Consider the following 115,343-nt stretch of genomic DNA (forward strand, 5'->3'; position numbering starts at 1 on the left):
CCATGGCTCTGCCCGGGCAACGGCTCGCAGCGATCTATCGCGATGAGTCAAGAAGGCGAGCTACACGGCGGACACTCAGGGGATTTGCCTTTGAAAGGGTGAGCGGCAAGGGTGCTCCTATTGTCAATGTTGCTGACAGTGATTCCTCGGAATTGCTCTCCCGCGAACGATTGGATGAAGTCCGGCGACCAGCAAAGGCCATGATGATTGTGCCTTTGCTGTGAGTCGCGCAGTGGCTGGATACGATTATACCAGACCGGAAAGTTGAACTTTCTTCCCGTGCCTTGGACTCATATTAGCGTCCCGACTTCGCGCCTCAGGACAGAGAGAGTTCAGCCGCTGTCAGGGCGTTCCGAGGGCTCTCTTCCGTGCCACCGCGAAGAGCCGGGCACGATGAGTAGCTCACACTTCTCGACTTGATTTCAACAAGCGCAGGAGGAAGCTATGCGGAAGTCTCTCACCTTTTTCCTTTCTGGCGTGGCATTGGCCGTCGCGGCGTCAACGGCCGTGGCCGGTGAGCGGGTGCTCGAGTTCAAGCTGATCACGAAGCCGATCGACCTCAAGGTCATAGAGGCCGCAAACGTCGAAGGACAGACGGTTGTGTCTGGGAAATTCTTTGGGGTCGCTGTCTTCACCGATGGCCGTATCGGAGTGAAAGAGTTCGTCAATACTTCGGACTTGCTCAAAGGATCGGGGCCCTTCTTCGGCTACAGCACGTACACGTTCGAGGAAGGCTCGATTACCGCGCGCTACACCGGTTCGGCCAAGGACGGCAAATCAACGGGCGAATACACAATCTTGTCGGGCACAGGTGCCTATGCGAACGCCACGGGTACGGGAACGATCGAAAGCGCGCCGAACCCGTTCAAAGGCGTCAACCTGCTGAACATAAAGCTCGTCGTTAAAACGTCCGGTTCGTGACAGCGCAATGGTCACAGGCCGCAAAGGAAGTTGGGCGCGTTAGCCCGGCCGGCGGCAGATTGCCGGCCGGGCGACCTACCGAAGAACCGACCGCGCCAAGCACGCCGGCTGGCCCATTCTGCACAGCCCCCGAAGAATGTTATTGCTTGAGCGACGCTGAAAAGGCGACCAGCGCGATCATGTCGTTGACGCTGAGATTCTCGACAACCGGTTTCATGAGTTCGCTATTGGCGCCCTTCCGCGCGCCCGATTTGAAGTCATAGAGCTGCCGGAACATGTAGGTGGGCGAACGGGACGCAAGCCCCGGCGCGGTGGCAGTCCCGTTGAGGTCAGCACCGTGACAGGTCCCGCACTGGACGCGCGGATCGCTGTTCGTTGCCAGCGTCCGTCCTTTCTGAATGCTGCCTACCGGGACGTAGGCGATGAAACGAGTGCGCGAGTCTCGGCTGACAAAGTGTTCAACGTTTTCCGGTATCTCGATGATGCGCTGGCCGATGGGCTCTTTCTCGGCGCCGTCCAGCGGAGCCAGAAACAGGTCTCTCACCTGTGTTTTTGGCACCGCCTCGGCCTCAACGACGACAATATTCGATCTCGGCTTGATGGAGGCGAAGTAGGCTGCCGCCTCAGCGAGTTCTTGATCTGTCACCGCTTTGGACAACTTGATCATCAGGTCGGTGGCGACGCGAGGCGCGGAGTTCGTGCGCAGGCCCGTCTTGAACTCCGCCGTTTGCTGAATGATGTATTCCGCGGAGAGGCCAAATAGGCTGGCATTCTCAGGACCGCCCGGTCCGTCTGCCCGGTGGCAGACGCCGCACGCGAACACCTCTGGCTTTCTCCCCCTCACCACGATGTCTGGCATTGGTGGATGATCGTCCGGATGCCAGTCGGGCGCGGCGAACAGATCGCGCACTTGCGTGAGCGTAAAACCGGCGGCGCTGTCAGGAACGTGCCTGATCGTGCCATCGTCTGGCGTGCGTTGAAAATTGGGCGGGTTGACCGGGTAGGCCCATGCTGGCGGGCCCTCCTGGATTTGCGCACGCGCCCCCGCCGCGGTGAGCAATGCCAACGAGAACACCCATAGAGCAGTCGGAGATCTCATGGCTCTCGACCTCCCAGCGCGTCGGTGAAGCCAAACTGTACTTTCCGAAGGCGAAGATCAGGAGCGGCTAACCGACCGCTTGTCGGGCGACGGGACGCCGCAGCTCCTCCGCCACATCGAAAACACCATTCAACGCCGCGGACTCGCAGACGTCAATGTGCGATTTCAGCCGACTTGGCCTGCTCAGGGTCAAACGAAGAGCTCGACCTGAGCAATTCTAGCTGACCGACCGCTGCTCGGCGGGCCCGAGCAGATCGTCGAGCGCGCTCATCGAGGCTGCTCGCAGCGCAGCGAGCTCACGCGCGGCACTCTGGCACTCGGGTGGAGACATCGTGGCTGCCGCCAGCTCGATCTCGCGGCAGCGCTCGAACATGCTAACGAGGCCGAGCGCGCTCGCGGCGCTGCCGAGCTGATGGGCGGACCGCGCGAGCTTCTCGTGATCGCCAATGTCCGCGGCCTTGACGATATCGCCGATCAGTTGCTCGCTCGTCTGCTGGAGAAGCTGGTTGAGTTTCGCGATTTGGGTCGCGCCCAGGAGTTCTTTCTGGTCGTCGAGGAAATGCCGGTCGATCAACGCACCTGCAGCGAGTTGCGCCGCGGCCGGCTCCGCCTCCGGGTCGTCCTCGATCGCCTCGCGCAGCGCGTTGATCAGGATCGGCTTGCTGACGAGTTGGACAATGCCTGCCTCGGCGAGCCGTTCGCGGGCGCTGGAGGACACGTCGGCGGTGACGGCGATGATGCGCGGCATTCTCGGCAGGCCGAGCTTGCCGATCCGCGATGCTGCCTCGATGCCGTCCATGTCGGGCATGTGCAGGTCCATCAGGATGACGTCGAACGCCTGATCGCGGGCGAGCTCGATGGCCGAGGCGCCGTTTCTGGCGACCGTGGCATGATGGCCGAGCCGGTTCAGCATGGCTTCGCCGACCTCGCAATTGACGGGGTCGTCGTCGACCAGCAGCACGCGAAGCCGCCGCGCTGGCGGCGGAAGCGCACCTTGGGCGATGCCGCTGGCGGCCGGATCGAGCGGCACTTCGAGTGTGAACGTGCTGCCTGCGCCCGGCGTGCTCTCCACCGTCAGCTCGCCGCGCATCAAACGGCTGAGGCGCCGCGCGATTGCAAGTCCGAGGCCGGTGCCGCCGAACCGCCGCGCGATGCTGTCGTCCGCCTGGACGAAATCCTCAAAAATCCGCTCGTGCATGTCGGGGGCGATGCCGATGCCGGTGTCGCGAACGGTAACGCGCAGCAGGACATGACCGTCACGGCGCTCGGCCGCTGCGTTGACGGCGACCGCGCCTGACGGCGTGAACTTGATGGCGTTGCCGATCAAATTGAGCAGGATGCGATTGAGCCTGACAGGATCGCCGTGCACCGAGGTCCTGACCGAGGCATCGCAGGCAAGGTCGAAGGTCAGTCCCTTGCCGAAGGCCTGGGGCCGCATCAGGTCGGCGGCCGTTTCGATCAGCTGGTCGAGGTGGAAATTACGCGGCTCCAGGGTTTCGGCGCTGGCCTCCAGGCGCGCATATTCCAGGATGGCATCGACCAGCGCGATCAGCGTCTCACCCGATGCGGCCGCGGTCGTGAGGTGGCGCCGCTGCGCCTCGCCGAGTTTGCCGTCGTCGAGCAGCTGCAGCACGCCCATGACGCCGTTCAGCGGCGTGCGCAGTTCGTGGCTGACGACGGCGAGGAAGCGCGATTCGGTCTCATTGGCCGCCACGGCCGCGCTGCGCGCGCGTTCGGCGGCATCGTGCTCGGCAAGGGCCTGATCGCGCGCTTTCTCCAGCTCGGAGGTGCGCTCGATCACCTTGCGCTCCAGCGTCGCGTAGGAATAGCGCAGCTGCGCGGCCATCCGGTTGAACTGGTCGCCGAGCGCTTCCAGCTCGTCACCGGTCTTGATCGCGAGCCGTAGGCCGAGATCGCCGCTCCCGATCCGCCGTGCGCCCTGCGTCAGGAGCTGGATCGGCCCCGTCATGCGGCGGCTGAGAAAGAGAGAGACCAGCACCGCACCGGCCAGCAGGACGACGAGGAGAAAGGTGGAACGGCCAATCGACGCGTAGATCGGCGCATAGGCTTCGCTGAGCGGCAGCTCGACGAACACCAGTAGGCCGAGCGAGGGGACCGTTGCATAGGTCGACAGCACGCGCTGACCGGACAGGTCCTCCTTGACCAGGCCGCCGGAGGGCGGCCCCACGCCGTCGAGTGCGGCGCGGACGTCGGCATAGCCGGAGAGATCGCTGCGCTGCAGGGCCCGCCACAAATCGGGATGCGCGATCAGCACTCCCGTGCGGTCCACCACGTAGGCCTTGCCGGTGTTGCCGACCCTGATCCCGGCGACGAGGTCCCAGATGAAACGCAGATTGACCTCGGCGACGATCACATTGGGATTGCCGCCAGTTCCGCGGGTGGCGAGCGTCATGAAGGGTTCGGTGTCGCCGAAGAAGTAGACCGGCCCGTAATAGGCCCGGCTTTCATTGGCACCGCGAAAGGCGGGCGAGGCGGAGAGGTCGGCTTTACTGCCGATCCTGTCCGCCACACGGCGGGACACGCGCATCTGCTCAAGCCCGTGCGAGTCGAGCTCGGCGATTTCCGCGATCGCCGGAGAGAGGCGCAGGAGACGGATGGCGTTCAGGCGCTCGTCTTCATTGGTCGACAGCTCCGGCGGCAGGCGCGAGAGCCATCTGATCTGGTTTTCGATCTGGCCGATGAATTGGCCGATCTGAATCGCCGCGGACGCCGCCTGCTCGCGCTGGGTCGCAGCCAGAAGCTGCTTCTGCTCGCGATAGGAGAACCAGACGTCGAAGCCGGTGTTGATGGCGAGCGCGGCAAAGGCGAGGGCGACGATCGAGTAGAGATATTTGCGGAACAGCCGGCCGGGAGGCGTTCGCAAATGTCCCTGGTCGACCGTTTCGTTCACTCGCGGATCTCGTCGGCGCGCGCGAGCAGCGTGAATGGTATGGTCAATCCCAGCGTGCGGGCGACCGTGCGGTTGATCAGCAGCTCGTATTTCCGCGGCGATTGCACCGGCAGGTCGCCGGCCTTGGTGCCGCGCAGGATGAGATCGACATAGTCGGCCGAGCGCACTTCCAGCGTCGGCCCGTAGCTCATCAATCCGCCGGCCTCCATGAAGTAGTGGAACGGATAGACCGTGGGCACGCGATACTTGGCCGCCGCCGCAACGACCGCCTTCCGGTTGACGACCAGGAAGCTGTCGACCAGCGCAATCATTGCCGCCTTGGGCGGCTCGGAGAAGCGCTTGACGGCTTCGTCGATGTCCGTCGGCGTGTTGACGGGGGCGGGGATTGCGGACACTCCGGACCCGGCCGCCTCTTGCTCGATCGAGTCGAGGAAGAAACGCCCGCCGCGAGGGGTGGTCGCCGGGTTGAACAAGATACCGACGCGCGCGAGGTCGGGCACGGCCTCACGGATCAGCTGCAGCCATTTGCCGCCCATCTCGGCGGTGCTGTTGGTGAAGCCGGTAACGTTGCCGCCGGGATGTGCAAGGCTTTCGACGAAGCCATTGCCGACGGGATCGTTGGCGGTCGCGAAGACGATCGGGATGGTCCTGGTGGCGGCAAGGACCGCAGCGGTTTCGACCGTCGACCCCGTCAGGATCACGTCCGGCTTCAGCTCCAGCAACTCCTGAATCGCGGCCTTGAGCCGGTCCGGTCCGCCGAAGGTCGAACGGAGCTCGAGGCGGAAGTTGACGCCTTCGACCCAGCCGCGCTGCCTCAAGCCGGCGACGAGGCCACCGAGGCGGGAGGTCGTGCTGTCGATCAGGCTCCGCCGGGTCAGTTCGTCGTCGAGCGGCAACGCGGTCAACGATGCGACGATCCGCATGCGATCCGACGTTGCGCCGAGCGCGACCCATGCCGCGGCAGTTGCGCCCGCAAGGCGAATGAACCCGCGGCGATCGACCGCGAGAGCGGAAGGCCGTTCGGTCATGAAACTCTTTGCATGATGGCTTGCCCTTGCCCCGGAGCGGATGCTTAGCGCGAACGGCCGGCATCCACAATTGATGAAAAAAAGCGCTTATGAATGCTCATTCGCAGCGTTTGGCAGCCCGATACCGTATTCCTACGCTGCCAAAGAGTCGCTGTTTCGAGCGTTGTCTCCTTCGTGACGCCTTGTAACGCCTTCGCGTTGCAACATTTTCCGTCTCGGTTGCGACGACGGTTCGCGGAAGGTGATTTCGCAGCTGCCGATTTTTGAAGCGTTGTTTCAAGTTGTTTCGAAGGTTCTCGATGCGCAAAATCTATCTCATTCCGGCCGTCGTCGGCCTGCTCACCTCCCTTGCAGCCGGACCGCTCGCGGCCCAGGGCGCCGTACCGAAGCAGAAGGCTGCGCCGGCACCCAGGGCCGCCGCGGCCGGCGCTCCCGCTGCAGCCGGCACGTCCGTCGCCGCCGGGGCGAATTCAGCCGAGACACCGGCCGCGGACGACAAGATCAAGGCGATCGACGGTTTCCGCTCCGCCAAGTTCGGCATGAACGAGTCCGATGTGCGCGCGGCGATGACGAAGGATTTCAACGCCAAGCCCGACGCCATCAAGGCGCAGGACAACGCGTCCGAGCTGACGCACAGCATTCTGCTGTCCGTTCCGGAGTTGCTGCCGAACGGCGGCACCGCCGAGCTCTCCTACGTGTTCGGCTACAAGTCGAAGTCGCTGATCCAGGTCGGCGCGGTCTGGTCGAAGGGGACTGATGCCGCGATCACGCCGGAGAAGCTGTTCTCCAACGCCAACATCTTGCGCGCCCATTTCATGGGCGAGGGCTTCAAGCCCGACTCCATCGCCGTCAACATGCCCGTCGCCGGCGGCATCGTGATGTTCCGCGGCAGCGACGCCAAGGATCGCTCGGTGATCCTGCTGCTCCAGGGCACGTTCGAGAACAAGGAGAACAACCAGCGTGTGCTGACGCCGACCAGCCTGCTGCTGTTCTACGTGGCCGACGCCAAGAGCCCCGACATCTTCAAGCTGCCGCCCGGCCAGTTCTGATGCCGGGATCGCACGACATTCTCCCACCCGGTTGTGGATCGGCGCCAATGCCGATGACGAGGATCTGAAATGCGCGGACCATCTGCGGCGCGAGACAATGACGAACTGACGACGCTGCGCCGGCTGGCGCGGTTTCGTTCGATGTCGCTGCTCTGCGCGATGCAGATGGTCTTCCTGCCGGTGTTCAGCGTCCGCGTTCAGGCGCAGACGGCGAACGTCATCGTCCCCGATGGACGGACCGGGACCAGCCTTCAGACCTCCGGCAGCGTCACCAACGTCACGACGTCGACGGTCTCGGGCAACAACGCCTTCAACTCGTTCTCGCAGTTCAGCGTCGGGCAGGGCAATACGGTCAACCTGCAACTGCCGACCGGGACGCGAAACCTCGTCAACATCGTTCGCGACGCGCCGGTCTACGTCAACGGCACGCTGAACTCCTACATGAACGGCTCGATCGGCGGTAACGTCTATTTCGCCGACCCCAAGGGCTTCGTGGTCGGCCGCAGCGGCGTGGTCAATGTCGGCAGCCTCAACGTCTCGACCCCGACGCGCGAGTTCACAGACAGCCTGATCGGTCCCGGCGGCGCGATCAACGGCACGGCGGTCGGCAATCTCATGGCGGGCTCGTTCCCGGTCTCGCCCGACGGCAACATCCGCATCTACGGCCGCGTCAATGCCCAGGACGGCGTGCGCCTGACCGGGCAGAACGTCTTCGTCGGCGGCGCGACCCAGCGCGACATTGCCAATCTCGACCACGCCGCAAAGTTCGCGGCATCGGTCAATTCCAAGGGCCTGCGCAGCGCCAGCTCGATCACCGTCAGCAACGGTTCGATCCATATCGGCGCCGTCAACAACGCTCGCGTCAACGGCCGCCTGACCGCGCACAGCAAGACCTCGACGCCGAGCAACATCACGGTGCAGGCGGGCAACAACATCGATATCGGCAAGAACGCCAGGCTGAACATCGCCAGCAAGACCGGCGATGCCGGCGAGATCCGCCTTAAGGCGGCGCAGAACCTGACCGTGGCAGGCGGAGCCAGGTTCAACGCCAGCGCCAAGGCCGGCAATGCGGGCCTGGTCGATTTCAGCGCGAACGGCGTCATCGACGTCGGCAGCGACGTTTCCGTCAACGTTGCTGCGCCGAACGGCAAGGCGGGCACGTTGCTGTTCGATCCGATCGATCTGGTGGTCGGCGATGCCACCCAGGGCGACACAGGCGTGACCCTGTCGAACAGCTCTATCGCGAATGCGCTCGCGGGGCTCAGCGCCGGTGCCGACTACCTCATTCAAGCCGACAACTCCATCACGCTCGCTGCGCATGCGCTGATCGATGCCCGCCGCCTCGATGGCTCCGGCCATTCCACCGGCAACGCCAACAACGTCATCATCGACGCGCCGAACATCGATATCAAGAATGGTGCGCAGATCCTGGCGCAGTCGGTCAATTTCGGTGGGACCAGCTACACCGACGGCAACGTCACGCTGACGGCAACGGCGAGCGACATCAAGCTGTCCGGCCAAGCCACCGCCGCGACGTCGATCACGGTCGACGGCAAGATCACCGGCGGCATCATCTCGATCTCCGCGACCTCGACGGCGGTATCGAGTTTCCTGAACGGTTCGGTGGCCGGTGATTTCGCCCTTGTCGGCTCGACACTTGCCGCCTCGCTGCTCGGGCTCAACGGCGGCTATGTCGCGGCAAGCGCCACGGCGACCATCAACATCAACAGCCATGCCGACATCAACGGTCGCGGCGATGTCACCATTTCCGCGCATGCCACCGAGACCGCGTCGGATCCGGCGGTCGCCAGCACCTTGCTCGGCAGCCTCACGCCGGTCGCGGCCGGTGTGGTCGTCGGCAAGATCGACGGCAACGTCACGACCAATGTGGCCTCGGGCGCGACGATCAACGCCGGCGGCAACCTCGAGATCAAGGCGCTCAACGATGCGACCATTGCCGTCTCCGCCCTCGCGGCATCGACGAGCGCGCAGATCGTCCCGACGGTGGCCTATTCGAAGGGCTCGGTGACGACGACCGCCAACGTCGAGACGGGCGCGCATCTTGCGGCGGGTCTGGTGAATACGAGCGGCAGCACCCTGAAGGTGCGCGCGATCAACAACAACTCGTTCTCGACCAGCGCAACGTCGGTAGCGGCGCCCGGGACGGGCGCGAGCGGCGCCGTCGGCGGGGCGTTCGCCATTAGCGACCTCACGACGTCTGCGACCGCGACGCTCGGCGCATCGCTCGGAACCGACGTCAACAACCGGATGAACGGTTCCGTTCTGGTCGAAGCGACGTCCGACACCACAAGCAATTCCACGATGGCTTCGTCCATCGCCGGTCTGCCCGCGCTGATTGCGGCGATCGAACGAGGACTGCGCTCCGTCACCTCGCCGACGTCGATCATCAGGGACCACATGGGATCGCTGGTGCCGCTAAGCTTCGATTTCAAGGTCGCAGGCGCGCTGTCGCTGGCCAACAGTGCCCAGAGCGCGACCGCTGCGATCGCGCAGAATCCGAGTGGCGGCGCGCCGAGCATCTATGCCAGCGGCAACGTCGCTGTCGCCAGCAACGTCATCGATCGCGGCGTTCGCAGCAATGCAACGTCCAGCGCGATCACGAAGGACCCGGTGTCGGGTGAGAGCACGGCGATCAGCGCGGCCGTCGCCTGGGGCAATTTCACGCATAATTCGAACGCCTATATCGGCGGCGGAACGCTGATCAACGCGGCGAATATCGCTGTCGATGCCACCACCGAGATGCCGATCACCAACTCCTGGCTGAAATGGGACGGCCTGGGCGCCGTGCTGAGCCACCTGAACGGCAATCTCGGTGTCGGCGGCAACATTCTAACCAGTTACGCCAACGCCACTGCGGATGCCGGCGATACCATCGGCATCGCCGGCTCGTTGAACCATTTCGTCGTGAACAACAACACGACGGCCTGGGTCGCGGGCGCTGCGAACCTGACCACGACCTGCGCGGCCGCGGCTTGCGGCAGCGGCACCGGCTGGTCGGTGGGCATGGATAATGGCGACGTCCACACCTACAACGCCAGCCTGCAGGTCGCAGCGACGACGACCATGGCGTCGATCGACGCGGCAGGCAATGTCGGTACGCTCGGCTTCCTGTCCGGCAACACGTCGGGCGGCTCCGCGGTCGGCGGCGCGCTCAATCTCGTTCAGTTCAACACCAAGACCATCGCCGGCATTTCGGACGGCGCAACGGTGCGAGCGGCGGACGATATCGCCGTCAACGCCATCACCGCTGATCAGTTCATTGCCGTCGCCCCGACGTCCGGCAAGGCTGCGGGCGCACTGGCGCTCAACGGCATCACCGCGCTCGGTTTCCTCAACAACACGACCCATGCGTCGATATCGAGCCAGGCAACCGTGTACGCTCCGACGGTCGGAATCCTGGCGCAGCAGGACCTATCGGTCATCACGCTGGCCGGCGCAATGAGCCGGAACACCAGCGGCGGTTCGGCAGTCGGGTTGGCGGTCGCCTATCTCGGTGCGAACACCGACACGTCGGCCTATATCGGCGACAATCATTCCGATATCCGGCCCGGTCCCTTCAGCGCCGATGATCCATTCGCCGGCAATGGCGGCGGCAGCGGGGCCGTCAACGTCGACAATCTCACGCTCAGCGCGACCACCTCCGGACGCATCACGACCGCCGCGGTCGCGGCTTCGATCTCCGAGCCGCAGGCCTCCAGTTTCTCGGACAAGGCGGGAGCCGCCGGTGCAGGTGCGACCGGCGGGGCCGCCGGCGTGGCGACGGCCGCGAGCAAGATCGGCTCGACCTCGGGATCGAGCACTGACGGCTTCAGTATCGATCTCGCCGGCAGTTCGGCGATCGGCGACGTCGCGCTCGGCACCAGCGCCTATATCAGGAACACGACGGTCAACAAGTACACGACGGCGGGCACCGTCACGACCAACACGATCGTTCAGGCACTGAACGACACCATGCTCAATAGTGGTTCCGGTTCGGCGGCGCTCAATCTGGCCGGGGCATCCGCCCAGGGCGCCGCAATCGGCGGCGCGATCGCGGCGGCGATGTCGAACAACGCGACGCTCGCCTACATCTACGGCACCACCCTGAACAACCAGAGTTCGGTGACGGTGCAGGCGCTCAACGGCGGCTCGGAGACCGTCGTCGCCATCGGCGTGGCGGGATCGAAATCCAATGCGGCGTCGCTGTCGGCGTCCGTCGGCATCATCACGGACAGCGCCAACGCCTATATCGAGAGCTCGACGATCACGGGGCAGGCGAGCGGCGTCAACCGCGCGCTCGAGGTGGACGCCTATCAGACCACGAACATCGCGATCGGCGGCGGCTCGCTCTATATCTCGGGCGGCCAGGCCGGCGTCGGCATCGGGCTGACCTATGCGTCGATCGCCGATCCCACGGGCGGCAACGCGACCGACGCGCATATCCGCAGCACCTCGATCTCGAACTACGACTCGCTGCTGGTGCTGGCCGACAGCGCCAGCGTGATTGCGGCCGGCGCGGCTTCGGGCGGGGCGGGGTCCAACGGTCTTGCCGGCGCGGTCGTCGTCAGCGAGATCACGCCCACCACGACGGCCTATATCAACAGCGGCTCGACGGTGAGCATCAATGTCGGCCGCGTGACGGTGCTGGCGGACAGCGGCGCGGTGTCGGCGCTGGACACTGCGCTCGGCAATCTCGTCAAGAAGTCGAACAACAATCATCTCGCCACGGACACCTGCACGGTCGCCGGCGGCACGGGCGGGCAGAATTGCATCGACTTCAGCGCGGCTGCGCTCAACGACGGCACGGGCAACGGTCCGGGCGCGAGCATCGTTTCCGTTGCGGGCCTGATCCAGGCCGGCAAGAACAATGTCGGCGCCTCGATCGTCTACAACACGATTGGGACGACGCATTCGGCCTCTATCGCCAACGTGCTGATGACGGCCGGCAGTAACGGTACTGTCAGCGTGAGCGCCGTCGATTCCTCCAAGATCCAGGCGGTCACGATTGGCTTCGGTCTTGCGACCGGACAGTTTGCGGGCGTCGGCGGCACGACGATCAGCTCGATCGCCAACACCGTCTCGGCGGCGATCGGAAACAATTTGTCCAGCACGACGCAGTCGAGCGTCACGGCCAAGAACATTTCCGTCAACGCGACCGACAATTCCAGCATCACCGGAACCGCCGCGATCGCCGGCGCCTCGACGCAAGGCAGCGCCGCGGGCCTCGCGCTGGTCTACAGCAGCATCGCCAATAATGTCAGTGCCGGCGTCACCGGCTCGAAGCTGACCGCCTCGGGCAATGTCGGGGTCAATGCGAACTCGAATGCCAGCATCTCGACCGTCGCCGTCGGTATTGCGATGTCCTCGCAGGTCGGGCTGGCCGGCTCGGTCGCCACCAATCTGATGGGGACCAACGTCACGGCCAGCATTACCGCTGCCGGTATCAACGGCATCAACGGTGCCGACGTCACCGCCGCCAACAATGTCGGCGTGATCGCCGGCAACAACGACAAGGCGGCGGTGTTCGCCGGCGCCTTGTCGATCAGCAAGGGCGCGGCCGGCGGCGCAGGTTCGCTGGTGACCAACCAGATCACGGGAACCACCGCGGCCTATATCAGCGGGGCGAACACCAAGGTCGATGCGCTCGGAACCAGTTCGTCCGATACGCTGTCGGTCAACAACGGCACGCTCGTCCACGCGTTCGATCTCGGCACCGCCCACGCGCCGACCGACACCACGCCCGACCTCTCCGAGAACCAGGACACCGTGCGCGGCCTTGCCGTGGTCGCGAGCTCGCACCAGGCGGTCGTGACTAACGTCGCCTCGCTTGCTGCGAGCTCCAGCATCGCCATCATGATCAATCCCATCACCAACGTGATGAGCGGAGCAACGAGGGCCTATATCGATAGCGCGGCCATTGACACGCGCCTGGCCTCGTCGACGCTGGCGCCGCAGATCGAGGTCGCCGCGTCCAGTTTCTCCTATTCCGGCGCGTTCGGTGCCGGCATCGCCTACGGCAGCAGCGGCGGCGGTGGCGCGACGATCATCTCGACGACGATGTCACGCGAGACCTTGGCCTATATCACCAATGCCACGGTCGGCGGCGTGCAGTCGTCGAGCGCGACCGTCGGCGCCGTGACCGTGAAGGCCAATGCCGAGCAGGATGCCTCGTCGATCGCCGTCGGCTTCAACACCGGCTCGGTCGGGCTGAACGTCTTCCAGGCGACCACGGAGGCCTATGTCGACGGCGGCGCGCTGACGGCCGCGTCACTGACGGTGAACGCCACCAACAACACCGGTATTTTCTCCGCGAACGGCTCGGGCGCCTATGGCAGCCAGGCCGCGATCGGCGCGGCGTTCCTGGTCCAGGTCTCCTCGAACCGGACTCTGGCCTATGTCGGCGACGAGTTCCACTATCAAGGCAACAGCGCCGCACACACCACCGCGCTCAATTTGAGCGGCGCGCTCGACGTCGAGGCCAAGACCAAGAACCGCTTCGAGGCCTATGCGATCGGCGGCGCGCTCTCGACCGGCACGGCTGCGATCGCGGGCATGGCGAATATCGAGGTCGCCAACAACACCACCATCGCTGGCGTCTATGACACCACGCTGCAAGGGGTGACGGGCGGCACAGCCGGCGCGGTGACGATCAACGCGAACGAGGACGTGGCGATCAAGGAGATCGCGGGTGCGCTCGCGGTCGGCGCCAGCGGGGGAGGCGTCGGCGTCGGCGCAGCCGCAAACGTCATCGTGTTCAAGAGCCGGACCGTCGCCGAGAGCTGGAACAGCAATCTGAACTCGTCAGGCGCGATCAACGTCAATGCGCTCAGCGCCAAGGAGGTGCTGTCCTACGCGGTCACCGCCGGCATCGGCGGCAGCGTCGGCATCGGCGCGACCGTCGGCGTCATCATCATCGGCACCAACACCGCCGACGCCGACACCCAGGGCCAACAGACCGGCCAACTTAATCAGGGCGGCAGCGGCACCATCGCGTCCGTGAACAGCGGCACCAGCACCACGCATGGCAGTGGCGCCGTCGCGAGCGGCACGGCCGGCAATCCAAACAGCGCCAATGTCAGCTCGACCTATGACGTCAGCAACGTGCTGAGCGGCGGCAGCGACGTCGTGGTCGCGCAGATTGCGGGCGGCAACATCAGGGGCTCGCAGGTCAATGTCGGGGCGACCAGCGCCAATGCGGCCAAGATGTATCTGCTGGGCGCGGGCTTTGCCAAGAACGTCGGCATTGGTGCCGGCATCGGCTACACCAGCGTCAACAGCACCGTGCTCGCCAATCTCAGTGACTATGGACGCAACGGCTCCGGCGTGCTGGTCGCCGCGGATACGCCTTTGGCTGTCGTGGCGCCGTCAATCTCCGTCGCCGCGGTCGTCCAGGACGCCAACACCGGTCCCTATAGCGGCAAGACCATCGACACCGAGGCGATCGCCGGCGGGGCAGCTCTCTACTTCGGCGCCCAGGCCGCCGTGGCGGTCGGCAATGTCACCAACACCGTCACGGCGCTGCTCGGCGGCAATGTTAACGGCACCGGCGGGACCGGTGCTGCCGTCATGGCGCAGGATTCCACGACCCAGGTGGTCTTCACGGGCGGCGTCTCCGCCGGTGCCGCGGCCGTCGGCGCTTCGGTGGCGACGGCAAGCCGGCACAGCTCGGTCGCAGCGCGGGTTCTTGACGGCGCCACCATCAACACCTCGCAATTGCTGATTGGCGCAGCCGGCGCAGGCACCTTGAGCACAACGGCAACCGCCCTCGGTGGCGGCATTATCGCCGGTACAGGTGCGGATGCGGAGGCCACCGAGAACTCCTCGGTGCTGGCCGAGATCGGCGCCAGCGTCTCGATCACGACGTCCGCGACCGGGATCGGCACGCTGGTGGCAGCGGCGATCGCGCCCAACCTGTCGAGCGAGGCGATCGGCGTTTCGGTCGGCGGCGGTGCCGTCGGCGTCGCCATCGCCCAGTCGACGGTAGGGGCCACGGTGACCGCCGATGTCGGCGACAATGTCAGCTTCTCGGGCGGCGCGCTCGACGTGAGCGCCAAGGCGCTGGTTCCGACCAGCGGGACGACGACCTGGGCCAAGGCGCTCGCCGGCGGCGGCGGCTCGCTGATCGGCGCGCAGGGCAGCTACGCCAAGGCCTCGCAGAACGCGACCGTCAACGCCTATGGCGGAACGGGGATCAGGCTGCCCAACGCCAACGTGACCATCGAAGCTGAAAACGACAGTGCCCAATACGCCGAGGCAACCGGCCTTTCGAGCGGCTTCCTCGCGCTCGGCGCTACCGTCGCGCAGACCTCGTCCAGCGCGCACACTTATGCCTATCTGGGTGCGCCCGCGGACATGGACGTCCTCAGCCACGGCAATTACACGGGCGTCCTCTGGATCAAGGCCACCGGCACGGACACCAACGTCTCCAACGCGAAGGTCGGCGCGGGCGGCACCTATGCCGGCGCGGCGGCGGTCGCCACCACCGGCTCGACCGCGGTAACCAATGCGCGGTTCGATGGCGGCTCGACCGACGACACGCTCTATTTCGGCGGCTTCCGCATCGATGCCAAGCACACCACGAATTACCTCGCGAGCGGCGACGCCTATCAGGCCTCCACGGCCGGCGTGTCCGCCGGCAAGACAAGGAATGACGTCGATTCCACCACCACGGCGGAAGTCGGGACGCATCTGATCATCAACTCGGCGGCCGGCGACATGGTCGTTATCGCCAACGACATCGTCAATCAGGCCGGCGGCGGTGCGCGTTCAGGCTCGGGCGGCTCGTTCTCGGGAGCGGCCGCGCTCAGCGAGTCCTATGTGACGCAGAACGTCACCACTAATATCGGCGCCGGCACGGTGCTGAGCCTCAACGACGATCCCAGGACCTCGACGGCCGTGATCAACATCGAGGCCTACAACACACTGAACACCAACGACACCGCGAGTCTCGCCACAGCCAGCTTCTTCGCCGGCGGTGGTGCTGAATCCAACATGACGGCGAATGCCACACTCGCGGTCAACATCAACGCCCGTGAGCTGTTCAGCGCCGGCAAGATCTATGTCGGCACGGCGGCCAAGATGGCGGCGGCGAACAACGCCAATGCCAGCCTCTATGGCGCGATCGCGGGCGTCGGCGCCAGCACCAACAGCTGGGTTCACGCCAACCAGTCCGTCAACGTCGGCGCCAACGCGAAGATCGTGGCCTGGCGCGACATCAACATCTATGCCGGCCTTGCCGGCGACGGCAGCGTCTTCAGCAGCGTGCAGGCGACGGCGACGACGGTCGTCTACAACAACACTGCCATTCCGATCTCGACCCTGTACCGCGGCACGGCCAATGCCGACGACACCACGAGCCTGACGCTCGCGTCCACCTCGAGCATCCTCGGGGCGCGCGACATCTATCTCGGCGCCACGCAGGGGCAGGTCACGGCCGTCGGCAACGGCAGCAACTACAACCCGTACCTGGACATCTTCAGCGCCAAGAACAGCGACAACCACAGCCATACCAGTGGAACCGGCGATGTCGCGCTCAACGGCCTGGTGGTGGCGGGCATCAACAACGACGTGACGATCACGATCCAGCTCGGCGCGAGCACGCCGACGCTGAGCACGACGAGCCCTTACTCCGCGCTGACCCTCGAGTCGGTCGCCGACGTCAACCACTTCAGCCCGGTGATGAGCTGGAACCACCAGACGGTCCAGTATGCCATCGTCGGCAACTTCAATCCCTACCGGCTGGTGGTCAACCAGCTGGCGTCGCTGACCGGCCTGACCGAGGCGCAGGTCCGCTCCCAGCTTGCAGCGGCGACGCCGACGTCGCCCGCCAGCATGTCGCCGTCCGGCACCGATCCGACCGGCGACATCCAGCGGCAGATCGACACGCTGATCAAGCAGGCGCCGTTCACCTCCGACGCGCCCGGCAACGCCTTCGCGTTCGGCGACATCCTGGTGTCCGCCGGCAACGTCTCGATCCTGGCGCAGAAGCTGACCGGAAACAGCGGCTCGAACCCGGCCGCGCCCGCGGTCATCGCGCGCAGCTCGCCGTTGATCAAGATCGAGAACAAGGGGCTCGACTTCATGAGCCTCGGCAACCTCACGGTCACCGACGTGACCGGAGGCAACATCACCTATCGCCAGACCGACCATGTCGACCCGGATTCGCACTCCAACGTGACCTTCACCGCGATGCCGAGCGCCTCGCCGACCATCGACATCTCGGCTACCTACAACCGCCTCGATCCTGACAGCGGCCAGGGCATCGACCAGAACGGCAACGTGCTGACCCGCACGCCGGACATCTATTTCAACGGCGCGGTCAGCAACGCGAACGGTCTGCTCAAGATCATCAACAATCTCGGCAGCGTCGTCGCATCGCAGTCGCTCAGCGCCGCGACCGTGCAGATCGTCGTGCCCAAGGGCACCTTCACCTTCCTCGGCGGCATCGGCAGCTTCTACGACAGCGGCAGCGCGGTCACCTCGCAATGGGCCAGCACCGAGAACAGGCCGGAAGACGCGCTGACGGCGGTGATGACGGCGGCGACCTATCTCGGCGCCTACGGTGACTACTATACCGCTCCACATATCGGCTCCGGAGCCGATCATCCATACTTCTATTACTGCTGCGCCGACGGCAGCCACGGCATTTATCAACCCGTCGGCAACGCCGATGCCAGCACGATCTTCACCGCGCGCATGCTGATGACGTATTACGACGGCACCTCGCTCTATTCGTCGATCTTCCTGCCGGTGGGCAGGGGTACGCCTGGGAACACCAGCACTCCCGATGCCGGCAGCGTGCCTGACGTCGCGACCCTCAAGATCATCGAGGGGCAGTCGCAGGACTCGACCAATGTCGTGCTCGCGCAGTGGAAGAAAACGACTTATGACGGCCGAAACGTTTACACCGATAGCGGTCCGTACAAGACGCCATTCAACTGTGCGTCAGCCTGCGACAGCTCGGGCTTCTTCCAGGTGATCAACATCCAGCCGGATGCGATCACGCCGAAGACCGCGAATTCGCCGGCCACCGCGACAGCCTCCCGGACCATCACCGGCCAGGCGGTCATCATCTCGGCGTCGGTGATCAACATCAACGGCACCATCCAGGCCGGCTCGAGCAGCAATTACTCGGTTAACATCGGCGCCGCGGCGTACGATGCCATCTATGGCAGCAACGGCCTCAAGAACCGCAACGGCGGCGCGGACTTTGCCGCGGCCCAGGCCAATGCGCGGAACGGCGTCTACTACGACGTCTCCGGCTCCGTGACGGCGTCGGCCAGCGGCGACGCCAAGATCGGGGTCAGGTACAACGCTCTCACCGACCAGCTCATCCTGAACGGCGTGGCGCAGGGCGCCGGCGGCTACGTCTATCTGAATGGCAAGATCATCTCGACCTCGACCGACAGCACCCAGACCCAGGGAAACATCGAGATCAAGGGCGGCGCCGGCACGGTCACGGTCAACAACACCAGCGGGCTGCAGCTGGTCACCAATACCATCAATACCAGCGCCACCGCCCAAAGCGTGGTCGAGATCGTCGATCAGCTGAAAGGGAAAACGACGTGGTGGGTCTACGATCCCAAGGCGGCGAGCAACCAGCAGGTCTCAAAGTACGAGGTCAATAGCGTCAACGCGGCCGCGATCGACCCGTCGATGCTTACAGCCAGGACCGGTACGGCAGGCATCCAGTACGCGACGCAGGAGAACATGCTCTATCAATGGGTCGACACTGCGACCCTCGATCGTCCGACCACGAGCACGCAGTTCGACTACGACTGGCAGTTCACGCCCAATCAGGCCACCGGGGCAAACTGGACCACCACGACCAGCCTGGTTTCGGGCGTGCAGAGCACCAACTACCAGAAGGTCACGACCGCCACCGGCAGCTATCACTGGGCGGGCGGCGTGAACCCGGACGGGAGCCCCGTTGGACTCAACACCCACTCCAACGCGTGCTGCGGCGCGGATGCCCAGTACAACTGGTACCAGGCGATCTATGATCACCTGACGCTCTCGCTGACCAACACGGTCAAGGCGTCGAACCCGATCAACATCAAGTTCACCGGTGGCAGCAGCAGCGACGTCGTGGTCAATTCGACCTCCGGCATCGTCATCAACGGGTCGATCAACAACCAGCAGGGAACGACGACGCTGGCCGCCACCGGCGTCAACTCGTCGATCACGGTCGGCGCCAATGCCAATAACCCGGTGATCTCGGGCACGAGCGTCTCGCTCCGGGGTGACGGCGGCATCGGCACGCTCGGCACCACCAAGGCTCCCGTCCAGGTGCAGCTCTATGGCGGGAGCCTGACCGCCAGCTCAATCGACCGCGACATCGCGATCTCGGCCATCGGCGCGCTGTCGATCAACCAGGTGAAGGTGAATTCGGCGGGCGCCACGCCGCAGGGCAGCGTCTTCCTCTCGGCGACCGGCGACATCAACTCGGCCGCCGCCTACAACGTCGCGACACCCGTCGTGATCGGCAAGAACATCGAGATCAACTCCACCTCCGGTGCGATCGGCGCGACGAGCGCCGTCGTCAACAACGCCTCCACCCTGACCAACATCAATCCGCTGGTGATCCAGGCGACGGGGACGGTGCAGGCGGGCGGCGCCGTCGATGGCGGCGTGCTCGACAGTGCCTCGGCCACCGGTACCTACATCATCCAGTCCAAGGGTGATCTGCGGCTCGGCACGATCCAGTCGACCGGCGGCCCGGTCTTCCTGGAGGCCGCCGGCTCCGACGGCAACCAGGCCAGCATCCTGAACGGCCGGGCGGCGGTCGGTCTCACCCAGGCGCAGAGCCAGCATCTGCAGGACGTCTGGGCCAGCCTCGACCTGCTCAGCGGCAACGCCGCCACCAACGCCGTCAACAGCTATCAGTCGATGGTGACGTCAGCCTACAACGACTATTTCCAGCTCAAGAACATCGCCTTCCCGAACGGCAGCACCTACGCCCCGACCTCGGTGGGGCAGACGGTGCTGCGGGCGCAGGTGGCGGCCAAGCTCGGTATCGACCCCGCGAATGTTACGACGACGCAGATGAAGACCGAGGCCACGACGCGGTTCCTGCGGGATCAGTTCCTGCTCGGCAAGATCACCACCGACGAGCTCAAGTCCTCGCTGACGAGCCTGCTCGGCACCGCACCTTCGGATCCGCTGGGCACGCTGTTCGGCAGCTCGCTGTCGACGACGTTGTTCACGAAGCTGTTCGACGGCGTCTCGACCGCCAACCAGCGCATGCCGACCAACACCGCGCTGCAGACCGCACTGAACACGTACAATGCGAGCTACAGCTACACGCTGGCATCGACCGAGCGGGTCTATGGCATCATCACCGCGGGTGCGCAGTGGACCCAGAGCCAGCTGGCCTACACCGTCTCGTCGTCCTCGATCGGCGCGGCGCCGCCGCCGATCGACGAGAACGTCGTCGCCAATGTCAGCGCCAACCAGATCATGCTCTACGCGCCGCGCGGCTCGGTCGGCAATTCGGCGGCGCCTCAGACCTTCACTTTCACCAGTGTCGATGCCTCCTCGCTGACGACGGAGCAGCGGGCATTGCTGTCCTCGGCCGGTCCCGGCCAGCTCACCGTCGGCGCGGTGACGGACCCGACGACCCATGTCACGACCTATACGGTCAGCCTGTCGCAGCAGAACCTCGTCGTCGTCGACAACCCGATCGCGATCTCGGCCAAGGCGCTGACCAATGTCTATCTCGGCAGCGAGAACAGCCTCGCGCTCGGCGGCGTCACCGCCACTTACGGCCCGATCACGGCCGCCCAGGCCAACGGCATCCAGGTGACCGGCCGCGGCGACGTCAAGCTGGACGCCGTCAGCAACATCTCCGCCAATGTGGCCGGCGCCGTGATTTCAGGCGATATTGCCAACCTGACCCTGATTGCCGAGCGCGGCAATGTCGGCGCGCCCGGCGCGGCCGGAAGCAATCCCGCGACCAACGCGAACGCGCTTCAGATCGCGTTTGCCGACCCGGGCAACGACCAGCTCGACCAGGTCTCGTCGGCGCAGGGCATCTATGTGAAGCAGACCACCGGCGATCTCATCCTCGGCAACATCGCCGCCGGCAATGCGATCCAGCTCGCCGCGACCGGCAGCATCTACGCCGAAGCCGGCTTCACGGACCGCTCCGCGATCCACATCCTCGGCACCGACCTCGACCTGCGCGCCGGCGGCAGCATCGGCTTCAACGGCTCGACCTTCCAGCCGCTGCAGGTGAACATCTCCGGCGCGGTAACCGGCTCGGCGGTCGGCGATCTCAGCATCCTCGCGGTGACCGGCGATCTCGCGGTCGGCACCAGTGGTCCCTATGGGGCGCTGACGGCCGGCGGCGCGTTGACGCTGAACGCGGCGCGCGGCGCGCTCACCATCAATACTGGCATCACCAGCGACGGCCTGATGCAGCTGCTCGCCAACCGCGGCATGACCTTCGCGGCCGGCACCAGCGCGGCGCCGGTGGTTGCGACCAGCAGCGCGGACGGCGTGACGCTGGTGGCTTCCACCCTGTCGATGGGCGCTTACTCCGCCATCAACGCGGCCGGGCTGATCTCGGTGACGACCACGGGCGATGCGACGATCGGCCAGCTGAATTCGTCGCTGTCCTATGCCGCCGCCTCGAACACCCCGTCGATCATCGTCACCGCCGGCGGCGTCGCCTCGCTCGGCGCGATCATCGACAATGGCGACGGCCAGACCAAGTTCATCGCCTCCGGTGCGGGCGCCGAACTCTCGCTGGGCGCATCGAACGGCATCGGCAGCGCGACCGGCCGGTTCACCCTCAGTGCCGCGCGGCTGTCGGCGAGCGCGAGTGCCGGCGACGTCTACGTCAAGGTTCTCACCGACACCGAGGTGAGCCTGCTGTCCGCGGTGAAGGGCAGTGTGGACATCATCGGCACCGGCGGATTGACGCTCGACCAGGTGCTGGCGGGCACGGCGACGGGCGCGAGCGGATCTTTCCGCGCGGTCGCGAACAATGGCAGCATTCTCATCGGCACCGCCGACAGCAGCGGTTCGCAGACGATCCACGCGACCCAGAACGTGACATTCAAGTCGCTCACGGCCACCGGCAATAGCGGCGATGCCGGCAATATCATCGTCACCGCCGACACCGGGTTCATCCTGGCGCAGACCGTGACCTCGGGCGGCATGACCACGCTCGGCTCGGTCTCGGCCCACGGTTCGGCGAGCTTGCTCGCCGCCACGACCATCACCGGCAACACGCTCGCCGCAACGACCGGCTCCGGCCTGCTGACCGCGACCGGGCCGATCAATTGGAACACGCTCAACACCGGCACGACGCTGGGCGCGACGGTGAGCCAGGGCAGCATCACCTTCCAGACCGCGCAGAGCGGGGGCACGCAGACCCTCCGCGCACGCGACAACGTGACGTTCAACGCGCTGACGGCGACGGGGATCAATGGCGATGCCGGCAACATCAACGTCACCGCCGACACCGGCTTCATCCTGGCGCAGACCGTGACCTCTGGCGGCGTGACCACGCTCGGCTCGGTCTCGGCCCACGGCTCGGCGAGCCTCGTTGCCGCCACGACCATCACCGGCAACACGCTCGCCGCCACGACCGGCTCGGGCCTGCTGACGGCTAATAGCGGACCGATCAACTGGAATGCCCTCAATGTCGGGACGACGCTGGGCGCGACCGCGAGCCAGGGCAGCATCACGTTCCAGACCGCGCAGAGTGGCGGCACGCAGACCATCCGCGCCCACGACAACGTCAGCTTCAACGCGTTGACGGCGACGGGCATCAACGGTGATGCCGGCAGCATCAACGTCACCGCGGACAACGGTTTCATCCTCGCGCAGACGGTGATGTCAGGCGGCGTGCCGACACTCGGCTCGGTCTCGGCCCACGGCTCGGCGAGGCTAATCGCGGCGGGTACCAACACCGGTCATAACCTCACGGCCACGACCGGGAACGCAGTCCTCAGCGGCACGGTCGTTCATTGGGATAATCTCAACGTTGGCGGCACGCTCGACGTCACCGCGACGACCGGAGGGATCATCGTCGGCACCGCCATCAGCGGCGGCACGCAGACCCTGCATGCCGTGAACGACGTCGTCTTCAGCCAGCTCACCACGACGGGGATCCGCGGTGATGCCGGCGATCTCAACATCAAGTCCGACACCGGCTCGCTCCGCAGCGGATCGATCTCCGCGCACGGCGACACGCATTTCGATGTGGTCGGACCGGTCTCGCTCGACCGGATCAGCGGCGACATCGTCAAGATGACCTCGTCGGGTGATTTGACGATCAACTGGGTCAGCGTCGTGCGGGAGCTCGACCTCGCGGCTGATACCATCAACGTCAAGGGCGAGCAGATTCGTTCGAACCCGGCGGTCCCGCTGATCCTGAACGTCACCGGCTATAACGGCGGCGTCGCGAAGTCCGCCAACATCTCGATCGACCCCGACCACATCATCGTCAACCAGTTCAGGGTGGTGGACGCGACCTTCTGGACCGATGCGCCGGCTGTCTCGATCCTGAACGGCTACGTGCCGGGCCAGCTCATGCTCACCACGGCGACCCAGCAGATACTTCTGAACAACCGTACGCCGGCGCCGTCCAATTGGCCGACGCTCCAGCTCTACCAGCCGGGCGGCGTGTTCACGATGAGCCAGACCGGCAACGCCAATGTCAGCAACGCCTATGTGGTGTTCTACACCGGGGACGTCTCGGCGACCGTCACCAATTACGGCCCGACCCACACCTGCTGCAATGTCTTCACCGGCGCCAGCATGGCGCGCAACATCTCGGTCGACGGCGAGGGCAAAGAGAGCATCGAGACCTGGCTCGCGAAGAAGGATGGGGGGACGTTCTACCTGCTCGGTCTCTCCGGTCAGGCGCGGCTCGATGCGCTGCTGACGCCACGGCCGGTCGAGGCCGTCGGGTCCGGCCCCGCCGTCAACATCGAAGGGCTCAGCGACATGCGCAAGCTGCGCCAGAAGGGGCAGCGTGCGGGACGTCCGGGCTGGAAGGATGCGGCGGTTGAATCGGCGAAGCCGGCCGTTGGCCGTCTCGCACAGGCATGGTAATTGGATTCGAGATGCGGATTCTGGGGGCATCGTTGGGGATCGGGCTTGCAGCTTGCTGCATCGCGTCTGCGCGCGCCCAGTCGATCAATCCCGGCGTGATCCAGAACGACGTCGACCGGCAGCGGCGGCAGCTCGAGCAGCAGAGCGCGCCGCCCAAGCTCACCGGGCCGGCGGTGATCGGCGGCGAGCGGGAAAAGTCCCAGCTCCTGAAGCCGGGCGGGCCGAAATTTCGCCTGCGCAAGGTCACGTTCGACGAGTCCAAGTTCATCACGCCGGCGGAGCTGGATGAGATCGCGAAGAAATATGTCGGCAAGGACGTCGACATCGCCTCGCTGTTGCAGCTCGTTGCCGACATCAATGCGGTCTATGCCGCGCGCGGCATCGTCACGGGCATCGCGACCCTGCCCGAGCAGGACGCCAAGGGCGGCGTCGTCCGCGTCAAGCTAACCGAAGGCCGGCTGCAGAAGACGACGGTCGAGGGCAACAAGCAGACCCGCACCGATTACATCCTCGATCGCGTGAAGGAGCCCGAAGGCGAGGTCCTCGACGTTCCAAAGCTCAACCGCGACGTGATCTGGTTCAACCGGACCAACGACGTCCAGATCAAGGCGCTGCTGCAGCCCGGCACGAGCTTCGGCCTCACCGACCTCCAATTCGCGGTGATCGAGCCGCGGGTCGACACCTTGCAGCTCTTCACCGACAACCAGGGTTCCGAGAACACGGGGCGTTGGGAAGGCGGTGCCTTCTACAAGCGCCACGGCCTGTTCGGCGTCGACGACCGCCTGACCTTCTACGGCGTCCGTTCCGACGGCAATCTCAACGGCAACGTCGCCTACAGCATCCCGGTCAATCCCTGGGGCGGCCGCGCCGGCGTCAGCTATACCGAAGGCAAGATCAAGATCGTCCAGGGGCCGTTCGTCGCGCTCGACGTCACCGGCCGCTCGAGCCAGGCCGCGGTCAATTTCAGCCAGCCGGTCTGGGTGACCCAGGACTGGCTGGTGCTGCTCAACGCCGCCTTGACCGAGGGCAAGACCGTCAGCCGCTTTGCCACGGTCGCCGTCACCGACGACCACTACGACAAGACCACGGCCGGAATTTCGGTGACCAAGTCCGGCAACACCTATTCGATCACGGTCTCACCGGCAGTGAACTACATCGCGTGGCATGACTATGTGCTCGGCAACAACCGCGCGTTCAACACCTATACCGGCTCGCTGATCGCGACGAGCGCCGCAGGGCCCCAGAACTTCAGCGCCAATGTGCTGGCGAGCTGGCAGTACACGCAGGAGAAGCTGCTGCCGGGCGATCAGATCTTCTCGATCGGCGGCCCCACCACCGTACGCGGTTATCCCTCCAATGCGGCTTCCGGCGACAGCGGCTATTATCTCAACGCCGAACTGCATTACAACTGGTCGCAATGGCTGAGGGGTTTCGACACCTACGTCTTCACCGACTGGGGTGCGGTGTATTCGACCTTCCCCGGCGTCACCGAAATGGCCTCTGTCGGCGTCGGCTTCTCCTGGACTTATGCGTCGTTCATGACGTTCGAGGCGAATTACGCGACGCCGCTGAAGATGGCGGTCTCGACCCAGAACCATTACGAGGCCTATGGCCGCGTCATCTTCCGGCCGCTGCTGATGTTCCAGAAGCCGGAGCCACCCGCGCCTGTGGCGGCGGTGGCCGGCAGGAGCAGGTCGTAGCGTCTCCGTCATGGCCCGGCGTGTCCGGCCATCCACGTTCTTTTGACGTGGAAACGAAGACGTGGATGCCGGGACACGCCCGGGCATGACGAGCTTGGGGTCAACGCCGCAACGTAAACTCGTCTGCGCCGCGCCGGTGCTCCCATTTCGCCTGCTCCAGCTCGGGCTGGTTGCATTCGACTTCCGGATAGCCGATGCAGAGATAGGCGATGAACTTCCAGGTATTGGGCACGTCGAGAACGGCGTGGATACGATTCGGATTGAGGATCGAGATCCAGCCGATGCCGATGCTCTCTGCGCGTGCGGCGAGCCACATCGCGGTGATGGCAGCGACCACGGAATACTCGGTGGTTTCCGGCATGGTCGCGCGGCCGAGGCCGTGGCCGATGTCGCTGGCCTTGTCGGCGAACACGGCGAGGTGTCCGGGGGCCTGTTCGAGGCCCGACAATTTCAGCGTGGCGTAGCGGGCCGCACGTTCGCCGGAATAGCAGTTCAGCGCGTCGGCGTTGCACGCCGTGAAATCGTCGATGATGGCGCGACGTCGTGCGGCATCATCGACGGTGACGAAGCGCCAGGGCTGGCTCAGGCCGACCGAGGGCGAGAGACAAGCGGTCTCGATCAGGCGATCGATGGCGCCGGCCGGCAGCGGGTCAGCTCGAAAGCGGCGGACGTCGCGGCGCCACACGAACAGCTCGCGCAAGTGCTGACGGAAGGTGTCGTCGAACTCGACCATGAGATCAGCCTCCCATCCGGAAGGATGCCGCGACCAGCAGAATGAGGATCTCGCCGATCTGCTCGAAGGCACCGAGGATGTCGCCGGTCTGCCCGCCGATCTGGCGCACGGCAAGCCGCGCCAGCAACAGGCCGGCGAGCGACAGCAGGATCAGGCCGACCAGCGCCTTGCCCGGCCCCAACGCGAGAGCGAGCGCGAGCGTTCCAAGAGCGAAGGCGACGGCGATGCTGCGGCCCGGCGGCGGTCCCGCGCTCGCCGACAGCCCGTCAGGCCGCGCTGGCGGTACCAATGACATGAAGGCCGGCACGCCGGCGCGGGCGGCGGCATGCGCTGACAACAGTGCAAATGCAACCAGCAAGGGATCGGCGATCGCTGCGAGTGCGCTCCAGCGCAGGCCGAACGACACAATCAGCGCGCAGACGCCGTAGGTCCCGATCCGACTGTCACGCATGATCTCGAGCTTGCGCTCGCGCGTGCGACCGCCGCCGAGCCCGTCGGCGGTGTCGGCGAGACCGTCTTCGTGCAGCGCGCCGGTGATGAGGGCGGTCGTCGCGAGTGCAAGCAGGGCAGCAATGTTCGGCGTCAGTCCGAAGCGGATGGCCACCTTGTAGACGAAAGCGCCGGCAAGGCCGACCAGCAGTCCCGCGACGGGTAGCGCCCAGGTCGCGCGCGCGACGGCGCCGTCGCCTGCAGGCTTCGACGATGCGACGGGAAGGATCGTGACGAACGACGCTGCCATCCTGAGATCGGCGACGACGTCCTTGAAGAGCTCGGCGCGCGGCATCATTTCAATTTCATGGGCAAACCGGCGACGACGAACTCGACCTCGTCGGCGGCTTCGGCGATGATCTGGTTCATGATGCCGGCGGCGTCGCGATAGCTGCGCGCCAGCGCGTTGTCGGGGACGATACCGAGACCGACCTCGTTGGTGACGAGGACGACCGGGCTTTTCAGGCGGGGCAGGGCGGCCGCGAGTTCGGTCACTTCACGCTCCCAGTCGCGTTCCGCATGCATCAGGTTGGAAAGCCACAGTGTCAGGCAGTCCACCAGCCGTGCGCCGCCGCCATCGCTTGCGATCAGCGCGGGCACGAGATCGAGCGGCACTTCGCGCTCGATCCAGTCGGTTCCGCGGCGCGCGCGATGCTTTGCGATGCGCGCCTCCATTTCGGTATCGAGTGCCTCCGCCGTCGCGACATAGACGGGCTGCCCGGGAAAAGCGCGCGTGCACGTTTCTGCACGCTTGCTCTTGCCCGATCGCGCTCCGCCCGTGATCAAGATGACGGCCATAAAGGTCTCCTGTGGGCCTGACTAATCACCAAACGCGGCCAAAGACAAAGCCGAAATCAGCCGGGCGGGGGCTTGCGCTCTGCCTTCGCTTTGCGCAACAGGGGCGGGACAGGAGGCGTGTGTGGGCTTTGCGGGTGCGATGGTGGTGGCGATGGCGGTGGATGCCCTCCTCGGCTGGCCGTCGTGGCTGTTCGCGCGGATCGGTCATCCCGTGACCTGGCTGGGTCGGCTGATCGGTGCCATCGACATCACGTGGAATCGCGCGTCCGATCCGCCGGCGTTCCGCCGCGCTGCTGGTGTCGCCGGAGCGCTCCTGGTGATCGGATTTTCCGTTGCGATCGGCTGCGCGCTTCAGGCCTTGCTTTCCTCGGGTTGGATCCAGATCGTGCTGATCGGCATCCTGGCCTGGCCCTTGGTCGCTTCGCGCTCGCTGCATGACCACGTCGCCGCCGTCGCGAATCCTCTGATGGCCGGTGACATCACCGCCGCGCGCGAGGCAGTCTCGCGCATCGTCGGCCGTGATCCCGCAGCGCTCGATGAAGCCGGGATCGCGCGCGCGGCGATCGAGAGCCTTGCGGAGAATGCCTCCGACGGCATCGTGGCGCCGGTGTTTTGGGGCGCGCTGCTCGGGCTGCCGGGCATCATCGGCTACAAGGCGATCAACACGCTGGACTCCATGATCGGCCATCGCAGCGAACGGCACGAGGCCTTCGGCTGGGCGGCGGCGCGCATCGACGATGTCGCCAATTTCATTCCGGCACGGCTGACCGGATGTCTGTTCGTGCTGCTGGCTCCTCGGCGATCGGAGGCGCTGTCATGCATGACGCGCGATGCACGCCGTCACCGCTCGCCCAATGCCGGCTGGCCGGAAGCGGCCATGGCCGGCGCGCTCGGCGTCCGGCTCAGCGGCCCTCGCATCTATCACGGCAGCGCGACCGACGAGCCCTGGCTGAACGAAGGCGCGCGCGACCCGCGCGCCGCTGATATCGCCGAGGCACTGACGGTCTACCGCCGCGCCATGATGCTGCTCGCCGGCCTGCTTGCGATCCTGGCCTTCGCGTGAAAGAACGGGGCATGCGCGAGCACGGTGGAAATCTGGATCTGGCACAGCAGCGTTTTGGCGGACGCGCGGAAGACTGGATCGATCTGTCGACAGGGATCAACCGGCTGCCTTATCCCGTGGCCGAGATCGATCCGCACCATTGGAATGCGCTGCCGTCGCGATCCGACATCAACGCCCTGCATCAGGCGGCGCAGCGTGCCTATCGCACCAGCGCACCGCTCGTTGCGATGGGCGGCGCGCAGGCTGCCATTCAATTGCTGCCGCAACTGGTACCAACCGGCCGCGCCCGCATCCTCGGACCGACCTACAATGAATACGCAGGGGTTCTGTCGGCTGCAAGCTGGGATGTCCAGGAGGCCAGCGAGCTCGACGCGCTGGCAGGCGCGGATCTCGCCATCGTCGTCAATCCCAACAATCCCGGCGGTCAGCATCATGCACCGAAGGATCTGCTCGCACTGCTGCCGCGCGTCGGCCGCCTCGTCATCGACGAGAGCTTTGTCGACGCCGTTCCGCTGCTGTCGCTTGCATCGGAGGCCGGTCGGCCGGGACTGCTGATCCTGCGCTCCTTCGGAAAGTTCTATGGTCTTGCCGGCCTGCGGCTCGGCTTCGCGATCGGCAATGCCGCCGACATAGGCAAGCTTGCGTCGATGTCGGGTCCATGGCCGGTTTCGGGAGCGGCGATCGCGATCGGCTGTCGCGCGTTGCGTGACGACGCCTGGGCCGAGGCCACGTCAGCGCGACTTGCCCGGGGCTGTGTTCGCCTCGATGCCATAGCGCACGCGCAAGGCTGGATGCTGCTTGGGGGGACGCCGCTGTTCCGTCTCTACGAGACGCCCGGCGCGCTCGCCGCACAAGAGAGATTGGCACGAAGCCAGATCTGGTCGCGCGTCTTCGCACAAAGGCCGACATGGTTGCGCCTCGGGCTTCCGGGTAGCGAAGCCGAATGGACGCGGCTTGCCGAGGTGCTAGCGCGCTAGCGCGAGCAGTCCTTCCACGTCGAGATGCTTTTCGATGTGATCGGCCAGCGCATCGAGCGCGCTTTCGACCCTGGCTTGATAGGGCTCGCCACCTGCGGGAATGTCGAGCATGGCCAGATACGCCTTGCGGAAATCATCCGACGTGAACAGGCCGTGCAGATAGCTGCCCTGCACGCGGCCATCGCGCGAGATCGCGCCTTCGGGCTCGCCGTTCAGCTTCGCAAACGGGCGCGCGCGATCCGGCCCGTCAGTGCGGCCGATGTGGATTTCGTACGCCTCGATTGGCTGGTCCGTGTCGGTATGCACGGCCGCGACACGCGTCAGCGTCTTCTGCGGACTCATCACCGTGTCCACGTCCAGAAGTCCGAGGCCCGGCGTGTCGCCTGCGGTGCCTTCGATGCCGTCAGGATCGGCGACGCTGCGCCCAAGCATCTGATAGCCGCCGCAGAGGCCGAGCACATGGCCGCCGCGGCGGTGGTGCGCGAGCAGATCGATGTCCCAGCCTTGCGCGCGCAGGAAGGCGAGATCGCCGCGCGTCGATTTTGAGCCGGGAATGATGACGAGGCGGACATCGCCCGGGATCGGCTCGCCCGGGCGCACCATCACGAGGTCGACGCCCGGCTCGAGCTTGAGCGGATCGAGATCGTCGAAATTGGCGATCCGCGACAGCGCCAGGCAGGCGATCTTGTACTGGCCCGGCTTGCGCGCGTCGCTGAGGCCGAGCGCATCCTCGGCCGGCAGCTCGCCGGCGCGGGCGAACCAGGGCAGCACGCCGAAGCCGAGCCAGGCCGTTCTTTGTTCGATCAGCCTGTAGCCATCGTCGAACAGCGAGGGATCGCCGCGGAACTTGTTGATGACAAAACCCTGGATCATCGCGGCATCGTCGGGGTCGATCACGGTCTTGATGCCGACGAGCTGGGCGATGACGCCGCCGCGGTCGATGTCGCCGACCAGCACGACCGGCACGTCCGCCTTGCGCGCAAAGCCCATATTGGCGATGTCGGCCTTGCGCAGGTTCACTTCGGCCGGGCTACCGGCACCTTCCACCAGCACCAGATCGGCGCGCCCCTTCAGCCGCTCAAAGCTCTCCAGCACCGCGCCCATCAGCGATGGCTTCATCGCGGCATAGTCGCGCGCACGCGCGGTCGCGATGCGCTTTCCGTGGACGATCACCTGCGCGCCGATGTCGGTCTCGGGCTTGAGCAACACGGGGTTCATGTCGGTGTGCGGGTCTACGCGAGCGGCGAGGGCCTGCAACGCTTGTGCGCGGCCGATCTCGCCGCCGTCGACGGTGACGGCGGCATTGTTCGACATGTTCTGCGGCTTGAACGGGAGCACGCGCAGGCCGCGCCGGGTGAAGGCACGCGCGAGACCGGCGACGATGAGCGATTTGCCCACGTCCGAGCCGGCCCCCTGGATCATCAGCGCGCGTGCCATCGAACTCAGAACTCGACGCCGGCCTGTGCCTTGATGCCGGAGCGGAAGGGATGTTTCACCAGCGTCATCTCGGTGACGAGATCGGCGATCTCGATCAACTCGTCCTTGGCGTTGCGGCCGGTGAGGACGACATGCGTCATCGGCGGCTTCGAGGTGGTCAGAAACTCGACGATCTCGGCGATGTCGAGATAGTCGTAGCGCAGCGCGATGTTGATCTCGTCGAGCACGACCATGCGCAGGCTCTCATCGAGGATCAGCTCCTTGGCCTTCTCCCAGCCGGCGCGCGCGGCGGCGATGTCGCGGGCGCGGTCCTGCGTCTCCCACGTAAAACCTTCGCCCATGGCGTGGAACTGGCAGAGGTCGCCGAAATGGCCAGTGAGCAGGCGCCGCTCGCCGGTATCCCAGGCGCCCTTGATGAATTGCACGACTGCGCAGGGAAAGCCATGCGCGACGCAGCGGACGATCATGCCGAAGGCCGACGAGGACTTGCCCTTGCCGGCCCCGGTGTGGACGATGATGAGGCCCTTTTCGCCGCTCTTGGTCGCCATGATCTTGTCGCGGGCGGCCTTCTTCTTCGCCATTTTCGTGGCGTGGCGGGTGTCGGTTTCTTCGGCCGTTTTTGTATCCGGTTCAGGCGTCATCGGGTCCCGGTCCTTCGGCTTGACAAGTGGCGGCCACCGGCAAATGGTGGCCCGGCGTTGGTTCCTGTCCTATGACAGGCGAAGAGGGAATGCGATAGGGTCCGAATCGGCAAGATTTGGGTCCAAAATGCAGCCGCCCCCGCGACCGTGACCGGAGAGATGTCCGAAGCCACTGATTCCCTCAGGGAATCGGGAAGGCGGGGATCGAAGGGGAAAACCCTGCTCCGCAAGCCGGGAGACCTGCCAGCGCGGACGAGTTTTGGACCGGCGGACGGGGTGTTCCGCGACGGGGAAAACGGGCCTTCTGAAGAATGGTCCGTGTGCCTCATCGCCTCCCGCTGTTATCTGGAAGAGGCGATGACCGTCACACTTCACGTCTGCATCACCTGCCGTGCCGGCGAGACGCCAGGCGAGGGCGAGGCGACGCCCGGCAAGCGCCTGCATGGGGCGATCCTCGACGCGGGCGTGCCCGAGGGTGTCAATGTGGTTCCCGTCGAATGCCTGTCGGCCTGCAACCAGGGCTGCTCGGTGGCGCTGAGCGCGCCCGGCCGCTGGTCCTACGTCTATGGCCGCCTGTCCGATGCGAATGCGCAGGACGTGGTCGCGGGCGCCGCGGCCTATGCGGCCGCGCCTGACGGCCTTGTGCCCTGGCGCAGCCGGCCGGAAATATTCCGCAAGCAGTCGCTTGCCCGCATTCCCCCCATTGCCGTCGTGCCGGAGGCCGCCGAATGAACTCGCTCGCAAAAGTCCCGGTTACGGTGGTCACGGGTTTTCTCGGCTCGGGCAAGACGACGCTGATCCAGCATCTGCTCAGCAATGCCGGCGGCAAGAAGCTCGCGGTGCTCGTCAACGAGTTCGGTAGTGAGGGCGTCGACGGCGAGATCTTGAAATCCTGCGCCGACGCCAATTGCCCGGAGGAGAACATCGTCGAGCTCGCCAATGGCTGCATTTGCTGCACGGTTGCCGACGATTTCATTCCGACCATGGAAAAACTGCTCGCGCGGCCGGTGCGGCCCGATCACATCCTGATCGAGACCTCGGGCCTGGCGCTGCCCAGGCCGCTGCTGAAGGCATTCGACTGGCCGGAGATCCGTTCGCGGATCACCGTCGACGGCGTGATCGCGCTCGCCGATGCCGAGGCTGTCGCCGCTGGCCGCTTTGCGCCGGATCCTGACGCCGTCGAAGCGCAGCGTGCGGCGGACGAGAGCCTGGATCACGAGACGCCGCTGTCGGAAGTGTTCGAGGATCAGATCGCCTGCGCCGACATCGTGCTGCTGACCAAGGCCGACCTCGCTGGCGCGGCGGGACTTGAAGCGGCCAAGGCTGCCATCACCGCCGAGATGCCGCGCCGCGTGCCGATGCTCCCCGTGACCGACGGTGCGATCGATGCGCGCGTCATCCTCGGTCTTGGCGCTGCCGCCGAGAACGATCTCGCCGCGCGTCCCTCGCATCATGACGGCGAGGAAGAGCACGAGCACGATGATTTCGCCTCGGTCGTGGTCGACCTCCCTGAAGTCGCCGACGTCGATGCGCTGGTCGCATCCGTCCAGAAGCTGGCGCGCGAGCAGAACGTGCTGCGCGCTAAGGGCTATATCGCGGTCGCGGGCAAGCCGATGCGGCTGCTGCTGCAGGCGGTCGGCGAGCGTGTGCGCCACCAGTTCGACAAGCCCTGGGGCGCAGGTCACAGGCGGTCGAAGCTCGTCGTGATCGGCGAGCACGGCGATATCGACGAGGCCGCAATCAGGTCAGGACTTGGTATCTGATGCACGTCGTCTTCCGCGAGAGCCGTGGTCTGGAGGAGACCGCGACGCCAAGGGATATCGGCCAGGACCCGGCCGATCTCGTGGTGCTCTCGTATTCGGATTCGGATCTCGCGGCGTTCGCAGCCGGCTGGCGGCGTGGTCGCGAGAGCCTGCCGTCATTGCGGCTCGCCAATCTCGCGGAGCTGCGCCATCCGCTGTCAGTGGACACCTATATCGAGCGCACGCTGTCTCAGGCGCGTGGCATTCTGGTTCGCCTGATTGGTGGTGAGTCCTACTGGCCGTATGGTCTGGCTGTGCTCCGGCAGCTCGCCAAGGACCGTGGCATTGTGCTGGCCGTGCTGCCGGCCGACGGTCGTGACGACCCGCGGCTCGATGCATACTCGACCCTGCCGGTCTCGACGCTGCGCCGGCTCAAGGTGCTCTGCGACACCGGCGGACCGGTCGCCGCGCAAGCCGCGATCGCACAGCTCGCACTGGCTTCGGGACTCTATGCCGGGCCTGTTATCGGCGACACCGCCGTACCCGAGATGGGGTTCTACGATCCCGCCCGCGGCGTCATTGCGGCACCGGCGCACGGCGAGGGCAGGCCGCGCGCGCTGGTGACGTTCTATCGCTCATATCTCACCGCCGCGGATACGGGCCCGGTCGATGCCCTGATCGCAGCGCTGCGCGGGCGCGGCTTTGAAGCCTGCGGCGTGTTCGTGACCTCGCTGAAGGCCGCGGGCGTCGCGGATTGGTTGCGGGCGCATCTTGCGCAAAATCCTCCCGCCGCGATCGTCAACGCGACGGCGTTCTCCGCGGCTGGCGACGACGGCACGACGCCGCTCGATGCCGCAGCGTGCCCGGTGTTCCAGGTCGCGCTCTCCACCGCCCGGCGCGAGGACTGGGCGGACTCGCTGCGCGGCCTGTCGCCTGGCGATCTCGCGATGCATGTGGTGCTGCCCGAGGTCGACGGCCGGCTGTTCGCGGGCGTGGTTAGCTTCAAATCAGCCGGCATTCGTGACCCCGATCTGCAGTTCTCACACCTGGCGCATCGCGCCGATGAGGAGCGCGTGACGGCCGTCGCTGCGCGCGTCGCGGCGTGGCGGCGACTTGCGGAGACGCCGGCCGGTGAGAAGCATCTGGCGCTCGTGCTCTCGAACTATCCGGGCCGTCCGCACCAGATCGCGCATGCGGTCGGGCTCGATGCGCTGGCCTCGGTCGAGGCGTTGGTGTCCGATCTCGCTGAGGCCGGCTTCGATGTTGCGCCGGTCCATGCGCTCGGCGAGGCGCTGCTAAGGCAGCGGCTCACCTGGGGCATCGCCGATTATCGCGCGGCGCTTTCGCGCCTGCCGCAAGTTTTGCAGGATGATCTTGCGCAAGCCTGGGGCGCGCCGGAGAGTGATCCGAGCTGCCGCGACGGCGCGTTTCATTTCGCCGCGATCCAATGCGGCAAGTCGGTCATCGCGGTCCAGCCGGAACGCGGCGATGCGACCACGCGCGATACCGATTATCACGATCTCGCCCGCACGCCGCGCCACGCCTATGTCGCGTTCTATCTCTGGCTTCGGCAGCAGGCCTGTGACGCCGTCGTGCACATGGGCGCACATGGCACGCTGGAATGGCTGCCCGGGAAATCCGTGGCGCTGTCGTCCGCGTGCTGGCCGGAAGCCCTGATCGGCGATCTTCCCGTGATCTATCCCTTCATCGTCAACGATCCCGGCGAGGCCGCGCAGGCCAAGCGGCGCTTGGGGGCCGTGACCATCGGCCATCTGCCGCCGCCGCTCGCCGCATCCGCCGTGCCCGAAGGCTTGCGCCGGCTCGAACAGCTCCTCGACGAATATTCGACCGCCGATGGTCTCGATCCCGCACGCCGTCGGCGATTGATCGCAGCGATCCGTGATGAGGCGCGCGTGGCGGGCCTCGAGGACGATCTCGGTTTGGATGCCTTGGCCGCGCCCGCCGAAGCCATTCCGCGGATCGATCGCTTCGTCTGCGATCTCAAGGAAAGCCAATTCGGCGACGGCCTGCATGTGTTCGGCTGCGGCGCCTGCGGCGATGCGGAGCGCGATGCGTTGCGTTCGGCACTTGCCGGCAAGCGCGTTGCGCCGGGACCGTCGGGCTCGCCCTATCGCGGCCGTCAGGACGTGTTGCCGACCGGACGCAATCTCTTTGCCGTCGATCCGCGCGCGGTGCCGACGCCGTCGGCGCATGCGCAGGGCATCAAGCTTGCCGAAGAGCTGCTGCGCCGCCATCTGCAGGATCACGGCGACTGGCCGAAGGGCCTCGTGGTCGATCTCTGGGGCTCGGCAACGATGCGCACCGCGGGCGAGGAATTTGCGATGGCGCTGCATCTGGCCGGCCTTGCGCCGCGCTGGGATCACGCCTCCGGCCGCGTCATCGGATACGACATCGTCGCGCCGGCCGAGCTCGGCCGTCCCCGCATCGACGTCACGCTGCGGGTGTCGGGCCTGTTCCGCGACGTCTTCTCGGGCCTTGCGCAATTGTTCGAGGCCGCCTCCGAAGCGCTTGCGACACGCGAGGACGAGGGCGACGAGAATCCGTACCGCCACCGCGCCTCCCGCGTGTTCGCGCCGCGTCCCGGACAATACGGCGTCGGTCTATCGGCGATCCCCGATGCCTTCACGCCCGAGACACGCGAAGCCGCGGGCGAAGCCTGGTTGTCGGCATCGTCCTGGGCGTTCTCGGCCGACGGCGAGATGCAGCTGAATCGCGCCGGCATCGAGCAGCGCCTTGCTTCGGCTGATGGCTTCGTCCATGTCCAGGATTTGCCGGAAACTGATCTGCTGCTCGCGGCCGATTATGCCGCGCATGAAGCCGGCGTTGCGGCGGCTGCAGCGCATCTCGGCGCGGCAGGACTCTCGCTCTATCACCTCGACACGACTCGTCCCGAGCAGCCCCACGCGCGCACGCTGACCGAGGAGATCTCGCGCGTCGTCCGAGCGCGCGCCGCCAACCCGGCGTGGATCGCCGGCATGATGCGTCATGGTTTTCGCGGCGCCGCCGAGATCACCGCGACGCTAGAGCACATGGCCGCTTTCGCGCATCTGGCCGGTGCCGTGCCGCCGCATCTGTTCGATCTCTACTACGATGCGACGCTCGGCAATGACGACGTCCGCGCCTTCATGGCGCGTGAAAATCCGTCCGCTCTCGCCGCGATGGAAACCTGTTTCGCGCGCCTGCACGATGCGGCGCTTTGGCAAACGCGCCGCAATTCGATCGCGGCTGCGCTGCGGGAGGCCTCATGAGCGCGGCCATGGTCAAGGGCTGGTGTCCCGGCGCGCTGCGCCCGATGCTCTCGGGCGACGGGCTCGTGGTGCGCGTGCGTCCGTTCGGTGGGCGGCTCGAAGCACCACAAATCACAGGACTTGCCGAGCTCGCCGGGCAACACGGCAATGGTCTGATCGACGTGACGAGCCGTGCCAATCTGCAGATCAGGGGCGTTAGCGAAGAAGGCCATCGGCCGTTGATTGACGGCCTTGCGCGACTGGCGCTGCTCGATCCCGATCCGGCCACGGAAGCCCGTCGCAACATCCTCGTCACGCCGTTCTGGCGCGCTGGCGACGCGACACAATCGCTCGTCGCCGAGCTCGAAGAAGCGCTCGAGGATAACGCGCTCGCGCTTCCAACCAAGTTCGGCTTCGCGATCGATGACGGGACCTCGCGCGTGCTCGCCGGCGATTCCGCTGACATACGCATCGAGCGTGATCGCACAGGCGGTCTCCTGGTGCGGGCCAACGGCGCAAAGCTCGGCCGCTCCGTCGCACGCGGAGAGGCCGTGAGCACGGCGCTCGCGCTCGCAAGCTGGTTCCTGGTCTCCGGCGGCGCGACGGGCGGGCGAGGGCGCATGGCGGCCCACATCGCCTCCGGCGCGGCATTGCCTCAATCGCTGCGCGGCGAGACCGAGCCCGCGCCCGTGATGGCCGCCTCGCGTCCCGGGCACTATCCGCAAGGCCCGATGGTGGGTGTCGCGTTCGGGCAGATGCTGCACACGACGCTGCATCAGTTCGCCGGGTGCGGTCATGCGCTGCGCATGACGCCCTGGCGGATGGTGCTGAGCGAGGGCAAGCGCGAGATGCCGAGCGCGCCGGGCCTCATCACCGAGCCGTTTGATCCCGCGCTGCGCGTCATTGCCTGCAGTGGCGCCCCGCGCTGCCGCGAAGCCCATGCCGATACGCGTGCGCTCGCAGCAGCGCTCGCCCCGCGCATCGCCGCCGATACGCGGCTCCACGTCTCCGGCTGCGGCAAGGGCTGTGCCCATTCCGGCACGGCCGCGGTCACGCTGGTGGCGACCCGTGCCGGATTCGATCTCGTCCGTGACGGCTCGATCCGCGACGAGCCGGTGTTGCGCGGCCTGAACGGCGCCGACATCGTCAGCGATCCCTCCATCCTGGTGGGAGGGCATTGATGCCGCACACTTACGAGACCGATGGCGCTGCGATCTACCGGCAGTCCTTTGCGACCATCCGCGCCGAAGCCGATCTCGCGCGCTTTTCGCCCGACGAGGAGCAAATCGTGGTGCGGATGATCCATGCCGCCGGCATGGTGGGTCTTGAGGCGCATATCCGCTTCACCCCGGGCATGGCGATCGCTGCGCGCGCCGCCTTGCAGAAGGGCGCGCCGATCCTCTGCGACGCGCGCATGGTCTCGGAAGGGATTACGCGCGCAAGGTTGCCCGCAGCCAACGCCGTCATCTGCACGCTTGGTGACGAGACCGTGCCTGCACTCGCACAATCCATGCACAACACCCGCTCGGCCGCGGCGCTGGAGCTGTGGCGGCCGCATCTCGATGGCGCGGTGGTTGCGATCGGCAATGCGCCGACCGCACTGTTTCATCTGCTCAACATGCTGGAGGACCGCGACTGCCCGCGGCCTGCGGCGATCATCGGCTGTCCCGTCGGCTTTGTCGGCGCGGCCGAGTCCAAGGCCGCGCTGATGGCCGATCCGCCCGTGCCGGCGCTGACGGTCCAGGGCCGCCTCGGCGGCTCTGCGATCACGGTTGCCGCGGTGAATGCGCTGGCGAGCCGGAGCGAATAGCGATGGGACGCATCATCTGCTGCGGTCTCGGCCCCGGCGATCCTGATCTGATGAGCGTGCGCGCCGATCGCACCGTGCGCGCCGCGCAGCACGTCGCCTATTTCCGCAAGAAGGGCCGGCCGGGCCAGGCGCGGCGCATCGTCGAAGGCATGTTGGCGACCGATGTCACCGAATATCCCATGGAATATCCCGTTACGACGGAGATCGCCTTCGACAGCGCCGAGTACGTGCAGCTGCTCGCCGGCTTCTACGACGAGTGGGCCGAGCGTCTGGCGCGGCTTGCGCGCGCGGTCGACGTCGTCGTGCTCTGCGAGGGTGACCCTTACTTCTACGGCTCCTTCATGCATCTGCACACGCGCCTGCAGGGCCGCGTCGAGATCGAGGTGATCGCCGGCATTCCCGGCATGGTCGGCTGCTGGAATGGTGTCGGACAGCCGATCGCGCTCGGCGATGACGTGACGACGGTGCTGATGGGGACGCTGGCTGAAGACGAGCTCGAGAGGCGTATGCGCGATTCCGATGCGCTCGTCGTCATGAAGACCGGCCGCAATCTCGCAAAGGTGCGCCGTGCGCTCAGCTCTGCCGGCCGGCTGGACGATGCCTGGCTGGTCGAGCGCGGCACCATGCCGGGCGAGCGCGTGGTGCGGCTCGCCGAGGTCGATGGCGCCGACTGTCCCTATTTCGCGATCGTGCTTGTGCACGGCAAGGGCCGGCACCTGGACGCCGCCGAATGACGGGCACGTTGACCATCGCGGGCCTCGGGCCGGGCAGCGATGCGCTGGTGACGCCCGAGGTCACGGCCGCGCTGGCGGCCGCAACCGACATTCTGGGTTACGCGCCCTATGTCGCGCGCGTGCCGCCGCGTGCTGGGCTTAAGCTGCATCCCTCGGATAACCGCGAGGAGCTGCAGCGTGCGAGCGAAGCGCTGCGGCTTGCCGCCAAAGGCGGGCAGGTCGTCGTCGTCTCCTCCGGCGATCCCGGCGTCTTCGCGATGGCCTCGGCCGTGTTCGAGGCGCTCGAACAGGCGCCGCAATGGCGGGATCTTTCGATTCGCGTGCTGCCTGGCATCACGGCAATGCTGGCGGCGGCCGCACGCGCCGGCGCGCCGCTCGGCCATGATTTCTGCGCGATCAATCTCTCCGACAATCTCAAGCCGTGGGCAGTCATCGAGAAGCGCCTGCGGCTCGCCGCCGAAGCCGATTTTTCGATTGCGATGTATAATCCGCGCTCGGCAAGCCGGCCGGAAGGATTCGGCCGCGCGCTTGCGGTGCTGAAGCACGCAGGCTGCGGCGAGCGCCTCGTGATTTTTGCACGCGCGATCAGCGCTTCTGACGAGAGCATCGAAACTGTCACGCTGAACGAAGCTCGGCCCGAGATGGCCGACATGCGGACGCTGGTGATCGTGGGAAATTCGCAGACGCGCCGGGTCGGCCGCTGGGTCTATGCGCCGAGGCGGGTAGAATGACCGAGCCACTGCATGATCTCGGCCACGCTCTCGACCCGCAACCGCTCGGGCAGCTCCGGCCGCGATATCATCATCACGGGCAGGCCGAGCATGCGGGCCGCGTCGATCTTGGCGCGCGCGCCGTCGCCGCCGGAATTGCGGGCGACGATCCAGCCGATGCCGCGCCTACGCAACAGATCAAGCTCACTGTCGAATGTGAACGGCCCGCGCGACACGATCACGTCGGCGACGAAGGGCGGGGGAGCCTCCGGCGGATCGACGAACCGCAGCGTATAGGTATGCTGCGGCTTGTTCGCAAACGGCGCGATATGCTGGCGTCCGATGGCGAGGAACACTTTTGCGGGCGCCTCGGGCAGCGCGGCGACCGCGGCGCTGACGTCCGTGACTTCGATCCAGTTGTCGCCGGGCGCTTTCGTCCAACGCGGGCGCTCCAGCGCAATCAGCGGTGTGGCGGTTTCCGCGCACGCTTCGACCGCATTGCGGCTCATCTCGGCAGCGAACGGATGCGTCGCGTCGATCACGTGCGTGATGCCTTCGCGGCGGATGTAATCGGCCAGTCCGCTAACGCCGCCGAAGCCGCCGATGCGGGTCGGCAGCGGCTGATCGGCAGGCGCGCGGGTGCGACCGCCATAGGAGTAGACGGCCTCGATGCCTGCGCGCGCGATCGCCGCGGCGAGCAAGCTCGCATCGGCAGTTCCGCCCAGAATGAGGGCGCGCCTCATGGCTGATTCCTTGGCTGATCCCTGGCTGACCATCATCGGTATCGGCGAAGATGGCCTTGCCGGGCTGTCGGAGGCAAGCCGAAAGGCGCTCAATGAGGCCGAAACCGTCTTCGGTGGTGAACGGCATCTCGCGCTTGCCGGCGTCGGCAGCCGCGGCCGTCCGTGGCCGGTGCCGTTCGACGCCGATATCGTTCTGAGCAGCCGCGGCAGGCCGACGGCGGTGCTCGCCTCCGGTGATCCGTTCTGGCATGGCGCCGGTGCAGCTCTCGCCGAGAAGCTGCAGGCCGGCGAGTGGATCGCGCATTCGGCACCGTCGACCTTCTCGCTTGCGGCCGCGCGGCTGGGCTGGCGGCTCGAATCCACCGTCTGCCTGGGGCTTCACGCCGCACCGTTCGAACGTCTCGTTCCGCATCTGGTGCGAGGAGCGCGCATCATCTGCCTCGTGCGCGATGGGAAAGCGGCAAGCGATCTCGCAAAATGGTTGAGCGAGCGCGGATGGGGCGCCTCGGCCTTCTGGACGCTCGCCGCACTCGGTGGTCCGCGCGAAAGCATCCAAGAACATCGCGCCGACGGTTTCGCCGGTGATCCCGCTGGAAACCTGGTCGCAGTCGCCGTTGAGGCGAGGGGCACGCAAGGCATTCCCCGCAGCTCGGGACTTTCGGACGATCTGTTCGTCCATGACGGCCAGATCACCAAGCGGCCAGTGCGCGCGCTCGCGCTCTCGGCGCTGGCGCCGCGTCCGGGCGAGCGACTGTGGGATATCGGCGCCGGCTCGGGGTCGATCTCGGTCGAGTGGGCGCTGTGCGGCGGGACGGCGACTGCGATCGAGGCGCGCGAGGAACGCGCCGCAAACATCCGCAGCAATGCAGCGGCGTTTGGACTTTCGCACCGGATCACCGTCGTCAAAGGGAGGGCGCCCGAGGCTGTTGCTGCCCTGGAAGCACCGGATGCGGTCTTCATCGGCGGCGGCCTCGATAGCGCGATGTTCGATGCGATCTGGTCGCGGCTTGCGCCGGGCACGCGGCTGGTTGCACATTCAGTCACATTGGAGACGGAAGCGTTGCTCGGCGATCTGCACCAGCGCCACGGCGGCGAGCTGATGCGGGTCGACATCGCTTATGCTGGCCCGCTCGGCCGTTACCGCTCCTGGGAGACGGCACGGCCGGTGGTGCAGTGGAGTACGGTCCGATGAAGGTGGCCGGGTTTGGGTTCAGGAGAGATGTCAGTCTCGCTTCGCTGCGCGAAGCACTGCTGGCGGCGGGTGATCCCGAAGGTCTTATGGCGATTGCAACCGTTAGCGACAAGGCTGATGCTGAGCCGCTGCAGGAGCTCGCGCGTGAGTGCGGTGTGCCGATCAAGGCTGTTCCAGCCGATATGTTGGCCGGCATCGCCACGCCGACCCAGTCCAATCTCGTGATGGAGAAGTTCGGCACTGGATCGGTCGCCGAAGCCGCGGCGCTCGCTGCGGCCGGGCCTCGTGCACGGCTGATTTCGACACGCGTTGTCTCGCAGGATCGCACGGCGACGGCCGCGATCGCGGAAGGAGACGGCGCATGACGGTGCATTTCATTGGCGCAGGGCCGGGCGCGCCTGATCTGCTGACGTTGCGGGGGCGCGACCTGATCGCGGTCTGTCCGGTCTGCCTCTATGCCGGCTCGCTGGTCCCCGAGGGCGTGCTGGCGCATTGCCCGCCCGGCGCGCGCATCGTCAATACCGCGCCGCTGTCGCTCGACGAGATCATTGCCGAGATCGCTGCCGCGCATGCGGCGGGCAAGGACGTTGCTCGCCTGCATTCGGGCGATCTCTCGATCTGGTCGGCGATGGGCGAGCAGCTCCGCCGCCTGCGCGCACTTGGCATTCCGTTCACTGTGACGCCTGGTGTGCCGTCCTTCTCGGCCGCAGCGGCAGCGCTCGAGGTCGAGCTGACGCTGCCGGGCCTTGCCCAGACAGTCGTGCTGACGCGCACGCCGGGCCGCGCCAGCGCGATGCCCGAGCGCGAGAAGTTGGCAGCCTTCGCCGCGACCGGTGCAGTGCTTGCGATCCATCTGTCGATCCATCTGCTCGACAAGGTCGTCGCCGAGCTCGCGCCGCATTATGGCGCGGATTGCCCGATCGCCATCGTCTGGCGCGCGAGCTGGCCGGATCAGCGCATCATCCGCGCCACGCTGGCTACGCTCGATGCTGCCATCGGCACCGAGATGGAGCGCACCGCGATCATTCTGGTCGGCAAGACGCTCGGCGCTGCGGATTTCGACGAGAGCCGCCTTTACGCCGCCGATTACGATCGCCGCTATCGGCCGGTCGGCGCCGAGCCGCGTTTTCCGGAGGGCTCGTGATGGGGGCAGGCCTCGTCATCTCCGCACCGGCCTCCGGCGTCGGCAAGACCACGCTGACGCTGGCGCTCGCGCGCGCCTGGCGCCATCGCGGCTTGAACGTGCAGTGCTTCAAGAGCGGTCCCGATTACATCGATCCCGCCTTCCACGCCGCCGCCACGGGGCGCGCTTCCGTCAACGTCGATAGCTGGGCGATGGATCGCGGGGCGATCTCGCATCTCGTCAGCCGCGGCGCGGACGCCGATGTCGTGCTTGCCGAGGGATCGATGGGCCTGTTCGACGGCGTCGCCGCGCCCGGTGTTTCCGGCACCGGTGCCACCGCCGACATTGCGGAGATGCTGGGCTGGCCGGTGGTGCTGGTGATCGATCCTTCCGGACAAGCGCAGACCGCGGCGGCGATCGCCGCGGGTCTTCGTGATTATCGCCCCGGCGTACGGCTCGCCGGTGTCGTGCTCAACCGCGTTGCCAGCCCGCGCCACGAAGACCTCGTGCGGCGTGCGCTCAACGACGCGGGCATTGCCGTGTTCGGCGCGCTGCCGCGCCATGCCGAGATCAGCCTGCCGAAGCGGCATCTCGGCCTGGTGCAGGCCGAGGAGCAGGCCGAGATCGGCAAGCTGATCGACGAGGCCGCGCGCTTCGTTGCCGAGCATGTCGATCTCGATGCGGTGCTGCGATCGGCTGCGTCCTGGACACCACAACCCGCCGCGAATGGGCTGAACGTGACGCCGCCGGGCCAGCGCATCGCGCTCGCGCGCGATGCGGCGTTCTCTTTCGTCTATCCGCACATGCTGGAAGCCTGGCGCGGGGCGGGCGCGGAGATCTCGACATTCTCGCCGCTCTCCGATGAAGCGCCCGACGCGAGCGCCGATGTGTGCTGGCTGCCCGGCGGTTATCCCGAGCTGCATGCCGGCAAGATCGCGGCCAATGCGCGTTTTCGCAGCGGCCTGCGCGCCTTCGCCGAAACGCGACCGGTGCACGGCGAATGCGGAGGCTATATGGTGCTGGGAACCGCTTTGACCGATGCGGACGGTGTTCGCCATGAGATGACAGGCCTGCTTGGCCTCGAGACCAGCTTTGCCAAACGTCGCATGCATCTCGGTTATCGTCTCGCGACGCTGGCCGCGCCGATGCCGGGACATCGCCCCAGTGCACGTCTGCGCGGCCATGAGTTCCACTATTCGACCATTCTTGCCCAGCCTGATACGCCGTTGGCAGTCGTGCACGATGCAACCGGCGCGGTCATTGCCGAGACCGGCTCGCAGCGCGGCCACGCCACCGGCACGTTCTTTCATCTGATCGCGGAGGACCGGTGAGCGGATTCGTCTCCTTCATCTCCGCCGGACCCGGCGACCCCGAGCTTCTCACGCTCAAGGGCGCCGCGCGGCTGCGCGAGGCCGACGTCGTGCTCTATGACGATCTCGCCTCCGGCGCGATCCTTGATCTCGCCCGGCCCGGCGCCAATCTCGTCGCGGTGGGGAAACGGGCAGGGCGTCCCTCGACCAAGCAGCACCACGTCAACCGCCTGCTGGTCGACTATGCCGCAACAGGTGTGCGCGTGGTTCGGCTCAAGTCGGGCGATGCCGGCATTTTCGGCCGGCTCGAGGAGGAGCTGGAGACGCTGCGTGAGGCCGGCATCGGCTACGAGATCGTTCCCGGCGTCACCTCGGCCTGCGTTGCCGCGGCGCAAGCCGGCATCCCCCTGACCCGGCGCCACACCTCGCGCCGGGTGCAATTCGTCACCGGCGCTGATGTCACCGGCGAGTTGCCGCCGAATCTGAATTGGGCGGCCCTGGCCGATCCTGAGGCGACGACCGTGGTCTATATGGGCCGGCGCACCTTCCCCGCGCTTGTCGCAAAGTTGGTCGCGCACGGCCTCGCTGCGGATACCCCCGCGCTGTTCGCCGAATCCCTCGGCCGCCCGGACGAACGGCTGGTCCGCACCACCATCGCCGAGCTTGCCGAGCAGCTTGCGCGCGGCGGCGCCGCCTCGACGGCCGCCGTGATCCTGTTTGGGGCGCTGGCGGGGGATTATCCGTCATGACAGCCTTGGCCGCCGTTCGCCCCTTGACGCAGGCTCAGCGAAAGGGGCACACAAGAGAGGCATGGTGCTCGACGCGGCGCAAAGCGCCGGAGCATAATCGGGAATGGGGGTGGGCGGACCCAGTTGCGTCGCCCAAAACCCCGGCCGCCCCCGCGACTGTAAGCGGTGAGGGACTCCGATCAGCCACTGGGCCGCAAGGTCCGGGAAGGCCGGAAATCCCGGGGAACCGCGAGCCAGGAGACCGGCCCTGCACGTTTTGAGGCCAAGGCCGTCGGGTGTGACGGCAGGAAGGAATTGAGCCATGCATATCGAACCCGGGGTCGTGACGGGCGCCAAGCTCGTGTTGAGTTACGCAACCGGCATCGCCGCAGGCGGCGTTGCGCTGAAGCTTGCGGTGGAGACCGTGCGTGAGCAGGGCATCACGTCGTTCGCAGCGCGGACGCTCGCCACCACAGTCCTTGTGTTCATCTTCTTCGAGATACTGCCGCACTTCCCGGTCGGCGTCTCCGAGGTGCACTTCATTCTCGGCTCGACACTGTTCCTGCTGTTCGGCGCAGCGCCCGCGGCCTTCGGCCTCGCATTCGGCCTGCTGCTCCAGGGCGTATTCTTCGAGCCGGTCGACATCCCGCAATACGGCATGAACGTCACGACGCTGCTGGTGCCGCTGTTCGCGATCCAGGCGATCGCCACACGGATCATCTCGCGGAACACCGCCTATGTCGATTTGAAGTATCGGCAGGCGTTGGCGCTCTCGACGACCTACCAGGCCGGCGTGATCGCCTGGGTGGCGTTCTGGGCGCTCTATGGCTCGGGCTTTGCGATGAGCAACCTCGCCAACATCGCGACGTTCGCGGCGTCCTATGCGCTGGTCATCGTGATCGAGCCGCTCGCCGATCTCGCGGTACTGGCACTGGCGAAGTCGCTGCGCGGCGTCACCGCGCCCGGTCTCGTCACCCCGCGCCTGCATAACCCGGCCTGAGAGACAAGCGAACGGGCGGCCAGCAAGGCCGCCCGTCGCGTTCGCGATGCTCACGCTTTCCCTGATAGGCATCGGTTGCGGCGATCCCGACCAGCTGACGCGCGCCGCTGTCCGAGCGATCAACGCCGCCGATCTCGTCCTGATCCCGCGCAAGGGAACGGCGAAGTCCGATCTCGCCGATCTCAGGCGGACGATCTGCGCGGATGTGCTTACCAGCGACAAGACAGCCATCGCCGAATTCGACCTTCCCGTGCGCGACGCAGGTGAGGCGGAATACCGTAAGGGCGTGGACGATTGGCACGATGCGGTTGCCGCGACTTGGTCGAAAGCGATTGCGAACCATCTCGAAGGCGAGGGCAAGGTTGCGCTGCTGATCTGGGGCGATCCTTCGCTCTACGACTCCTCGCTGCGCATTGCGCGGCGGCTCAATCCCCTGCCTGACATCGAGGTCGTGCCCGGCATCACCTCGATCCAGGCGCTGTGCGCGGCGCATGCGCTGCCGCTCAACGATATAGGCGAGCCCTTTCTGGTCACGACGGGGCGGCGTTTGCGCGAAGGCGGCTGGCCGGCAGGGGTGGATACCGTTGTTGTAATGCTCGACGGCGGCACGGCATTCCAGTCGCTTGATCCAGCCGGGATTCAAATCTATTGGGGCGCCTATCTCGGCATGCCCGATCAGATCGTCATGTCCGGCGTGCTCGCCGAGGTTGGCCCGCGCATCGTCGCGGCGCGGCAGGAAGCGCGCGAGCGGCATGGCTGGATCATGGACAGCTACATTCTCAAGCGCAGGCCGTAAGCGAGGCAGCATGCTCCCCGAATGGGTCACCCGAAATTGCCCCGATGTCTCCGCCGTGCATCGCGAGGCGGCGATCGCACGGCAGGCGCAACTGACAAAGCCGACCGGTGCACTTGGCCGGCTGGAGCAGCTCGCGATCGAGCTTGCGGGCCTGCAGGCGACCGAACAGCCGCGTGCCGCACGGGTGCCGATCATCGTCTTCGCCGGCGACCACGGCATCGTCGCGCAGGGCGTCTCGGCCTATCCGCAAGCCGTGACCATCGCGATGATGGCGAACTTTGCCTCCGGCGGCGCCGCGATCTCGGTGCTGGCGCGCGAGCTTGGCTCGAGCCTGGAGGTGGTCGACGCCGGCACGCTGGCAACAGAGGCGATGGCGGGTGTCATCTCCGACAAGCCGCGCCATGGCACGCGCGATTTCAGCGTCGAAGCCGCGCTCGCACCCGCCGAGCTGGCGTATGCGTTCGAGGCCGGCCAGCGCGCGGTTGCGCGCGCGCAAGCCAATCAGCCCGATCTCTTGATCTTCGGCGAGATGGGGATCGGCAACACCACCACGTCGGCGGCGATCGCGGCGGGCCTGCTCGGCATCAGCGCCGAAGAGATCGCGGGCAGCGGCACCGGCGTCGATGCGGCCGGCCGCGCACATAAGGCCCGCGTGATCGACGCGGCGATCGCGCGTCACGGCGTTGGCGGCGCCTCGCCCGAAAAAATCCTGTGTGCCGTCGGCGGCCTGGAGATCGCGGCGATCTCAGGTGCGATCATTGCGGCGGCGCAGCGCCGTATTCCCGTATTGATCGATGGCTTCATCGTATCGGTGGCGGCGCTCGCAGCAGTACGGCTCAATCCGTCGTGCCGGCCGTTCCTACTGCCGTCGCATCAATCGGCGGAGCAGGGGCATCGGCTGGTGTTGCGCGCGCTGAACGTGCAGCCGTTGATCAGCCTCGATCTCAGGCTCGGCGAGGGATCGGGTGCCGCCATCGCGCTGCCGCTGGTGCGGCTCGCCTGTAGCCTTCACAACGGCATGGCGACGTTCGCGCAGGCCAATGTGCCTGACAGACCTAACTGATCGGCTGATTGACGGAGACGACGCGCCAGCCGGCCGCAAGGCGATCGATCCGGGTCAGCGACAGCGGATCGACCACGAAGCGCAAGGCGGCCTGCGGCGTCAGATCCAGCGCGATGCAGAGCGCGGCGCGGATGGTGCCGGAATGCACGACGAGCGTGGCCGATCCGGCTGCGATCCGCGACAGGCCCAGCCGGACACGCGCGACCTGATCCGCAAAGCTCTCGCCGCCCGGCGGCCGTCCGCCAGCCGGATCGCTCCAGAACTGCGCGTAAGCCTCGCCGCGGGTCGCCTCGAGTTGGTCATGGCGATGGCCGGTCCAGTCACCAAAATCCTGCTCGCGGAATTCACTGACCAGCTTCGGTTCGAGTCCCAGCGCGCGTGCCGTCTCGACCGTGCGCCGCGACGGGCTTGCGTAGCTGGCGGCATCCCTCGGCAGGCGCCGTCGCACGGCGTCCAGTTGCACGCGATCGCTGAGATCGGCCGGCGCGTCGACGGCATGGATGGTGCCTGTGACGCTCGCGACGGGCGCGTGCCGTATCAACCAGAGGAAAGTCTCGCCTTCCATGCTCATCTCCAAGGAAGTTGGTCGTTGTGGCCATAACGCCGCAACTGGCACATTGACTCTGTTGTGATGGTAATCCTAGATGCTAGCGACGGTTTCCCCGAGAGGGGATGAAAAGGGAATACGGTGCGGGGACATTGTCCCCAACGCCGTGGCTGCCCCCGCAACTGTGAGCGGATAATCCTTCGTCAGAAGCCACTGGGTCCTCGGTCCCGGGAAGGCGACGAAGTGGTGATGACCCGCGAGCCAGGAGACCTGCCGTCAGCCGTGGTCACACGCGAAGATGTCGGTCGGGGAGTACAGACATTCGGCTTCATCGGACGGCTGAAGGGCCAAAAGATGAGACCTCGTTCGCTGTGACGTGCCACTGACGTCATACCGAGGTCCGAAAACCGTGTCTTCCATCCGTATCGTACGACCGCGAAAATTCCTGCTCGCATCCGCCGCGCTCACATCCCTTGCCGCTCTCGATCAGCCCACTGCGCTGGCGCAGCAGGCCCGCGAACCTCTGCCGCCCGTCGAAGTATCGCCGGCCCAATCCCGCCAGCAGGCCAAGCCTGCCGGCCGGGAGGCGCAGAGCACGCGCAGGGCAGCAGCGCGCAGGCCGGCGGCCGCGGCAGCGATGCCGAAACCCGTCGTGCCGGCTACGGCACCCCCGACGCCGCTCAACAGCAACGCCGTGGCCGAAAGCGCTTCGCGGCTCGGCCTGACGGTGCGACAGACGCCCGCGACCGTCGAGGTGATCTCCGCCGAGACCATGCGCGAGCAGGGCTATCGCACTGTGTCCGACGTGGCCCAGGGCGCGGTCGGCGTCACCGCCGGCGATAATCCGGCCGAACCTTCCGCCTTCTCGATGCGCGGCTTCACCAACAGCCAGATCAACACGCTCTACAACGGCATCAAGATCGGCCCGCAGAACATGACCTCGCGGATCATGGACACCGCCAATCTGGAAGCCGTGGAATTCCTGAAGGGCCCGGCCTCGCTGATCTCGGGTGAAGGCGCCGCCGGCGGCGCGATCAATTTTGTGACCAAGCAGCCGCATACGGGACCGATCCGGAACGAAGCTGATTTCTCCTGGGATTCGCTGAATTCGTTCCGCGCGCATTACGGCTCGGGCGGCAGCACCAACGTCCAAGGCCTCGACTATCGCTTCGACATCAGCCGTTCCGCACTCAACGGCTTTGCCGACGACACCAATACCAAGATGCTCGATGTGTCCGGCCAGCTCAATTACCGCATCTCCGACAGTCTCAAGATCTGGGGCGCGATCGAATATCGCGAGGACCGCTCGAAAGCCTATTGGGGCGCGCCGCTGGTGCCTATCGCCTTCAGCGGCTCGCATGCGACGTCGGGGATCGTCTCCGGCAACTACTTCAACAGGACCGACCTGGGCGCGGTCACGATCGACGACCGCACCTTCAACACCAACTACAACGTCCTCGACAACCGCAACGTCGCGCAGGAGGTGTGGCTGCGCGGCGGCTTCGAGCTGAAGCTGGCGCCGGACCTGACGCTGAAGAGTCAAGCCTATGGCTACGGCGCGGAGCGTACCTGGTTCAACAACGAGATCGAGGCGTTCGATTCCACCAACAACCAGGTGTATCGCGAGCGCTTCTATGTCGCGCACAGCCAGCGCCTCGTCGGCAACATCACCGATTTGATCTGGGACGCTGATATCGCCGGTTTCGACAATCGGCTGGTCACGACGCTGTCGTCGAGCTATCTCGATTTCGTCAGGCCGGGCGCGGCAAACTTCCCGAACGATTATGTCTCGCTGGTCGATCCGAACCGCGGCTTTTACGGCCTGCTGACGACGCAGCAGCAGACCGCGCGGATCGACAACGAGGCGCTGTCGTTCGAGGACCGGCTGAAGCTGACGCGGACCTTCGCGCTGATCGGCGGCCTGCGCGTCGAGCATATCGGGCTCGACCGCAATTCGACCGATTCCGCCGGGCTTGTGAGAGCCGGCTTTCCGTTCACGAAAGACTGGGCGCCGGTGACGGGCCGCATCGGTTACACCTGGGAGGCCGTGCCCGGCCTGACCTTCTTCAGCCAGTACGCAACCGGCGCCGACGTCGCCGCGAACACCAGCTTCCTGCTGTTGCCGACCCAGCCGCTCGATCTGACGACCTCGCGTACCTACGAGACCGGCGTCAAGCACCTGTTCTGGGACAACAGGGCGGAGTGGTCGTTCTCGGCCTACGACATCGTGCGCAAGAACGTCTATGCAGCGGCGGGCGGCATGGCGCTCAACATCGCCGGGCGCCAGGAATCGAAGGGCGTCGAGCTTGCCGCTTCGGTTCGTCCGATCGATCCGCTGCGCCTGTGGGGCAACATCGCCTATGTCGATGCCCGCTATGCCGACTACAATTTCGCCGGCGGCTCGTTCTCCGGCAATACGCCGCCGAACGTGCCGCGCATTGTGGCGAATGCTGGCGCGTCCTGGCGCTTCTTCACGCCCTGGCCGGTAGAGCTCGGCATCACTGGCCGCCATGTCGGCGACCGCTACAACACCGATGCCAATGTCGTGACGATGAAGGCGTATACCGTCGCCGACGTCTACGCCTTCGTCGATATCCCCAAGACGGTGTTCAGCGCGGTCGACCAGGCACGCCTGACCTTCCGCGTCCGCAACATCACCGATAAGCGCTATGCGATCTGGGGCGATCCGTTCTATCCCGACCAGATCCTGCTCGGCGCGCCCAGGACCTACGAGCTCTCGGCCGCGTTCAAATGGTAGGATCATGAACGCATGATGGGCGCGATCGTCCTTACGCATCGCTGGCTCGGGATCGCGTTCTGCCTGCTGTTCGCGATGTGGTTCGCGACGGGGATCGTGATGCACTTCGTGCCGTTTCCGTCGCTGACGGAAGCGGAACGGTTTGCCGGCCTGGCGCCGGTGGATCGCGAAGCGGCGAGGATCCCGGTTGCGGCGGCGGTCGCTGTGAGCGGGGTCGTGGACGCCGTGCGCGTTCGGCTGATCCAGCGGAGCGATGCAGCGGTCTACATCGTGTCGGGATCATCGCGCGTGCGCGCGGTCCGTGCCTCCGACGGAGCGGATGCGTCGGTCGCAATGGCCGATACCGCGCTTGCCATCGCGCGGGAGCACGCGCGCAATCGCGGGCTCGATGCCGTGCAGGCCGCGGTCGTTGCCCGTTCGGACTATGATCAGTGGAGCGTTCCGAACGGCTTCGATCGCCACCGGCCGCTGTTTCGCGTGGCGCTCGGCGATGCTGCCGGGACGGAAGTCTATGTCTCCTCGCCCACCGGCGAGATCGTCCTGGATACGACGCGGCGCGAGCGGGGCTGGAATTGGGCCGGCAGTGTGCTGCACTGGATTTATCCGACGGTCCTGAGAAGCAACTGGTCGCTGTGGGATCGCGTCGTCTGGACACTGTCATTGCTGGCCCTGATCGCGGCGATGCTTGGCGCTGTGCTCGGGATCGCTCGGGTGAAGCTGCGAGGGCGCCGGATGTCCTCGCCCTATCGTGGCTGGCACGCGTTGCACCACGTCATTGGCCTCGCGGCAACAATGTTCGTGCTGACATGGAGTCTCAGCGGCTGGCTCTCGATGGATCACGGCCGGCTGTTCTCGCGCGGACAATTGACCTTGGCCGAATCCGGCGTGATGAACGCGCCGCCTGATTGGGCGGCTGCCTCAGGGCTCGATCGGCAGCCGATATCGCCCTCGGCTCGGGAGATCGAATGGTTTGCCTTCAACGGCAACGTCTATCGCCGCGATCGGATGAGCCTTGACCATCAGGTCTTGATCAAGGCAGGGGACGCGTCCCGCGACGGACCAACGGAATTTCTGGACGTGCATGAGATCCAGAGTCTCGTGGCGCACCTTGCTGCCGGCTGCGGCGCCGCGTCCGTTCTTGCTGTCAACGACGACTACCCCGCGCAATCGGCTATTGCCGGTGCGCCCGTCTACCGTTCGCGCTGCGGCGACCTCTGGTTCGATATCGACGGTGCCGACGGCAGTGTGCTGCAAAGGCTGGATTCATCGCGGCGGGCCTATCGCTGGCTCTACAGCGCGCTCCACACGCTCGATTTTCCCCTTCTGGTGGCGCACCCGCGTCTGCGCGATACCATCATCGTCGGACTCTGTGCGTTGGGACTGGTGTTCTCCGTCACCGGGATCGCGATTGGCTGGCGGCGTCTGCGGCCCCGACCGACCCGTAGGTTCTGACCGAGGGCCGGCGGTTCCATCGGCTCTCTCTAATCCAAACCGGTCTTGCCCGGTGCCCAATAGGCTTTCGCCCTGATCCGCGATGATGCGACGCCGGCGGCCTTCAGGGTGCGGCCGACGCGCTGGATCGAGGGTGCCTTGCCGGTCAGGACGAACTGTGCGCCGTTTGCGGCAAGGCGCAGCAGCTCGGATTCTGCAGTTGCAAGATGGGTGTCATCGGCACTGCGTGCGATTAATCTGGCCTGGCCGAGGCCGATGGAGTCCAGCACCAGTCTCGACTCTGCGATATCGGTGGCCTCGAACAGATGGAGCGCGCCGCCAGCCTGCAGGCTGGCGCGCAACGCGGCCGCAAGGCCGAACGAGGTTTCATCGCCGAACAGAACGATGGGCGCTCCGAGGTCCGCGACGTCGAACGAGCGGCGTGGACCAAAGAACTGGCAGGCATCGCCCGCGTGCAAGCCGCTGACCCAGCGGCTGCCGGGGCCATCGCCATGTGCAAAGGCGAGGAGCCGCGTTCTGCCGTTGCCGGCGTCCCACGACATCGGCGTATAGGTGCGCGCGCTCAGGCCCGAGCCCATCGCGACCTGGATCTTCTCGCCGGCCGTCCAGGCGACGTTCTCCAGCGCTTCGCCTTCGAGCTCGACGAGCCGGAAACGCTGTGAGAGTGTCTCAACGCCGGTAACGTGTGCAGGACGCATCAGCCATCGCAGCAACATCCGCGTGAACCGTCCCTGCGGTGCCCGCGATGGCTCGGACGTCTGTGGCTCGTGAGCGGGCTCGTTCAAGTCTGGCTCCATCACAGAGTTCACCGCCGCGCCGATCATCGGGTCTTGATCGTGAATTCGTTGCCGCGTCCCGGCTCGAACGGCAGCGATAGTGAGAGGTAACCGTTCTCGGGATCGCGCACGTAGTCGATATAGCCCGAGGCTTCCTCGAGCGCGTTCTCGCCAACGATGAGCGCACCGCGCTTCAGGTGCGGCTCCAGCAGCCTGAGAATGGGAAGATAGAGAGTGAAAGCGCCATCGAGCATCACCATGTCGACCTCGCCGCCGAGGCCGAAGCTGAGCGTTTGGCGCGCATCGCCGTGTCTGAACTCGACGAGGTCGGCGAGCCCCGCGGCGGCAAGGTTCGCTTGCGCCCGCTCGATCTTGCCGGGTTCGAGATCGGTCCCGATCAGGCGGCCGCCACCGATGTCGCGCAGGCCCGCCGCCATGTAGATCGCGGAAATCCCCATCGAGGAGCCGAACTCGACGATGCGCTGTGCCTTGCAGGCACGGACGCACATGTAGAGGAAGCGTCCGAACCGCGGAGAGACGCTCAGGAAATTGTCCGCAAGTCCACGATAGACTTCGTTCAGATCACGGCTCTCGGCGGCGATGGTCTTGCTGATGATCTCATCGCGGCTGTTCGCTTCGTTCGCGAAGGTTTGCATCAGTTGCCCGTCGGCGACCTCCGCTTCCTGGTGAAGACGAAGGAGGACGTCGGCGACGACGCCCTTGCTGAGTGAATCCATGTCGGTCGGCTCCTTAGTGCGCCCGCCGGGCGCTTCGGAGCCTGGATACGAAATGGTCCCTCAGACCGCATTCCGCGAACGGGACAATCGATTGCGAATTCCGGTCAGTGTGCGCCGATGCGGCGTTCGGCCAGATATCGCGCCGGCGGCTTGCCCAGCGCCTTGCGGAACATGGTGACGAAGGCGCTGGCTCCCTCATAGCCGAGATCCAGCGCCACCGCCTGGACCGATGCGCCCTGGTCGAGGCGCTGAAGCGCGATCAGGATGTGGAGCTGCTGGCGCCAGCGGCCGAAGCTCATGCCGGTCTCGCGTTGCAGGATGCGGGTGAGGGTGCGCGGAGCGACGGCCATGCGCCGGCTCCAATCCTCGATCGTCGCGCGATCGGAAGGATCAGTCATCATCGCGCTGGCGATCCGGCGCAGCCTGGCATCGGCCGGCATCGGGAAGCGCAGCTCTTCGGCGGGAGCCAGCGACAGCTGGTCGAGCAACACCGCGGCGATCCTGCCGTCGGCGCCGTCGAGATCGTACATCACCGGCATGTGGGTGGCATGCACCAGCAAACGCTCGAGCAAGGGCGAGATCGTCAGCGCGCAGCATTGCCGCGGCAGCGCCGGTACCGCCTCCGGTTCGACGAACAGGCAATGCATCTCGACGTCGCCGGCGACGCTGACGCTGTGCGGAACATGCCCGGGAATCCACACCGCACAGCGCGGCGGGACGATCCAGACGCCGTGTCCGGCCTCCAGCCTGACGAGGCCGCGCATGGTCAGGACGAGCTCGTCCTTGCGATGCTCGTGCATGGCCAGCTCCATGCCCTTGGTGACCATCTGGCCCCCGAAAGCGGCAACGGCGCGCGGCACGGTTTCAGGATCGAAATCCCCGAGATCATCGGGGTTCATATGGTCGTCGTTGAGCCGGAAGAAGGGCATGGCAGGCGATGGTCGATCCGAACATGGCTGGCGGGTTCAGGCAATATCTGGCCCGCGATCGCGACTTTCAACGCAGGACGTTCGAATCTCGATGGTTTCTAACGAGCTCGTCCCACCGGATCGCGGCGCTGCTTGCGAGACGATATCCTCGCTTACTGACCGTACAATAAAGAAAGGCTGTGCCGCCTGCCGTGCATAGCTCATAGGATACAAACCTCGCGTCCGATCGCCTGCAAATTAGACAGATGATCTTTGACGTTGCGATTGCACTGCAACGGACGTGACGGTTTGCGCCGAAAAATCCGTGGTGCGATGCACTCTGCTGGTGTTCAGCAGTCGACATCTGCATGCTCTCCGCGCGGGCAGAGCTGCACCAAAACGTGCAACCGAATTTGCGGCTCGCGGCGCCGGCCCGGTGGTTTGCGACAACTCTGGCTCTATCCCGACCTGACCGCTCTGTCGCACACTCGCGGACAATGGCAAGACAAGGGATGCATGATGAGCGCTCTCGGTTGGGCATTGGATGTCGCGATGGACGGTAACAGCCCGGCGTCCGGTTCGGACCTCATCCGTCGCTGCTCCCGCACATGAGCTCCTCCGAAAATCACTGGGAGGTCGGCACCGATATCGGCGGCACCTTCACCGATATCATCGCGATCCGGCGCGATTCCTCGGAGGCGCGGATCGCAAAGGTGCCGTCGCGCCCCGACGCTCCGGTTCAGGCGATGCTGGAAGCGATCGAGGCGGTGGGCCTGCGCAAGAGCGAGGTCAAGCGCTTCGTCCACGGCACCACGCGCGTGACCAACGCTATCGTCGAGGGCCGGCTGCCGAAGGTGGCGCTGGTTGCGACCGAGGGCTTTGCCGATGTGCTCGAGATTGCGCGTTATCGCCGCCGCGATCTCTACCGTCTCGACATTCCGCCGAAATCGCCGCCGCTCGTGCCGCCTGAGCGCTGCTTCGGGCTCGCCGAGCGCCTCGATCACGAGGGACACGTGCTGAAGCCGCTGGGGCAAGCGGAGATCGAGCGCCTGGTGGCCTGGCTGAAGGAAGCCGGCGTTCAGAGCGTCGCGGTGGCTCTGCTTCACGCCTATGCCAATCCGGTGCACGAAAAAATGCTCGGCGAGCGCCTCAAGGACGTCGTCGCCCATGTCTCGCTGTCGCACGAGGTCAATCCCGAGGCACGCGAATATGAGCGGACTTCGGCGACCGTGTTCAACGCGGCCGCGATGCCGATTGCGGTGGAATATCTGAGCGAGCTGGAGCAGCGGCTGCCGATCGGGCCGGGGTTGCAGGTGTTTCATTCCGCCGGCGCGATGATCCCGATCTCCGCGGTGAAGCGTCGCCCGCTTGTGATGGCGATGTCGGGCCCGGCCGCCGGCGTCTCGGCGTCGGTCAGCATCGCGCGCCAGCTCGGCACGCCGCGCATGCTCACCTTCGACATGGGCGGCACCACGACGGACGTGTGCCTGATCGTCGACGGCCAGGCCGAGATGACCGACGGCCGCATGCTCGGCGACAAGCCGCTGCGCCAGCCTATGCTCGCGGTTCACTCCATCGGGGCGGGCGGCGGATCGATCGTGCGCAGCGGCCCGGGTGGCCTGACCGTCGGGCCGGAGAGTGCCGGCTCCGAGCCGGGTCCGGCCTGCTACGGCCGCGGCGGCACCGAGCCAACCATCACCGACGCCAACGCCGTGCTTGGCTATCTCAATCCCGAAACCAAACTCGGCGACCGGATCGACATCGACGTCCAGGCGGCCAGGCGCGTCATCGAGCCGATCGCGCGGGCGTTGGGGCTGAGCCTGACCGAAACGGCGCTCGGCATCATCAAGGTCGCCAACGCGACGATGGCCCGCGCGCTGCGCCGCGTCACGGTCGAGCGCGGCATCGACGGGCGCGACTGTACGCTGCTCGCCTTCGGCGGTGGTGGCCCCATGCATGCCGCGGGGCTTGCCGATCTCTACGGGATTGCGCAGGTCGTCGTGCCCAGCGCATCGAGCGCGTTCTCGGCGCTGGGCTGTCTCACCGCCGATTTCAGCTTCCTGCAGCAGCAAACCTTGCGCGCCGGTCTCGACGGCATCGATCTCGTACGTGTATCGGAGCGCATTGGGGCGCTCATCGACGATGCGTCGGCGCCGCTGATCGCCAACGGTGTCGCGCAGGCGGAGATCGAAATCGAGCTGGTGGCGCTGATGCGTTACGCGGCGCAGAATGACGCCATTCCAGTCCCGCTCGCACTGCCGCTTGACGTGATCAGCCTCAAGAGCAATTTTCTGGCGCGGCATCACGAACTCTTCGGCTATGCGACGAGCGAGCCCTGCGTCATCGAATCCGTGCGGGTGCAGGCGCGCCGGCCGTCGACAACGGTGGTGAGCCGGCCGGCGACGGCGGCGAGGGCGCTGTCGTCAGGTACGCGCCTCTGTTCGTTCGATGGCTTCCACGACATCGCGACAGGGATCATCGACCGTGCCTCGCTGGCCGACACCGTTCGCGGCCCGGCCATCATCGAAGACGCCTGGTCCACCGTGGTGGTGCCGCCGGGCTGGCAGGCGAGGCCGGACGTTTCAGGCAATCTGCTCCTGACGCGGAGGGCAACATGAAGCTCGATCCGTTCGTCGTCGAAGTCATCAGGCACGGGCTCTCCGCGGCGGCCGAGGAGATGAGCCTGGTGATGACGCGCTCGGCCCGCTCGCCGCTGCTGCGCGAGGCCGGCGATTTGTCATCTGCGATCACGGACGGTCGTGGCGGCCTGGTCGGGCAGGGCCGCGACATCCCTATCCACCTAGGCGCGATGGCTTACACGGTCCCCGAACTGCTGAAGGTGGTGCCGCGCGACAGCCTGAACGACGGCGACGTCGTGATCTACAATGTCGGCGCGCTCGGCGGCAATCATCTCAACGACGTCAAGGTCGTCCGCCCCGTCTTTGTCGATGGCGAGATCGTGGCGTTCGCGGTCAGCCTCGCGCACTGGCCGGATATCGGCGGCACCTGGCCCGGCAGCTATTTTGCAAAAGCCATCGACACGTTCCAGGAGGCGATGCGTATCCCGCCGGTGCTTATCGCGACCGCAGCCGGCGTCAACGCGCCGATCGTCCAGCTGCTCAAGGCCAACGTCCGCGACGCCGAATCCTGCGAGGGTGATCTTCTCGCGCAGATCGCGGCAACCAAAGCCGGCGAACGGCGCATCGTCGATCTCTGCCGCGAGCACGGCAAGGCGGTGTTCACCGCGACGCAGTCGCGCCTGCACGATCTCTCCGAAATCGAGATGCGCGAGGCGTTGCGCGCCTTGCCTGACGGGATCTACGAAGGCGAGGACCATCTGGACGACGGCAGCGCGAACGACGCGCCCGCGCGTATCCACGTCAAGATTACCATTGCCGGCGACGAGGCGACCTTCGACCTTTCGGGGAGCTGTGACCGCGTCTCGAATTTCTGCAACACGACGCCGTTCATGGCGCGTTCGGCGGTCGCCTATGCCGCCCGCATCATGAGCGGGCGCGACATGCAGCAGAATGCCGGCGCGCTGCGCCCCCTGACCATTATCACCCGCCCGGGCTCGATCCTGGAGCCGGGTTGGTCGGCCTCCGTCGCCGCCGGCAACCACGAGACGTCGATGCGCATCGTCGATGCGATCTTCCGCGCCATGCAAGACACCATTCCGGAGCGATTGTCGGCGGGCGGCGCCACCACTGCGGGCGTCCTGTTCTTTGCGCAGCCGCGGCAGGACGGTTCCTGGAAGATGCTCTACGAGGTCCACGGCGGCGGCGAAGGCGCGCGCCATGACCGGGCCGGCATCTCGGCCACCCGGGTGCATCTGTCCAACACCTCGAACACGCCGGTCGAGGTGATCGAGGCGAACTACGCGATCCGCCTCGAGCAGCAGGCCATCCGCCGGCAATCCGGCGGCGCCGGCGTCCACCGCGGCGGCGATGGAGTCGTGCGTGCTTACCGCATTCTGGCTCCGTCGATGCATCTGACCACCTGCATCGAGCGCATGGTGATTCCCCCGTTCGGCATGCAGGGCGGTGAACCCGGCAAGGCCTGTCGCATCTCGCTTGTCAGGCAGGGCGCAAACGTCGCGATCGACGGCAAATCCAACCTCGTGCTGCAGCACGGCGATCTCGTCACCGTCGAGACTTGCGGCGGCGGCGGCTACGGCGCTGAAGCTGCGGAGTGAAGGGATTGCGATGAGCAAATTGTTGCGAACCGGGCTGAACGCGGGCGACAGCGCGCCTATGGCCGTGGTCGGCGGCGAGGGCGTCTATTTTCATCTTGCGGACGGCCGCAAGCTCATCGACGGCAGCAACACCGGCGGCGGTCTCGGTCACCGTCATCCCGCGATGGTGGAGGCGGTCCGCCGCGCGGCGGATACGCCCGTGGTCAACGAGGGCTGGACCTGGGTCGGCCGCGAGCAGGCCGCCGACGATCTGATGGCGACGGCGTTCGGCGGCGAAGAGGAATGGGTCGGCGCGGTGCGCTTCTGCATCAGCGGCAGCGAGGCCAACGACATGGCGCTGTCGCTCTGCCAGGCCTTGACGCAGCGCTCGGCGCTGGCGACGCGCGAGCGTGCCTATCACGGCATCACGGGCCTGTCGCGCAGCATGACCGTGCAGCCGCAATGGCATGGCGGCCTTGCGGTGCACTCCGGCGGCTCCAGGCTGCCGGCGCCGATGGCGCCGGTGCGAATCCTGCCGGCGCCGGATGGCGCGATCTACGGCGGGCCGGCCAGCAACAAGCCGCCGCGCGAGTATCTGGCCGACGCCACGCGTCTGCTGTCGGATACCGCCGCGACGATCATCGACTACACCCAGGGCGGCATCTATTACGACGGCGCCTATCAGGACGAGGTGGCGCGCTGCGCGCGACAAGCGGGCTCATACTGGATCGCCGACGAGGTCGTCACCGGCGCGGGCCGCGCCGGGCGCTGGTTCGCGTTTCAGGGCGCCGAAAGTCGCCCCGATATCGTGACGCTCGGAAAGTCACTCGGCGGCGGCGCGGCCGCAGTGGCGGCGGTCGTGGTGTCGAAAGAGATCGTCGAGCGGTTGAATGGCACGAGCTGGCAGAATTACGGCACCTTGCGGGGCCACCCGATCAGCATGGCCGCCGTCAGCGCTTACCTGAAGGTCATCAGCGAAGAGAAGATTCTCGAGCATGTGAAGAGCCTCGAAGAGCTGTTCAGCCGCCGCCTGCTCGCGATCGCGCAGAAACATCCCAGCGTCCAGCGCGTGGCGGGGCAGGGGTTGCACTGGACGGTGGAGCTGCACGGACCGGACTGGCGCTCCTGGCACGCCGACACCACGGAAGTGCCGATCGCCTCGCGCGTCGCGACGCGGGCGCTGGAAGCCGGCGCGGTGATCGGAACCAGCGGCGAGCAGGTTTCGCTGTTCCTGGCACCGCCGCTCGTCATTTCGGAGCACGAGGCCGACCAGCTTCTGGACGCGCTCGATCATGGCCTCGATGTTGCCGACGAGGAGCACCGATGAGCGCCAATCACGCCACAAAAACTGTCCGGCCCATCCGGCTGGAAACCTTCGGCGATGCCGCGTTATGCTGCATGCGCCGGCAATTCGTTGAAGCTTTCACTTCCTCCAAGAGATCACCGGGAAATCGCTGATGCGTATCGTCAATGTTGCCGCCGCCCAGATGGGTCCGATCCAGAAGGCCGACAGTCGCGAGGTCGTGGTCAAGCGCATGATCGCGCTGATGGACGAAGCCAAGAGCAAGGGCGCCGATTTGATCGTCTATCCGGAACTGGCGCTGACGACATTCTTTCCGCGCTGGTACGCGGAGGACCGCGCCGAGTTCGACATCTGGTTCGAGCGTGAGATGCCGAACGCGGCGACGAAGACGCTATTCGAGCGCGCAGCGCAGCACCAGATGGCGATGAACTTCGGCTATGCGGAGCTGACACCGGACGGCCATCACTTCAACACGGCGATCCTGACCGACAAGTCCGGCAAGATCGTCGGCAAATATCGCAAGGTTCATCTGCCGGGCCATGTGGAGTACGACACCAAGCGCTCGCACCAGCATCTGGAGAAACGCTATTTCGAGCCGGGCGATCTCGGCTTCAACGTCTGGCGTGAGCTGGGTGGCATCATCGGCATGGCCATATGCAACGATCGGCGCTGGCCGGAGACTTATCGCGTGATGGGCCTGCAGGGAGTCGAGATGGTGCTGATCGGCTACAACACGCCCTCCGTCAACGCGGAGCGAAGCGAGGAGGGCGTCGAGAAGCGCCTGTTTCACAACCGCCTTTCCGTGCAGGCCGGCGCCTATCAGAATTCGACCTGGGTGGTCGCGGTGGCCAAGGCCGGCAATGAGGATGGCCACCCGCTGTTCGGCGGCAGCCTGATCGTCGATCCCAACGGCGAGATCGTTACTGAAGCCAGGACGGAGGACGATGAGCTCCTGCTCCATCCCTGCGATCTCGATGCCACAAATTTCGGCAAGACCACGATCTTCAATTTCGCGCAGCATCGCCGGATCGAGCATTACGGCCTGATCACCAGCCAAACCGGCGCGGTGCCGCCGCCGGAGAAATGACGCCGATGTCGGATAATGGCATTTCCTTGCGCGAGCTTGATCCGCGCGATCGCTACAAGCTGCTCTGCGGCGTAATCGTGCCGCGGCCGATCGCGCTGGTGACGACATTGGACGAGAACGGGGCGGTCAATGCGGCCCCGTTCAGCTTCTTCAATGTGTTCTCCGAGAGCCCCGCGCTGGTCGTGCTCGGTCTTCAGCACAAGCCGGATCACTCGCCGAAGGATACCACCCGCAACATCCATCGCGGCGGCGAGTTCGTCGTGCACATGGTGGACGAGGCGCTGTCGGTCGCGATGAACGATTGCGCGGTCGATTTCCCTTCGGGCGACAGCGAGGTCGCGGCGACCGGGCTTGCGACGCTTCCCTCCGTCGATGTGAAAGTGCCGCGCCTCGCCGCTGCACCCTTCGCGCTCGAATGCCGGCGCCACGTCGTGCTGACCTTTTCGCCCGACCGGGAACTGCTGGTTGGCGAGGTGCTCAGGATTCACGCCCGTGAGGGCCTGGTCGACGAGGCCAACATGTATGTCGATCTCGACGCTTACCGGCCGATCGGCCGCATGTTCGGCAATCTCTACACGACCCAACGGGATGTTTTTTCGCTGACGCGCGAGAGCCACGCGCAATGGCGTGCGCGGCAGGACGCCAATGAGCTGAAGGACGCCTAGTGAGCCGAGAACTGCACCGTGCCCAGCGCCATCGTGACCGCCGCCTGTGTCGGGTCGATCACGGGAATGCCCAGCGCGTCTTCGAGCGGGCGGCGATGGCGCGCCATGCCGGCGCAGCCCATCACGATGGCGCGGGCGCCGTCCTGGTCGCGCAGCGCACGGCCGATTTCGATCATCTTCGCCAGTGTTCCGTCGCCCGAGGCGGTCTCCGCGACGCTCATGTTGAGCGGCCGCTCGCCGGCGAGGCGATCGGTCAATCCCATCTGCCTGAGATAGCGCATGTGGCGCGGGATCGAGCGCTGCGCGATGGCGATGACGCCGAACGTTTCGGCGCGGGCCAGCGCGGTCAGCACGCCGCACTCGGCAATGCCGAATACCGGCCGTTCCGTGCCTTCGCGGCAGACCTGAAGGCCGGGATCGCTATAGCAGGCGATGACGAAGGCCGAAGAGCTGTTGTCGCTTTCCACCAGCCGTCGCAGCGGCATCGCGACGCCGTCGACGTCGGCCTGGCTCTCAATGCCGAACGGACCCTCTGCCAGCGACTGGCAGACCAGTTCCGGCCCACCCTCGAAACCGAGCGGCCTCAAGGCCTCCTCCAGCCCTTGCGTGACTGCAGGGTTGGAGTTCGGATTGATGACGAGAATGCGTGGCCGGGACATGATGGTCTTCCTACGAAACGGAGATCATTTGCCCAAAGCCTATCACGGAGTGCCTCATGACTGAACCCACCTACGACCTAATCATCCGCGGCGGACGCGTCGCCACCACCACCGATGTCTTCGAGGCCGACGTTGCCATCTCCGGCGAGACCATCGCGGCCATCGGCCGCGGGCTTCCGGTGGCCAGGCGCGAGATCGATGCGCGCGGCAAGTTGGTGCTGCCCGGCGGTGTCGACAGTCACGCCCATATCGAGCAGCTGTCGGCCGCCGGTATCATGAATGCCGACACGTTCGAGAGCGCGACGGTCTCTGCCGCCTTCGGCGGCACCACCACGGTGATCCCATTCGCCGCCCAGCATGTCGGCATGAAATTGCCGCAGGTGGTGGAGGATTATCACGCGCTGGCGAAGAAGGGCGCCGTGATCGACTACGCCTTTCACATGATCATTGCGGACGCGACCAAGGAGACGGTCGAAGAGCATATTCCGGCGCTGGTGAAGCAGGGCCACGCCTCGATCAAGATCTTCATGACCTATGACCGGCTCAAGGTCGACGACGAGCCCTTGCTCGACATCCTGCTCGCGGCGCGCCAGTCCGGCGCGATGCTGTGCGCCCATGCCGAGAACCACGGCATCATCGCCTGGATGGTGAAGCGGCTGCTCGCGCGCGGCTACACCATGCCGAAATACCACGCCGTCAGTCATGCCCGTGTGTCGGAAGCGGAAGCTTTCACCCGGCTGATCGGCATGGCGGCGCTGATCGACCAGCCGATCATGATCTTCCATGTCTCGACCGCCGAAGGCGCCCGGGTGATCCGCGACTCCCGCGGGCAGGGGCTCAAGGTCTTTGCCGAGACTTGTCCGCAATATCTGTTCCTCACCGCCGCCGATCTCGACAAGCCCGGCGCCGAGGGCGCCAAGTGGATGTGCAGCCCGCCACCGCGCACGCATGCAGATCAGGAGGCGCTGTGGCAGTCGCTGTCGCTCGGCGACCTCCAGACCATCTCGTCGGATCACGCGCCCTATCGCTTTGACGAGACCGGCAAGCTGCGCGCCGGCCCTAATCCAAATTTCAAGCAGGTCGCGAACGGCCTGCCGGGACTGGAGCTGCGGCTGCCGCTGCTGTTCGACGCGATGGTCTCGAAGGGGCGGCTGGGCCTGGAAAAGTTCGTCGAGCTGACCTCGACCGCGCCGGCAAAGATCTACAATCTGTACCCGCGCAAGGGCTCGATCGCGGTCGGCGCCGATGCCGATATCGCGATCTGGGATCCCAACCGCGAGACCGTGATCGCCGACGAGATGATGCACGACCTCGCCGGCTACACGCCGTTTGCGGGCCGCAAGCTGAAGGGCTGGCCGGTGTCGGTGCTGTCGCGCGGCCGGGTCATCATCGACGGCGACAAGTGCCTCGCGAGCGCCGGCAGCGGAAAATTCCTGGCGCGCAGCGGTGGCGAGGCGGCGAAGCCGACGGGCCGGCTGGTCGCCGACATGGATCCGGAACGGAATTTCGGGGCCAAACTGCTGTGATCGTGGATCGCGCGCGATGAAGATCGTCATCTTCGGCGGCACCGGCTTTGTCGGCCTCAACCTCGCCGAGGTGCTGCTCGCGCGCGCGCACGAGGTGACGCTGTATGATCGTAAGCAACTTCCAGCGGGAGCGGAGCGGTCCTTTGCCGATCACCGGGAGCGGCTTACGATTGTTCAGGGCGAGATCACAGACGTCGAGAGGATCGACGCGCTCATAAAGAACGGTTGCGATGCGATCGTCCTTGGCGCTGCCATAACGGCCGGGGACCAGCTCGAACGGTCCGTCACCTCGAATATCCTCGAGATCAACGTGATGGCTCAGATACCGATCTTGAGCGCGGCGAACCGCCGTGGCGTTCGACGCGTGGTCAACCTCTCTTCCGCTTCCGCCTATGGTGCTGCGGGGCAGCGCCATCCGGTATTGGACGAGGAGACGCCCTGCGATCCAGTTTCCTTCTACGCGATCAGCAAGTTTACCTCGGAGCGATCGGTGGCACGCCTTGCCGAGCTGTGGGGCGGCGATTTCCTGAGCGTACGTTTGAGTGCGGTGTTCGGTCCGTGGGAACGGATCGGGAAGGTGCGCGATACGCCAAGCCTCCAGTTCCAGATTCTCGCCGAGTTCGCCCGCGGTGAGCCGGCGCTCCTTCCCGCGCCGGGCACCAAGGATTGGACCTATGCGCCGGACGCCGCCGAAGCGGTGGCGGTGCTGATCGAGGCCGAGCGGCCGCGCCACCGGCTCTACAACATCTCCAGTGGTGCGGCCTGGTCGGCGCTGCAATGGGGCGAGGCCTTTGCTGCCCTGCATCCAGGGTTGGTGTGTCGGCTCGCGTCGCCCGGAGAGAAGACCTTCATCAAGCTCCACGGCGGGGATCGGGCGCCGCTGTCGGTCGAGCGGATGGCCGATGAGTTCGGCTGGCGCGCCCGGTTCGGCTGCGCGGAGTCGGCCGCTGCGATGAGTGCCTGGTGGATGCAGCACAAGGATGGGATCTGACATGCGGCTGCAGGGGCGCACGGCCATTATCACCGGAGCGGGCTCGGGCATCGGCCGCGCCAGCGCAAAGCTGTTCGTAGAGGAAGGCGCACATCTCGCTCTGGTCGATCGCGACGCCGCAGGGCTTGAAGAGACGTTGCGCTTGGTGGGCGAGGCCACGACGGATATCGGCGACGTCGGCGATGCCGCATTCGCCGAGACCGTCGTAAGCGACGTCGTCTCTCGGCACGGCCGGCTCGACATCCTGATGACGGCGGCCGGATTTTCCGTCGGCGGCACGGTGCTGACCACGGATCCGGACGATTGGGATGCCGTGTTCCGCACCAATGTCGGTGGCACCTGGCTGTGGGCGCGGGCCGCGGTGCCGCAGATGCAGCGGCAGAACAGCGGCTCAATCATCACGCTGGCCTCGCAACTCGCCATCGCCGGCGGCAAGGGCAACAGCGCGTACATTGCCGCCAAGGGCGCCATCGTCAGCCTCACCCGCACGATGGCGGTGGATTTCGCCACCGACGGCATCCGCGTCAACGCCATCGCGCCGGGTGCGATCGACACGCCGATGCTTCGCCGCAGCTTTGCCCGGCATGCCAATGCCGACGAGGTGCGCGAAGCCTCCCGCAACCGCCATGCCATGAAGCGGTTCGGCGTGGCTGAGGAGATCGCGCAGACCGCGCTGCATCTGGCGAGCGACGCATCCTCATTCACGACCGGCACGGTGATGGTGGTCGACGGAGGTTGGCTCGCGGCATGAGTGATGCGCTGACACAGCTCGAAGCGGGCATTCGCGCCGATCTCGCCAGGATCGCGCATCCCGGCGCCGCCTGGCTCGAACCGAAGATGGGGCCGGACGGCAAGCCCGCGCTTCTCGAAATGCGGGAAGGATTCCCGCAAGCGACCTACGACCGCTGCGCGCGCCACGCCAATTTCACACTGCACGAGGGCGCGCCGATCGAAGCCGCGCGCGCGACCGGAAAAGGCATTGAATTGCACACGCCGCTTGGCGCCATCGCGGCGGACTTCGTCATATGCGGCACCGGTATCGACATGAACTTTGCCGCGCGCGGCGAGCTCAGCCGATTTGCCGGCAATATCGCGACCTGGGCCGACCGTTACCTGCCGCCGGACAACGAGCGCAACGCGCGGCTCGGCCGCTTCCCCTATCTCGCCGACGACTACGCCTTCACCGAGCGCCTGCCGGGTGAGACGCCGTGGATTTCCGACATCCATCTGTTCGCTATCGCCTCGATCATGAGTTTCGGCCCGTCGGGTTCATCGATCAACGCGATGACGACCGCGGTGCCAAAGCTGGTCCACGGTCTGACGCGTAGCCTTTTCCGCGCCGATGTCGAACGGCACTGGGCCTCGCTCAGCGCCTACGACGTGCCGCAGGCGGTGGTCACGCGGCGGGCGGGAAAGATAGGAGAAGCGCGATGATCATCCATGCGCCGCCGCGACGAAGCATCCGCAGAAGCGCATCATGAGCCTGGCGCGCAACTTGCTTCTTTCTTAACCTGCCTTGCTGGCATTCTTGTTCGAAATTCGGGGAAAAACCAATGCGTTTTGTGTCTTTCAGGCCGGCGTCCTCCGTGCTCGCCGCCACTGCGCTGTTGCTCGTCGCCATCGCGCCTTCGCAGGCGCAAACCCGGGCGGAGACGCTGCGCTATGTCACCGGCGCATCCGTCAACACGCTCGATCCCAACATCCCCGGCTCGACGCGCGAATCCTTCGCGCTGAGCATGAGCACCTATGACCGGCTGGTGGCGTTCGGCCGCAAGCAGCTCGATGGCAAATGGGTGTTCGATCTCGACAAGATCACCGGCGAGCTCGCCGAATCCTACGACGTCAGTCCCGACGGGTTGAAGCTCACCTTCCGCCTGCGCAAGGACGCAAAATTCCAGGACGGCTCGCCAGTCACTGCCGAGGACGTCAAATGGTCGCTCGATCGCTGCGTCACCGCGCCGATCCTCGGCAAGGCGCAGCTGCTTACGGGCTCGTTGACGTCGGCCGACCAGTTCAAGGTGATCGATCCTCTCACCATCGAGGTGACGTTGCCGAAGCCCGACAAGCTCGCGCTGCCGAACCTCGCCACCGTCTATCCCATGATCATCAATTCGAAGGTGGCGAAGGAGCACGCGACCGCGGATGATCCCTGGGCCACCGCCTGGCTGAAGGAGCACACCGCCGGCAGCGGCGCTTATGTGATCGAGACCTTCAAGCCGGGCGAGCAGGTGATCGTCAAGCGCAACGAGGCCTGGAATCGTGGCTCGCCCGACAAGCCGGCGTCCTTCAAGCGCGTGATCATCCAGTCGGTGCCGGAGCCGGCGACGCGGGCCAATCTGGTCGAGCGCGGCGATGCCGATCTCGTGGTCGATCTCCAGGCCAGCGACGTGCAGTCGCTGGAGGCCAAGGGCAAGCTGAAGGTGATCTCGACCCCGCAATACAATTCGATCACCTTCGTCTCGATGAACAACCAGATCCCGCCCTTCGACAACGTCAATGTCCGCCGCGCCGTCGCCTTTGCGCTGCCCTATGACGACATGTTCAAGGCCGCTCTGTTCGGCCGCGGCGCGCCGCTGTTCGGTGCGAGCTGGCCGGACGGCAAGCCGCTGAACGGCATCTATCCGTTCCAGCAGCCCGTCAAGATCGACCTCGACAAGGCCAGGGAATATCTCAAGGCCGCAGGGCTCCCCGAGGGCTTCTCGACCACTTTCAGCTTCAACGTCGGCCAGGCCTCGACCGCCGAGCCGATGGCGGCACTGGTCAAGGAGTCGCTTGCCAAGATCGGGATCAAGGTCGACATCCAGAAGCTGCCGGACGCGCAGATGTCGACGCAGATCAACGAGAAGAAGCTGCCCTTTTACACCGAAGGCATCGTCGCGTGGCTGCCGTCCACGGACTACTTCTACCGCAACTTCTACACCGGCAATCAGCGCTGGAACTACAGCTCGATCAACAACCCGGACCTTGCCGCGATCGCGCAGGAAGCCCGCTTCGAGCCGGATAAGGCGAAGTACGAGGAAGCAGGCCGCAAGCTCAACGCGATGCATTTCGATTTGATGCCGCAAATCATGCTGTGGCAGCCGAATCAGGATGCGGTGATGGCGTCCTCGATCGAGGGCTACACCTACGAGTTCCACCGCCAGGTCGACTATCGCGACGTCAGCCGCAAGTGATAGCGTCAGTCCAAAGGAGCTCTAGAAGGTGAGGACCGGACTTGGCGCAACGATGGTGCGGGCGGGCAGGCGGCTGCTGTCGTCGCTGCCGGCGCTGTTCGGTGTTCTGGTCTTCACTTTCCTCCTGATGCGCGTCCTGCCCGGCGACCCCGCGGTGTTCTTCGCCTCCGGACCCAATGCCGGCAAGGAGGAGATCGAGCAGATCCGCAAGCAGATGGGGCTCGACAAATCGGTACCGGAGCAGCTCGTGTTCTATCTCTCCGACATCGGCCGCGGCAATCTCGGCCGCTCCATGATGACCGGGCAGCCGGTGCTGAAGGATCTGCGCGAGCGGCTGCCGGCCTCGCTCGAGCTCACCTTCACCGCGCTCCTGATCGCGCTGATCGCCGCGGTGCCGCTCGGCGTGGTCGCGGCCTTGAAGCCGGGCTCGGTCGTCGATCACGGCGTCCGGCTGTTCTGCGCGCTCGGCGTCTGCGTGCCGACTTTCGTGTCGGGCCTGCTGCTGATCTACGTCTTCTACTATCTGCTCGGCCTTGCACCTGATCCGACGGGGCGGATCGACGTTTTTACTTCGCTGCCGCCGCAGCATACCGGGTTTCTCTCGATCGACTTCCTGCTCGCCGGTGATTTCGAGGGCTGGTGGGCGGCCTGCAAGCAATTGATCCTGCCGGCGGTGAGCATGGCGCTGTTCGTAATCGCGCCGCTGGCGCGGATCACGCGTGCCTCGATGCTGGTCTCGCTCGGCAGCGACTTCGTGCGCACCGCGCGCTCGGTCGGGTTGTCCTGGCGCAAGGTGGTCGTGACCTACGCGCTGCGCAATGCGATCCTGCCCGTCATCACCATCGCCGGCATCGTGTTCTCGACCATGCTGGGCGCCAATGTGCTGGTGGAGAAGGTGTTCTCCTGGCCGGGCGTCGCCTCCTATGCGCTCGATGCGCTGCTGTCCTCCGACTATGCGCCGGTGCAGGGCTTTGTGCTGCTGATGGCCAGCCTGTTCGTGCTGGTCAACCTGGTCGTGGACATCTGCTACGGCATCGCCGATCCCAGGGTGTCGATCGGATGACCAGCGCAACTCTCCGCCATTCGGTCTGGATCCTGCGCGGCAACCCGCTCACCGCTGTTGCCGCCACCGGCGTGCTCCTGTTCGTGCTGGTTGCGATCTTCGGACCGTGGATCGTGCCTTACGATCCCGTAGCCTCCAACGTCTCGGAGGCGTTGCTGCCGCCGAGCGCGGCGCACATTGCCGGGACCGACCAGCTCGGACGAGACGTTTTCAGCCGTCTCATCATCGCCGCGCGTCTTGATCTCGCCATTGCGGTCTCGGCCGTCGGCATCTCCTTCGCGATCGGTGCTGTGGTCGGTTCGTTCTGTGGCTATGCCGGCGGCCGGCTCGATCGCGGCGTCGGCCGCTTCGTCGACGTGATGATGGCCTTTCCGCTGTTCGTGCTGGCGATGGCCATGGTCGCAGCCCTCGGCAACCGGATCGAGAACATCGTGATCGCAACCGCGATCATCAATCTTCCCTTCTACATCCGCTTCGCGCGGGCCGAGGTCAATGTCCGCCGGAATGTCGGTTGGGTCGAGGCGGCGCGGGCCTGCGGCGAGAGCCATTTCTCGGTGGTGCTGCGCTTCCTGTTGCCGAACATCCTGCCTGCGATGGCGGTGCAGATCTCGCTCAACCTCGGCTGGGCCATTCTCAACGCCGCGGGCCTGTCCTTCATCGGTCTGGGCGTCAAGCCGCCGACGCCGGAATGGGGCATCATGGTCGCGGAAGGCGCGCGCTTCATCTCTACCGGGCGGTGGTGGCTGGTCGCATTTCCGGGGCTGGCGCTGATGATGGCCGTGCTGTGCTTCAACCTCCTCGGGGACGGGATGCGGGACATTCTCGACCCCCGCATGCGCACATGAGCGAGGCGCTGCTCAGCGTTGACGATCTCCACGTCGCGTTCTCGACGCGTCGCGGCATGGTCGAGGCCGTGCGCGGCGTGACGCTCACCGTCGAGAAGGGCGAGATGCTCGGCCTCGTCGGCGAGAGCGGCTCGGGCAAGTCGGTGACCGGCTTTGCCACGACGCGGCTGCTCGACGCGGCCGGCCGCGTTACCGGCGGCAAGATCCTGTTTCGCGGGCAGGACGTGACCAAACTCAGGGGCGATGACCTTCGTCAGCTCCAGGGCGCCGCGATGTCGATGATCTTCCAGAACCCGCGGGCGGCGCTCAATCCGATCCGGGCGATCGGCTTGCAGATCGCGGACGCAATCCTCACCCATAAGCGCATCTCGAAAGAGGCCGCGCGGGGCGAGGCGCTGGACCTGCTGCGCGCCGTTCAGATCCGTGAGCCCGAGGCGCGGATGAACGCCTATCCGCATGAGCTCTCCGGCGGCATGTGCCAGCGGGTCATGATCGCGATCGCGATCTCCTGCAATCCCGCGCTGCTGATCGCGGACGAGCCGACCACCGGCCTCGACGTCACCACGCAGAAGGTGGTGATGGATCTCCTGGCAGATATCGCCGCCGCGCGCGGCATGGCCACGATCCTGATCACGCACGATCTCGGGCTTGCTGCGCGCTATTGCCGCCGTATTGCCGTGATGGAACGTGGCCGCATCGTCGAGGAGGCGAGTCCCAGGACACTCTTCAGCGCGCCGCAGCATGCCTATACCAGGCGCCTGGTCGCGGCATCGCCGACCGCGACGTCCCGTATCGAAGACCTTGTGACGGATGAGGAGAGGGAGCGCTACGTCGGCAAGCCCCGAGCGGAGCTCGCGCACGGCACGCCGCCGCTCCTGGAGGTGCGAAAACTGGCAAAGCGTTTCGACCAGGGCTCTGCTGCGGTGGCCGACTTCTCGATGACGATGGCCGGTGGCGAGAGCGTCGGTCTCGTCGGCGAGTCCGGGTCCGGCAAGAGCACGACGTCGCGGATGATCTGCCGGCTGATCGACCAGAGCGAAGGCGACATCGTGTTCGACGGGCATTCGATCGGTCACGTGGCCTCGCGCGATTTTCACCGCTCGCCCTTGCGCAAAGACATCCAGATGGTGTTCCAGGATCCGAACGAGAGCCTCAATCCGCGCTTTACGGCCTTCGATTGTATCGCCCACCCCCTGATGCGGCTTGGCGGCATGCGGGCGGGTGAGGCGCTGCGCGAACGGGTGGAAGAATGTGCGGAGCGGGTCGGGCTCCCGCTGGATCTGTTGCCGCGCTTTCCGCACCAGCTCTCCGGCGGCCAGAAGGCCCGCGTCGGCATCGCCCGCGCTATCGCCTGCCGGCCGCGGCTGCTGGTGCTGGACGAGCCGACTGCCGCGCTCGACGTCTCGGTGCAGGCGGTTGTGCTGCAACTGCTCGACCGCCTCAGGCGCGAGAACGACATCGCGCTGCTGTTCGTCAGCCACGATCTCAACGTGGTGCGCATGCTCTGCGACCGCACCATCGTGCTGCGCAATGGCGGAATCGTCGAGCAGGGCGAGAGCCGGGCGCTGTTCGACAATCCGAAGACGGACTACACGCGCAAGCTAGTCGAGGCCATCCCGCATATCGAGACCGGCGAGATGCTGGCGGCAGCTCTGTGAGGCCTGGGCCGGCCCAAAAGACATTGAGATCCCGCTGGCGAAGGTCCGGTTAGTGGCATACCATTTGCACGCCAACGGGTTCTGGTTTCACCTGCTCTTGGCCAACGATGGCCGGCATCACGGCATTAACGGGAGGACTTCATGGATCGCAGGACCGTATTGAAGGGACTGGCTGGCGCGGGCGGTCTGGCATTGACGGGCCTCTCGGCCCCGGCGATCGCGCAGGGCGCATCAGCCCGCACCCTCCGCTTCGTGCCGCAAGCCAATCTCGCCAATTTCGATCCGATCTGGGGCACGCAATATGTCGTGCGCAATGCCGCCGCGCTGGTCTGGGACACGCTTTACGGCATCGACGCGCAGCTGCAGCCGCAGCGGCAGATGGTCGAGTCCGAGGAGACTTCGGACGACGGCAAGATCTGGACGTTCAAGCTGCGCCCCGGTCTCAAGTTCCACGACGGCGAGCCGGTGCTGAGCAAGGATGTCGTCGCGAGCCTGTCGCGCTGGGCTGCGCGCGATCCGATGGGGCTGATGATCCTCGCCAACCAGCAGGAATTGACCGTCGTCGACGACCGCACCTTCAAATGGGTCTTGAAGCAGCCCTTCCCGAAAATGCTCTACGCACTCGCCAAGAACAACGCGCCGTGCTCCTTCGTCATGCCCGAGCGCATTGCCAAGACGGATCCGTTCAAGCAGATCACCGAGTATGTCGGCTCCGGGCCGATGAAGTTCGCCAAGGGCGAATGGGTGCCAGGCGCCAAGGCCGTGTTCGAGAAGTTCACCGACTACGTGCCGCGCCAGGAGAAGCCGTCGTGGCTCGCAGGCGGCAAGCAGATGCAGCTCGATCGCATCGAATGGATCGTGATGCCTGATCCGGCCACCGCGGCCGCCGCCCTGCAGAACGGCGAGGTCGACTGGTGGGAGAACCCGATCGCCGATCTCGTGCCCGTGCTGAAGAAGAACAAGAACATCAGCGTCGATATCGGCGATCCCCTCGGCAATATCGGCTCGTTCCGCATGAACCATCTGTTCGCGCCATTCAACGACGTGCGGGCGCGGCGCGCGGTGCTGATGGCGATGAGCCAGGAAGACTACATGCGCGCGATCGTCGGCGACGACAACGCATTGTGGAAATCGCTGCCCGGCTTCTTCACGCCGGACACCCCGCTCTACAGCGAGCTCGGCGGCGAGATCCTGAAGGGCAAGCGCGATCTCGAAGCGGCCAAGAAGCTGCTGGCCGAAAGCGGCTATTCCGGCCAACCGGTGACGTGCCTCGTGGCGCAGGATCAGCCGATCACCAAGGCGCAAGGCGACGTCACCGCGGATCTCCTGAAGCGGCTCGGCATGAATGTCGACTTCGTCGCGACGGACTGGGGCACGGTCGGCTCGCGCCGCGCGGCGAAGACGCCGCCCGGGCAGGGTGGCTGGAACATGTTCCACAGCTGGCATGCCGGCGCCGACTGCATCACGCCCGCCGCCTACACCGCCATCCGCGCCAATGGCGAGAAGGCCTGGTTCGGCTGGCCCAATAGCCCGAATACCGAGAAGGAGATCACGACCTGGTTCGACGCCAAGAATCTCGAGGAGGAGAAGGCGGCGATCGGGCGGGTCAACAAGGCCGCGCTCGAGGATGTCGTCTATGCGCCGACCGGCTTCTTCCTGACCTACACGGCCTGGCGCAAGAACGTCTCCGGCATCACCAAGGGGCCGCTGCCGTTCTTCTGGGGCGTGTCGAAGTCTGCATGATCGTGCGTTGAGGCCAGATGCTCTCCTACATCCTCCGTCGCATCGTCGCGACCCTGCCGGTCATGGCCATCGTCGCGCTGTTCGTGTTCAGCCTGCTCTACATCGCGCCGGGCGATCCCGCCGTGGTGATCGCGGGCGACCAGGCGAGTCCGGAGGATGTGGAGCGCATCCGCCAGAGCCTCGGTCTCGATCGCCCCTTCCTGGTCCAGTTCGGAAGCTGGGTCTGGCGTATCCTGCACGGCGATCTCGGCACCTCGATCTTCACCAACCTGCCGGTCTCGGCGATGATCGGGCAGCGCCTCGGACCGACGCTGTCGCTGATGATCGTCACGCTGCTGCTCACGATCGTGGTGGCGGTGCCGCTCGGCGTGGTGGCGGCCTGGAAGGCCGGCAGCCTGATCGACCGCGTCATCATGGGCTTCGCCGTGTTCGGCTTCTCGCTGCCCGTGTTCGTGGTCGGCTACATGCTCGCCTACATCTTCGCGCTCGAGCTCGAATGGCTGCCGGTGCAGGGCTATACGCCGCTCAACCAAGGCTTCTGGCCCTGGCTCGAGAACCTGATCCTGCCGGCGATCGCGCTCGGCTGCGTCTATATCGCGCTGGTCGCGCGCATCACCCGCGCCGCCATGCTCGAAGTGTTGCAGCAGGACTATATCCGCACCGCCAAGGCCAAGGGCCTCGGGCAGGGCGGCATCCTGTTCATTCACGCGCTGAAGAACGCGGCGGTGCCGATCGTGACCGTGATCGGGATCGGCATCGCGCTGCTGATCGGCGGCGCGGTGGTGACCGAGAGCGTGTTCGCGATTCCCGGCCTCGGCCGGCTCACGATCGATGCCATCCTGCGCCGTGACTATCCCGTTATCCAAGGCATCGTCCTGCTGTTCAGCTTCGTCTACGTCCTCGTCAATCTGATGATCGACGTCATTTACACGCTCGTTGACCCGAGGATCCGCTATTGACCGATACGACCGTCAATCCGCAATCGCTTCCGGCCGGGCTCGTTCTTGCGCCACAACTGCCTGAAATCCTGCGGCCGGTCACGATCCGGCGCGGCTTCGTCGGGTTCTTGCGCGGCCATCCGACGGTCGCGATCGGCGGCGCGCTGCTGCTGGCGCTCGTCCTGATCGCGATCTTTGCGCCCTATCTCTGGACGGTCGATCCGACAGCGCTCGCCCCCGCCAAGCGCACCCGGGCGCCGTCGGCCGATTTCTGGTTCGGCACCGACGTACTCGGCCGCGACATCTATTCACGCGTACTGTTCGGTGCGCGGGTCTCGCTCACGGTCGGCCTGTCGGTCGCTATCTTCGCATCCGTGGCCGGCCTGGCCATCGGCATGGTCTCCGGCTTCATCCGCTGGGCCGACGGCATCCTTATGCGGTTCATGGACGGCTTGATGTCGATCCCGCCGATCCTGCTGGCGATCGCGCTGATGGCGCTGACGCGGGGGAGCGTCGGCAACGTCATCCTCGCCATCACCGTTGCCGAGATCCCGCGCGTTTCGAGGCTCGTGCGCAGCGTGGTGCTGTCGCTGCGCGAGCAGCCTTATGTGGATGCCGCAATCGCCTGCGGCACGCGCACGCCGATGATCATCCTGCGCCACATCCTGCCCAATACGCTTGCGCCCATGCTGGTGCAGGCGACCTATATCTGCGCCAGTGCCATGATCACCGAGGCGATCCTGTCCTTCATCGGCGCCGGCACGCCGCCGACCATTCCGTCCTGGGGCAACATCATGGCCGAGGGCCGCGCGCTGTGGCAGGTCAAGCCCTACATCGTGTTCTTTCCGGCGGCCTTCCTCTCGGTCACCGTGCTTGCGGTGAATCTACTCGGCGACGGTCTCCGCGATGCGCTCGATCCGCGCATGGCCAAGCGTCTCTGACCGGGGTTGATCGCGATGGCGCTGCTCGAAGTCGAAAACCTCCAGACCCACTTTCGTACCCCCGGCGGCATCAACCGCGCGGTGGACGGGGTGTCCTTCCATGTCAACGAGGGCGAGACGCTCGCCATCGTCGGTGAATCCGGCTGCGGCAAGTCGGTGACATCGATGTCCTTGATGCGGCTGATCCCGGAGCCGCCGGGCAGGATCGCAGGCGCGATCCGCTTTGCAGGGAGAGACCTGCTGCAACTCTCCGATCGCGAGATGCGCGCGATCCGCGGCAACGACATCTCGATGATCTTTCAGGAGCCGATGACGAGCCTCAATCCGGTGCTGACCGTCGGCCGGCAGATCCGCGAGACACTGATGATCCATCAGGGCCTGGACAAGCAGGCCGCCGAGGCGCACGCGATCGAGATGCTGACGCTGGTTGGCATCCCCGAGCCGAAACGCCGCGTGCGCGAATATCCGCACCAGCTCTCCGGCGGCATGCGCCAGCGCGTCATGATCGCGATTGCGCTGGCCTGCAATCCCAAGCTTCTCATTGCCGACGAGCCGACCACCGCGCTCGACGTGACGATCCAGGCGCAGATCCTGAAGCTGATGCTGGACCTCAAGCGACGGGTCGGCGCGGCCATCATCTTGATCACCCACGATCTCGGCGTCGTCGCCGAGATCGCCGAGCGCGTCATGGTGATGTATGCGGGCCGCAAGGTCGAGGAGGCGCCGGTGGCCGAACTGTTCCGCGCGCCGCGGCATCCCTACACGCAGGGCCTGCTTGGCGCGGTGCCGCGGCTCGGCTCGTCGCTCACGGGCACGGCAAGACGCCTCGCCGAAATTCCCGGGCAGGTGCCCGATCTCAGAAAGCCGATCACCGGCTGCGTCTTTGCCGGCCGCTGCGCGCTTGCGACCGATCTCTGTCGTCAATATGCGCCGGGGCTCGAAGAGAAAGGCCCTCGTCACGTCGCCGCCTGCCACTACGCGGCTAAGGGAGCTGTCGCGGCATGAGCCCTCCGCTGCTCCAGGTCAACGACCTCAAGAAGCACTTTCCGGTCAAGTCCGGCCTGTTCGGCCGCAAGTCCGAATTCGTCTATGCGGTCGATGGCGTCTCCTTCGAGATCGCGCGCGGCGAGACGCTGTCGCTGGTCGGTGAGTCCGGCTGCGGCAAGTCGACGGTCGGGCGCGCCATTTTGCGGCTGTTCGACATCACCGCGGGCCAGGTCATCCTCGACGGCCAGCGTATCGACGACGCACATCCGGGCACGATGCGCCAGATGCGCCGGCGCGTGCAGGTGGTGTTCCAGGACCCGTTCTCCAGCCTCAATCCGCGCATGCGGGTGCGCGACATCCTGGCCGAGCCAATCCGGAATTTCGGCCTCGCCAAATCCGCCGAGGATCTTGAGGTCCGTGTCACCTCCCTGATGGACACCGTGCGTTTGCCGCGCGAGGCGCTGAACCGCAGGCCGCACGAGTTCTCCGGCGGCCAGCGCCAGCGCATCGGCATCGCCCGCGCGCTCGCGGCCGAACCCGAATTGATCGTCTGCGACGAGGCGGTCTCGGCGCTCGACGTCTCGGTCAAGGCGCAAATCGTCAATTTGCTGCAGGATCTCCAGAGCGAGTTCGGCCTCGCGTTGCTGTTCATCAGCCACGACCTCGCGATCGTCGAGCACATGACCCACCGCGTGGCCGTGATGTATCTCGGCAAGATCGTCGAGATAGCTCCGCGCCGAGAGATCTTTGCCGCGCCAAGGCATCCCTACACCAGAGCGCTGCTGTCCGCGGTGCCGCTCCCCGAGCCCGGCGCCCAGCGCAATCCCATCATCCTCAGGGGTGACGTGCCGAGCCCGATCAATCCGCCGAAGGGATGCCGCTTCCACACCCGCTGCCCGCTCGTGTTCGATCGCTGCCGGGTCGAAGAGCCGGTGCTTCGCGCAGTTGGGACCGAGCAGTGGGTGGCCTGTCATCTCGAAGACGGAGCTGTGGCGACGAGCGGCTGAAGGGTGAGATTCGCGCCGGAAATTCGTCAGCAAAAACAACCCCATTCTACTGTGCATGGGGTTGTTTTCGCATTTTTGATGGGGCCGGCCTCAACCCTGCCGGCGCAGGAAGCCCGTGATCGTGACCTTTTCCCAGATGCCGGCCGCGGCAAAGGGGTCGGCGCGGTTGAAGGCCTCGACGTCGTCACGGCCGAGGGCCTCGATCAGGAACAGGCTGCCGATCATCGTTTGACCATCGTCGGAGACGAGCGGCCCCGACATCACGATCTTGACGCCGAAGCGCGAGGTGTCGCTGAGGAAAGCCTTGTGGGCGTCGTAATTGGCAAGCCGGGTCGGCAGCGCGCCGGCGCGGTCGACGGCGTGAATGGCGAACAGCATGGTCGTCTCCGTTTCTTGACTTTGGTTCTTGGGACGGCCGCGAGAGGCGGCCGTCCGGACGTGATCGGTGGACTTATTTCGCGCTGAGCTTGCCGGCATCCTCGAAGGTCGGGCAGGTCCGCTGCTCCAGCGGCACGTCGAAGGGTCCAAAATTGTCCTTGGTGATGACGGTCGGCTTCAGCACGATCTCGGCGATGACCGGCTGATTGCGCAGGGAGCGGATCGCCATCATGGTGCCGAGGCAGCCTTGGGCAAATCCGTTGTAGTCGCCGCTCGCGAGCAGCTTGCCGGACTTGATCGCGTCGATGGCCTCCTTGGTACCGTTGATGCCGATCACCTGGGCCTTGCGGTTGGCGCCGTCGAGCGCCTCGATCGCACCGACCGCCATGGCGTCGTTGCCCGCCAGCACGCCGTCGATCTGCGAATTCGACTGCATCAAATTCTCCATCACCTGGAGCGCCTGGAGCCGCTGGTAGTTGCCCGGCTGCGAGGCCAGGAGTTTCGCACCGGGGGTCTCCTTCAGCGCGTCGTTGAAGCCGCGGACGCGGTCGACATTGGTCAGCGAACCCTTGACGCCCTCGATGATGACGATGTTGCCCTTGCCGCCGAGCGTCTTGAGCAGGAACCGCGCGGTCTCGAGCCCGAGGCTGTAATCGTCGGCGCCGACGAAGGAGAGGAATTTGCCGCCCGCGGAACGGTCGGTGATGTTGACGACGGGGATCTTGGCTTCGTTGATCTTCTCGACCCCGGGTACCATCGCCTTGTAGTCGACCGGCGTGAACACGATCGCGCTCGGCTTCTTCACCACGACATCCTCGATCTGGCTGAGCTGCTCGGGGATCGAATCCGGCTTGGTCGGGATGTACTGAAGCGTCTTGGCGTTCAGCGTCTTCGCCATGTTGTCGGCGCCGACGCGCACCGTCTGGAAGAACGGGTTGGTCTGGTTCTTGGTGAAGACGGCGATGGTCTCGCCGTCGGCGCGCGCCTGCGTAGTGAACGCGGCCGCCATCAGCAGCGGCAGCGCCAGATAGCCCAGTTTCTGTCTCATATTGCCTCCATCCCTCGTTTTGCTTGTTGGATATCGAAAAACACTTACTGCGCGCGGCGGCGGGTCTTCATGTCGAGCCAGACCGCGAGAATGACGATGATGCCGGTGACGAGCGGCTGCCAGTTGGCGCTGACCGAGAGCAGGTTCATGCCGTTCAGCACCAGCGTCAGGATCAGCGCCCCGATGAAGGTGCCGAACACGGTGCCGACGCCGCCGAACAGCGAGGTGCCGCCGATCAGCACGGCCGCGATCGCGGGCAGTGTCAGGCTTTCGCCGATATCGGCCTCGGCCGAATTGAGCCGCGACAGGAAGATGATCGATGCAAGGCCCGCCATGGTGCCCGAGACCGCATAGACCAGCAGCAGGCGGCGCGCGACCGGGATACCGGAGAGGCGGGCCGCGACCGGATTGGCGCCGATCGCATAGATCTCCTGGCCCCAGATCGTGCGCTGCGCAAACAGCGTCCCGATCCCGAGGAACACCAGCAGCAGATAGACCGGGATCGGCAGGCCGAACAGATAGCCGCTACCGATCTGGCGGAAGCCCGCGGGGAAGCCGTGAAGGGTCTCGCCCGCCATGTACCAGTAAGTGAGGCCGTTCAGCACCCACAGCATGCCATAGGTGGCGATGAAGGAGGGGATGCGCAGCGCGGTGACCATGATGCCGTTGAGCAGGCCAACGATGCCGCCGCAGGCAAGCCCGGTGAGGATGCCGAGCGCGGGCGAACCGGTCTTGTGGATCACGGTGCCGGCGATGCAGGCCGACAGCGCAACATTGGCGCCGACGGAGAGATCGAGGCCGGCGGTCAGCACCACCAGCGTCAGGCCGGAGGCGATGAAGAAAGTCAGGCTCGCTTGTCTCAACACATTGAGGATGTTGCCTAGGCTGAGGAAGGAATCGCTCAGCACGGCGAGCACCGCGCAGATCAGGAGAGCTGCGAGCAGGCGATAGAACACCTGGATCGCGTCCTGCGACAGGAATGAGCGGGGCGGCATCATTGCCTCTTTGGTGATGTCGGTCATGCCCGGCTCCTGAGACCGTCGAGGAACAGCGCGACGATGACGAGGACGCCGACGCTTGCGACCTGCACGGAGGAGGGCAGCGAGATCAGGTTGAGCCCGTTGCGCAACACGCCGACGGAGAGGACGCCGAGCAGGGTACCGAGCAGCCAGCCATTGCCGCGCTCGAACGAGGTGCCGCCGACCGCAACGGCGGCGATGGCGTCGAATTCAAGTCCGAGGCCGGCGGTGGGGTGGCCGGAATTCATCCGCGCGGTCATCAACAGGCCCGCGATGCCGGCCATGGCGCCGCCGAGCGCGTAGACCGCGATCAGCAGCTTGTTCGGCGAGAGGCCGGCATAGCGCAGGGCCTCGCGGTTGCCGCCGAGCGCGAAGATGTAGGTGCCGAAGCGGGTGTGATAGAGCAGGCCGTGAAACGCAGCGTAGGTGACGAGCGCCATCACGATCGGCACGGGAATGCCGAGCAGCGTCGCCGAATAGATGTCGCGGACGCTGTGGGGGATGCCGACCACGCTCTGGCCGTCGCTGACGATCAGCGACAGGCCCTGGGCCATGCCGAGCGTGCCGAGCGTCGCGACGAAGGGCGGAATGCCGAGGATGGCGACTAGCCAGCCATTTGCGACGCCGAAGGCCGCACCGATCAGCAGGCCGGCGCCGAAACCCAGCAACATCGATTTGGTGGCCAGCGACACGATCGCGACGCAGAGCGAGGTCAGCGTCAGCACCGCGCCCATGGAGAGGTCCAGCCCCTCGGTCATGATGATCAGCGTCATCGGCAGCGCGAGCATGGTCAGGATGGTCGACTGCACCAGCACGTTGGAGAGATTGGCGACCGACAGGAAGCCGGGCGCGATCACGCTGAACAGCGTGATCAGGAGCACCAGGACGATGGCAACGCCGGGAATGCGTTGCAATGGATTGGGCTGTGAAACGACCGCGGCCTCACGCATGATGCATCCCCAATCGCACGATGTTTTCCTCGGTCAGTTCGTTGCGGTTCAGGTGGCCGGCGATGCGCCCCTCGCGCATCACATAGGCGCGGTCGCAGACATGGCAGATCTCGACCTGCTCGGACGAGATCATCAGTGCCGCCGCGCCTTCCGCGACCAGGCGGTCGATCAGCGCAAAAATCTCGGACTTGGCGCCGATGTCGATGCCGCGCGTCGGCTCGTCGAAGATGAAGAGCTTTGAGCCGGCCGCCAGCCATTTGCCGATCACGACCTTCTGCTGGTTGCCGCCCGAGAGCAGGCCGACGGTCTGACGCGCACTCGGTGTCGCGATCCTCAATTGCCGGATCAGGCCGTCGGACGTCCGTTGCGCGCCACGGGAATCGAAAAGTCCGCTCGGGAACAGTTTTCGCAGCGCCGAGACCACTAGATTGTCGCTCACCGAGCGCAGCAGCGCGAGGCCCTCGCTCTTGCGGCTCTCCGGGATCAGCGCGATGCCCCGGCGGGCGGCGAGGTCAGGCTCGCCGGAGATGGTCTTGCCGTCGAAGATGATCTCGCCGGCGCTGATGGGATCGGCGCCGAAGATGGCGCGCGCGACTTCGCTGCGGCCCGAGCCGACCAGGCCGCACAGGCCGACGATCTCGCCCCGGCGCACCTCGATGTTGATGTCGGAGATGCCGGTCGAGGCGGTCAGACCCTTGACCTCGAGCAGCAGATCGCCGGGCTTGTCGGCAAAATTGCGCGGATAGGTCATGTCGACGTTGCGGCCGACCATCATGCGGACCAGTTGGTCCGGCGTAACGTCGGCGGGCCGGACGCCGTCGATGCGCCGGCCGTCGCGCAGCACGGTGATGCGATCGCCAAGCGCGAACACCTCGGCCATCCGGTGCGAGATGTAGACGATCGAGACGCCGTCGGCCTTCAGCCGTGCGATCAGGGCGAACAGCAGCTCGGTCTCGCGGTCGGACAGCGCCGCGGTCGGCTCGTCCATGACGAGGATGCGGGCGTTCTGGCTGATCGCCTTGGCGATCTCGACCATCTGCTGCTGCGCGACGCCGAGCTTGTCGACAATGGTGGAGGGATCGATGTCGAAGCCGATGGTATCGAGCACGCGCTTTGCGTCGGCCAGGATCTTGCGGCGGTCGATGGTGCCCGGGATGTGGCCTTTCGGCTCGCGGCCGAGGAAGATGTTCTGTGCGATATCGAGATAGGGGACGAGCGAGAATTCCTGGAAGATCACGGCAATGCCGAGCTTCTGCGCATCGGCGGTCGAGGAGATCGCGACCTTCTCGCCCTTGTAGTAGAACTCACCGGCGTCAGCGCGGTAGGCGCCGCACAGCACCTTCATCAGGCTCGACTTGCCGGCACCATTCTCGCCCAGCAGCATGTGAACCTCGCCGGGGTGAACGGCAAAGGACACGTCATCCAGCGCCTTGACGCCGGGGAATTCCTTGCTGATGCCGCGCAGCTCCAGCAGCGGTGTCGGCGAGGTGACCTCGATCGGGAGCGCGTCGCTCATACTTTGGCCCCGCCTGAAAAGATCTTTCCGGGATTCATCAGACCATTCGGATCGAGCGCGGTCTTGATGGACCGCATCACATCGACGGCTTCGCCGAGCTCGTCGGTGAGATAGCCGATCTTGCCGAGTCCGATGCCATGCTCGCCGGTGCAGGTTCCGTCCATGGCGATGGCGCGGGCAACCATGCGGGCCTGCAGCGCCTTGGCGTCTTCGGCCTCCTCGGGCTTTGTCGGGTCGATCAGGATCAGCATGTGGAAATTGCCGTCGCCGACATGGCCGACGATCGGCGCCGTAAAGCCGTGCTCGTCGGCGTCGCGCCGCGTCTCGGTCAGGCATTCCGCCAGCCGCGAGATCGGCACGCAGACATCGGTGATCACGGCTCGCGCGCCGGGCCGGAGGCCCAGGCCCGCATAGAGCGTGTTGTCGCGGGCGTGCCAGAGCCGGCTGCGATCTTCCTGTGCCTTGGCCCAGGCAAAGCCGTGGCCGCCATTGTCGGCGGCGATCGCCTGCGCGGCCTCGGCCTGTTCGGCGACGGAGGTCTCGGAGCCGTGGAATTCGAAGAACAGGGTGGGCGCTTCGCGATAGCCGAGCTTGGCATAGGCATTGATGCCGCGCATCATGACGTCGTCGAGCAGCTCGATGCGCGCGACGGGGATCGCGGACTGGATCACGGAGATCGCGGTGTCGACGGCATTATGGAGTGTGTCGAAGCTGCAGACCGCGGCCGAGATCGCCTGCGGCACCGGATGCACCTTCAGCGTGATCTCGGTGATGATACCGAGCGTGCCTTCCGCGCCAACGAACATGCGGGTGAGGTCATAACCGGCGGCCGACTTCCGCGCACGCTTCGCGGTCCGGATCACGCGGCCATCGGCCAGCACCACCTCGAGCGCCATGACATTGTCCTTCATCGTGCCGTAGCGAACCGCCATGGTGCCGGAGGCGCGCGTGGAGGCCATGCCGCCAATCGAGGCGTCGGCGCCGGGGTCGATCGGGAAGAACAGGCCGGTGTTGCGCAGCTCCGCATTGAGCTGCTTGCGGGTAATGCCAGGCTGCACCACGACATCCATGTCGCTGTCGTGCACGCTGAGCACCTTGTTCATGCGCGCGAAGTCGAAGCAGACGCCGCCGGCGACGGAGGCCGCATTGCCTTCAAGCGAGGTGCCGGCGCCGAACGGGACGATCGGCATGCCCGCGCTCGCGCACAGCTTCAGGATCTCCGCGACCTCCTGCGTGGTCTCAGGGAAGACGACGATGTCGGGCGGCAAACTGCGATAATGCGACTCGCTCTGCCCATGCTGATCGAGCACGCCGCGCGCAACGCTCGCGCGCGGACCGATCATGCCCGTGAGGCGCTCGGCCAAGATGCTCGTGCTGACCCGCGGTCCCATCCTCAGCTCCCGTCTGCTCACTGTTGCCGGACTCTTGCTGGTCCGTCGCCGCTCTAGCTTAAGCGGCTCTTGCGTTGCTCGCGACCTGCTTCAGGCCGAAATCATAGTTGAGATGGAAATACTCGCTGTCCACCATGCGACCATCCGGCGCACGGCCGGCGGGATGCCTGGTGAATTCGCGGATCAGACTGTCCTTGACGCCGAACACCACGTCCGAGTCGAGATACTGGTCGCCAGCAACGAACACGTGTGTCACGAGCTGCTCGAATCCGGGCGCGGAAATCATGAAATGCACATGCGCTGGCCGCCAGGGATGGCGGCCCTGCGCCTCCAGCATCTCGCCGACCGGGCCATCATGCGGAACGGGGTAGGCGGCCGGCTTGATCGACCAGAAATGGAATCTGCCGTCGGCGTCGGTGTGGAAGCGCGCGCGCATCGCGAGATCGCCGATGTCGTCGAGCTGCTGCACGTCGTAATAGCCGTCATCGTCGGAGTGCCAGACGTCGACGACGGCGCCCACGAGCGGCTTGCCGTCGACGGTCGACACCGAGCCGGTGACCAGCATCGGATCGCCCTCCATCGGACCGGAGATATCCGCGCCGCTGTCCTTCTCCGGTGCGGCCTGGACAAAGAACGGACCGAGCACCGTGGTTTCGGTCGCGCCCTCCGGCATCGGATGGTTGATCGCGTCGACCAGCATGGAGACGCCGAGCGTGTCCGACAGCAGGATGAACTCCTGGCGCTTGTCGTCGCACATGTGGCCGGTGCGGGTCAGGTAATCGATGCCGAACTCCCATTCCTTTTGGGTCGGACGGATTTCGCGGACGAAGGCATGAAGGTGGCGCACCAGCGCTTCGCTGACCTGCTTGATGCGCGGATCGGTTGCGTCCTTGATCCGCTCCAGCACGGCGTCGGTGATCGTGTTCTCGTTGAAATTGCGCATATGTGCCTTCCGCCGATCAGAGTTTGGGCTCGCCGAGCCCGGACAGCCGCTCCAGGTGCTTGACCGTCGCGATGAAGTCGGTGTCGCCGTCGCCTTGTGCGACCAGCGAGCCATAGGTCTCGCGCACTTGCGCGGCGAGCTGCAGCGGCACGCCGACGGCATGGCCGGCCCCCAGGATCAGGTCGAGATCCTTGGCCATCTGCTTGCAGGAGAAGGTGGATTCGAAATCGCGGCTGCGCAGCGGTGCGGTCTTGTATTTCACCATCGGCGATGCAACCGCGCTGTCGTCGAGCACCTTCAGGATGTCCTGCCAGGCGATGCCGCCCTTGCGCGCCAGCGCCAGGCTCTCCGCCATCATTGCCGCCGACACCGCGATCATCAGATTGACCGAGAGTTTTGCGTAACGGGCTTCCTCAGCTGGTCCAAGATAGGTCTGTGCGCGGGTGAAGGCCGCGAACAGCGGCTTTGCGCTTTCGAAGGCGTCCTTCGGTCCTGAAACGAAGCAGGTCAGGGCGCCGGTGTGAACGATGCTGGCGTTGCCGGAGACCGGTGAACGAAGATAGGCAATGCCGCGCGCCTGCGCCGCGGCCGCAACTTCAGTGGAAGCCTCGACACTGACAGTGCTGGTTTCGATCAAACTGGCGCCCGGCGCCATCGCGGCGATGACGCCGGCGGGGCCGAGCAGGGCGCCACGCAACGCGGCGTCATCGGGGAGGGAGGTGATGACGGCGGCCTTGCCGCCCACGGCCTCGGCCGGCGATGCGGCAATCGCAATACGCTGCGCGCGTGCCTCGTTGATCCGCGCCGCGCTCTGGTCGAACGCGGTGACGGCAAAACCGGCCTTGGCGACGAGCGCCGACATCGGCAGCCCCATCTTGCCGATCCCGATGAAAGTGATGTTTTTCGAGGTATCTGTCATTTGTTGTTGTCCGTTGGCGCCTTCAGGCGGCGCGTCCCTGTCGTTCAATGTCCTGCACCAGCCGCCGGCCGGATTGCGCCAGCAGCTCTTTCTTGGTCTCCAACCCCTCAGCAAGCAGTCGGCCGTTCCGCTTCTTCCAGGCGCCGCTGATCATGACGGCCTCGATATTGGCGAGGCTCGTCTGCATCACGACGGTGGCGACGGGATCATGCACCGGGACAAGGTTGAGATCGGAGGCGTCGATGATGACGAGATCGGCGAGCTTGCCTGGCGTGAGCGAGCCGATCTGGTGCTCGCGGCCGAGCATGCGGGCGCCTTCCGTCGTGATCCAGCGCAGCGCTTCGCGCACGGGAATCGTGGTCGTCGCCGGAATGGCGCCGCTGGCCTTGCGGGACTCCGCGTTGTCGAGCGCCCGTTGCATCGAGAGCGCAACGCGCGCCGCGGAGAACAGGTCGCCGGCCAATACGGATTCCAGATCGATTCCAATGGTCGGCCGAACACCACGCTTGAGTAGCCGCCCTGTGATCGGAAAGCCATGGCCCTGGATCATCTCGTTTTCGGGCGTCACCGAGAAGGACACGCCGAGATCGACGAGACGATCGAGGAGATGGTCGGGCAGATCATTGCCATGGACGATGTTGATGCCGGTGCCGACGAGGCCGGCTTCGATCAGCTTCTCCCAGCCGTCGGGCGTCTTGGCCGGACCGCCGCCCTGATGCATCGATGCGATCAACTTGAGCTCGCGCGCCATGCGGAAATCATGCATGGCGACGCCAAGGGTCGAATAATGCGGGCCGAGGATCGCAAGGCCCAGCGTGACAAGGCCGTCGCGGTCGGCGAGGGGACCGGCCAGCAGCCGCTCGACCTCGCGGCGCGGGTGCGGCACTTCCGAGAAATGGGGCTCGCCGGGCTTCGGCTCCGGCTTCGGCGAGCCGTGGAAGAAGGCGGCGCGAATGCCGCTCTCGATCAGGCCACGCACGGCGGCGTCGGTATGATCCGGCGTCGGGTTATTGTGGCACCAGTCGACCAGCGTGGTGGTGCCGCAATTGATCTGGTTCAGCGCGCCGACCAGCGTTGCAATATGGATGTCCTCGGGACGGAATACGGTGGCAAGCCCGGCGTGCATGCGGCGGAAATATTCCAGCAGTGTCCAGTTCGCGGCATAGCCGCGCAGGCCCGTCTGCCAGGTGTGCATATGCGCGTTGATCAGGCCGGGGATGACGATGCGACCCCTTCCGTCGATGATCTCCGTGTCGGCCGCGACATCGATCGACGGTCGCACCTCGACGATCCGGTTGCCCTCGACCAGCACGTCGCCGTTGCCGAGGTCGCCGATCGCGTCATCCATGCTGATGACGGTCGCGGATCTGATCAGCGTGCGCCGCATGGTCTCACGCCGCCGTTTTGACAGCGCCCGGCGGCTCGCCGGCCCAGGCGCGCGCGATCAGGTCGCGGATGGCGCCGCGCTCGAGCGGGCGCGGATTCCAGTAGGCGTTGGTGACGGCAAGATCAGCCGCCTTGTCGATGCCGCTCGCGGGCATGCCGATATCGCGCAGCGCCATCTTCGCACCCAGCCGCTTCGCAAGTTCGAAAAGTCCCTGCGATGCATCGGCGGCGCCGATTGCGCGCGAGATGCGCATCATGGCGTCGGGCACCACCGGCGCGTTGTAGGCGAGCGCATGCGGCAGCACGATGGTGTGGGTCTCGGCGTGCGGCAGATCGAACGTGCCGCCGAGCGTATGGCAGAGTTTGTGATGCAGCGCCATGCCGACGGTGCCAAGGCACACGCCGCACAGCCATGCACCATAAAGTGCTTCGGTGCGGGCCTCGCGGTCATCGCCCTTGGCGGCGATGGCGGGCAGGGCACGTGCCAACGCGCGGATGCCTTCTTCCGCCATCAGCGAGGTCACGGGATTGGCATCCCGCGCATAGAGCGCCTCGACGGCATGGGCGATCGCGTTGATGCCTGATGTCGCGGCGAGACCCGCCGGCAGCGTCAAAGTGAGGTCGACATCGTAGATCACGGTCTCGGGCAGGATTGCCGCATCGCGCACTGTGGTCTTCAGGCCGTTCTCGGTCTGGCCGACGATCGGCGTCATCTCGGAGCCTGCATAGGTGGTGGGAATGCAGAGCTGGTTGACGCCGGTTCGCAGCGCCAGCGCCTTGCCGAGGCCGGTGGTGGAGCCGCCGCCGAGCGAGACGACGCAGTCGGCCTCACACGCCTTCATCGCCGCGAGCGCGCGCTCCGTGACCTCGACAGGCGTATGCATGACCGCGCCGGGAAAGATGCCGGCATAGAGCGAGCCGAGCGCCGCCCCAAGGCTCCTGCCTTGCGCTTCCTGCTGCGGCGTCGTCAGCACCAGCGCGCGCTTGCCGCCGAGACGCTCGACCTCGGCCTTGGCGGAGCCAAGCGTTCCGCTGCCGAACACGACGCGGCAGGGCAGGTTTTCAAAGGTGAACGAACCGATCATGCGCCGGTCTCTTTGATGGGATAATCGACCTGGAAGCGCCCGATCCGCAAGTCGCCAAGCGCCTCGCGCACGCGCAGATGTTCCGGGTGGTTGGCATAGGCCGAGAGCGCGGCCTGGTCGGTGAATTCCGAGAACAGCACCACGTCGCAAGCGTAATCCACCGCGCTGACGTCAACGCCGACCTCGATATGGGTGAGGCCATCGATCCGGCCCTTGAGGCCCTCGAACAGGGTCTTGACCTTGACCCGGGCGGCGGAGCGCTCCTCGGGGCTTTCCCCGCGCAGCCGCCACATCACGATGTGCCTGATCGGGCCCGACATTTCCTGATTTCCTCGCCTGCCATTGTGCTTTGTTGGCGCTATTTTGCCTTGCAGAAATCGGAAATAAAGGCCAAAATTTGTAAGTCTCTTTTCCTATTTTCGCAAAAATGGACCGGCTGCTCCAACTCGAAGTCTTCTCCAAAACCGCCGAGCTCGGCAGCCTGTCCAAGGCCGCCGAAATCCTGCGGATGTCGAACGCGGCCGCCAGCCGCCACCTCAGCGCGCTGGAGGAACGACTCGCAGTCAGGCTGATCGAGCGCAACACGCGCCGCCTATGGCTGACGGAGGCAGGGCAGGAGCTCCTGCAGCGGTGCGGCACATTGTTGAACGAGCTCGCCGAAGCCGAGGATGCCGTCTCCGACCGCGCGCTGTCGCCGAAGGGCATGCTGCGCGTGACGAGCTCGCTGTCCTTTGCGATGATCTATCTCGCGCCGATGCTGCCCGCCTTCCGCGCGCTCTATCCTGATCTCAGCGTGCAGATCATCAGCGCAAACCGCTACCTGGACTTCATCGAGGCCGGCATTGACGTCGCGATCCGCACGCGCGAGCACGAGCCGGACTCCAACATCATCGTCCGCCGTATCGGCCAGATGCACCGCGTGCTCGCGGCGGCGCCGTCATATCTGGAGAAGCACGGCCGGCCGGAGCACCCTGCCGATCTCGCCCGCCACAACATGCTGATCTACAATCTCGCCAACGATCCCTATTCGCTGCGGCTCAGCCAGGGCAGCACGACGCAGACGGTGCGGATCGCGCCGACGCTCGACAGCAATGATGGCCAGATCATCTGCGGTGCGGCACGCGCGGGGCTCGGCATCCTGATCCAGCCACTTTACATCGTGCAGAGCGATATCGCGGCCGGCCGGCTCGTGCCTGTCCTGATGGGCTGGGAGTTGCCGCTGCTCACCATGAACATCGCCTATCAAAACCGCGTCCGGCTGCCCGCCAAGATCAGGGTGTTTTCCGACTTCCTGGTCAGCCACATCCGCGAGCATTCGGAACCGGGGATCTGGATCGACGCGGCGAAGTGAGCGGAAGCAGTCATGTATCTCGGCATCGATCTCGGCACCTCCGCAGTCAAAACCGTTCTCGTCGACGGTGCCCAGCGCGTGATTGCAAGCGAGAGCCGGCCGCTGACGATCACCTCGCCGCAATCAGGCTATTCCGAGCAGGATCCCGCGCAATGGATCGAGGCGACCTTCGCCACGCTCGATGCCCTGAAGGTATCGCATGGAAGAGAACTCGCGGCGGTCGAGGGCATCGGGCTGTCCGGACAAATGCATGGCGCCACGCTGCTCGATGCGAGCTTGAGACCGCTGCGGCCTTGTATCCTCTGGAACGACGGACGCGCCGCCGCCGAGTGTCGCGTCCTGGAGCAGCGCTGGCCCGCCTTGCGTGCAGTGACGGGCAACAAGGCGATGCCGGGATTCACCGCGCCAAAACTGCTCTGGATCGCGAGGCACGAACCTGAAGGCTTTGCAGCGACGAAGTTGGTGCTGCTGCCAAAGGCCTACCTGCGCCTGGTGCTATCAGGCGAAGCCATCGAGGACGTCTCGGATGCGTCGGGATCGCTGTGGCTCGACGCCGCGCGCCGCGACTGGTCGGACGCAGCGCTCGCCGCGACTGGACTGTCGCGCGATCACATGCCGCGTTTGGTCGAGGGATGCGCGCCTGCAACGACGTTGCGCAGCGAGCTCGCGCGACGCTGGAGTATGACCCGGCCGCCGGTGATCGCGGGCGGCGCCGGCGACAATCCGGCCGGCGCCGTCGGCATCGGCGCGATCGAGCCGGGAACCGCATTCATCTCGCTGGGAACCTCGGGTGCCTTGCTGGCCCCGACCAACAGGGTAGCCGCCAACCCCGACCGCGTCGTGCACACGTTCTGCCACGCCATTCCCGGCAGGTGGATTCAAGCCGGCGCGATCCTGTCGGCCGCCTCCTGCCTTGCATGGACCGCGCGCCTGTTCGGCGTTACCGAGGCTGAATTGCTGGCACCGCTCGGATCGCGCCCGCGGGCACCGTCGCCCGCGAGCTTCCTGCCGTATCTCGCGGGTGAGCGGACGCCGCACGACGATCCCGTCGTGCGCGGGATGCTCGATGGTTTGAGCCATGGCACCGATCGCGGGATGATCGTGCAGGCGGTGCTCGAGGGCGTTGCATTTGCGCTCGCCGATTGCCGCGACGCGCTCGCCGATGCTGGCATTGTGATTACGGAAGCCGATGCCATTGGCGGTGGTTCACGGTCCGGCTTCTGGCTCTCGGTGCTGGCGAACGTGCTGAACGTTCCGATCCACCGCTTCGCCGGAGGTGAGACCGGCGCCGCGTTCGGTGCGGCGAGATTGGGGCGACTTGCTGTCACGGGTGAGGCAATCGAAACCGTGTGCACGCGGCCGCAACGCATCGACACGTTCGAACCTGACGCTGGGCTGACGGATGCTTATGCCGAGCGGCTTCCCGCGTGGCGCGAACTGTATCGGCCGCGCCACTAGCATCGCCTCGATGCTACATTCCGGCCTGTTCGGTATTGCCCTGTGCCGCGGCCTTTTGTTTAATGCGCAAGCCGCGCTGACAGAATGATTGAGACGCGGGTGGGAAACGCATTGTGCGCCGGGAGGCACGATGAACGATCCGATCCTCGAGATGCGTGGGGTCTCAAAATCCTTCTTCGGCATCAAGGCGCTGCGTGCCGTCGATCTCACCGTCTATGCCGGCGAAATTCATGCGTTGATGGGTGAGAACGGCGCCGGCAAGTCGACGCTGATGAAGATCCTGTCCGGCGCCTACAGACCCGATCCCGGCGGCGAGATCCGCATCGAAGGACATCCGGTCCGGATCGAAGGCCCGCTCGGCGGCCGCGCGGCGGGCATCTCCATCATCTATCAGGAGCTGTCGCTCGCGCCCAATCTCAGTGTTGCCGAGAATATCTATCTGGGACGGGAGATATCGCGGACAGGCTTGCTGGCGCGCGGCGCCATGCGCGAGGCCGTCGGTCCGATACTGAAACGGCTCGGCGCTGACTTCCAGCCGTCGACGCTGGTGGCGCATCTGTCCATGGGACAGCGGCAACTGGTCGAGATCGCGCGGGCGTTGCATGCGAGATCAAAGATCCTGATCATGGACGAGCCGACCACCTCCTTGTCGGCCGCCGAAAGCGAGCGGCTGTTCGCGCTGATCCGCCAGCTCAGGGCGGAGGGGCTCGCCATCATCTACATCTCGCATCGCATGGACGAGGTCTACGCGCTCGGCGACCGCGTCACCGTGCTGCGCGACGGTCGGCTGGTCGGCTCGCTCGACAAGGCCGAGATCCGTGCCGACACCATCGTGCGGCTGATGGTCGGACGCGACGTCTCATCGTTCTACAAGAAGGACCATGATCCGGAGGCAGGACGCGGCCATCCCGTGCTCGCCGCGATCGACATGGCCGATGGCCTGCGCGTCAAGGGCTGCTCGCTGACCGTGCATGCGGGTGAGGTGGTCGGTCTCGCCGGTCTGATCGGCGCCGGCCGCACCGAGCTTGCGCATCTCATCATCGGCGCGTTGCCAAAAACCTCCGGCTGGCTCGAGCTGGAGGGGCGCCCGGTCGAGATCCGCGCGCCGGGTGAGGCGCTCGAGGCCGGGATCGCCTATCTGACCGAGGACAGGAAGGCGCTCGGCCTGTTTCTCGACATGTCGTGTCTGGACAACATCAACCTCGCGGTGCTCGGCCGCGATGCGAAGCTCGGCTGGTTCCTGGATCGTGACAAGGCACGCGAGCGCGCCGATCGAGCCTTCGCAGGGCTCAGCATTCGCGCCGCCAATGTCGGCGTCCCCGCCGGTGGCCTGTCCGGCGGCAACCAGCAGAAGCTGCTGCTGTCGCGGCTTCTTGCCATTGCGCCAAAGGTGCTGATCCTCGACGAGCCGACGCGCGGCGTCGACGTCGGCGCCAAGTCCGAGATCTATTCGATCATCGACAATCTCGCCAAGGCTGGCACCGCGATCCTCGTCATCTCGTCCGATCTGCCGGAGATTATCGGCATCTGCGACCGCGTCGTCGTCATGCGAGCCGGGCATATCGCCGGCGAGGTCAGGCGTGAAGCGGCGGTCGCGCTGAACCAGGAAGACATCATGGCGCTTGCGACGGGGATGGAGCATCTCGATGCCTGACAATGGTGCTTCGCAGGCCAAGCCGGCATCGACGACGACCAACGGTGCTGCCGCAGAGTCAAAGCGCCAGCGGGTGAGGGTGCTGATCAGCGCGCTCGGCATGCTGCCGGTGCTGCTGATCCTGTGCGGCGGTTTCCATTTCCTGTCCGAGGGCCGCTTCTTCACCGGACAAAATCTCGGCATTGTGTTGCAGCAGGCAGCGGTGAACACCGTGCTCGCCGCGGGCATGACCTTCGTGATCCTCACCGGCGGCATCGACCTTTCGGTCGGCTCGATCCTGGCGGCTTCCGCGATGGCCGGGTTGACGCTCTCCAAGATGCCGGAGCTCGGGATGCTGTGGCTGCCGGCCGCGCTGCTCACCGGCCTTGGCTTCGGCGTCGTCAACGGCGCGTTGATCGCGCTGCTCCGGCTGCCGCCCTTCATCGTCACGCTCGGCTCTCTCACCGCCGTGCGGGGCCTGGCGCGACTGCTCGGCGCCGACACCACGGTGTTCAATCCCTCGATTCCCTACGCTTTCATCGGCAACGGCTCGCTGACGCTCATTCCCGGCGTCGTCTCGATCCCATGGCTCTCGGTGATAGCCTTGCTCGTCATTCTCGTCTCGTGGCTGGTGCTGCGCCGGACCGTGCTCGGCGTGCACATCTATGCGGTTGGCGGCAATGAAAGTGCGGCGCGGTTAGCCGGCATCAAGGTCTGGGCGGTGCTGATCTTCGTCTACGGCGTCTCCGGGCTCTTCGCCGGGCTCGGCGGCGCCATGCAGGCGGCGCGGCTCTACGCCGCCAACGGCCTGCAGCTCGGCCAGTCCTACGAGCTCGACGCCATCACCGCCGTGATCCTCGGCGGCACCTCATTCGTCGGCGGCATCGGCTCGATCTGGGGTACGCTGGTCGGCGCGCTGATCATCGCGGTGCTCTCGAACGGCCTGATCCTCGTCGGCGTCTCCGACATCTGGCAATACGTGATCAAGGGCCTGGTGATCATCGGTGCCGTCGCGCTCGACCGCTATCGGCTGCAGGGCTCCGCCAGGACGTGAAAGGTTCCGGTGCGGCTACTGGTCTGCCGTGCCTGACATGAAGACAGACCAGGGAGGAAGCCAATGTTGAAGACGATCACGCTCGCCGGTGCCGCGACGGCGCTTGCCCTAAGCGCCGCGCCATCCTTCGCCAAGGAGCTCAAGTCGATCGGCGTCTCGCTGGGGTCGATGGGCAATCCGTTCTTCGTCGCGCTGTCGAAGGGCGCCGAGTTCGAGGCGAAGAAGACCAATCCCAATGTGAAGATCACGACGGTCGGCTTCGAATACGACCTCGGCAAGCAGGTCACCCAGATCGACAATTTCATTGCCGCCGGCGTCGACCTGATCCTGCTCAATCCGGGCGATCCCAAGGCGATCGGGCCGGCGATCAAGAAGGCGCAGGCGGCAGGCATCGTCGTCGTCGCGGTCGACACCGCGGCCGAAGGCGCCGATGCCACCGTGACCACGAACAACGTGCAGGCCGGCGAGATCTCCTGCCAGTACATCGTCGACAAATTGGGAGGCAAGGGCGATGTCATCATCGAGAACGGGCCGCAGGTCTCGGCGGTGATCGACCGCGTCGTCGGCTGCAAGAACGTCTTCTCGAAGAACGCCGGCATCAAGGTGTTGTCCAACGACCAGGATGGCAAAGGCTCGCGCGAAGGCGGCCTCACCGTCGCGCAGGGCTATCTGACCCGCTTCCCCAAGATCGACGCCATCTTCGCCATCAACGATCCGCAGGCGATCGGCACCGACCTTGCGGCGCGCCAGCAAAACCGCAGCGGTATCGTCATCACCGCGGTCGACGGCGCGCCCGATATCGAGGCCGCGCTGAAGGATCCGCAGTCGCCGCAGATCCAGGCCTCTGCTTCGCAGGATCCGTTCTTCATGGCACGGCGGGCCGTGCAGGTGGGTGTCGGCATCCTCAACGGCCAGAAACCGGCCTCGACCGTCGAACTGCTGCCGTCCAAGCTCGTGACCCGGGACAACGTCGCCGAGTATAAGGGCTGGACCTCGGATCGTTCGCAGTAAGATGCGGTCCCGTGCCGGGAGCGATTGAAACGGGATGACGGGCGGCGTTTGAAACCACGCTGCCTGTCATGCCAAAGCCGATGCACGTGCCGATCTGCTGTACGAGCGGGCGGGCTGCCTCTTGTGTTAGCCTCGCGCAACCTCGACCGGTCGAATCGGAAGCGATCTCGTGAAATCCAGGACATCCGGTACCGCCTGGCGGCATGCCAATATCGGCCGCCTGCTCAACAACGCGGTTCGCCGCTTCGAAGGCCGCGTCCTCGAATTGATGGGCGAGCGGGGACACGACGAGACGCGCATTGCCCATGTCAGCCTCACCCGCAATCTCGACGTGGAGGGGACGCGGCTCACCGAGCTCGCCCGCCGTGCGTCCATGAGCAAGCAGGCGATGGGCGAGCTGGTCGATCAATGCGCCGAGCTCGGCCTCGTCGATCGCATCGCCGATCCGACCGACCGGCGCGCCCGCATCGTCATGTTCACGCCGGCCGGCCGCAAATGGCTCGACGCGTTCCGCGATGCGGTCGACATCGCCGAGCAGGAGATGCGCGTCGAGCTCGGCAAGTCCGCCATGGACGCCATCCTGAAAGGGCTGACGGTCTACGGGGCGAAGTTCGACACGCTCGACGATTAGTCAGGTAATTTGACGATATCGTCAGGCAGCCTTACCATGCAAGATAGTGCTGGTGGGGAGAAACCTATTGGAAACACGTCTGACGGCCTCGGTGCTCATCGTCGGCGGGGGACCCTGCGGGCTGATGCTGGCCAACGAGCTCGGCCGGCGCGGCGTGTCCGCGATCCTGGTCGACGACAAGCCGGGCACCGCATTCAATCCGCAAGCCAACGCAACGCAGGCGCGCTCGATGGAGCATTATCGGCGGCTGGGTTTTGCCGACGAGATCAGGCGCGAGGGCCTGCCCGCGGACTACCCGACCGACGTTGCGTATTTCACCCGCTATACCGGTTACGAGCTGGCGCGTTTTGCATTGCCGTCATCGTCCCGCGCGGGCGAGCTGATCAAGGGCATGTCGGGCTCCTGGAGCGCAGCGGAGCTGCCGCATCGCGTCTCGCAAAAATATGTCGAGGCGGTGCTGCGCCGCCATGCCGAGCGGCTTCCCGGTATCCAGCTCAACTATGGCCACCGGCTCGTCGGTTACACCGAAAACGATGACGGCATCGTCGGCGAGATCGAATGTCTCGATGATGGCAGGCGCTTTCAGGTCCGGGCCGACTTCTTGGTCGGCGCCGACGGACCCCGCTCGGCGGTTCGCCAATCGCTCGGCATCGTCTATGGCGGCGAGACCGGGACGCAGCGCGATTTCATGGGCGGCCGCATGCTGGCTGTGTATCTCCGCTCGCCGGAGTTCTACGCGAGCGTCCCGCACGCCAAGGCGTGGATGTACAACTGCTTCAATGGTGACCGCCGGGCCTTCATGGCCTCGGTGAACGGACGCGACGAATTCGCGTTTCACACCCAGCTGCGGCCGGGTGAAGACGCGAGTGCGATCACGATCAATGATGCCAAGGCCGCGTTCCAGCGCGCCTGCGGCGCGCCGATCGAATGCGAGGTGCTGTCGTTCGTGACCTGGACCGCAGGTCACGCGCTGGTCGCGAACGGCATGCAGCGGGGCAGGGTGTTCCTCGGCGGCGACGCGGCGCATCTATTCACGCCGACTGGCGGGCTCGGCTACAACACTGCGATCGAGGACGCGGTCAACCTCGGCTGGAAGCTGGCAAGCGTCGTCAAGGGCGTAAGCCCGGTATCGCTGCTCGACAGCTACGAGGTCGAGCGGCGTCCGGTGGCGCTCCGCAACACCGACTATGCCCGGCGCTTCGCGGACTCCCTTGGTCTCTTCGCGCCCGCGCCTGACATCGAGGACGCCACGGACGAAGGCAACGAAGCGCGGCGTACGGCAGGCGTCTATCTCGAGCAGCACGCTCGTGCCGAATTCAACATCCCCGGTGTTACCTTCGGTGGGCGTTACGACGGTTCTCCAATCATCGTCTCCGACGGCAGCCGGCCGCCGCCTGATGCTGCGAACGTCTACATTCCCAGCGCCTGTCCTGGCGGACGCGCACCGCATGCGTGGCTGGAGGACGGCGTGTCCTTGTACGATTTGTTCGGATTCGAATGGACGTTGCTCCAGTTCGGCGAGGTCGCGCCGGCGCCCGCTGCGGTCGCCGACGCCGTCCGCGTGCTCGGGGCGGATGTGAAGCTCGTCACGCTGCCGGGATCCTTGCGCGAACTCTATGACGCCGACCTTGCTTTGATACGTCCCGATCAGATCGTGGCCTGGCGTGGCAGCGCGTCACCGGCCGGAACGATCGGGCGTGTCCTCGCCCGCGCGCTTGGGCACGGCGCAGGCGACGGCGCGCCGGCGGCTTCAGCCGGCGGTGTATGAACTGGTGCGCGGAGACTGAACGGCGGACGGAAGTTTGCTCGCGAAGGCGCGGGTCTTGGGCTGGACACGCGATCCGTCGATCACCTCGAGTCGGCCGCAGCGGTTCAGGGTGTGCAGCTTTCTGCCCGGCCACGCCGGTCCGGGCTTTAGGGAATGGCGGACGATCTGCTTGAAGGCCGTCGGCGACAGCTCGATTACTTCCGCCAGCGCGAGCGCCGCACCGTATCCGTCGGCACAGTTCTGGACCGGGCGCCACAATTGGTCATTGATGGTCACGAAATTCCCCGCCGGCCGCGTGCTTGCACGGTCGATCAGGACCGGATTGCTGGCGTGCGGCAACCAGGGCCCCAGGAGGTGCTCGGCGTAATAGATCGCCAGCGAGTCTGAATAGCCACCGGTGCCATCGCGCCAGGCGCCGAACAGATAATGCAGGCCGTTGTGCCGCGTGATCGTGACGTCGGCGAGCTCAAGGCCTGACAGGAGAGTCGCGTGTCTCTCCCATTTGTCCGGGAAGCGAACGCATTTATAGAGGGCAACGTCGCCGTGGATCGAGCTCTCCGGGATCATCCACAAATCGCCGCCGTCTTCGATCAGAAAGGGATAGGAGAGGTGCCAGGGCTCCTCGAGCACGGGCACGACCTCGCCGGTCGGCCCATTGTCACCGAACTCGATCGCCGAAATGATGCCCTTTCCAACCCGGTGATCGAGGTCTTCGAAGAAGACGAATGTTCGGCCCTGCCACGTGACGGGAATGGGATCGGCGTAGAAGTGATTGCCGGGATCGGGAAGAATGTTCCAGCCTGGTCCAGACAGGTCGCCATTCTGCCAGACGCCTGCGCCGTCGTTGAAACGCCACCCGATATGCCAATGCGGGGCGTAACAGCAGAGGCGATAGATCTCCTTGGCGATCGACACGGCAAGGCCGCGCGCGACATAGCCGGCGGGACCCCGGCGCGGGCCCTCTCCGGCGGGACGCGCCAGTTGCGGCACAATCCGCGGCCGTCCCGACAGGATCGCCGACACCATGGTCAGCGTTCGCGCCATGACAGTTTCGAGTGCGCCGCTGAGGCCTGCGGCAATTTCGCCGGAAGGATGGCCGCGATCGACGACCGATCCGTCGACTTCGTTGACGATGTCGATCACCGGCAGGTCGCCGGCCAGGATGGCGGCGAGCGCGGCGTTTTCGCCTGCAACTCCATTGAACAGCGGACGGAGATACAGCCGGGCCGAGCCCTTCGGATCGTGCGCGCCGCCGGTGAAATCGACGATCACGTCGGCCGTCCCGGTGGGCGCCTGCGTCCGTTCCGCAACAATGTTCAGCCTGTTGGCGCCGCTGTGTTTGCCCTTGTACAACACCAGGCGTTCGAGCTCGAACAGGGCGTCGAGACCTGTGGGGCGCGGCTCTGCAGTCGCCGTCCACGCGATTTGAACCGGAACGTCCCGGCCGTCGATCGACAGCGTCTGGCGATCCATCCACCGCCGCGCGTAGTCGCGTTCACAGCGAAACTCGATGATCATGTCGAGCCCAATTATTCCAACGTATCAGGTCAAGTGACCTGGCCGAGAATTCGAACGTATTCCTCCACCATGGCATCTACCGAATAGCGCAGCCGCAGGCCTTTGGCGTTTTGTCGCAGTTGGTCGCTCAAATGTTGGTCCGTCAACAGCCCGGAGACGGCTGCAGAGAGCTTCGCGTGATCGGAGGCGTCGACGAAGAGCGCAGTCGGCTTTCCTTCGTAGGACAACACTTCGCGCAAGACGGGAAGATCGTTGACGACGGAGGGAACACCTGCGTTCGCAGCTTCGACCGCGGCCAGACCGAAGGTCTCGGCCTGTGTCGGGAATACGAACACGTCGAGGCAGGCGAGAAACTCCGCCATCCGGCTGGGCGGGATTTCCCCCAGCAAATGCAGCCTGTCTGACACCTTCAATTCACTCGCGAGCAGCTTCAGCCGAGCCTCGTCGGCTCCCTGGCCGGCGAGCGCGAGGTGCCAGGACGGTTGATCCGGCAGCAGACGTATCGCCAGGTCGAGACGCTTGTGCGGATGCAGCCTCGCTGCGCAGCCGAGCAATACACGATCCGGCGGCAGGCTGAGTTTTTGTCGTGCGGCTTCCTTCGACAGGATCAGGGCCTTGTCATCGAAGCCGTGCGGGACATGCACCATGCGCGACCGGTAGGCCGCGGGGTAGCGCGAATATTCGCGCTCCATGTCTTGCGAATTGAGCGTGATGCGATCGAAGAAGCCGAGGCTGCCCATGGCGATGTCGGCGGTGCGGACCGGCCAGCTCATCGACAATGCGGATGACACCTGATTGGCGATGACAGGTGCGCGGCTGACGAGGCGCGTCACGCCGCCGCCGATGACGTTGCCGAAATGCTGGAAGGTCAGGACGGCGTCGGGCCTGATGGTGCTGATATGGCGGCCGAGCGTCCACAGCATCCGCAGCAGTGCCACCGGATTGCCGGGTCGGCTCGGTGCGCAATAGAGCGTATCGGGCGGCTCGTCGAAGGAATCCGATTTGCGGAAGAAAAATAGATTGGTGACGCGGTAGCCGCGCGCGGTCAGCCCGGCGCCGAGAAGCCTGGAGATCTCCTGCGCACCGGCGTTCTCGGCTTGGGTCTGCGCGAGAAGCACGTGCAGCTTTCGTCCGCCGCCGTTCGACCGCGCGGGTGCCGTCGCGGTCGTCTCGCCCAATTCCTTGTTCGGCTGATAGTGGAGCACCGATCCCGACCCGCTAAAGAAACGAAATCTTCACCTTCTTAACTCCGTACCTATCATGCGGGCATCGCGCGGACACCGACTAGCAACAAACGGAGTTAATGCCAGGCCTGGCCGCCGACATCGCTCCCGCAGGCATTTCACGGGTTCCGGGATGCTGCGCAGCGAGCGCGTTAACCAATCGATCCCGAGCGCTACCAGCGCGTGATCGCGAACTGCCGGCGGAGGGCGTGATTGAGGCCTAGTCGCTGGAGTCGGCGCCGCGCACTGCATAATTGCCGCGCTTCAAGGCGGAGAAGCGCAGCAGCACGAGGATCGAAGGATCCACCCCTGTTCGGCGGCGGCAGAGGACGTTCAGGGCAATGGTCGCGAGCGCCAGCGATACGGTCGCCGAAATCGCGGCGCCAAGCACACCGAGCCAGGGAATGAGGATGAGAAATCCCACGAGCCGCAGCGCGACATTGGCGGCAACGACGGGAACGTAGATTCGTTCATGGCCGGTCAGTTGCAGGATCGCAGCAGACGGGCCGCCTGCGGCCTGGATGGCCGTCCCGATTGCGAGCACGATCAAGACCGAGTGCTGCGCGGTGAAATGAGGTCCGAACAGGTTGAGGAGATAGGGGCCGCCGATCCAGATCGTTGCCAGCCCGGCGATCACGCATAGCGCGGTCACCTCCGCCATCAGCTGCAAGGTTCGCTCGAACTCCCGGTGGTTCTTGCTGAAATACAGCGAGGGAAGCCGGCGGGCTCCGAACGTGTATAGCGCTGCCGACAGCATGGCGAAGATGTTGGCAAGGCGCGATGCGGCAAAGTAGATACCGGCAGTCACCGGATCCAGCATCCAGTACACCAGAATGACGTCGAAATACTGGTTTGCGGCTTCAAGGATGGATGCAAGCCAGAAGTGCAGGGCGCTCGAGCGCCAGCGGGACGTTTCGGAGCGCGCCGGCGTACCGCGCAAATCCGGCAGCACGCGCGCGATCGAGACGATCTGTGCAACCAGGCCCACCGATATGGCAAGTGTCATCACCGCCATCAACTCGGCGGGATCGAGTTGCCGATGACCGAGCAGCATGGCGAGCAGAAACAGGACGACGATGACTCGCCAGAAGAACTCGCGATTTCCTTCGCCCGTGAGAATGCTGACCAGGGAGCGTGCGATCTGGCTGCCAAGCATCACTCCGGCAGTCGCGGCCGTATAGGCCGACACCGCAAGTATGAGCAGCCACCCGTCGCCTCTCATGTCCGCCGCGATGGCGATCCCGATGATCACAATCAGCATTGCGACCGAGGTAATCTTGAAGCTCGACAGGAGAACACCTTTGGTGAGGTCCGGCCTGTCGCCGACCTGATACTCGTTCAGGAACCGCACCAGCAACGATTCCTGGCCGACCAGTCCCACGACGGCGGCGATCTGGGCAACCGAAAGCCAGGTCGCAAAGATACCGAAGCCGTCGGGCGACATCGTTCGCGCGGCCAGCGAAAACAAAGCAAACGCGAGCGCGCCGCTACCAACCTTGAGCAGGATGGTACCGACGACACCGCGCGTGACATCGCGCCGCATGAGCTGGAGGATGGATTTAATCATGAGAGTTTAAGGGGCTGCTCTCCTCTGAAAAACATGTTCCGATATCGGTGACAACCTAGCATGCCGAAAAACAGCGAGTGTTAATGCGGGCGTCCAGGATATCGCCCGCGACTCGATACCGCGATGATGCCGGTTGCTCCACTGTGGAACATCGCCGTCCCCGTTGTCCCAAATAGAGCAGCGCCGAGCTCAGGCCGACTGACGGCATAGTGCCGCATCGACGGCCGATAAAGGCGAGATCAGGCGCTTGAATGCGGAATGGCTCGCCGGGATCGGCCGCAGAACTGCCGGAAGCCGGAATTTACCGAGAATCCCGAGCAAGAGGCGTGCCGGTTATCGTCTGGGTAGCCCGGCTCTCTGCTTCATTAACCTCGATACCGAGAAATGATCGCGTTTGGTCCTGCGATGCGACATCAGGCCGGAGAATTGCACGTGCGGCTTTGGTTGACCGTGGGAGCCTGGATCATGACGGCGGATAGAACTGTGACCGAGCCGATCGGCGCGGCTGGCACTTCGACGATCGTTGCGGATATCGCGATCGTCGGCGGCGGCCTCGCAGGATCGCTTGCGGCGGCCGTGCTGGCGCGGGCAGGGCATCGCATCGCCCTGATCGACAAGCGGGCAGTCCATCCGGATGAGTTCCGGGTCGAAAAGATCGGTGGCCATCAATTGGCGATGCTCCGCAAGCTGGGCTTCCTCGATGCGCTCGAAAATGTCGCTTGTCGATATGATCAGGTGCTCAATATCCGGGAAGGCAAGGTGGTCGATGTCAGCGTCGGCCAGGCCTACGGATTTCCCTATGCCGACCTCGTTGCGATGGCGCGCAGCCGGATCCCCGATCCATCCGATCTGATCGTCGACGAGGTCACCGCGATCAGCTGCAGCGACGACGTCCAGCACCTCGAGCTGGCCTCCGGACGGCGCGTGACTGCGCGTCTCGTCGTTCTGGCCACGGGCATGGCGGCGGCTCTCGGTTATAAACTCGGTATCAAACGGCAGATTCTGGCCGAACGCCATTCGGTTTCGTTCGGCTTCACGATCGCCCGCCGCGATGGCGCGCCGTTCGATTTCGAGGCGCTGACCTGCTATGGCGAGCGCACCGCCGACGGCATCGACTATCTCAGCCTGTTTCCGGTACGCGCCGGCATGCGGGCCAATCTTTTCATGTTCCGCGACCCGACCGATCCGATCATGCGCGAGCTGCGTCGTGAGCCGGAAGCGACAGTTCTGCGTCTGCTGCCGGGATTGCGGCCCTATCTCGGCGATTTCCGCGTCACTGACCGTGTCCAGAACTGGGTGATGGATCTGACCGTGGTCGAGGGACATCTCCAGCCCGGCATCGTGCTCATCGGCGATGCGTTCCAGACCAATTGTCCCGCCGCCGGCACGGGCGTCGCGCGCCTGCTGGTGGACGTCGATCGTCTGTGCACCGAATATGCTCCGAAGTGGCTCGCGACCCCAGGCATGGGCCTGGACAAGATCCCGCAGTTCTATTCCGATCGCGACAAGATCGCGGCGGACCAGCAGTCCCTGAAGATGGCGCGCTTCCGCCAGGCCCTGACATCCCGCAACGATATCGGCTGGGATGTCCGGCGCCGGTTGCACTTCCTGCGGCGCAGCCTGGCGCACCGCGTCGATCAAATGCATCCCGGCTGGCTCGGGCGTGTTCGCGGGGCGTTGCGCGCCTGAGCTCCGTAGCCCTTCGCCTGCCGTTTTTCAGCGCGTGGGCGTTGGAGTGCGGGCGGGCAGGAGCCGCAAATCCGACAGCCGCTTGGCCGCCAGTTTGAGCCAGGGAGCCTGCTTCAGCGCGAACAGGGCGATGGCACCTGCGGTGCTGCCTGCTTTCGTGATCGCCCACATCGGCGAGGGCTGTCCGCCGAACAGTTTCTTGTATGGCTCGTCACCAATGGTGAAATCGAGCATCTGATCGCCGCGCTCGATACAATCCCGCGCGACCTGCTCGAACATCAGCGCGCCGAGCGACTGGCTCTTGTACCCGGCAATGTCGAAGGCGCTCATGATGATGAGGAAACTGCCCTGATGGCAGAGGCCGAGCACGGCGGCGATCACTTCGCCGTCCATCTTCATGGCATAGAGACGCACAAAGGAGCCGAGACCACGAAGGGCCACGTCGGAATAGAAGCCGAAATATTCGGGACGCTGGAGCAGATCTCCGTCGCCTTGCGCCTGAAAGCGCGGACCGCGAAACTTCCTCATCACATCCAGCGCTTCGAGCACGGAGGCGCTGTCATTGCAGCATGAGAAGCTCAGTGCGCCTTTTTTCTGGAGCTGACGATATTTCTTTGCAAGCTCCTTCTGATAGGAGCGATCGATCGCACTGGCCCGCCATTGCTCGAACGGCGCGACGAGCACCGTCGCGTAGGCATTGGTGTCCATCGATACGCGGCGGGACGTAGCCAGGAGGTTCTCGATCGGAAGCCGCCCGTCGGGCAGCTTGGTCATCCGGAGCAGATCGAAAGGACGAACGAGGCGCCGGATCTCCGCGCATGCTTCGGCGTCGTCGAGCAGTTGTGAAAACAATTTCGGGCTGCAAATTGGCGCCAGATAATCGGAGACACGGAGGTCGGCGAACTCGACGGTTCGGATCGGACCGCGCCGGATCCGGAGCAAGGGCAGCACCATCGCAAGGGCGCCCGTCGCGCGGTGGCGGACCACGACGACCAGAGGTGTCGCACCCGCATCCGACGCGAGCCTGGTGTAGAGGCTGTGCAGCCAGATCGGATGCTGGAACGCAGTGGCAGCCGAGCGATCAAACAGCTCGGCATATTCCGGAGACAGAAAGTCGAACGCCTGCTCGATGACGATGTCGAACGTGTTGCTAAGCTTGTTCATGCGCAATCAGTGAAACCGGATAATTCGCGAAGTCGATCGAGCCGTGGCTACGCCTTATAGCAGGCCGTTACGGGCAAGACACCGGCGGCGTGCGATTTGCATTAACGCGCTCAACCACGTTCGTATCGTTACCAAATTCTTAAATTCCAGAGCCGTTTGGGCTTGGTCTCAGGATGAGATTGTGCAGAGGCGGCCTGATGCCAGACAAGGCTCCGGGCAGCTGAAGTTCACCTGCCCCAACGAAACCTCGTCGTTGACGCCGGTGGTGGTCGTGAATGTGCGCTTGCGCCAAGCGCGGCAGCGATCGTCCTGCACGGATTTCCAAGGTCCCTCATTCGTGTATGATGACCAGCTCAGTTCGGAATATGCGGAAGATGTCCCCCCTTTCACGGCGAGAGCTGTTCGATATGGCGGCGCGGATCACGGCGCTGGCAGCATGGCCCGGCTGCGCTGTCGCCGACGATTATCCCTCCCGTCCCATCAAGCTGGTCATTCCCTATACGGCTGGCGCCGCTGGTGATCAGATCGGACGTCCCTGGGCGGACAGGATGGGCTCGCTGCTGGGGCCGATCTATGTCGAGAATATCGGCGGCGCCGGCGGTGCGATTGGATCCGCCGCGGTGGCGCAGAGCGCCCCCGATGGCTATTCGATTTTGCTCGGTAATGGCAGCACGCAGGTGATGATTCCGTTATCGTCGCCGCAACCCGCCTACGACACGGTTCGTGATTTCCGCGCCATCTATCGCCTGATTAGCAGCACGCTCGCATTCGCGGTTCATCCCTCCTTGCCGGTGAAAGATCTGCAGGAATTGATAGCCTTTGCGAAGGCTCACCCGGGCAAGCTCTCCTACGGCACTCCAGGCGTCGGCACCGGCAATCATCTCGTCGGGGAAATGTTCAGGCTGCAATCCGGCCTCGCAGCGGACGTCGTCCACATCCCCTATCGGGGCATGAGCCCCGCCACCAACGACCTGGTCAGCGGCCAGATCTCTGCCGTCATTGCCGTGGTATCGAGTCAGATCCTGCAGTTGCACCTTGCGGGCAAGCTGCGGCTGATCGCCGTGACGAGCGAACAGCGGCTGAGCGGCGCGCCGGAGATTCCGACGGTGGCTGAGTCCGGCATGCCGGGCCTCAAATACGCCGGCTGGTTTGGCTTGTTCGCTCCAAGAGCGACCCCGGATACGATCGTGGAGCGGATCGCAGCGGCGACCCGCACGGCGATGGCCGATCCTCACTTACAGGAAAGCTATCGCTCACAAGGTCTGGAGCCGGACATCGATTCGGGTCCTGACAAGTTTCAGCGCCTGGTCGAGGACGAACTGGTCCGCCTGGCTCCCATCGTCAGGTCGACCGGGCTCAAGCGCGATTGAGATCGCGCCAGGCCTGCGTGTGAAGCCGGAACCAATGCCGACGGAAGCCGTCGCTGAGCGAGAGCTCTTCGGGATGTTCTGCCGGTGGCGGTCAGTGCCATCGGGTCTGCCCGCTGCATCAAACTGCCAGCCTTACCGCGCTCGTTCGATATGAGCCCGGATCGCCTGTCGCTCGGCATCGATCCAGCCATGCTGGCGCGCCTTGGCTACCATCTCCGCATAGCGCCGATCCCAGCTTGCGTCATCAGGGCGGCCCGCCAGCGTAGGGACCAGATCGATCGAGACAAGCGCATCACGATCGTCGAGAAGCGTGATCCCTTTCCAGCCCTGCGTTTCGGAATTCGCGTCGGCATGCAGCGCCAGCTTGAAGTTGCGGAAGTCGAACGGCTCGGTGAGCCGGACAATTCCGCCGTCGAAGCATTCGATGATCACGATGCCGCTCCCGTGTTCTGGCCCTCGGGCGACGATGCCGATTTGGCACCGCCCGAGCCGCCTATGCCTGAGGCAAGGCCCGCAGTGCGCCCTGAAAATTGACGAGAGGGTCGCCGTCCCCGCCGCGCGTCGCCACGATCCTGCCGATGAGGAGACCATGCGTGCCGACCATCTGGTGATGATGCAGCACGCATTCCAGGACGCCGATCGCCGGTTCGAGCAGCGGCACGTCGAGGACGCCTTGTACCCATGGCGCCGTCGCGAAGCGGTCAATGCCCTTGGCGCCGCCGGCGAAACGCAGCGCCAGATTTTCCTGTCCGCTGCCGAGGAGGCTGATGCCAAAGCAGCCATTGGCGAGGATGGCGGCATGCGTTTCGGAGCTCGCATTGACGCCGACGAGCAGACAGGGCGGCTCCATGCACAGCGAGGTGACGGAGCTGACCGTCAGCCCGCGCCGTGCGGTCCCTGTTCCTGTCGCCACGATCGCCACGCCGCTCGCGAGGTTGCGCATGGCCAGGCGGAATTCGGCAGCTTCGACTGAGCGGACATCGGTCATTTGCGAGATCTGGCATCCCATGACGTACCTCCGGGCTCGCCCTGGCGCCGCGCTATGCCGAAACCGCGTCGCCCGCGATCGTGCCGCGACCGGCAGGGGCGGATTTCAGCTCTTTCCGGATCGCGGGGATGATCCTGCTGCCCCACAATTCGATCTGGCGCAGCATCGTGCGCTGATCGAAATCGCCGAGCTGGGTCTGAAGCGCGATATGGGACGGCTTGAGAATGCTGATCTCTTCCAGCATACGGTCGATCACCTGGTTGACGCTGCCGACCGGCAGGTTGCTGCGCATCGTTTCCAGGCTCATATCGTTCGGGCCGGCTTCTTCCTTGATCAGATAGCCGTCGTCGCTCTGGGCGCGTCGGAATTTCAGGCTTTCGGAGAGCCGGCGCTGGAAGCGCGCATTGTCCAGATAGGACTGGATCTCACTGTCATTGTCGCTGGCATAGGCGCAGCGCAGGAAGCCGAAATGCGTGTCGTCGATGGAACGGCCTTCCTTAGCCGCGATCCCCTCGAGACGTTCGCGCAGCGCCTTGATGGCGTCGAGGCCGTTGAGCAGCGCAGTGACGAACAGATTGTGGTTGTCACGGATGGCGCGGCCGAGGGTCTCGCCATGGCCGGACGTGACCCAGATTGGCGGCATCGGTTTCTGCACGGTGCGCACGGCGATCGCGGTCGGCGGCATCTTCAGGTGCTCGCCGTCATAGGAGAAGATGCGCTCGCGCATGCCGGCCTCGAGCACGTCGTAGAATTCGGCGAACAGCGCGTGCGAATGGTCGAGATCGACTCCGAAGCGATCGAACTCGAATTTCTGGTAGCCCGAGCCGATGCCGAGATCGAGGCGGCCGTTCGAGACGGTGTCGGCAAAGCCGATCTCGCCGAGCAGTCGCGCCGGATTGTACAGTGGCAGCACGCAGACCGCAGTGCCGAGGCGGATGCGCCTGGTCAGGCCGGCGCAATGCGCGACCATCATCAGCGGCGAGGGGCAGAGGCTGTAATTGTTGAAATGATGCTCGGCGTACCACGCCGTGTCGAAACCGGCGTGCTCGGCGGTAACCGTCTGCTCGACAGCGTTGTTGATGACCTGCTGCGAGCTTTGATGATAGCCGCGCTGCTGCGCCAGAATGAATACGCCGAATTCCATCGATTGCGTCCTCCACCGGATTGCTTCTCGGCCGCGCTTGCGGCCGCTCGTCGCTTTTGCGACGCGTTCTCAGCAAGCTAGGGGCTTGAGCTTTTTCGAACAATTGACGTAATCTGAGCATGTCTTTTGCAAAATCTGAAAAGATCGAATGAATCGCCTTCAGGCCATGGAATTGTTCGTCAGCGCCGTCCGTGAGGGCAGCTTTTCCGCGGCCGGGCGCCGCGTCGGGCTCTCGCCGGCGTCGGTGTCGCGCTACGTGGGCGAGCTCGAGGCGCAGCTCGGCGTGCAGCTGCTGAACCGCAGCACGCGCCATCTCGGATTGACCGATGCCGGCAAGATCTTCTTCCAGCGCACCGAGCAGGTGCTGCACGGCATCGAAGATGCCGAAGCCGCGGCGCTTGCGCTTCAGACTGCGCCGCGTGGAACCCTGCGGGTGCACTCGCGGACGCTGTTCGGCATCAAGGTGCTTTCGCCCCTGATACCGGGCTTTCAGAAGCTCTATCCGGAGCTGAAGGTGGAGCTGCGTCTGTCCGAGCGGCGTCCCCAGCTTCGCGAAGATGAATTCGACGTCGACTTCCAGATCCAGGCGGCGAAGGACGCGGGCCTCATGCAGCGAAGGCTGCTGAGGAGCGAGCGGATTCTCGTGGCTTCACCGGACTATATCGGCCGCATGCCGAAATTGCGCGAACCGGAGGACATCACCCGCCATAATTGCCTGACCTACTGGATGGGTCCTGACGACGTGGTCTGGAAGTTCATGCGCAAGAACCGGCTGCGCGAGATCGTCGTGCCTTCGTCCCTCAGTAGCAACAACGGCGTGGTGCTGTGCGATCACGCCGTTTCCGGGCACGGCATTGCCCTGCTGGACGACTACACCGTGGCGGAGGAGTTGAAGAGCGGGCGTCTGATCCGCCTGCTGCCGGGCTTCCGGGTGACGAACTCCACCTTCGATGAAGGCATTTACGCGACGTTTCTCCAAAGCAGCTATCTGCCGGAGAAGATCAGGGTGTTCGTGGACTACATGGCGGAGAACGTACCGAAGCAGGTCAAGCGATCGCAGTAATCGAGGTCGCGCTTAGCCCGAAGCAAACCTGTGCGCCGGCAGTCCGCGCACGCCGAGGCCTTCGACCGCGAACAGGCCGCCGGCATCCGGGTGATCGTCGGCGAGCGCGTGGCTGCGCGAGATCGATGTCACGTAGAGGACGTCGAGATCGGGTCCGCCGAAGGTGAGGCTGGTCGGGTGACGGATCGGCATGTCGATCGTCCGCACCATCGTCCCGTCAGGTGCAAACCGCGCGATCTTGCCGATGCGCACGAGGACGGACCAAAGGTAGCCTTCCGAGTCGATCGTTCCACCGTCGCAACCCGACTGCTGCGCCTCCGTCTCGACGAAGACGCGCTTGTTCGCGAGGGGACCCTCCGCCCTGTAGTCGTAGGCCCAGATCATCCGTCTTGCGCTGTCGGCGAGATAGAATGTCCGGCCGTCCGGGCTGAAGCACGGTCCGTTGCTCACGGCAAGGTCGGTCTCCAGCAGCTCCACCGCGCCTGTTGCGTCCAGCCGGTAGAGACCGCCCAGCGGCGTCTCATCCTGGGCGCGGTCACTGTGCATCGTGCCTGCCAGGAAGCGACCATGGGGATCGGCCTTTCCGTCATTCAGCCGCAGCTTCGGGTGGTCCAGCCCGATCGACGGTCCCTCGATCAGTGTGCGCTTGTCGAAATCGTAACCGGCAAATCCGTGGCGCATGGCCAGCACCGCGCCGCCATCGTCTCGCAGGGCCATCGAACCGATCGGCGCAGGCACGCTGAACGCGTCCGCCAGCCCGGTGGCGGGATCGCGCATGCGGATCAATCCGGCCAGCGCGTCGATCCAGAAGAAGCGCTTGCGGCGCTCATCCCATACCGGGCTCTCGCCGAGTTGGTCCTTTGTCGCGCCGATGCGCATAATCCGGATTGCGCTCATGGTTCCTCTCGAAGGGGTCGCCGGGCTTGACCGATCGGTCTGTGAAAAACTAGTTTCATTCCAGGGTTCTCTGGTTGGCGCCGGGCCGCCGAATGGATTGCAGGCTTCATGACTGAACTGTCAACGATGAAGGACGGCGTTGCGAACCAGGCGGAGGCCTCCGACCGCGTGCTGCAGATTCTTGCCGAAGCCGGGCGGCTGTTCGCCAGCAAGGGATTCGAGGGAACGTCGATGCGCGATATCGCGCTCGCCTGCGGCATCTCCAAGTCGCTGCTCTACCACCATTTCGCCAACAAGGACGAGATCTACGCGCGCGTGGCGGTCGGCTCGACGCTCGAGCTCTATCTGTTCGTGCGCGATCGCATTCCCGACGGGGCGCCCTCGCAGAAGATCCGCGCGTTCATGGTCGCCACGGCCGAATACTTCCGGCGCTATCGTTGGGCCTGGATCGCCTCCACGACCGCCTTCTGGAACGATCCCGATCGCCACAGGCACAAGGAGCGGCTGACGCGCCGCGACCGTTTCGAGAATTTTCTCCGCGGCCTGATCCAGGAAGCCATCGATGCCGGCGAAATCCGCAAGGTCGACGTTCCCATGACCGGGCGGCTGATCCTTTCCTCGCTCAATTGGATGCATCGCTGGTACAACCCCAACAAGTCCGCGACCCCGGAGCAGATCGCGGAGATCTTCTTCGACATGATCTTCAACGGGCTGCGAAGCGGCGAGCTGGTCGAGCTTCCCGGAGCGGTGCCGCCCAAGGAGCCGCTCAAGACAGGCCGGCGCAAATCGCGCTGAGCGGCGGCTGGTGGCCGGGCCTCATTCCAACACGATGTTCTGCGCCTTGATCACCGGTCCCCAGAGCGCGGCATCCTTGGTCAGCTGCGCGTCGAGCCGGTCCGGTGCGCCGGTATCGACCATCAAGCCGTCGGTCTCGAGCTGTTTTGCGATCTCGGGCTTCTGCATCGCGGCGACGACGCCGCGTTCAGCCGCGCGATCGCATCGCGCGGCGTGCCCGCAGGCGCGTGCAGTGCGGTCCAGAATGATGCCGTCAGGTCGGGATAGCCGGATTCGGCCAAGGTGGGGATCTCCGGGAAACTCGCCATGCGCTTGTCCGAGGAGACCCCGAGGATGCGAAGCTGACCGCTGCGCGCGTGCTCGATGACTGCGGCGGGCGTTGCGAAATTGAGGTCGCATTCTCCCGACAGCGTTTCCATGATGGAGGCCGGATTGTTGCGATAGGCGACGTCGGTGACGGCAAATCCCATCGACTTGCTCATCATGATTCCGAACAGATGAGTGACGCTGCCCGGACCGAGGGTAGCGTAGAACAGGGGCTTGTCGCGCCCTTTCGCATAGGCGACGAAGCTCTTCACGTCGGCGACGGGCGTCCGCGCGTTGACGGTCAGCGACAGCGGGCCGTTGCAGAGCATGGCGACGGAGGCGAAATCCGCGAGCTTGTAGGGCAGGTTCTTGCGCAGCAGCACGTTCAGCGAAATCGGGCCGGTGCCGCCGGCCAAGAGGACCGATCCATCCTTCGGCGCGCGCGCCACATATTGCGATCCGACGATGCCGTTGGCACCGGGCTTGTTGTCGACCAGAACCGGTTGGTCCAGGCTTTCCGCCATCGCCTTCGCGATCGAGCGCATCAGGCTGTCGATGGAGCCGCCGGGCGCATAAGGCACAATGATGAAAACCGTCTGAGAGGAGCGCGCTCTCACGATGCCAGGTGCGGCAAGCGGAGCGGCGAGGGCGCCGGCGATCAGAGTTGCCGCCTGGCGTCGGCTGATCCTGGGCATGCGAGTCCTCCTCAAGTCGTTCTTTGATTGCATGTGAATCTATCGGCTGACCGATCGGTCGGTCAATAGGACATCGGCAGGATATTGCCAGCTGCGACGTTCGGTGCTATCACCGCAAAAAGCTGACCGATCGGTCAGGCGATAACAAGCAAGACAAACCAGGCAAGCAGAAGCCCAGGAGGAAGCCATGTCAGGAGATATCGTCACCCTCGAAGTGTCCGACCACATCGCGCTGGTGACGCTGAATAGGCCTCCCGTGAATGCGCTCGATCGCGCGATGCGCGACCGCATCGTCGCGGTGTTCGACGAGATTTCCGAGCGCAGCGACGTCAGGGTCGCAATCCTGACCGGAGCCGGAAAGGTGTTCTGCAGCGGCGCGGATTTGAAGGATCGTCCGGATCCGACCAAGATCGGTGCGTTCCACAGCCACAACCGGATCACGCGCGAGACCGGCAATTGCATCCGCGAATGCTCAAAGCCCGTCATTGCGGCCATCAACGGCGTTGCGCTGGGGGCCGGCGTTGGCCTGATGGCCTCCTGCGACATCTTCTACGCCAGCGAAGAGGCCGTGTTCGGCATGCCCGAGATCAATGTGGGGCTCGCCGGCGGTGCGGCCATGCTGAACACCTTGTTCGGCCGCTCGCTGATGCGCCGCATGTTCTTCACCGGCTATCGCGTGCCGGCCGCCGAGCTTTACCGCCTCGGCATCATTGAGGCCTGCACGACCAGGGAAAACCTGATCCCCGAAGTGATGAAGCTCGCCCGGGAGATCGCGTCCAAGAGCCCGATCGCGATGGAATACGCCAAGAACGCGGCGAACATGGTCGAGCTGATGCCGCCGCGCGACGCTTATCGCTTCGAGCAGAACATCACCATGGCGCTGTCGAAGACGGAAGACGCCAAGGAAGCGCGGATGGCGTTCCTGGAGAAGCGCGCACCGGTGTTCAAGGGGCGCTGAGATGCGGCCGGGAGAAGGTCTCGACGCGCTGATGTCGCCGCGTTCGATCGCGATCATTGGCGCCTCGCAAGAGGCGACCAAGATCGGTGGCCGGCCGGTCGATCTGTTGCGTCGCCACGGCTACGCAGGCCGCATCTATCCGGTCAACCCGAAGGCCGCGATGGTGCAGGGCCTGAAGGCCTATGCTTCCGTTGCCGAGGTGCCGGAGGCGCCGGATCTCGCCATCATCGCGGTTGACGCGGAGCGCGCGGGCGAGGCCGTGGAGCAGTGCGCCGCGCGTGGCGTCCGCAGCGTCGTCGTGTTCTCGTCCGGTTTTGCCGAGCTCGGCGAGCAGGGTCGCGCGATGCAGGAGCGGCTGCGCGTCGCCGCGCGCAATGGCGGCATGCGCCTGCTGGGGCCGAACTGCCTCGGCGCGGTCAGCATCGCCGAGAAGAGCATCGCGACGTTTTCGATCGTGCTCGAGCACAGCATGCCGGTTGCCGGCTCGCTCGGAATCGTGTCGCAGAGCGGCAATCTCGGCAGCTACACCATGCGGCTCGCCAGCGAGCGCGGTGTCGGCGTCAGCCGCTTCGTCACGACGGGCAACGAGTGCGACATCGACATCGCCGACGGCATCGCCTGGATGGCGCGTGATCCCGCCACCAAAGTCATCCTGTGCTGCCTCGAAGCCTGCCGTGACGCCGGCCGCCTGATCTCGGCGCTGGAAGAGGCGCGTGATGCCGGCAAGCCGGTCATCGGGATGAAGATCGGGACGTCGGCGGCTGGGCAGGCTGCCGCGGCTTCGCACACCGGAGCAATGGCCGGATCGGACGCCGTATTCGACGCACTGTTTGCCCGTTGCGGCGCGGTGCGCGTCCGCAGCATCGACGAGCTCATCGATCTCGGCCACGCCGCATCGATCCTGCTGCCGGATCGGCTGCCGAAGGGGCCGGGCATCGCGATCCTCACCGCGTCGGGCGGCTTCGGCGTGCTGCTGGCGGATGCGGCACAAGCGGTCGGGCTGACCCTGCCGGAACTCCGACAGGAGACGCAGCGGCAGATTCTTGAGCTGGTGCCGTTCGCATCGGCCCGCAACCCGGTCGACGCCACGGCGCAGATGTCGAGCCGTCCGGATCTTCTGGAGAAGATCATGTCCGCCGTCGTGGCGGACGAGAGCGCTGATGCGGTGATCCTGCCGCTGCCGTTCTCGCTGCACCTGCCGCGCCTGCGATCCATCTATATGGACACGCTGCGCAACATCCGCACGCAATTTCCACACCGTCCCGTCATCCTGTGCGTCGACGGTCCGGAGGATGCGCTGACCGAGCTGCACGCACTGGGCTTTCCGACGGTGGAAAGTTTCGACGGCTGCTGCGCAACCATCGCCGCGCTGGTGCGATTGCAGGCGGTGTCGAAGCGTCCGCAGGACGCGCCCGCGGCCGTCGCGCTGGCGGGGCCGCTCCCGACCGATGCCTTCCGCCACGAGCTCGGAGCCAAGCGCGCGCTGGCCGAGGCCGGCGTTCCAGTCCTTGCCGAGCGTCTCGTGCAGGATGTCGATGCGGCGGCGCGTGCCGCCAGCGAGATCGGCTATCCCGTGGTGCTCAAGATTGCCTCGCCCGATCTGCCGCACAAGACCGAGGCCGGTGGTGTGGTCGTAGGCCTGGGCTCGGAGGCCGAGGTCCGGCGAGCCTACGCCCAGATGCGTGACCGCGTCGCCACCAGGGCGCCGCATGCAACGATTGATGGTGTGATCGTAGCGCCAATGGCCAAGGGCGTCGCCGAGCTCATCCTGGGCAGCCGCATCGATCCCGTCTTCGGCCCGGTGGTGATGGTCGGCCTCGGCGGCATCTTCGCAGAGATCCTCCAGGACTCCGCCGTAGAGATGGCGCCGGTCAGCGAGACGCAGGCCATGGCCATGCTGAAATCGCTCAAGGCGTTCGCGGTGCTCGACGGCGCGCGCGGCCGGCCGCGGGCCGACCTCGCAGCTGCGGCCTCGGCCGTTGCCGCGTTGTCGCGTTTTGCCGCCGCGCATGTCGATGAGATCGCCGAGATCGACGTCAACCCGCTGCTGCTACGGGCGGAGGGCGAGGGGGCCGTGGCGCTCGATGCGCTGCTGATCCCGCACGGAGAGCGGCCGGTCCCACACTGAATCTAAACGAAGAGAACCGGCAGAAGCCGGTCCAGAGGAAGCGCGTCAAAGCAGGAGGAAACGGTGAAGAGATCGACGATCACTGCGCTCGGCATGATTGCCTTGCTGCTCACGAATGCGCCGCTGTCCGCACAGGGCATCTCCGGCGACGTCGTCAAGATCGGCATCATGAACGACCAGAACGGCCCCTATGCCGACAATTGCGGCCTCGGCTCGGTCGCCGCGGCTAAGCTCGCGGTTGGCGACT

General features: G+C 65.5%; 88 protein-coding genes, 1 pseudogene and 3 riboswitches (1 of these 92 cut by a window edge). Of the genes and pseudogenes, 55 read left to right on the forward strand and 34 right to left on the reverse strand.

Annotated elements, in window-relative coordinates; all coding sequences use genetic code 11:
• Window positions 1-444 precede the first annotated feature (444 nt).
• A complete protein-coding gene (locus tag A3AS_RS0102050; RefSeq protein ID WP_018315943.1) occupies window positions 445-921 on the forward strand; it encodes a hypothetical protein in 477 nt (158 codons plus the stop codon).
• 139 nt (window positions 922-1,060) lie between these two features.
• Here the strand turns inward: A3AS_RS0102050 and A3AS_RS0102055 are convergent, their stop codons facing one another.
• The 3 genes from A3AS_RS0102055 to A3AS_RS0102070 all read right to left on the reverse strand — a co-directional run bounded on the left by A3AS_RS0102055 (window position 1,061) and on the right by A3AS_RS0102070 (window position 5,959).
• Complete coding sequence (locus A3AS_RS0102055; protein ID WP_371260653.1) at window positions 1,061-1,996, reverse strand: cytochrome c; 936 nt, start codon at window positions 1,994-1,996, stop codon at window positions 1,061-1,063.
• A 241-nt stretch (window positions 1,997-2,237) separates the two neighbouring features.
• Complete coding sequence (locus A3AS_RS0102065) at window positions 2,238-4,931, reverse strand: hybrid sensor histidine kinase/response regulator (protein ID WP_018315946.1); 2,694 nt, start codon at window positions 4,929-4,931, stop codon at window positions 2,238-2,240.
• Window positions 4,928-5,959 (reverse strand): ABC transporter substrate-binding protein, encoded by a 1,032-nt coding sequence (locus A3AS_RS0102070; protein ID WP_018315947.1) that lies wholly within the window; start codon window positions 5,957-5,959, stop codon window positions 4,928-4,930. The genes A3AS_RS0102065 and A3AS_RS0102070 overlap by 4 nt, the downstream gene beginning before the upstream one ends.
• 299 nt (window positions 5,960-6,258) lie before the next feature.
• On the opposite strand from A3AS_RS0102070, the gene A3AS_RS0102075 reads away from it, so the two are divergent.
• The 3 genes from A3AS_RS0102075 to A3AS_RS0102085 all read left to right on the forward strand — a co-directional run bounded on the left by A3AS_RS0102075 (window position 6,259) and on the right by A3AS_RS0102085 (window position 25,775).
• Window positions 6,259-7,008 carry a hypothetical protein gene (locus A3AS_RS0102075; protein ID WP_018315948.1) on the forward strand — a complete coding sequence of 250 codons (750 nt, stop codon included), beginning with the start codon at window positions 6,259-6,261 and terminating at the stop codon, window positions 7,006-7,008.
• Window positions 7,009-7,077: 69 nt separating this feature from the next.
• On the forward strand, window positions 7,078-24,075 hold the full coding sequence (locus A3AS_RS0102080; RefSeq protein WP_020508595.1) for a leukotoxin LktA family filamentous adhesin: 16,998 nt from the start codon (window positions 7,078-7,080) through the stop codon (window positions 24,073-24,075).
• A gap of 11 nt (window positions 24,076-24,086) precedes the next feature.
• Complete coding sequence (locus tag A3AS_RS0102085; protein WP_020508596.1) at window positions 24,087-25,775, forward strand: ShlB/FhaC/HecB family hemolysin secretion/activation protein; 1,689 nt, start codon at window positions 24,087-24,089, stop codon at window positions 25,773-25,775.
• 100 nt (window positions 25,776-25,875) lie between these two features.
• Here the strand turns inward: A3AS_RS0102085 and bluB are convergent, their stop codons facing one another.
• Genes bluB through cobU form a run of 3 tightly spaced genes read right to left on the reverse strand, consistent with a single transcriptional unit; the run spans window position 25,876 to window position 27,795 of the window.
• Window positions 25,876-26,508, reverse strand: a complete 633-nt coding sequence (gene bluB, locus A3AS_RS0102090) for a 5,6-dimethylbenzimidazole synthase (RefSeq protein WP_018315950.1) — start codon at window positions 26,506-26,508, stop codon at window positions 25,876-25,878.
• Between the two features lie 4 nt (window positions 26,509-26,512).
• Window positions 26,513-27,295 (reverse strand): adenosylcobinamide-GDP ribazoletransferase, encoded by a 783-nt coding sequence (cobS, locus tag A3AS_RS0102095; RefSeq protein WP_018315951.1) that lies wholly within the window; start codon window positions 27,293-27,295, stop codon window positions 26,513-26,515.
• Window positions 27,292-27,795: a bifunctional adenosylcobinamide kinase/adenosylcobinamide-phosphate guanylyltransferase gene (cobU, locus tag A3AS_RS0102100; protein ID WP_018315952.1), complete on the reverse strand. Its 504-nt coding sequence runs from the start codon at window positions 27,793-27,795 to the stop codon at window positions 27,292-27,294. Before cobU ends, cobS begins: the two co-directional genes overlap by 4 nt.
• Before the next feature lie 121 nt (window positions 27,796-27,916).
• Between cobU and cbiB the strand changes: the two genes are divergently transcribed.
• Together cbiB and cobD are read left to right on the forward strand one after the other, a co-directional pair.
• Window positions 27,917-28,858 carry an adenosylcobinamide-phosphate synthase CbiB gene (gene cbiB, locus A3AS_RS0102105; protein ID WP_018315953.1) on the forward strand — a complete coding sequence of 314 codons (942 nt, stop codon included), beginning with the start codon at window positions 27,917-27,919 and terminating at the stop codon, window positions 28,856-28,858.
• Between the two features lie 11 nt (window positions 28,859-28,869).
• Complete coding sequence (gene cobD / locus A3AS_RS0102110) at window positions 28,870-29,835, forward strand: threonine-phosphate decarboxylase CobD (protein WP_018315954.1); 966 nt, start codon at window positions 28,870-28,872, stop codon at window positions 29,833-29,835.
• Here cobD and A3AS_RS0102115 read toward each other — a convergent pair.
• Together A3AS_RS0102115 and cobO are read right to left on the reverse strand one after the other, a co-directional pair.
• Window positions 29,824-31,272, reverse strand: coding sequence for a cobyric acid synthase (locus tag A3AS_RS0102115; protein ID WP_018315955.1), 1,449 nt, complete (start codon window positions 31,270-31,272; stop codon window positions 29,824-29,826). The genes cobD and A3AS_RS0102115 overlap by 12 nt on opposite strands.
• A gap of 5 nt (window positions 31,273-31,277) precedes the next feature.
• On the reverse strand, window positions 31,278-31,913 hold the full coding sequence (gene cobO / locus A3AS_RS0102120) for a cob(I)yrinic acid a,c-diamide adenosyltransferase (protein ID WP_018315956.1): 636 nt from the start codon (window positions 31,911-31,913) through the stop codon (window positions 31,278-31,280).
• Between the two features lie 41 nt (window positions 31,914-31,954).
• Window positions 31,955-32,176, forward strand: a riboswitch (cobalamin riboswitch).
• Between the two features lie 94 nt (window positions 32,177-32,270).
• Here cobO and A3AS_RS0102125 point away from each other — a divergent pair.
• Genes A3AS_RS0102125 through cobJ form a run of 7 tightly spaced genes read left to right on the forward strand, consistent with a single transcriptional unit; the run spans window position 32,271 to window position 40,178 of the window.
• Window positions 32,271-32,645 carry a DUF1636 domain-containing protein gene (locus A3AS_RS0102125; protein ID WP_018315957.1) on the forward strand — a complete coding sequence of 125 codons (375 nt, stop codon included), beginning with the start codon at window positions 32,271-32,273 and terminating at the stop codon, window positions 32,643-32,645.
• A complete protein-coding gene (cobW, locus tag A3AS_RS0102130; RefSeq protein WP_018315958.1) occupies window positions 32,642-33,676 on the forward strand; it encodes a cobalamin biosynthesis protein CobW in 1,035 nt (344 codons plus the stop codon). Before A3AS_RS0102125 ends, cobW begins: the two co-directional genes overlap by 4 nt.
• Window positions 33,676-36,924, forward strand: coding sequence for a cobaltochelatase subunit CobN (gene cobN / locus A3AS_RS0102135; protein ID WP_018315959.1), 3,249 nt, complete (start codon window positions 33,676-33,678; stop codon window positions 36,922-36,924). Before cobW ends, cobN begins: the two co-directional genes overlap by 1 nt.
• Window positions 36,921-38,084, forward strand: a complete 1,164-nt coding sequence (cobG, locus tag A3AS_RS0102140) for a precorrin-3B synthase (protein WP_018315960.1) — start codon at window positions 36,921-36,923, stop codon at window positions 38,082-38,084. Before cobN ends, cobG begins: the two co-directional genes overlap by 4 nt.
• Complete coding sequence (locus A3AS_RS0102145; protein WP_018315961.1) at window positions 38,084-38,713, forward strand: precorrin-8X methylmutase; 630 nt, start codon at window positions 38,084-38,086, stop codon at window positions 38,711-38,713. The genes cobG and A3AS_RS0102145 overlap by 1 nt, the downstream gene beginning before the upstream one ends.
• 2 nt (window positions 38,714-38,715) lie before the next feature.
• Entirely contained in the window at window positions 38,716-39,447 is a 732-nt protein-coding gene (locus A3AS_RS0102150; RefSeq protein ID WP_018315962.1) for a precorrin-2 C(20)-methyltransferase, read from the forward strand.
• Window positions 39,444-40,178 (forward strand): precorrin-3B C(17)-methyltransferase, encoded by a 735-nt coding sequence (gene cobJ / locus A3AS_RS0102155; protein ID WP_018315963.1) that lies wholly within the window; start codon window positions 39,444-39,446, stop codon window positions 40,176-40,178. Before A3AS_RS0102150 ends, cobJ begins: the two co-directional genes overlap by 4 nt.
• Here the strand turns inward: cobJ and A3AS_RS0102160 are convergent.
• Window positions 40,154-40,900, reverse strand: a complete 747-nt coding sequence (locus tag A3AS_RS0102160; protein WP_018315964.1) for a cobalt-precorrin-6A reductase — start codon at window positions 40,898-40,900, stop codon at window positions 40,154-40,156. The genes cobJ and A3AS_RS0102160 overlap by 25 nt on opposite strands.
• A 10-nt stretch (window positions 40,901-40,910) precedes the next feature.
• On the opposite strand from A3AS_RS0102160, the gene A3AS_RS0102165 reads away from it, so the two are divergent.
• The 8 genes from A3AS_RS0102165 to cobT all read left to right on the forward strand — a co-directional run bounded on the left by A3AS_RS0102165 (window position 40,911) and on the right by cobT (window position 48,112).
• Window positions 40,911-42,092 carry a bifunctional cobalt-precorrin-7 (C(5))-methyltransferase/cobalt-precorrin-6B (C(15))-methyltransferase gene (locus A3AS_RS0102165; RefSeq protein WP_020508598.1) on the forward strand — a complete coding sequence of 394 codons (1,182 nt, stop codon included), beginning with the start codon at window positions 40,911-40,913 and terminating at the stop codon, window positions 42,090-42,092.
• Window positions 42,089-42,457, forward strand: coding sequence for a cobalamin biosynthesis protein (locus A3AS_RS0102170; protein ID WP_018315966.1), 369 nt, complete (start codon window positions 42,089-42,091; stop codon window positions 42,455-42,457). Before A3AS_RS0102165 ends, A3AS_RS0102170 begins: the two co-directional genes overlap by 4 nt.
• Entirely contained in the window at window positions 42,454-43,236 is a 783-nt protein-coding gene (gene cobM, locus A3AS_RS0102175) for a precorrin-4 C(11)-methyltransferase (RefSeq protein WP_018315967.1), read from the forward strand. Before A3AS_RS0102170 ends, cobM begins: the two co-directional genes overlap by 4 nt.
• On the forward strand, window positions 43,236-44,546 hold the full coding sequence (locus A3AS_RS0102180; RefSeq protein ID WP_018315968.1) for a cobyrinate a,c-diamide synthase: 1,311 nt from the start codon (window positions 43,236-43,238) through the stop codon (window positions 44,544-44,546). Before cobM ends, A3AS_RS0102180 begins: the two co-directional genes overlap by 1 nt.
• Window positions 44,543-45,274, forward strand: a complete 732-nt coding sequence (gene cobA / locus A3AS_RS0102185) for a uroporphyrinogen-III C-methyltransferase (RefSeq protein WP_018315969.1) — start codon at window positions 44,543-44,545, stop codon at window positions 45,272-45,274. The genes A3AS_RS0102180 and cobA overlap by 4 nt, the downstream gene beginning before the upstream one ends.
• A gap of 45 nt (window positions 45,275-45,319) precedes the next feature.
• A riboswitch (cobalamin riboswitch) is annotated at window positions 45,320-45,539 on the forward strand.
• A gap of 36 nt (window positions 45,540-45,575) precedes the next feature.
• Window positions 45,576-46,253, forward strand: a complete 678-nt coding sequence (locus A3AS_RS0102190) for an energy-coupling factor ABC transporter permease (RefSeq protein ID WP_018315970.1) — start codon at window positions 45,576-45,578, stop codon at window positions 46,251-46,253.
• A 46-nt stretch (window positions 46,254-46,299) separates the two neighbouring features.
• Window positions 46,300-47,049: a precorrin-6A synthase (deacetylating) gene (gene cobF, locus A3AS_RS0102195; RefSeq protein WP_018315971.1), complete on the forward strand. Its 750-nt coding sequence runs from the start codon at window positions 46,300-46,302 to the stop codon at window positions 47,047-47,049.
• Between the two features lie 10 nt (window positions 47,050-47,059).
• On the forward strand, window positions 47,060-48,112 hold the full coding sequence (gene cobT, locus A3AS_RS0102200; RefSeq protein ID WP_018315972.1) for a nicotinate-nucleotide--dimethylbenzimidazole phosphoribosyltransferase: 1,053 nt from the start codon (window positions 47,060-47,062) through the stop codon (window positions 48,110-48,112).
• On the opposite strand, the gene A3AS_RS0102205 is transcribed toward cobT, so the two are convergent.
• A complete protein-coding gene (locus tag A3AS_RS0102205) occupies window positions 48,105-48,677 on the reverse strand; it encodes a histidine phosphatase family protein (RefSeq protein WP_018315973.1) in 573 nt (190 codons plus the stop codon). The genes cobT and A3AS_RS0102205 overlap by 8 nt on opposite strands.
• A gap of 72 nt (window positions 48,678-48,749) precedes the next feature.
• Window positions 48,750-48,952, forward strand: a riboswitch (cobalamin riboswitch).
• A gap of 116 nt (window positions 48,953-49,068) precedes the next feature.
• On the opposite strand from A3AS_RS0102205, the gene A3AS_RS48125 reads away from it, so the two are divergent.
• Both A3AS_RS48125 and A3AS_RS0102215 read left to right on the forward strand, forming a co-directional pair.
• Window positions 49,069-51,417: a TonB-dependent siderophore receptor gene (locus A3AS_RS48125; RefSeq protein ID WP_018315974.1), complete on the forward strand. Its 2,349-nt coding sequence runs from the start codon at window positions 49,069-49,071 to the stop codon at window positions 51,415-51,417.
• 12 nt (window positions 51,418-51,429) lie between these two features.
• Window positions 51,430-52,869, forward strand: coding sequence for a PepSY domain-containing protein (locus A3AS_RS0102215; RefSeq protein WP_018315975.1), 1,440 nt, complete (start codon window positions 51,430-51,432; stop codon window positions 52,867-52,869).
• 29 nt (window positions 52,870-52,898) lie between these two features.
• On the opposite strand, the gene A3AS_RS0102220 is transcribed toward A3AS_RS0102215, so the two are convergent.
• The 3 genes from A3AS_RS0102220 to A3AS_RS0102230 all read right to left on the reverse strand — a co-directional run bounded on the left by A3AS_RS0102220 (window position 52,899) and on the right by A3AS_RS0102230 (window position 55,281).
• The gene (locus A3AS_RS0102220; protein WP_245283126.1) at window positions 52,899-53,693 is read right to left on the reverse strand and encodes a siderophore-interacting protein; all 795 of its coding nucleotides are present in this window, start codon (window positions 53,691-53,693) and stop codon (window positions 52,899-52,901) included.
• Window positions 53,690-54,382, reverse strand: coding sequence for an O-methyltransferase (locus A3AS_RS0102225; protein ID WP_018315977.1), 693 nt, complete (start codon window positions 54,380-54,382; stop codon window positions 53,690-53,692). The genes A3AS_RS0102220 and A3AS_RS0102225 overlap by 4 nt, the downstream gene beginning before the upstream one ends.
• 104 nt (window positions 54,383-54,486) lie before the next feature.
• The gene (locus A3AS_RS0102230) at window positions 54,487-55,281 is read right to left on the reverse strand and encodes a helix-turn-helix domain-containing protein (protein ID WP_245283127.1); all 795 of its coding nucleotides are present in this window, start codon (window positions 55,279-55,281) and stop codon (window positions 54,487-54,489) included.
• A 617-nt stretch (window positions 55,282-55,898) separates the two neighbouring features.
• On the opposite strand from A3AS_RS0102230, the gene A3AS_RS0102235 reads away from it, so the two are divergent.
• The 5 genes from A3AS_RS0102235 (at window position 55,899) to A3AS_RS0102255 (ending at window position 62,519) form a co-directional block, all read left to right on the forward strand.
• On the forward strand, window positions 55,899-57,908 hold the full coding sequence (locus A3AS_RS0102235) for a hydantoinase/oxoprolinase family protein (RefSeq protein WP_018315979.1): 2,010 nt from the start codon (window positions 55,899-55,901) through the stop codon (window positions 57,906-57,908).
• Entirely contained in the window at window positions 57,905-59,485 is a 1,581-nt protein-coding gene (locus tag A3AS_RS0102240; RefSeq protein WP_018315980.1) for a hydantoinase B/oxoprolinase family protein, read from the forward strand. The genes A3AS_RS0102235 and A3AS_RS0102240 overlap by 4 nt, the downstream gene beginning before the upstream one ends.
• A gap of 10 nt (window positions 59,486-59,495) precedes the next feature.
• On the forward strand, window positions 59,496-60,791 hold the full coding sequence (locus tag A3AS_RS0102245; RefSeq protein WP_018315981.1) for an aspartate aminotransferase family protein: 1,296 nt from the start codon (window positions 59,496-59,498) through the stop codon (window positions 60,789-60,791).
• 130 nt (window positions 60,792-60,921) lie between these two features.
• Window positions 60,922-61,854 (forward strand): N-carbamoyl-D-amino-acid hydrolase, encoded by a 933-nt coding sequence (locus tag A3AS_RS0102250; RefSeq protein ID WP_018315982.1) that lies wholly within the window; start codon window positions 60,922-60,924, stop codon window positions 61,852-61,854.
• The gene (locus A3AS_RS0102255) at window positions 61,851-62,519 is read left to right on the forward strand and encodes a flavin reductase family protein (protein ID WP_018315983.1); all 669 of its coding nucleotides are present in this window, start codon (window positions 61,851-61,853) and stop codon (window positions 62,517-62,519) included. Before A3AS_RS0102250 ends, A3AS_RS0102255 begins: the two co-directional genes overlap by 4 nt.
• Here the strand turns inward: A3AS_RS0102255 and A3AS_RS0102260 are convergent.
• The gene (locus tag A3AS_RS0102260; RefSeq protein ID WP_018315984.1) at window positions 62,516-63,178 is read right to left on the reverse strand and encodes an aspartate/glutamate racemase family protein; all 663 of its coding nucleotides are present in this window, start codon (window positions 63,176-63,178) and stop codon (window positions 62,516-62,518) included. The two genes, A3AS_RS0102255 and A3AS_RS0102260, sit on opposite strands and share 4 nt — an antisense overlap.
• Window positions 63,179-63,234: 56 nt before the next feature.
• Here A3AS_RS0102260 and hydA point away from each other — a divergent pair, with 56 nt between their 5' ends.
• From hydA to A3AS_RS0102325, 13 genes and pseudogenes are all read left to right on the forward strand, one after another.
• Window positions 63,235-64,704, forward strand: a complete 1,470-nt coding sequence (gene hydA / locus A3AS_RS0102265; RefSeq protein WP_018315985.1) for a dihydropyrimidinase — start codon at window positions 63,235-63,237, stop codon at window positions 64,702-64,704.
• A gap of 16 nt (window positions 64,705-64,720) precedes the next feature.
• On the forward strand, window positions 64,721-65,695 hold the full coding sequence (locus A3AS_RS0102270; protein WP_018315986.1) for an NAD(P)-dependent oxidoreductase: 975 nt from the start codon (window positions 64,721-64,723) through the stop codon (window positions 65,693-65,695).
• A gap of 1 nt (window position 65,696) precedes the next feature.
• Window positions 65,697-66,446, forward strand: coding sequence for an SDR family oxidoreductase (locus A3AS_RS0102275; RefSeq protein ID WP_018315987.1), 750 nt, complete (start codon window positions 65,697-65,699; stop codon window positions 66,444-66,446).
• A gap of 110 nt (window positions 66,447-66,556) precedes the next feature.
• Window positions 66,557-67,129: pseudogene (locus A3AS_RS0102280) on the forward strand (NAD(P)/FAD-dependent oxidoreductase); the annotation flags it as partial.
• A 119-nt stretch (window positions 67,130-67,248) separates the two neighbouring features.
• Window positions 67,249-68,868, forward strand: a complete 1,620-nt coding sequence (locus tag A3AS_RS0102285; protein WP_018315989.1) for an ABC transporter substrate-binding protein — start codon at window positions 67,249-67,251, stop codon at window positions 68,866-68,868.
• Between the two features lie 28 nt (window positions 68,869-68,896).
• Window positions 68,897-69,931, forward strand: a complete 1,035-nt coding sequence (locus tag A3AS_RS0102290; RefSeq protein WP_026201579.1) for an ABC transporter permease — start codon at window positions 68,897-68,899, stop codon at window positions 69,929-69,931.
• Window positions 69,928-70,776, forward strand: coding sequence for an ABC transporter permease (locus A3AS_RS0102295; RefSeq protein WP_018315991.1), 849 nt, complete (start codon window positions 69,928-69,930; stop codon window positions 70,774-70,776). The genes A3AS_RS0102290 and A3AS_RS0102295 overlap by 4 nt, the downstream gene beginning before the upstream one ends.
• Window positions 70,773-72,434: an ABC transporter ATP-binding protein gene (locus tag A3AS_RS0102300; protein WP_018315992.1), complete on the forward strand. Its 1,662-nt coding sequence runs from the start codon at window positions 70,773-70,775 to the stop codon at window positions 72,432-72,434. Before A3AS_RS0102295 ends, A3AS_RS0102300 begins: the two co-directional genes overlap by 4 nt.
• 141 nt (window positions 72,435-72,575) lie before the next feature.
• Window positions 72,576-74,177, forward strand: a complete 1,602-nt coding sequence (locus A3AS_RS0102305) for an ABC transporter substrate-binding protein (protein ID WP_018315993.1) — start codon at window positions 72,576-72,578, stop codon at window positions 74,175-74,177.
• Window positions 74,178-74,194: 17 nt separating this feature from the next.
• Window positions 74,195-75,136, forward strand: coding sequence for an ABC transporter permease (locus tag A3AS_RS0102310; RefSeq protein WP_018315994.1), 942 nt, complete (start codon window positions 74,195-74,197; stop codon window positions 75,134-75,136).
• A complete protein-coding gene (locus A3AS_RS0102315) occupies window positions 75,133-76,056 on the forward strand; it encodes an ABC transporter permease (protein WP_018315995.1) in 924 nt (307 codons plus the stop codon). The genes A3AS_RS0102310 and A3AS_RS0102315 overlap by 4 nt, the downstream gene beginning before the upstream one ends.
• Before the next feature lie 15 nt (window positions 76,057-76,071).
• The gene (locus tag A3AS_RS0102320; RefSeq protein ID WP_018315996.1) at window positions 76,072-77,061 is read left to right on the forward strand and encodes an ABC transporter ATP-binding protein; all 990 of its coding nucleotides are present in this window, start codon (window positions 76,072-76,074) and stop codon (window positions 77,059-77,061) included.
• A complete protein-coding gene (locus A3AS_RS0102325; RefSeq protein ID WP_018315997.1) occupies window positions 77,058-78,050 on the forward strand; it encodes an ABC transporter ATP-binding protein in 993 nt (330 codons plus the stop codon). The genes A3AS_RS0102320 and A3AS_RS0102325 overlap by 4 nt, the downstream gene beginning before the upstream one ends.
• Before the next feature lie 90 nt (window positions 78,051-78,140).
• On the opposite strand, the gene A3AS_RS0102330 is transcribed toward A3AS_RS0102325, so the two are convergent.
• The 11 genes from A3AS_RS0102330 to A3AS_RS0102380 form a co-directional block, all read right to left on the reverse strand.
• Window positions 78,141-78,428, reverse strand: coding sequence for a YciI family protein (locus A3AS_RS0102330; protein WP_018315998.1), 288 nt, complete (start codon window positions 78,426-78,428; stop codon window positions 78,141-78,143).
• A 73-nt stretch (window positions 78,429-78,501) separates the two neighbouring features.
• The gene (locus tag A3AS_RS0102335; protein WP_018315999.1) at window positions 78,502-79,476 is read right to left on the reverse strand and encodes a sugar ABC transporter substrate-binding protein; all 975 of its coding nucleotides are present in this window, start codon (window positions 79,474-79,476) and stop codon (window positions 78,502-78,504) included.
• A gap of 44 nt (window positions 79,477-79,520) precedes the next feature.
• Complete coding sequence (locus A3AS_RS0102340) at window positions 79,521-80,498, reverse strand: ABC transporter permease (protein ID WP_018316000.1); 978 nt, start codon at window positions 80,496-80,498, stop codon at window positions 79,521-79,523.
• Entirely contained in the window at window positions 80,495-81,445 is a 951-nt protein-coding gene (locus A3AS_RS0102345; protein ID WP_018316001.1) for an ABC transporter permease, read from the reverse strand. The genes A3AS_RS0102340 and A3AS_RS0102345 overlap by 4 nt, the downstream gene beginning before the upstream one ends.
• Entirely contained in the window at window positions 81,438-82,961 is a 1,524-nt protein-coding gene (locus A3AS_RS0102350) for a sugar ABC transporter ATP-binding protein (RefSeq protein ID WP_018316002.1), read from the reverse strand. Before A3AS_RS0102350 ends, A3AS_RS0102345 begins: the two co-directional genes overlap by 8 nt.
• A complete protein-coding gene (locus A3AS_RS0102355; protein WP_018316003.1) occupies window positions 82,958-84,352 on the reverse strand; it encodes an FAD-linked oxidase C-terminal domain-containing protein in 1,395 nt (464 codons plus the stop codon). The genes A3AS_RS0102350 and A3AS_RS0102355 overlap by 4 nt, the downstream gene beginning before the upstream one ends.
• A gap of 58 nt (window positions 84,353-84,410) precedes the next feature.
• On the reverse strand, window positions 84,411-85,295 hold the full coding sequence (locus A3AS_RS0102360) for an intradiol ring-cleavage dioxygenase (RefSeq protein ID WP_018316004.1): 885 nt from the start codon (window positions 85,293-85,295) through the stop codon (window positions 84,411-84,413).
• A gap of 16 nt (window positions 85,296-85,311) precedes the next feature.
• Entirely contained in the window at window positions 85,312-86,214 is a 903-nt protein-coding gene (locus A3AS_RS0102365; RefSeq protein ID WP_020508600.1) for an NAD(P)-dependent oxidoreductase, read from the reverse strand.
• A gap of 22 nt (window positions 86,215-86,236) precedes the next feature.
• Complete coding sequence (locus A3AS_RS0102370) at window positions 86,237-87,601, reverse strand: amidohydrolase family protein (RefSeq protein WP_018316006.1); 1,365 nt, start codon at window positions 87,599-87,601, stop codon at window positions 86,237-86,239.
• Between the two features lie 4 nt (window positions 87,602-87,605).
• The gene (locus A3AS_RS0102375; RefSeq protein WP_018316007.1) at window positions 87,606-88,685 is read right to left on the reverse strand and encodes a maleylacetate reductase; all 1,080 of its coding nucleotides are present in this window, start codon (window positions 88,683-88,685) and stop codon (window positions 87,606-87,608) included.
• The gene (locus A3AS_RS0102380; RefSeq protein ID WP_018316008.1) at window positions 88,682-89,005 is read right to left on the reverse strand and encodes a Dabb family protein; all 324 of its coding nucleotides are present in this window, start codon (window positions 89,003-89,005) and stop codon (window positions 88,682-88,684) included. Before A3AS_RS0102380 ends, A3AS_RS0102375 begins: the two co-directional genes overlap by 4 nt.
• Window positions 89,006-89,112: 107 nt before the next feature.
• On the opposite strand from A3AS_RS0102380, the gene A3AS_RS0102385 reads away from it, so the two are divergent.
• The 7 genes from A3AS_RS0102385 (at window position 89,113) to A3AS_RS0102415 (ending at window position 97,591) form a co-directional block, all read left to right on the forward strand.
• The gene (locus A3AS_RS0102385; RefSeq protein WP_018316009.1) at window positions 89,113-90,036 is read left to right on the forward strand and encodes a LysR family transcriptional regulator; all 924 of its coding nucleotides are present in this window, start codon (window positions 89,113-89,115) and stop codon (window positions 90,034-90,036) included.
• Window positions 90,037-90,048: 12 nt separating this feature from the next.
• Window positions 90,049-91,494, forward strand: a complete 1,446-nt coding sequence (xylB, locus tag A3AS_RS0102390; RefSeq protein WP_018316010.1) for a xylulokinase — start codon at window positions 90,049-90,051, stop codon at window positions 91,492-91,494.
• A gap of 130 nt (window positions 91,495-91,624) precedes the next feature.
• Window positions 91,625-93,148, forward strand: coding sequence for a sugar ABC transporter ATP-binding protein (locus A3AS_RS0102395; RefSeq protein WP_018316011.1), 1,524 nt, complete (start codon window positions 91,625-91,627; stop codon window positions 93,146-93,148).
• Window positions 93,141-94,181 (forward strand): ribose ABC transporter permease, encoded by a 1,041-nt coding sequence (locus A3AS_RS0102400; RefSeq protein ID WP_018316012.1) that lies wholly within the window; start codon window positions 93,141-93,143, stop codon window positions 94,179-94,181. The genes A3AS_RS0102395 and A3AS_RS0102400 overlap by 8 nt, the downstream gene beginning before the upstream one ends.
• Before the next feature lie 63 nt (window positions 94,182-94,244).
• On the forward strand, window positions 94,245-95,192 hold the full coding sequence (locus A3AS_RS0102405) for an ABC transporter substrate-binding protein (protein WP_018316013.1): 948 nt from the start codon (window positions 94,245-94,247) through the stop codon (window positions 95,190-95,192).
• 169 nt (window positions 95,193-95,361) lie between these two features.
• On the forward strand, window positions 95,362-95,823 hold the full coding sequence (locus A3AS_RS0102410; protein WP_018316014.1) for a MarR family winged helix-turn-helix transcriptional regulator: 462 nt from the start codon (window positions 95,362-95,364) through the stop codon (window positions 95,821-95,823).
• 67 nt (window positions 95,824-95,890) lie between these two features.
• Complete coding sequence (locus tag A3AS_RS0102415) at window positions 95,891-97,591, forward strand: FAD-dependent oxidoreductase (RefSeq protein WP_198293673.1); 1,701 nt, start codon at window positions 95,891-95,893, stop codon at window positions 97,589-97,591.
• On the opposite strand, the gene A3AS_RS0102420 is transcribed toward A3AS_RS0102415, so the two are convergent.
• From A3AS_RS0102420 to A3AS_RS0102430, 3 genes are all read right to left on the reverse strand, one after another.
• On the reverse strand, window positions 97,574-99,109 hold the full coding sequence (locus tag A3AS_RS0102420) for a hypothetical protein (protein ID WP_018316016.1): 1,536 nt from the start codon (window positions 99,107-99,109) through the stop codon (window positions 97,574-97,576). The genes A3AS_RS0102415 and A3AS_RS0102420 overlap by 18 nt on opposite strands.
• A gap of 29 nt (window positions 99,110-99,138) precedes the next feature.
• Window positions 99,139-100,314, reverse strand: a complete 1,176-nt coding sequence (locus A3AS_RS0102425) for a glycosyltransferase family 4 protein (protein WP_018316017.1) — start codon at window positions 100,312-100,314, stop codon at window positions 99,139-99,141.
• Window positions 100,315-100,552: 238 nt separating this feature from the next.
• Window positions 100,553-101,899 (reverse strand): lipopolysaccharide biosynthesis protein, encoded by a 1,347-nt coding sequence (locus A3AS_RS0102430; RefSeq protein WP_026201580.1) that lies wholly within the window; start codon window positions 101,897-101,899, stop codon window positions 100,553-100,555.
• A 465-nt stretch (window positions 101,900-102,364) separates the two neighbouring features.
• On the opposite strand from A3AS_RS0102430, the gene A3AS_RS0102435 reads away from it, so the two are divergent.
• Window positions 102,365-103,588 carry an NAD(P)/FAD-dependent oxidoreductase gene (locus tag A3AS_RS0102435; RefSeq protein ID WP_026201581.1) on the forward strand — a complete coding sequence of 408 codons (1,224 nt, stop codon included), beginning with the start codon at window positions 102,365-102,367 and terminating at the stop codon, window positions 103,586-103,588.
• A 27-nt stretch (window positions 103,589-103,615) separates the two neighbouring features.
• On the opposite strand, the gene A3AS_RS0102440 is transcribed toward A3AS_RS0102435, so the two are convergent.
• On the reverse strand, window positions 103,616-104,752 hold the full coding sequence (locus A3AS_RS0102440) for a GNAT family N-acetyltransferase (RefSeq protein ID WP_018316019.1): 1,137 nt from the start codon (window positions 104,750-104,752) through the stop codon (window positions 103,616-103,618).
• 374 nt (window positions 104,753-105,126) lie between these two features.
• On the opposite strand from A3AS_RS0102440, the gene A3AS_RS0102445 reads away from it, so the two are divergent.
• Window positions 105,127-106,122, forward strand: a complete 996-nt coding sequence (locus A3AS_RS0102445) for a tripartite tricarboxylate transporter substrate binding protein (protein WP_026201582.1) — start codon at window positions 105,127-105,129, stop codon at window positions 106,120-106,122.
• 132 nt (window positions 106,123-106,254) lie between these two features.
• On the opposite strand, the gene A3AS_RS0102450 is transcribed toward A3AS_RS0102445, so the two are convergent.
• The 3 genes from A3AS_RS0102450 to A3AS_RS0102460 all read right to left on the reverse strand — a co-directional run bounded on the left by A3AS_RS0102450 (window position 106,255) and on the right by A3AS_RS0102460 (window position 108,254).
• Window positions 106,255-106,554, reverse strand: coding sequence for a hypothetical protein (locus A3AS_RS0102450; protein WP_018316021.1), 300 nt, complete (start codon window positions 106,552-106,554; stop codon window positions 106,255-106,257).
• A 61-nt stretch (window positions 106,555-106,615) separates the two neighbouring features.
• A complete protein-coding gene (locus tag A3AS_RS0102455; protein WP_018316022.1) occupies window positions 106,616-107,110 on the reverse strand; it encodes a flavin reductase family protein in 495 nt (164 codons plus the stop codon).
• A gap of 52 nt (window positions 107,111-107,162) precedes the next feature.
• Window positions 107,163-108,254 carry an LLM class flavin-dependent oxidoreductase gene (locus A3AS_RS0102460; protein ID WP_018316023.1) on the reverse strand — a complete coding sequence of 364 codons (1,092 nt, stop codon included), beginning with the start codon at window positions 108,252-108,254 and terminating at the stop codon, window positions 107,163-107,165.
• Between the two features lie 148 nt (window positions 108,255-108,402).
• Here A3AS_RS0102460 and A3AS_RS0102465 point away from each other — a divergent pair, with 148 nt between their 5' ends.
• A complete protein-coding gene (locus A3AS_RS0102465) occupies window positions 108,403-109,317 on the forward strand; it encodes a LysR family transcriptional regulator (protein WP_018316024.1) in 915 nt (304 codons plus the stop codon).
• Window positions 109,318-109,329: 12 nt separating this feature from the next.
• Here the strand turns inward: A3AS_RS0102465 and A3AS_RS0102470 are convergent, their stop codons facing one another.
• Window positions 109,330-110,214 carry an SMP-30/gluconolactonase/LRE family protein gene (locus A3AS_RS0102470; RefSeq protein ID WP_018316025.1) on the reverse strand — a complete coding sequence of 295 codons (885 nt, stop codon included), beginning with the start codon at window positions 110,212-110,214 and terminating at the stop codon, window positions 109,330-109,332.
• 108 nt (window positions 110,215-110,322) lie between these two features.
• Between A3AS_RS0102470 and A3AS_RS0102475 the strand changes: the two genes are divergently transcribed.
• Entirely contained in the window at window positions 110,323-111,009 is a 687-nt protein-coding gene (locus A3AS_RS0102475; RefSeq protein ID WP_026201583.1) for a TetR/AcrR family transcriptional regulator, read from the forward strand.
• 122 nt (window positions 111,010-111,131) lie between these two features.
• Here the strand turns inward: A3AS_RS0102475 and A3AS_RS0102480 are convergent, their stop codons facing one another.
• On the reverse strand, window positions 111,132-112,010 hold the full coding sequence (locus A3AS_RS0102480; RefSeq protein WP_245283128.1) for a tripartite tricarboxylate transporter substrate binding protein: 879 nt from the start codon (window positions 112,008-112,010) through the stop codon (window positions 111,132-111,134).
• A 187-nt stretch (window positions 112,011-112,197) separates the two neighbouring features.
• Between A3AS_RS0102480 and A3AS_RS0102485 the strand changes: the two genes are divergently transcribed.
• From A3AS_RS0102485 to A3AS_RS0102495, 3 genes are all read left to right on the forward strand, one after another.
• Entirely contained in the window at window positions 112,198-112,968 is a 771-nt protein-coding gene (locus A3AS_RS0102485) for an enoyl-CoA hydratase/isomerase family protein (RefSeq protein WP_020508601.1), read from the forward strand.
• A 1-nt stretch (window position 112,969) separates the two neighbouring features.
• Entirely contained in the window at window positions 112,970-115,096 is a 2,127-nt protein-coding gene (locus tag A3AS_RS0102490) for an acetate--CoA ligase family protein (RefSeq protein ID WP_018316029.1), read from the forward strand.
• A gap of 63 nt (window positions 115,097-115,159) precedes the next feature.
• A protein-coding gene (locus A3AS_RS0102495) for an ABC transporter substrate-binding protein (protein ID WP_026201584.1) crosses the window boundary here: on the forward strand, window positions 115,160-115,343 show its beginning. The gene runs 1,034 nt beyond the window's last position; the window shows 184 of its 1,218 coding nt (coding positions 1-184); the start codon lies at window positions 115,160-115,162; the stop codon falls past the right edge of the window.

Source organism: Bradyrhizobium sp. WSM2793 (genome assembly GCF_000379585.1).
In the GTDB taxonomy this organism is placed as follows: Bacteria; Pseudomonadota; Alphaproteobacteria; order Rhizobiales; family Xanthobacteraceae; genus Bradyrhizobium.

Bases quoted from the DNA above. Each gene is read 5' to 3' on its own strand.
- A3AS_RS0102180 (WP_018315968.1), top strand. From the start codon at position 43,236: ATGGGGGCAGGCCTCGTCATCTCCGCACCGGCCTCCGGCGTCGGCAAG.
- A3AS_RS0102465 (WP_018316024.1), top strand. From the start codon at position 108,403: ATGAATCGCCTTCAGGCCATGGAATTGTTCGTCAGCGCCGTCCGTGAG.
- A3AS_RS0102160 (WP_018315964.1), bottom strand. From the start codon at position 40,900: ATGAGGCGCGCCCTCATTCTGGGCGGAACTGCCGATGCGAGCTTGCTC.
- A3AS_RS0102330 (WP_018315998.1), bottom strand. From the start codon at position 78,428: ATGCTGTTCGCCATTCACGCCGTCGACCGCGCCGGCGCGCTGCCGACC.
- cobT (WP_018315972.1), top strand. From the start codon at position 47,060: ATGCTCCCCGAATGGGTCACCCGAAATTGCCCCGATGTCTCCGCCGTG.
- cobU (WP_018315952.1), bottom strand. From the start codon at position 27,795: ATGGCCGTCATCTTGATCACGGGCGGAGCGCGATCGGGCAAGAGCAAG.
- A3AS_RS0102240 (WP_018315980.1), top strand. From the start codon at position 57,905: ATGAAGCTCGATCCGTTCGTCGTCGAAGTCATCAGGCACGGGCTCTCC.
- A3AS_RS0102445 (WP_026201582.1), top strand. From the start codon at position 105,127: ATGTCCCCCCTTTCACGGCGAGAGCTGTTCGATATGGCGGCGCGGATC.
- hydA (WP_018315985.1), top strand. From the start codon at position 63,235: ATGACTGAACCCACCTACGACCTAATCATCCGCGGCGGACGCGTCGCC.
- cobJ (WP_018315963.1), top strand. From the start codon at position 39,444: ATGACGGGCACGTTGACCATCGCGGGCCTCGGGCCGGGCAGCGATGCG.
- A3AS_RS0102395 (WP_018316011.1), top strand. From the start codon at position 91,625: ATGAACGATCCGATCCTCGAGATGCGTGGGGTCTCAAAATCCTTCTTC.
- A3AS_RS0102205 (WP_018315973.1), bottom strand. From the start codon at position 48,677: ATGGAAGGCGAGACTTTCCTCTGGTTGATACGGCACGCGCCCGTCGCG.
- A3AS_RS0102145 (WP_018315961.1), top strand. From the start codon at position 38,084: ATGCCGCACACTTACGAGACCGATGGCGCTGCGATCTACCGGCAGTCC.
- A3AS_RS0102460 (WP_018316023.1), bottom strand. From the start codon at position 108,254: ATGGAATTCGGCGTATTCATTCTGGCGCAGCAGCGCGGCTATCATCAA.
- A3AS_RS0102255 (WP_018315983.1), top strand. From the start codon at position 61,851: ATGACGCCGATGTCGGATAATGGCATTTCCTTGCGCGAGCTTGATCCG.
- A3AS_RS0102385 (WP_018316009.1), top strand. From the start codon at position 89,113: ATGGACCGGCTGCTCCAACTCGAAGTCTTCTCCAAAACCGCCGAGCTC.
- A3AS_RS0102480 (WP_245283128.1), bottom strand. From the start codon at position 112,010: ATGCCCAGGATCAGCCGACGCCAGGCGGCAACTCTGATCGCCGGCGCC.
- xylB (WP_018316010.1), top strand. From the start codon at position 90,049: ATGTATCTCGGCATCGATCTCGGCACCTCCGCAGTCAAAACCGTTCTC.
- A3AS_RS0102400 (WP_018316012.1), top strand. From the start codon at position 93,141: ATGCCTGACAATGGTGCTTCGCAGGCCAAGCCGGCATCGACGACGACC.
- A3AS_RS0102220 (WP_245283126.1), bottom strand. From the start codon at position 53,693: ATGATCGGCGCGGCGGTGAACTCTGTGATGGAGCCAGACTTGAACGAG.
- A3AS_RS0102455 (WP_018316022.1), bottom strand. From the start codon at position 107,110: ATGACCGATGTCCGCTCAGTCGAAGCTGCCGAATTCCGCCTGGCCATG.
- A3AS_RS0102245 (WP_018315981.1), top strand. From the start codon at position 59,496: ATGAGCAAATTGTTGCGAACCGGGCTGAACGCGGGCGACAGCGCGCCT.
- A3AS_RS0102085 (WP_020508596.1), top strand. From the start codon at position 24,087: ATGCGGATTCTGGGGGCATCGTTGGGGATCGGGCTTGCAGCTTGCTGC.
- A3AS_RS0102125 (WP_018315957.1), top strand. From the start codon at position 32,271: ATGACCGTCACACTTCACGTCTGCATCACCTGCCGTGCCGGCGAGACG.
- cobW (WP_018315958.1), top strand. From the start codon at position 32,642: ATGAACTCGCTCGCAAAAGTCCCGGTTACGGTGGTCACGGGTTTTCTC.
- A3AS_RS0102370 (WP_018316006.1), bottom strand. From the start codon at position 87,601: ATGCGGCGCACGCTGATCAGATCCGCGACCGTCATCAGCATGGATGAC.
- A3AS_RS0102375 (WP_018316007.1), bottom strand. From the start codon at position 88,685: ATGATCGGTTCGTTCACCTTTGAAAACCTGCCCTGCCGCGTCGTGTTC.
- A3AS_RS0102215 (WP_018315975.1), top strand. From the start codon at position 51,430: ATGATGGGCGCGATCGTCCTTACGCATCGCTGGCTCGGGATCGCGTTC.
- cobO (WP_018315956.1), bottom strand. From the start codon at position 31,913: ATGACGCCTGAACCGGATACAAAAACGGCCGAAGAAACCGACACCCGC.
- A3AS_RS0102345 (WP_018316001.1), bottom strand. From the start codon at position 81,445: ATGCGTGAGGCCGCGGTCGTTTCACAGCCCAATCCATTGCAACGCATT.
- A3AS_RS0102295 (WP_018315991.1), top strand. From the start codon at position 69,928: ATGACCAGCGCAACTCTCCGCCATTCGGTCTGGATCCTGCGCGGCAAC.
- A3AS_RS0102335 (WP_018315999.1), bottom strand. From the start codon at position 79,476: ATGAGACAGAAACTGGGCTATCTGGCGCTGCCGCTGCTGATGGCGGCC.
- A3AS_RS0102365 (WP_020508600.1), bottom strand. From the start codon at position 86,214: ATGACAGATACCTCGAAAAACATCACTTTCATCGGGATCGGCAAGATG.
- A3AS_RS0102050 (WP_018315943.1), top strand. From the start codon at position 445: ATGCGGAAGTCTCTCACCTTTTTCCTTTCTGGCGTGGCATTGGCCGTC.
- A3AS_RS0102360 (WP_018316004.1), bottom strand. From the start codon at position 85,295: ATGCGCAATTTCAACGAGAACACGATCACCGACGCCGTGCTGGAGCGG.
- A3AS_RS0102300 (WP_018315992.1), top strand. From the start codon at position 70,773: ATGAGCGAGGCGCTGCTCAGCGTTGACGATCTCCACGTCGCGTTCTCG.
- A3AS_RS0102080 (WP_020508595.1), top strand. From the start codon at position 7,078: ATGCGCGGACCATCTGCGGCGCGAGACAATGACGAACTGACGACGCTG.
- A3AS_RS0102075 (WP_018315948.1), top strand. From the start codon at position 6,259: ATGCGCAAAATCTATCTCATTCCGGCCGTCGTCGGCCTGCTCACCTCC.
- bluB (WP_018315950.1), bottom strand. From the start codon at position 26,508: ATGGTCGAGTTCGACGACACCTTCCGTCAGCACTTGCGCGAGCTGTTC.
- A3AS_RS0102170 (WP_018315966.1), top strand. From the start codon at position 42,089: ATGAAGGTGGCCGGGTTTGGGTTCAGGAGAGATGTCAGTCTCGCTTCG.
- cobM (WP_018315967.1), top strand. From the start codon at position 42,454: ATGACGGTGCATTTCATTGGCGCAGGGCCGGGCGCGCCTGATCTGCTG.
- A3AS_RS0102340 (WP_018316000.1), bottom strand. From the start codon at position 80,498: ATGACCGACATCACCAAAGAGGCAATGATGCCGCCCCGCTCATTCCTG.
- A3AS_RS0102325 (WP_018315997.1), top strand. From the start codon at position 77,058: ATGAGCCCTCCGCTGCTCCAGGTCAACGACCTCAAGAAGCACTTTCCG.
- cobS (WP_018315951.1), bottom strand. From the start codon at position 27,295: ATGATGCCGCGCGCCGAGCTCTTCAAGGACGTCGTCGCCGATCTCAGG.
- cobF (WP_018315971.1), top strand. From the start codon at position 46,300: ATGCTCACGCTTTCCCTGATAGGCATCGGTTGCGGCGATCCCGACCAG.
- A3AS_RS0102275 (WP_018315987.1), top strand. From the start codon at position 65,697: ATGCGGCTGCAGGGGCGCACGGCCATTATCACCGGAGCGGGCTCGGGC.
- A3AS_RS0102230 (WP_245283127.1), bottom strand. From the start codon at position 55,281: ATGAACCCCGATGATCTCGGGGATTTCGATCCTGAAACCGTGCCGCGC.
- A3AS_RS0102070 (WP_018315947.1), bottom strand. From the start codon at position 5,959: ATGACCGAACGGCCTTCCGCTCTCGCGGTCGATCGCCGCGGGTTCATT.
- A3AS_RS0102355 (WP_018316003.1), bottom strand. From the start codon at position 84,352: ATGGGACCGCGGGTCAGCACGAGCATCTTGGCCGAGCGCCTCACGGGC.
- A3AS_RS0102260 (WP_018315984.1), bottom strand. From the start codon at position 63,178: ATGTCCCGGCCACGCATTCTCGTCATCAATCCGAACTCCAACCCTGCA.
- A3AS_RS0102440 (WP_018316019.1), bottom strand. From the start codon at position 104,752: ATGAACAAGCTTAGCAACACGTTCGACATCGTCATCGAGCAGGCGTTC.
- A3AS_RS0102115 (WP_018315955.1), bottom strand. From the start codon at position 31,272: ATGGCACGCGCGCTGATGATCCAGGGGGCCGGCTCGGACGTGGGCAAA.
- A3AS_RS0102420 (WP_018316016.1), bottom strand. From the start codon at position 99,109: ATGATCATCGAGTTTCGCTGTGAACGCGACTACGCGCGGCGGTGGATG.
- cobD (WP_018315954.1), top strand. From the start codon at position 28,870: ATGCGCGAGCACGGTGGAAATCTGGATCTGGCACAGCAGCGTTTTGGC.
- A3AS_RS0102310 (WP_018315994.1), top strand. From the start codon at position 74,195: ATGCTCTCCTACATCCTCCGTCGCATCGTCGCGACCCTGCCGGTCATG.
- A3AS_RS0102485 (WP_020508601.1), top strand. From the start codon at position 112,198: ATGTCAGGAGATATCGTCACCCTCGAAGTGTCCGACCACATCGCGCTG.
- A3AS_RS0102250 (WP_018315982.1), top strand. From the start codon at position 60,922: ATGCGTATCGTCAATGTTGCCGCCGCCCAGATGGGTCCGATCCAGAAG.
- A3AS_RS0102435 (WP_026201581.1), top strand. From the start codon at position 102,365: ATGACGGCGGATAGAACTGTGACCGAGCCGATCGGCGCGGCTGGCACT.
- cobN (WP_018315959.1), top strand. From the start codon at position 33,676: ATGCACGTCGTCTTCCGCGAGAGCCGTGGTCTGGAGGAGACCGCGACG.
- A3AS_RS0102350 (WP_018316002.1), bottom strand. From the start codon at position 82,961: ATGAGCGACGCGCTCCCGATCGAGGTCACCTCGCCGACACCGCTGCTG.
- A3AS_RS0102475 (WP_026201583.1), top strand. From the start codon at position 110,323: ATGACTGAACTGTCAACGATGAAGGACGGCGTTGCGAACCAGGCGGAG.
- A3AS_RS0102285 (WP_018315989.1), top strand. From the start codon at position 67,249: ATGCGTTTTGTGTCTTTCAGGCCGGCGTCCTCCGTGCTCGCCGCCACT.
- cobG (WP_018315960.1), top strand. From the start codon at position 36,921: ATGAGCGCGGCCATGGTCAAGGGCTGGTGTCCCGGCGCGCTGCGCCCG.
- A3AS_RS0102150 (WP_018315962.1), top strand. From the start codon at position 38,716: ATGGGACGCATCATCTGCTGCGGTCTCGGCCCCGGCGATCCTGATCTG.
- A3AS_RS0102470 (WP_018316025.1), bottom strand. From the start codon at position 110,214: ATGAGCGCAATCCGGATTATGCGCATCGGCGCGACAAAGGACCAACTC.
- A3AS_RS0102225 (WP_018315977.1), bottom strand. From the start codon at position 54,382: ATGGATTCACTCAGCAAGGGCGTCGTCGCCGACGTCCTCCTTCGTCTT.
- A3AS_RS0102320 (WP_018315996.1), top strand. From the start codon at position 76,072: ATGGCGCTGCTCGAAGTCGAAAACCTCCAGACCCACTTTCGTACCCCC.
- A3AS_RS0102270 (WP_018315986.1), top strand. From the start codon at position 64,721: ATGAAGATCGTCATCTTCGGCGGCACCGGCTTTGTCGGCCTCAACCTC.
- A3AS_RS0102430 (WP_026201580.1), bottom strand. From the start codon at position 101,899: ATGATTAAATCCATCCTCCAGCTCATGCGGCGCGATGTCACGCGCGGT.
- A3AS_RS0102380 (WP_018316008.1), bottom strand. From the start codon at position 89,005: ATGTCGGGCCCGATCAGGCACATCGTGATGTGGCGGCTGCGCGGGGAA.
- A3AS_RS0102490 (WP_018316029.1), top strand. From the start codon at position 112,970: ATGCGGCCGGGAGAAGGTCTCGACGCGCTGATGTCGCCGCGTTCGATC.
- A3AS_RS0102305 (WP_018315993.1), top strand. From the start codon at position 72,576: ATGGATCGCAGGACCGTATTGAAGGGACTGGCTGGCGCGGGCGGTCTG.
- A3AS_RS0102190 (WP_018315970.1), top strand. From the start codon at position 45,576: ATGCATATCGAACCCGGGGTCGTGACGGGCGCCAAGCTCGTGTTGAGT.
- A3AS_RS0102235 (WP_018315979.1), top strand. From the start codon at position 55,899: ATGAGCTCCTCCGAAAATCACTGGGAGGTCGGCACCGATATCGGCGGC.
- A3AS_RS0102405 (WP_018316013.1), top strand. From the start codon at position 94,245: ATGTTGAAGACGATCACGCTCGCCGGTGCCGCGACGGCGCTTGCCCTA.